This is a genomic window from Kribbella sp. NPDC050124 (assembly GCF_044460355.1).
GTDB lineage: Bacteria > Actinomycetota > Actinomycetes > Propionibacteriales > Kribbellaceae > Kribbella.
This window is the reverse complement of record NZ_JBITJU010000028.1, coordinates 1-112,621: the sequence shown is the minus strand read 5'-3', so window position 1 is coordinate 112,621 and position 112,621 is coordinate 1. Positions and strand designations below refer to the sequence as shown.

The following is a 112,621-nucleotide window of genomic DNA, read 5'->3' as shown; positions in this document are numbered from 1 at the left end:
GCTGCAGCGCCGGCAAGGTGCTGCCCAGGAAACCACCGGTCTCGGTCTGCCACCACGTGTCGACAATGGCTGCTTCCCCCTTGCCGACGACCTCGTAGTACCAGCGCCACACCTCGGGTTCGATCGGCTCGCCCACCGTGGTCATGTGCTTCAGGTGGTAGTCGTACTTGGCGGGCTCGTCCGGACCGAGCTTGCGCAGCATGCGGATCGTGGTGGGCGCGGTGTGGAAGATGTTCACGCCGAGGCGTTCGGCGATCCGCCAGACCCGGCCCGGATCCGGGTACGTCGGCACTCCCTCGTACATCACGCTCGTCGCCCCCAACGCCAGCGGGCCGTACACGATGTAGGAGTGCCCTGTGATCCAGCCGATGTCCGCGGCGCACCAATAGGTGTCTTCGGGGTGGATGTCCTGGTAGTACTTCGACGTACCGGCTACGTACGACAGGTAACCGCCGGTCGAGTGCTGGCAGCCCTTTGGCCGACCCGTCGTACCGCTGGTATACATCAAGAACAGCGGCGCCTCGGCTGGCATCGACACGGGATCAACGACAGCACCCCGGTACTCTGCCAGCAGTTCGTCGACGAAGAAGTCGCGGCCGTCGACCATCGGGCTGCTGGACGCGTACTCGCCCTGGTGGCGCCGCCATACCAGAACCTTGTCGATCTCGTGGCCGAGTTCGCGGGCAGCTGCGACTGCCTCTTCTGCTTTTATCTTGTGATCGACCAGCTCCCCGTTGCGGTAATAGCCGTCCATGGTCACGAGGACGTTGCTGCCGGAGTCGGCGACCCGGCCGCCACACGCCGTACCGCTGAAACCGCCGAACACCTCCGAGTGGACGACTCCCAGCCGCGCACAGGCCAGCATCGACACCGGCAACTCAGGCACCATCGGCAGGTGGAAGGTCACCCGATCGCCGGCCTGCACACCGCAGAACCCGCGCAACACCGCGGCGAACCCGTTCACCTGCCGATACAACTCTTGATAGGTGATCGACTGCGTGGCCTCGGATTCCGGTTCAGGAACCCAGATGAATGCAGCCTTGTTGCGGCGCGTCGCGAGGTGCCGGTCGACGCAGTTATAGCAGGCGTTCAGCCGGCCGCCGACGAACCACTTCCAGAACGGCGGGTTGCTCGTGTCCAAGATGGTGTGCCAGTACGCGTCCCAGGAGAGCAGATCGGCGTACTCCTTGAAGCAGTCTGGGAAGTGCTGCTCGTTGAAGCGCTCCATGATCGCCGGATCGGCGGCATTCGCCTGGCCAATGAACCTCGGCGACGGCCGGTAGTACTCCTCTTCACGCCAATGTACGGCGATCTGCGCCTCGGGGACCTCGTCCTGCTCACCTGCGGTCATGTGTTCAACCTCCCCGTCGACCTGCCAAGCTCCTCGTCGAGCAAGCCTGCGCAGGTCCCGAACTCGTACAGCGCCGCCCCGGCAGCAGCCTGACGGCTGAACGCCGTGATGTCTCCCCGCTCGATCGAGTTCCAGCACATCGCGTCGGCGACCAGCAGCGCGCGGACCGCCACCGAAGCCAACGTCGGCAGCGGCATCGATTCCGCCTCGCGGCGCAAGTCGCCGATGCGCCGTCTGGAATCGTCGTCGGTTGCCACCGCTCGCAACTGGGCCAGCAACTGCGAAAGCTCGCCGGCAAGGTATTGCTGCGTCATCATCACCACCACCGGACCACCATCAAAACATCGGAGCGCCGCCCTCGGGGCGAATCTGCCGGTGATGAGACGCCGCCGACTTGTGCTCCTGCTCGACCCGCCTCGGGTCGGGCACCACGACCACGGGACACGACGTATGGCGGATGACGTGCTGGCTGGTCGAGCCCACCAGTGCGTCATGAAATGCGCCGTGCCCATGACTGCCGAGGACAATCAGCTCTGCGTCGAGAGCAGCCCAGCAGATCTGGTCGCTGGGCCGGCCTTCCAGTATCAGCCGTTCCACTTCCAGCTCGCGGCGTTCGCCGACGACCTTCTCCAAGACCTCGTTCTGGGTCTTGACCGCCCGCTTCCGGACCTCGTCCGGGCTGTTGATCGTCGTGCCGTAGTCCGGACCGTTCCACGACCAGACCGTCACTGCACGCAGCCGGCAACCCCGGCGATGAGCCTCCTCGAACGCCCACTCCACCGCTCGCAGCCCGGCAGCCGACCCGTCGATGCCGCAGACGATGACACAATCACGCCCAGTCACGACGCACCTCCGAACACCTCAACCTCAGCGTGCTCCGCGCCGCCCACCGAGTCCAGCCCGCGTGCTCACGGGTCAGTCTTCGCCGCCAGCTACCAGTCCGCGCGTCCTTGGCGTGCACGTGAATATCAGCCAACTGTGCGCCGTTCGTGCAGAAGTTGAGGACGAGTGCGCGGCGGCGCCAGACGACCCGAAGAACCCGGCCCGGTCGCGGCGTTGAATGTGCCACTGCTCAACGTCAGGCAGGCGGGCCGGGCGAGGTGGCCGACGCGTGCCGATGTCGCGGGCCTGGTCGCGGGACAGGATTGCTGTGCCGGTCATGCGGTCCAGTACGACGCTGTGGCTGAGGGCGATGTCGGCGGCGATGGCGGCGAGCTGATCGGGTTCGCGCACCTGTTCGCCCGCCGGATCGGCACCCGTCAAGAAGTCATCTCCTACGCCGTCGTTCGGCGGCTTCTGAACGAACTCGCCGCCGACGCCGGCCTGTCCGATGCCGGGCAGGCCGATTCGGTTCACTCCGCACGACTTCCGCCGATTGTTTACTACAGAAATGGTCTCCAGCGGCCTGCCGCTGCACATCGCCGCCACCTTGCTCGGCCATCTCAACCTCGACACCACCCGCGGCTACACCGCTGTGTTCCCTGAGGAGGTGATTGCCGCACACCAGCACTTCATCGAACGCCGCCGCGGGCTGCGCCCATTCGGGGAGCTGCGACCAGCGTCCGGGGAAGAATGGGACGAGTTCGAGCAGCATTTCCTGCTGCGCAAGGTCGCACTCGGCGACTGCCACCGTCCCTACGGCACGCCCTGCGTCCACGAGCACGCCTGCAGCCGGTGCCGGTTCCTGCGAGTCGACCCCCGCCAACTGCCGCGCATCGAGGAGATGACCTCCAATGCCGAAGCACGCTTGGCCGAGGCGCAGGACAGGGCCTGGCTCGGTGAAGTCGCAGCCTTGGAGGAGTCGTTGAAGCATCTACGGCAGCGCCGCGCCGAGGCCGAGAGTCAGCTGACCGCGGACGACCCGGCTCGTTGATACCTGCATCCCGTGCATCGCGGAGCTGCGGGTTGGGGCCGCCGAGGCATTGGCTCAGTCGAGGTATGCGTTCCGGAGGGCGGCGAGGGTTTCGTCGCGCCATTGTCGTGCTGTGGGCATCACCTTGGTGAAGGCACTCGAGCCGTGGATGTGGCCGTGTTGCAGGGAGATGGTCGCTGGTCTGTGGGCTTCGTGCAGGCGGTGCACGTAGAGCTCGCCGTCGTCGCGTAGAGGGTCGTACTCCGAGGTCATGACGTAGGCGGGGGGCAGATCGGACAGGTCGTCGGCCAGGAGTGGTGACAGGTAGGGGTCATGGATGAGCTCGGGGTTGTCGCCGGTGTACCAGGCGACCATGCGGCGGATCTCATCGAGGTCTAGTCCATAGCCCGTGCCGAGTGCGGCATACGAGGGCTGGCTGAGGGTGAGATCGAGCGGAGGGCATTCGAGCAGTTGCAGGACGAATCGGGGGCCCTGTTCGTCTCGGAGCTTGAGTGTCAGCGCGGCGGCCAGGTTGGCGCCGGCAGACTGCCCACCGATGGTGAGCCGGTCGGGCCGGACACCGAGCTCGTTTGCGTGGTCGATCAGCCAGGTGACGGCCGCGTGGCAGTCGTCCAGCGGGACGGGGAAGGGATGCTCCGGGGCCTTTCGGTAGTTGACCGCGACGACGACGCAACCGGCGCCCGCGCTGCGCTCCCGGCAGACGTTGTCGGTGTGGGTGTCGTGGATGGACCCGGCGAACCAGCCTCCGCCATGGATGAAGAGATGCGCGGAGTGCGGGCCCTGGCCGGAGGGCTGGTACACCTTGAGGTCGATGGTTCCGCCAGGGACGGGGATAGAGACGTACTGAATGCCGGCCACTGCTGGTCCGGGTTCACTCAACTGAGCCGTGGCGGCTTCTGCGGTCTGTGTTGATTGTTTGCGCCAGGCGTCGAAGTCGTCGATCGGATCGGGCAACGGTGGCAGGGTGCTGAGCAGCGGTTCCAGGAACGGGTCGAGGGGCATGGTGGTTTCCTTGGGTGGTGGGTTGAGGGTCGTGCGGTGAGTCGTGTGCGCTGGCCTTTCCTGCTTCCGGCGGCGATCGGAGGGTGGATATCCCGTGCACGGTGTCGCCTGCGCGCGTTCGGGTGAGGACGCCCAGGGGTGATTGGGGCGGCAGGAGCCAGGCCTACGGCCGGATGAATGAGCCGCCTTCGACGTCGAAGGTTGACCCAGTCATGTACTTTCCCTCGGGCTTGGCCAGGAAGACGCAGAGACCGCCGACATTGAGCTCTGCGTCTCCGATGCGCCCAAGCGGCAGGTTCTTCATGATTTCGGCGATGATCTCTGGGTGCTCGCGCTCGTACCGGATGGATTCGGCGGAGGCGACGTAGGGGTTGATGACGTTGACGGTGATCCCGAATGGTCCCCATTCGCGGGCGGCGATGCGGCTGAGCCCGCGGATCGCCTCCTTGTTGGACCCGTACGCGCCGTGTTTCGGGATCGACTGGGTGCCGGCGCCGGAGCCCATGTTGATGATGGTTCCGCCGGTGTCCTTCAGGTGGGGGAGGCTGGCGACCATGAAGCGCCAGGTCGCGAACACTCCCGATTCGTAGCTGGAGATCATGTCGTCCCAGCTGATGTCTTCCAAGCCGACGCCGGTGCGGAACTCCTGGGCGTTGTTGATGAGGATGTCCAACTGTCCGAGTTGCTCGACGGTCTGCGAGACAACCGATGTGGCGGCGGCGTGTTCCTTGTTGTCGGCCTGGATCGCGAGCACACGAGCGTGTGGCGCCAGAGTCTCGAGCTCGACCTTTGCCGCGTCCAGGGCGGCCTGGTCGCGGCCGGTGATCGTGACCGCGACGCCTTCCTTGACGTAGGCCCTCGCGATGCCGAGGCCGGTGCCCTTGCTGCCGCCGGTGATGATGGCGACCTTGCCGTTCAGAGCTGACATGTATTCGTGCCTTCCTTTCAATGGCTGTGGTTTGCGCTGCGTCGGGGGCGCGACGGATGCCCCTCCACGGGAGGGAGAGATGATCAGAGCGCGGCGGGAACGGCGACGCCTGTGAGACGCTCGGCCTCGGTCCACAGACGCGCGGCGACGGCGGTGTCGAGGGCGTTGCGGGTCGGGCGCTCCGACCGAGCGGGCCCGACCATGGCCCAGCGGGGGCCGTAGTAGCCGCCCTGCACCGCGTCCGGGCTGGTGGCCGCGTACAGCAGGGGTTCGGCGCCTTGTTCGGCGCTCTGCCGCGGTACGACCTTCGACGCGATTCGGAACAGCAGGCTGGGCCGGCCGCCCAGGGTCGGGCCGGAGGCGGCGATGTTGGTGGCTGCGTTGCCGGGATGTGCGCCGGTGGACAGCAGGTCCCATCCCCGCTGGCTGGCGAGCTTGGCCAGGTGCTGGCTCAGCAAGAGGTCGGCGAGCTTGGACTGCGCGTACGCGGCTATGGGCCGGTACTCGCGCTCCCACTGAAGGTCATCGAAGTTGATGCGAGCACGACGCGCCGTCCCGCTGCTCATCGTCACGACACGTGGCGCCGGGGCCTTGAGCAGCAGCGGCAGGAGCCGGACGGTCAAGGCGAACGGGCCCAGGAAGTTGCTTCCCATCTGCAGCTCGAATCCGTCCACCGTCTCGTGGCGAACGGGCGGGAACATCACCCCGGCGTTGTTCACCAGCAGATCCAGCGGCCGGCCGTCGGCGATCAGACCGTCGGCGAACTCGTTGACGGACGACAGATCGGCCAGGTCGATGCGCCGCACCTCCACGTCCGCCGACGGATGCTGAGCGAGAATCTCAGCGCGGGCCTGCTCGCCCTTCGCCGGTGTGCGCACGGCGAGTACCACCCGCGCGCCGGCCGCGGCCAGGGCCTTGGCGGCTTCCTTGCCGGTTCCGCTGTTCGCGCCGGTCACAACGACGAACTTGCCGTGCTGATCCGGGACTTTGTACATGTGATCTCCTTCAAAGTACTGCCGGTATCTTTGTTCGATCAGGTTAACGTACCGGTGGTAGCTTTGCAAAGTACCGGCGGTATGTAAGATGTCGACATGACCTTCAAGCGCGCCCGTAACGATGAGCAGCGAAGCGAACGGCGGAGGCAGATCCTCGACACCGCGGCCGCGATGCTGACCGAGATGCCGGTGGCGAAGCTGAGCCTGAACGAGCTGAGCCGGCGCGCGGGCCTGGCCAAGCCCAACGTCTTGCGCTATTTCGAGTCGCGTGAGGCGATCCTGCTCGACCTTCTGGACTCCGAGGTCAACGACTGGATCGCCGAGCTCGAGAGTTCCTGCCCGCCGGGGCAAGGTACGTCGAGGCAGCGCGGCGACCAGCTGGCTGAGGTTCTGGCGGGCACGATGGCCAAGCGGCCGGTGCTGTGTGACCTTCTCAGCGCGCAGGCCGCGGTGCTGGAGCACAACATCTCCACAGAGCTCGCCATTCGCCACAAGCACGCCGCGCGGCGGTCGATCGACGCCTTGGTCCAGCTAGTGAAGAAGCACGTTCCCGAGCTCGGAACCGACGGCGCCGCGGCGCTGACAGAGACCACCTTGCTGATGGCGACAACGGCTTGGCCCTGCAGCCGCCCGTCGGAGGCGGTGCAGGCCGCCTACGCCTCCGATCCGATGCTGGCCGGCATGCGTATGGACTTCGTCGACCTGGTACGCCGCACAGCGGCTGTGACCGCCTCTGGTCTGCTCGCTCGCCAGCCTGCGGCAAGCACCAGCCCGATCGCATGAGTGTCCGCCGCTTCACCACCGCACCGAGCAGCCACGCCGACGAGGAGGCCCGAACAACCATGCCGCACACGCCGAAAATCAGTCCCGACGCCAGCGTGCGACTGCTCCTGGACTCGCAGCTGGAATCTGGAGCGATCCCCGCCAGCACTGTTCACGAGATCTATCAGTTCGGCTGGCTGCGCGACGGCTCGTGGTGCGCCTACGCCCTGGACGTCGCCGGCCACCGCGACGCCGCGTCCAGATGGCACCACTGGGTCGCCAAGACCCTGCTGCGACACGAGCGCCGCGTCGACGAAGCACTGGCAGCGGTCCGCTCGGGGGAGGTGAACGGGCAGGTGATGATGCCCGCCCGCTTCACCTTGGACGGACACGAGGAGACACCGAACGACGAAGAAGAGTGGCCCAACTTCCAGACCGACTGCTATGGGTTCTGGCTGTGGGCGCTCGCCGACCACGTGCGCCGCGGCGGCGACCTTGACGACGAACTGGAGCAAGGCGCCTGCCTCGTGATCCGCTACCTCATGGGCGTGGCCGAGGTGCCCTGCTTCGACTGCTGGGAAGAACACCCCGGCCTGGTGCACACCTACAGCGTCGCCGCAAACGCCGCCGGACTGCGCGACGCAGGCAAGCTCCTCGGCGATCAGGCCGCCCAGGACTACGCCACCCGACTGGTCGCCACCATCTCTGGCCCTGAGCACACCCTGGCCGGAGGTTTCGTGCGCTCCGCCGGTGGCGACACTCGGGTCGACGGCTCGCTAATGTGGCTCGCCGTTCCGCTGAACTTGGTCGAGCTCACCGATGAGGTCTTCCAGGTAACGCTGCATCGGATCGTGTCCGAGCTGGGTGTTCCCGGCGGCGGAGTACGCCGCTACCTTGGCGACTCGTTCTACGGGGGAAGCCAATGGCTGCTGCTGGCAGCGACCCTCGGATGGTGCGCAACCGCCACCAGGCAGCGCGAAATGGCCACCGAGCTGCTCAGGTGGATCGAGACCGCCGCCAACGAGCACGGATACCTGCCCGAGCAGGTGGCCGAGAACGTGCAATCCCCCATCATGCTCGAGTACTGGCGCGGGAAATGGGGCGCGACCGCGACCCCACTGCTGTGGTCCCACGCCATGCACGTCGTACTCAGCGACGCCCTGGCCTGAGACCGCTAGTCAAGCCGCCGCACAGGCGGCCTTATCGCATCGCGGGCTTGACGGGTTCAGTGAAGGTAGCCGTCCCACCTCGGTTCGTATCGCGACCCGCCCGGCAACGCCGTCTCCCCCGGGATGGCGTCGACCGCCCGGGCGAGCGCGAGCTCGACCGGCCCGACCAGATCCGGGGGCAGCCGGACCGCGGCCGCGTCGTCAGCGCGCCGTGCCGGCTCATCGCTTCGGCGTGCACGATCGAACGGTGGCCACACCACTCGCACGACCCGCTTCACCTTCAAGCGCGGATCGCGTTTCGCGCACAGGCTGGCTCCGGGACGTTCGCGCCCTCACACTTCCCACAGTGCCACAGGGCCATGACGCCAGCATGCGCTCTACCGCGACGCTTCCACAGCGCCGCGTCGAAGTCGTCACGAGACCGCCGTACGCCGTACCGGACCGCAACGTCACTGATGGTTGCCGACGGCCCGCGATCCCGCCGTGAGCGGCCAGACGCCCACCGCGACCGGCGTTGCGCCCATCCGGACGACCACCGCATCGTGGATCACATGGACGTCGGCGCGGCAGTGATCGAGCTGTACGGGTTGGCGCCCGAGCAGTTCACCCCTGCCCGCAACGAGCTCGCCCGGGCCGCTAAGGACGCCGGCGACCCGCGGACCGGCGAGGCCATCAAGGCGCTGCGGAAACCGACCCTGGCCGCGTGGCTTGCCAATCAGCTCATCCGTGCCTCCCCCGACCAGGTCAACGACCTGACCGAACTCGGAGACGACCTCCGTCAGGCACAGGTATCCGGCGACGGGACGCGTCTTCGCCAGCTGACCCCACGCCGCCACACCTTGGTCCAGCAGCTCGTCAAGACCGCCCGGGCACAGGCCCGCAAGCACGGCCGCCCGGTGAGTCAGCAGATCGCGCAGCGGCTGACCGAGACCCTCGACGCCGCCGTGGTCGACCCCGGCGCCGCCCAGCTACTGCGATCCGGGCAGCTCACCAGCGCGCTGCGCCACGTCGGATTCGGAGTCGTCGACGAGACCGGTGGACTCGCGGAGCTCGCCCCGATCAAACCCAGGGTCGTCCGCAGCCGACCGAAACCGCCGGCGGCGAAGAAGACTGCCAGGCCGCCACGGCGGGCCGCGAGCGTCGACGACTCGCTGCAGCGGCGCCGGGCCGAACTCCAGTCCCGCGCGCAGGAGGCCGAGGACGACTACGCCACGGCACAGGCCGAACGGGTCGAGGCCGAGGCGCAACTGGACGCCCACGAACACCACATCGCCGATCTGGAGGCCGCATCGAGCGGCTCGCTGAGGAGCTCGAACACGCCCGCCAGGCATTGCGCGACGCCAACCGCGGCACCAGGCGTCTCCAGGTCGAACTGGCCCGCACCACCAGGAACGCGGCGATCGCTCAGCGCCGCAGCGACACGCAGCAGCAAAGACTCAGCAACCTCGACACCTGACCCCCGGAACCACCAGCTGGCTGCCCGATGCTGTGGCAGCATCGAGCCCCGGGCGTTCCCGCGGGAGGTGGCAGGTACGGATGAGGCTCGTCGACGTCGACGGCCACGGCCGCCACGGGACGGCCTTGTCGAACACGGCGATCGCCGCGGCTGATGTCTCGCCCCACGCGACGTGGGAGGCGACCGCATAGCGGGAGTGGTCGTCGATGAGCTGGAGGATCACACACCTACGCCCACCGGTGAGCACGTACTCGGTGCCGTCGAGTTGCCAGCAGGCGTTCGGGGCTGGACAGACGAACCGGCGCCAGGCCGAGCGTGGCTTCTTCCGCGGTTCGAACCGCGCCACGCCGGCCTGCCGGAAGATCCGGGCCAGGGACGCGACCGAGGGCACCACCTCCAGCCCCATCGCGCGCATCTTGTCGTGCACGCTGATCGGCCCGTGGTCGAGCCCAGAGGCCTCCAACGCAGCCCGCACCTGTACCGCTTGTTCTTTGACCTCCTCGGTCAACTTCGCCGGACTCGTCCTCGGGCGCCTGGACCTGGGCTCGAGCACTACCGCCGGACCGTCGGCCGTCGCGCGCTTGCGCAGCTCGTAGAAGAACTTGCGCGAAATGCCGTGCTCGGCGCAGAAGGTCGAGACCGCGCCGCGCGGAGCATCGTCGGGCCGGCCCTGTCGCTGGGTGGGGCGACAGGGCCGGAGGCGGTCTGAGGGGTGGGGTGTTACTTGACCTCTGACTTCATGACCAGGCGGAGTCCGAGGAGGGCCGGCAGGAGGATCCACGCCGACGCCGTGACGGCGACGTTGGCCCACTGCTCAGCGGAGAGGGTGCCTTCGAACAGGGCGGCCTGGGCGTAGTTCAGGTCGACCCACGGCTGCAGGTCCCGGAACCACTGCTGGCTGGCGGCCAGTACTCCGGCGACGGTGGGGAACAGGAAGGCGTAGACGAAGTACGCCACCAGTGCCCCCGCCGACCTGCGGATCAGCATGCCCAGCATGGTGCCGGTCAGCAGGCAGAGCAGGCTGCCCAGCACGATGTTCAGCGCCTCGGCGAACGACACGTCCCAGACCAGGTCTGTCCCGGCGATCGCGGTTCCGACCACGTTGCCGACGGCACCGATCGCGAAGGCGAACAGCATCGAGACGACGGCCACGGCGACCGACGAGACGACCTTGGCCGCGACGATCCGGGTACGGTGTGGGACCAGCGTGAACGTCGTCAGACCGCTGCGCTGGCTCCACTCACCGGTGATCGACAGGATCGCGATCATCGGCAGCACCACCGTCATCGGGAATCCGATCGCCTTGGCGAAGGTGTAGTACGTGAGGCTCGCGTCGGGGGCGAACGCGATCGTTCCGACCGTGGTCAGCAGGGCGGTGATGACGATGCTCGCCATCAGCCAGAAGCCGGAACGGGTGTCGAACATCTTGCGCAGTTCGACGCTGACAACGCGTCCGAACGGTACGGCGCCGACGTCGGCGCGCCGCTCGGTCACGGGACGGACGGCGATGGCGGTCATGCTGCTTTCCTTTCTCGTTGGGTGTCTGCGGTGAGTTGAAGGAACATCTCCTCCAGTCCGCCGTCGGCAGTGCGCAACTCGACGAGAGCCACACCTGCCTCCTGAGCCACTCGTCCGACCCGCGTCGGAGGCGCGTCGGTGCGCAGGGCGCCGTCATCGGAGACGGTGGTCTGGACACCGGAGATGTCGAGAGCCCGCTTGAGTGCGTACACGTCCGCGGCCCGGGCGACGGTGCCCGTGGACTGTAGGAGCTCGGCCTTGGAGCCCTGGCTGACGATCTTGCCCTTGCCGATCATCACGATGTCGTCGGCGACGACCTCGATCTCGCGCAGCAGGTGCGAGGACAGCAGGACGGTCCCGCCCTGGTCCGCGTAGTCGCGGAGCAGGTCGCGCATCCAGCGGATGCCGGCCGGATCGAGCCCGTTGGCCGGCTCGTCCAGGATCAGCACGGCCGGGTCGCCGAGCAGCGCGGTGGCGATGCCGAGCCGCTGGCGCATCCCGAGCGAGTAGGTGCCCACCCGCCGGTCCGCCTCGGTCTCGGCGAGGCTGACCAGTTCGAGAATCTCGTCGACCCTGCTTCCGGGCAGCCCCATCATCCGCTGCGCGATGGTGAGCGTCTCCCGGCCGGTGCGGCCGGCGTGCTGGGCGGAAGCGTCGAGCATCACGCCGACCTCACGCCCCGGGTTCGGGAGATCCGCGAACCGGCGGCCGCCGATCGTGGCCCGGCCCGAGGTCGGTGTGGTGAGGCCGACCATCATCCGCATCGAGGTCGACTTGCCGGCGCCGTTCGGACCCAGGAAACCTGTGACCCGGCCGGGCGGAGCGACGAAGCTGATGGTGTCGACGGCCGTGGTGGCGCCGTACTTCTTGGACAGCGAGTCGATGGTGATCATCGGCGATCTCCCCCTCGTGCCCTGAACCCGTCGTAGTGGTTCATGGCCTTGCTCCTAGCGTGGTTGGGATTGGTTGCCCCCGTACCTCAAACGCTAGGAACGCGACGGCCTGAGCGCGTCGTCACGAGGTCGCGATCACTTCAGACCAGCCGACGAGCCGGATGTCCTACTCAAGTAGTAGGTCCGTCGGACGCATCGAAGAGGCCCGTCTGGTAGGCGAGGACGATCGCCTGCGCCCGGTCGCGCAGGTCGAGCTTCTGTAGCAGGCGCGTGACGTGGGTCTTGACCGTCGTGTCGCTGATGAAGAGCTGCTGCCCGATCTCGGCGTTGGACAGGCCCTGCGTGATCAGGCGGAACACCTCCAGCTCGCGAGTGGTCAAGGTGTCCACGGCCTTCGGCGGAGCCTGGGGGTGCGCGCGGGTGAAGTGCTGGATCACCCGCTTGGTGATGGTCGGCGACAGCAGCGCGTCGCCGCCGGCAACGGTTCGCACCGCGGCGATCAGCTGTTCCGGGGGATCGTCCTTGAGGACGAAGCCGCTCGCGCCCGCTCGCAGCGCCTGGTAGACGTAGTCGTCGAGGTCGAAGGTGGTGAGGATCAGAATCCGCGCGGAGGCATCGGCCGCCAGGATCCGCCGGGTCGCCTCGAGCCCGTCGAGCTCGGGCATCCGGATGTCCATCAGGATGACGTTCGGGTGGAACCGGGCCGCCTGGGCCACGGCCTCGCGGCCGTTGCTCGCCTCGGCCACCACCTCGAGGTCGGGCTCATCGGCCAGCAGCAGCCGGAATCCCGCCCGGACCATCGACTGGTCGTCGACCACGAGAACACGGATGGTCATCGGCCACCGCCGTCCAACGGAAGCCGTGCGCGCAGTACGAAGCCACCCGTCCGCGCAGCGCCCGCGGTCATGTCGCCGCCGAAGATCTTGACCCGCTCGCGGACGCCGACCAGCCCGTGACCGAGACCGGCTTCGGTGGACGGGCCGCCCGGACCGTCGTCACGTACCTCGAGCAGGAGCTCGGTGTCGGTGTAGTCCACGTCCACCTCCGCCTGGCTCGCGCGGGAGTGCTTGAGGGCGTTCGTGAGCCCCTCCTGCACGATGCGGTAGGCGGACAGGTCGAGGCCTGGCGGAAGCGGGAACGGTTCACCCCGGATCTCGAGCTTCACGGGTAGCCCAGCAGCCCGTACGTCGTCCACGAGAGAGTCGAGGTTGTCGAGTCCTGGGTGTGGCAGGAGCTCCAACTCCTCGCCGTCTTGCCGCATCGCGCTGAGCAGACGGCGCATCTCTGCGAGCGCCGTACGTCCGGCATGCTCGACGTTGCTGAGGGTCTCCCGATCCTCCGTGTCGGTGACGGGCATCCGGTGCCGGACGGCCCCCACCTGGAGAACCATCACGCTGACGGCGTGTGCGACGACGTCGTGGAGTTCTCGCGCGATCCGACCGCGCTCCTCGGCGACCGCAACGCGAGCCGCCGCCTCCCGTTCCCGCTCGGCGCGCGTCGCGCGTTCCTCGGCGGCCTCGGTCCGCTCGGTGCGCTGCCGCAACGCGAAGCCGAGGAGCCAGCCGATCGCGAACAGCACCGGCGTGAAGACCATTTCGCCGGGCTGGTGGAACGGGTCGTTGTAGACGACGATCGCCGCGCCGGCGAGCACGATCGCCAGGCCGATCCGTGCCTGCCGGTCGCTGCGGGAGTTGCCGAGCAGCACGGCGGCGCCCATCCCGGCGAGGAAGAGCCCGGCCTTGTCGACGATGAGCCGGCCGTCCGCGAAGGAGAGCGCCGCACTGAACAACCAGGTGACCGCCGGCGCGGCGAACGGGAAACGGCGGCGTGTGAGCAGGGTCAGAACGATCCCGGTGACCGCGAGCACCTCGAGCCACAGCCACACGCCGGTCGGGTGACCCGGGTCGTCGGTCAGCGCCGTAGCGATCGCGCTCTCGACCGCCGCGATCACAATCAGCAGGTCGAGACCGTACTTCGAGAAGAACAGCCGCGCTCGGCTCACCTCGTCAACGTACGACAACACAACGTTGTCTGCGTCCTACCAAGGTCGTACTGCGGTTCATCGCTTGGTGCCCGCGTGAACACGGCCTTCCGACGACGCGCCGCAGGGGGCCGGCCGCCTAGCGTCGTGACCATCGGAACCTGAAGGAGGTGGACGACATGGCAGGATCGTTGATCGTCGAGGTGGAGACCGGGACCTGGACTGGTTCGATCCACCCGCACAACGGCTACTACGCCGGTGACTTCAGCGACGCTCCCGCGCCCACGCAGACCGACCTGGACGCGATGACCACCGCCTACCGCGACCTGGCCCAGACCTACCCGCACTCCTGACTGACGTCACCCTCGGGTGGCCTGGCTCGGCAGGGTTCAGGTTGACTCGCGGATCACCAGCTCAGTCGTGAGTACTTGCCGTGGGTCTTCTGCGTCGGCGTCGTCGATGGTGCGGACCAGCATCTGCACGCCACGCCGGGCAAGCTCACGAAGCGGCCAGTGCACCGTCGTCAGCGCGGGCGTGAGACATTCGCTCACATCTTCGTTCCCGAAGCCCGCGACGGCGATGTCGCCGGGGACCTTCAGGCCGGCCCGCAGACAGGCACTCATCGCGCCGGCGGCCAGCCGATCGCTGGCCGCGAACAGCGCGTCGGGGACGTTTCCGCCGGCCAGCAGTTTCTCGGTCGCCGCCCGGCCTGCGCCCGCCTCCCACTCATCCGCGTACAGGGACGTGAAGCCGTCCCCGAACACCTCGATCAGCGGCTGGTACCGCGGTCCGGCCGCGGTCGGCGAGGTGGGCCGCGCCGGCAGCGCGGCGTTGGGTCCGGTCAGGGCGACCACAGTCCGGGCACCCCGTTCGACGAGGTGACTCGCGAGCTCCTTGGCGCCGATCCTGGCATCGATGGCGATCAGCGGACCCGGCAGACCGTGGTCCTCGGTGTAGTACGGATCCATCCAGACGACCGGGACACCGGCGGCGTGCAACTCCTCCCCGAACGCCTGCTGCTGACCACCGGCCGGGCACATCAAACCTGCTATCCCGGCATCGCGTACCGCCATGATCGCGTCCCGGGCGTCACCTGCCGCACTCAGCAGGACGGTGAAGTACCCCAGTTCGTGCGCGTGCACGGCGGCCGCCGTAATGGTGTCCCGGTAACCGGGACCCCACATCAGGCCCAGCGTTCGCGACCCTTGCCGGCGCAACGCACGGGCGGCCGCATTCGGGAGGTACCGAAGTTCACGGGCGGCTTCCTCGACCCGCCGGACGGTCGCTTCGGCCAGTTTGAGCTCGGCGGCCCGGCCGTTCAGGATCGCCGAAACCGTCGTCGGCGCCACCCCGGCGAGCCTCGCGACATCCGACCGGGTCGCACTCTTGCGCCTCTGCTGCTCCGCTGCCATGATGCTGATCCTAGTCGACTATCACGTGATAGTTCAACGACTATCACGTGACAGGTGCCACAGAATCGCGCCGAGCGCTCCCCCGCACCCCGCACCCCGAACCCCGACAGACCACCGGGAGACCACATGACCGTCCATCGTCGTCATCCCACGGCAAACGCTTGCCGCACGCCCCGTCTCCGCCGCCTGGTGAGCGGCCGGAGTCAGTGGACCAGGCGATGAGCGGCGTACGGCTGCTGCCGCGACCGGCCCGGCCACCTGCCTCTGCCGGGGGCAAACCCCCACCGGCCGCTGCCTCGCCGGGCGGCGCGTCCCGGCGCGACCGGCTACGCCGTGACCTGGCCTTGCTGATCATGACAATGCCCGGCCTGGCCTTGTTGCTGGTTTTCCACTACGTCCCATTGCTCGGCAACGTGGTCGCCTTCAAGGACTATCTGCCGTACGTCGGCATCGTCGAGAGCCCCTGGGTCGGGCTCCGGAACTTCGCCGACCTGTTTGCCGACCCGGACTTCTGGAACGCGCTGTGGAACACGCTCGAGATCACCGTTCTCCAGCTGGTGCTGTTCTTTCCGGCCTCGATCGGCCTCGCGATCCTGCTGCACGGGATCCTGCGGTCGTGGCTGCGGCGGCTGATCCAGAACGTCGTGTACCTGCCGCACTTCATCTCCTGGGTGATCGTGATCGCGCTGTTCCAGCAGACGCTCGGGGGCGCCGGGATGATCAACTCCTTCGCGAGAAGTCACGGCCTGGCGACGTTCGACATCATGACGAACCCGCACCTGTTCTCGTTGCTGGTCACGGTCGAGGGGATCTGGAAGGACGCCGGCTGGGGCACCATCATCTTCCTGGCCGCCCTGGCTGCGATCGACGTGCAGCTGTACGAGTCGGCGGCGGTCGACGGCGCCGGGCGATGGCGGCAACTGTGGCACGTCACCCTGCCCGGGATCCGCCCGGTGATCGTGCTGCTGCTGGTCCTGCGGCTCGGCGAAGCACTGTCGGTGGGATTCGAGCCGATCATCCTGCAGCGAGCATCCGTCGGCGCCGATGCGGCTGAGGTGCTCGACAGCTACGTCTACTTCTACGGCGTGGTCGACAGCAACTGGGGCGTCGCGGTCGCGGCCGGCCTGATCAAGGGCGTCGTCGGCTTCCTGCTGATCCTCACCGCGAACAAGGCGGCCCACGCCTTGGGCGAGCAGGGGGTCTACAAGCGATGACCGTTACTCGATCCGCCATCCGGCCGCCCTGGATGGAAGAACCGACGGCCGTCGGAAAGGTCACCAAGGCCACCGCCCTCGCGGTCGTCTGTGTGCTGCTTCTCCTCCCCTTTGCCGGAGTGCTGTCCACCAGTCTGTCCAGCCAGCAGGCGCTGGCCGAGACGGGATCGTACGTACTGATCCCGCGCGATCCGACCTTTGCGGCCTATCAGGAGATCTGGGCCGGCGGCGCCGTGAGCCGCGCGTTGCTGGTCAGCGCGGGCGTCACGGTGATCGGCACTGCGTTGGCGACGGCGGTCACCGTGTTGCTCGCCTACGGTCTGAGCCGCCGAGGGTCGTTCGGTCACCGCGCGATCCTGACCGTCGTACTGCTGACCTTCCTCTTTCACCCGGGCATCATTCCGCAGTACCTGACCGTCCGGTCGCTGGGACTCCTGGACAGTTACGCCGCATTGATCCTGCCGTCGGCACTCAGTGCTTTCAACGTGATCATCATGCGGGGGTTCTTCATGGGCCTGCCCGCCGAGCTCTACGACAGTGCCCGGATCGACGGCGCCGGCGAGCTCCGGATCCTGGCCCAGATCGTCCTGCCGCTGTCCAAGGCGGTGATCGCGGTCATCGGATTGTTCTACGCGGTCGGCTTCTGGAACGCCTGGTTCAACGCATTGCTCTACCTGAACGACTCGCACCGCTGGCCACTGCAACTGCTGCTCAGGACCTACGTCCTGCAAGGCCAATCGCTCGGTGACAGCGCAGCTGCTTCGGCGGACGTACCACCCCCGCAGCAGGCGGTCCAGGCCGCCGTCGTCATGGTCGCGCTCGTCCCGATCCTGCTGGTCTACCCGTTCCTGCAACGGCACTTCACCAAGGGCGTCCTCACCGGCGCCGTCAAAGGCTGACCCTTAGGAGGACCTGTGTCCACGTCACCGATCGACCGAGAACTCTCCCGCCGAACTGCACTGAGGACCGCTGCTATCGGCGGCTCGGCTCTCGCCTTCGGCGTACCGAGTCTTGCCGCATGCAGCAATACCGGCGCCGGCCCGACGTCGGCCGCCGGCAAGCAGGTCACCCTGCCCACCTACCGCCCGCCGACCGGGTTGAAGCCGGATCTGGCCGGAGACCCCGCGCAGGGCATCCAAGACGGGTTCTTCACCATGCCGGCAGACCTGCAGAATTCGGTCGACGGCAACCCGATGAGCGGCGGCGAGATCAGTGCCATGGTGCCTACGCTCGCTCCCCCGCCACCCCCGTTGAGCAGCAACACCTACGCCCAGGCGATGAATGCCCGACTCGGCGGCAGGTTCACAGTACGCACGGCGCCGTCCAGCGAGTACGGCACCAAGATCGACACTCTGCTGGCCGGCAACGACCTGCCTGATCTGGTCCTCGTGCAGGACTTCGGCCAACCGCGCCTGGACAAGCTGCTCGAGAACAAGTTCACCGACGTCTCCGGCCTGCTGTCCGGCGACAAGGTCCTGGAGTATCCGAACCTCGCCGCGATCCCGGCCCGGGCCTGGACCAACGCCGGCATGTTCGGCCGGCTCTGGGGCGTGCCGATCGAGCGCCCCCTGCTGTGGAACGTGATGATGGCCCGCGCGGACCTGATGGACGCGGCCGGGGCGGCCCCGGGCGGCATCGCCACCACCGACGACTTCGAGGCCATGTGCGCCGAGGTGAACGACCCACGCCGCAACCGCTGGGCACTGACCGGGTCCTACGGATCGTTCAGCCTGCCCGCGTTCGCCGCCGCGTTCGGCGCGCCCAACAACTGGCGAAAGAACTCCGACGGCTCGTTCACCCGGGACTGGGAGACCGACGAGTACAAGGCTGCGGTCGAATTCACCGCCAAGCTCCGCCGAACCGGCTACTTCCATCCCCAGTCCGCGAACCTCACCGGCTCACAGATCACCAAGCTGTTCGTCTCCGGGCAGATCGCCTGCTACGCCGGCCAGTTGAGCGCCTGGCGAAACCTGATCAGCATGGAGGGGCTGGATGCCTCCCAGGTGACCGCGATGCCGCTGTTCGGTGCCAAGGGCAAGCAGCCGGCCGTCTTCTACGGCACCGGCGTGTACGGCGTACTCCTGCTCAAGAAGGCCTCCGAAGCCCGGGCCCAGGAGTGCCTGCGGCTGCTCGACTTCTACGCCGCGCCGTTCGGCACCAAGGAGTACGTCCTCGTCCACTACGGGGTGGCCGGCGCCGATTACGAGCTCCAGAACGGTCAGCCGAAGTTGACCCTGAACGGCAAGAAGGAAGTCGTCAACGTCGGCTATGTCAGCGGATCGGAGTTCCGGGTGATGTACAGCCCGGGCCTCGCCGACTGGGTCCGGGACCAGTACCAATGGGAGAAGGCAGCGGCTCCGCACGGCCTCGCCGATCCGACCCTCGGTCTCTACTCCGAGACTGCCAGCCGCTCCGGGGACGAGGACCAGAAGGTCCGCGACACCATCAGCGACGTCGTGATGGGACGCAAGAAGCTCGACGACTTCAGCGCCGCGGTCAAGACCTGGAAGACTGCCGTCGGCGACAAGATCCGCGACGAGTACGCCAAGCAGCACGGATGAGCACGGCCGATGAGCTCGACAACTGGTTGATCGCGACGGCCGGCAAGGCCGGAGAACGCGCGTACGACGCAAGCCGGCAACTGATCCGCATGTCGGCCTCCCCGAGTTCGGTCCACACCGCGCTCGGGGGTCAGCCCGTCCACGCCTACCGCGAGTCCGCGACGTACGCGCTGATCCTGCTCGAGACAGCGGCGGCGGACGACGCGCTGGGAATCCTGGACCGGGTGCTGTCCGGCCAGGACCTCGACCCGGCGTCGGCGACGTACGGAATCTGGCCGTACTACCTCGAGGAGCCCCTGGACGAGATGGTCCGGCCCGACACCAACTGGGCCGACTTCATCGGTCAGGAACTGGTCCTCATCATGCTCCGGCACGCGGCCCGGCTTCCCGAGCAGCTTCGCGACCGCCTGCGGGCGGCGATCGCGGCCGCCGCGGAGGCGATCATCCGCCGGGACGTGCCCATGTCGTACACCAACATCGCCGCCAAAGGCACCTTTGTGGTCCTTGGTGCCGGCCAGGTGCTCGACGATCCCGACCTGACCCGCCACGGACGCGAGCGCATCGAACGGCTGGCGGCGTCCGTCCGCGAGACCGGCAGCTTCGCCGAATACAACAGTCCGACCTATTGGCTGGTCACCTGCACAGCGATGTCGGCGGTCAGTCAGCTCATCACCGATCGCCGATCCGCAACGATCGCGTCCGGCCTCGTCGATCAGCTGTGGCATCACCTCGTCCGGCGATGGCATCAACCGTCCGGACAGTTCTCCGGACCGATGTCACGGGCCTATCGCAACGATCTGGCCGAGGAGCCACAACTGCTGGCCCACCTCTGCAAAGCCGTCGGCGGACACCCGCCGTTCGATCGCGCGCTCGAACGAGTCGACGACGGATCGGCGGCGGCTCTCGGCCTGATCCACACCGCTCTACTACAGTCGCAAGCCTCGGAAGACGTGGTGCACCGGTTTCGCACCGCCGGACCGCCCAGCATGCGACGCGAACTGTTCAGCCGCGGCCGCCCGGACCGGATCGGAAGCACCTGGCTGCACAGCTCGAACACTCTCGGGACCGTCAACTTCGCCGATTCCTGGTTTCAGCGCCGCAACCTGCTCGGCTACTGGGGCGCCAACGACGCCTGGCGACATCCGGCTCCATCGGTCCGGCTGCGCGTCGTCAAGGACGAGGTCGACTTCGTCTCTGCCGTCTTCTCCTCCGTGCAGCAGGGGCCTCATGCGCTGTGGCACATCGGCTTCGCCAGCCCGGGCGGCGACCACCACGTCCACCGCAACCTCATCCCGGCCGGGCAACCCGTCATGATGCGGTCCGTCCAGGTGCTGTTCGAGTTCCGCGGCATGACAGACCCCGTGATCCGCATCAACGGTCTACCGGGTGGAGGCCGGTTCGCACTTCGGGACCAGGTGACCGTCTCCGAAGGCCGCAGTACGGTTCTCGTCACCCCAGCCGGAGGCAGCTGGGGAGGCGCCGGCCCGACCGGCCGGATCACTTCAGGTCCCGACGGCGTACTGACCCTCGCCCTCGAACTGTTGTCGGTCACCGAGCCGGAGCCGGTCGACCTGTCCGCGCTCGGCACGGCCTTCGCCGGAGGATCGATCTCGCTGCTACCCGACGGCGAGGCAGCGCCTGCCGCACCGGTGTCGTCGGCCTCTCGGGACGGCCTGGTCACCTGGAGTTGGGCCCCGGGTCCGCACCTCGACCTCACCGGCCGAGCCACGGTCGGCACCATCGAGCAACACGGCGACACCCACACGGCAACCATCGATCGGCAGCCGCTCGCTGTCCGCTGCCGAACCAACATGTGAGGAGAACCATGAGAACACGATTGCTCGCCGCAACAGCTGTGCTCGGGACCGTGGGTGTCCTCCTGGTGGGAGCACTCACCGGTCCCGCGCAGGCCGCCACCGGAACCTACTACGTGTCGCCGAGCGGAAGTGACACCAACAGTGGTCTGTCGCCCAGTCAGGCGTGGAAGACGATCGGGAAGGTCAACGGTTTCACCTTCCCGCAGGGCAGCCTCATCTACTTCGAAGGCGGGCAGACGTTCACCGGCTGTCTGGTCTTCAACTCCACGAACGTCCCGGCGTCGTCGGCGTCGACACCGTTCAGGGTCTACTCGTACGGCACCGGGCAGGCCACGATCAGGTCCGACTGCGCCGGCGCCTACTCGGCGGCGGTCACTGCGGATGACGTGAGCGGTTTCCAGCTGAACAACCTCAAGGTGGTCAACGGCGGCACGACCGCAGCGGGTGTGCTGCTGCAGAACCAGAGATCGTCGACGGCGACGAAGGGCTTGCGGGTCACCAACTCCGACATCTCCGGGTTCGCCACACCGAGCGGCAGCACCAGCGCGTTCGGCGGCCAGATCATGGTGCTCGGGTACGCCGTGAACGGGCATACCGGCCCCCTGGACGACGTGCAGATCCTCAACAACAAGCTGCACGGCGCCAGCGTTACGTCGAACGCCGGGCCGGGCATCTACGGCTGGGGCGGCGGGGTGAACATCACCAACGTCCGAGTCGAGGGCAACACGGTGTACAACCTCGGCATGGCGGCCAAGACCACCGGGGCCGGGCTGACGGCGAACGGCTGGAACGGGGCGGTCATCCAGCACAACGTGGTCCGCGACATCGGTGCGAACGTGACGTCGTGCGGCGGCACCAGCGGCATCATGACGTACACGTCCAGCAACGTGACGATCCGCTTCAACGAGGTGTACCGGGTGCAGCCGTCGCCGGGGTACACGGCCGGTTGCGACTGGGACGGGATCGACCTCGACGGAGGTACCACGAACTCCGTGGTGGAGTACAACTACACCCACGGCAACGCCGGCAGCGGTCTGCTCGCCTACACCTCGACGGTCGGGTCACGGATCTGGGGACCGAACACCTTCCGGTACAACATCTCGGAGAACGACGACTGGGCGAAGGCCCAGGGTGGCCTGATGGACGTCGTACCGAACGCCCCGAAGAACGCGCTGTCCATCTACGGCAACACCTTCGTCACCACCAAGGACCAGAGCACGAACGTCAAGACCGGCACCAGCGCCTGCTTCAACTTCGGCTACAGCGCCGGCACGTGGGCCAGCGGCTCGCAGCTCAGGAACAACATCTGCTACCTGGCCAACCGGGGCAGCTCGGGCAAGACCGGTCAGCTGTACTACAACCCGTACGGCCAGACCGGGATGACGCTGTCGAACAACCTCTACTACGGGACGAACACGGCCGGCTGGCGGTGGGGCGGCACCACCTACGCCGACTTCGCCGCGTGGAAGGCCGCGGGGCTGGAATCGGGTGGGGTGTGGGGCGACCCGCTCCTCACCGCAGCCGGTGGCGGCGGTACCTGCACGTGGTCGCCGCCCACAGGCACCGGGCCGCAACCCTGTCCGCAGGCCTACACGCTGAAGGCCGGCTCTCCGGCTCTCGGTGCGGGGACGCCAGTGTCCGGTGACAGCGGCGTGGACTACTTCGGGTCCACGGTCGCCAACCCGCCGCACATCGGGGCTGATGCCGGATGAGACTTGCCCTCGGCAGGTGACGCAGTGGCACAGAGCATCCGCCCCGATCTCGAGGCACTGAGCTGGGAGGGAGCCATCGAGGTGGTCCACACCCCGGATGGCTCCCGCCCGTGGCGACTGCCGTACAGCCGGATCGGCCTGTTCCCCACCGATGCGTTGCGGATGCGGGCCGCAATGTGCGCCGGAGTGCGCATCGTGCTCGACACCGACAGCACGACGGTCGCGGGCCGTGCAGCCGCGCCAGTCGACCCAGACCTGACTTCGATCGACCTGGTGGTCGACGGCGGGTCGGCGTTCTCGATCCGAGTCGGCAGCGACGGCTGGTTCCAGTTCTCGGGGCTGCCGGAGCCGCGCAAGACCGTGGAGTTGTGGCTGCCGCAGTACGGCGACTTCCAGCTGACGGAGCTCGTGGTCGACGAAGGCTCACAGGTCTGGCGCACGGCCCGGCCGTACCGTCCGCGTCTGCTGGTCTACGGCAGTTCGATCACGCACTGCCGCGACGCGACGTCGCCGACCCGGACCTGGCCTGCGCTGGTGGCCGCGGAACTCGGCGCGGACCTCACCTGTCTCGGCTTCGCCGGACAATGCCATCTGGACCCCATGGTCGCAAGGGTCCTGCGCGACCGGCCCGCCGACCTCATCATCGCCTGCCTGGGCGTCAACGTGTACGGCAACGGCTCGTTCAACAGTCGCTCGTTCCTGCCGGCCGTACTGGGCTTTCTCAGCACGCTGCGCGACGGACATCCAGGTGTGCCGATCGTCGCCGTGTCCCCCATCGTGTCACCGTCCCGGGAGGACACGGTCGGCGGCGCGGACCTCACTCTCGCCGCTATCCGGGCCGAGGTGCACCGGGCCGTCCACATCCTCCGTGATTACGGCGACACGGCCCTGCACGTGGTCGACGGCCGAACCGTCCTCGGCTCCGACCGCGCCCACTTGCTGCACGATGGGATCCATCCCGACGCCGAGGGCTACCAGTACATGGCACGCGCGTTGAGCACAGCCCTCGGCACGCTCACCCGCACCGACCGGGAGCTTGACCAGGATTGATCCGGTCAGCAGGCCCGGTCGAGGTCCTCGACGTTCCACCGGCTGGGGCGCCCAGGAGTGATTACGCATAGCCCCGGGATTCGGTTCGAGTGGACTGTCGGGCGGATCGGGCCCCCACCACCCGATCCGCCCGCAGGTTTTAGTGGCCTACTCGGTCGGAGTGGAGTTCGTTGAGGCGTTGGGCGGCGGTGCGCTCGGCCGGGGTGACGCAGATACGGTCGCCGGGGACTGCTTCGCGCCAGACGTAGCCGTTGACGCAGGTGCCGTTGGCGGTGGCGAGGTGGGCTCGGACGTGGGCGGCGTTCTGCTGCTGGATGGTGACTCGCTCGTCCGGCGTCACGCAGACCGTGTCGTCCGGGGTCGCGCGGCGGAAGAGGAAACCGTCCAGGCAGGTGCCGGTCTCGGAGCCGGTGGCGTTGCCGGTGATCGTGACGCGGCGTTCGACGTTCCCGGGATTCAGGCGTACGACGAGGACGGCTTCGTGGGCGCCGACTCCCATCGGCTCGAAGCGCAGCCGGATCGAGCAGGTTGTACCCGGTTTCAGGGTGCCGTTGCACACCTTGGTGAGAGTGAAGGCGGACGCCTGGTCGCCGGCGAGGATGATGGTGGCGATCTCGACGCTGGTGCTGCCGGTGTTGCGGATGCCGATCTGCTTGCAGGCCTTGGCCTCGCCGGCCGGGATCTCGGGACACTGGCGGTTGAGCGGCAGATCGACCGGCAACCCTCCCGGCGAGGTGGTCTGAGACGGCGTCCCGGTCGGGACAGAGGTCGGCGCAGAGGTCGGCTCCGAGGTCGCAGAGGTCGGCGAAGGCTGAGAGCTCGGCTGAGCAGCTGGTTGGCGGATCGTCGTCGGTTTCCCGACGGGTAGCGCCTGGGCTTGCGGCGGTGTCGGTGTCGGGCCGCGTTTGGTGGTCACGAAGGTGCCGGAGCCGGTTGCGGTCAGGGATCCGTTGCCGGCGATCGCCTCCGGAATGGTGAACCCGCTGATCGTGATCAGGAGCGCGACCGCACTCAGTGAACCGATGCCGAGGGTGCGGGCCGGCCCTCGTCCCCGCGTGGAGACGACGGCCACAACCAACGGGCTCAGAACGGCGCCCAGCACCGTCGCGGTCCGCCCCGCGCCGAGTGCCGGAAGGACCGCCGCGCACGCGACCGACGCGACGATGGCGAAGAAGAGCGACTTGCCGCTGAAGCAGTGCGTGTCCTTGATCTGCCGGCTGAGCGGCCGGCGGTTCAGCTGCGGATCCATGGTTCGTCCCCCCGAAGACAGCCTTCGCGGACCGGAGGCGGGACCACCGTTTGAAATACATGGTCCGGCCGATGTATTTGGCGGCCGGTTCGCGACTCCGACTACCGAGTCCGGGGGGAGGGCTGACGCGGTGCGCGGGCCGCCTGGTCACACACCAGGGGGAGGCGACCCCGCACCGCGTCGGGGAACCAGGAAAGAAGGATCGACGTGACCACCTCAGCACAGCCCGCCGGACCGCGGCCCCGACGAGGACCGGCGATGAAACCGTTCACCCGGCGGATGATCGGGACGATCAACTTCGCCGAGGCCGTCCTGACCCTGGTCGGGCTCGTCGCGGCGTACGGGATCGCCGAGCGGCTGGTGTCCGCCCAAGAGCTCGCCGGACCGGGCGATGTCGCGACCCGGACCGTCCACTGGTGGGGACCCGACTTCACCACCACGCTGAACATGTCCCTGCTGATCGTCGGCGCAGCCGCCGGCGCCGTCGGCAGCGTCATCCACCAGAGCATGGTCTTCGCGCAGCGAGCCGGTCTGGAGACCCTCGAACGCGGGTTCGTGTGGTGGTACCTGCTCCGCCCGGTCTGGTCCGCCCTGCTCGGCGCGGTCGTCGTCGTTGCCGTCAACACCGGACTGATCAGCATCGGCGACGAGACGACCTCCACTGCCGGGGTCACGGTCCTGGTGATGATGGGCTGCCTGGCCGGCCTGTTCACCGACCAGGCAATGCGCCGCCTCCGGCCGATGCTGGGCGCGACCCCACCAGAGGAGACACAGGTCCCCGACGACGAGTCGAACCCGAGCACCGACCGGCGCTGACTGGCTCGCGAGCTACTCCGGCAGCAGCACGGCCCCGACGCCCGGTTGTGCCGCCGCCTGGGCCTCAGCGATGAGCGCCGCCGCCGCGTCCCGCCCGTTCTCCCCGGTCCGCGACATCCGCGCCGCGATCAGTCCCGCGACAAGCGGCGTACTGAACGACGTGCCACTCCACTTCGCCATCCCGTAGAACCGCTCGACCCTGCCGGTCCAGACGTGGGGTGGCTCGCGGTACTTGTACGTCCCCTTGGGGAAGGCGTTGACCAGGCCCTGGCCGGGCGCGTAGACGTCCACCCAGCCACCGTGGTTGCTGAAGCCGGCCTTGCCCTGCCAGTGCGTGCCCAGCGCACCGACCGACACCGTGTACGGCGCCGCCGCCGGCCAGAACGGTTCGCGGGCACTCTCATTGCCAGCGGCAACAACCAGGACGACACCCTTGTGATGCCGGAGCCGCCGCTCGTTGAACACCGTGAAGCTGAGCAGCCGGCTCGCGTCGAAGGTGTACGTGCCGGCCGACATGCTGATGATGTCCGGATAGTCGTTCTCGAGCACGCGGTCGAGCGTCCTGACCAACTTCGCCTCGGTGACAGCACCGCCGGCACCGAAGCCGCGGCGCACGATCACTTCGGCCAGCGGGGCGACACACCTGATGACCCCGGCGATGAAGGTGCCGTGGCCCGCGTAGTCCTTGAGCTGCGTGCCTTGGATCGAGGTGTCGGGGTCCCCGGTCACGCCCTTCAGCCAGCTGCTGCGTTGCGTCGCTGTCGCGTCGAGGCCGCTGTCCACGACGACCACCCGAACCCCCTCGCCGGCGGCGCGGTTCACGGTGTAGCCGGGGTACGGCGCACTGCCGGCCGGCATCGGCTCGGGTTCCTCGGCCGGGCAGCCCGCGCCGTTGCCGGCCACAACGAGGACGTGGTTCGGTGCGGCCGCGTCCGGACCGGCCGCGGTCACGACCTCCTCCTGCCTGACGCCGTCCGGAAGGTTGACGGTGACCAGGCCGCCCTCGCGGATGATTCTCAGCGCCGCGAGCGTGTCGAACTGCGGGTCGGGGCCCTGGTTGAGCCGAATGAGCCGGACGCCGGCGACGACCGGCTCGGACCGTGGCCGGTCGTCGCCGTACAGCAGCCGCAGTTGGCCGAGGATCCCGCGAACGTGCTCGTAGTACTCCTCGCGGACGAGGATGACGTCCTTCTCGTAGAGGAAGTCCACCTCGGACTTGGATCCGACCGTCCGCCCGAGTCCTACCTTCAGCTCCTCCTGGCCCTCCGGACCGTAGTAACTGAGGATGAGATCGCGCTGAGCCTCTTGGGGTGTCGCGGGGACTTCGGGTGCCTCCGCCGGGGTGCCGTTGTTCGTCGCGTCGTCTGTTGTCATTGCCCCTCCCAGTTCTGCAATGAGTTACATAGACTCCTTGGATGTCCGCCGGTGGTGTTCAGGTAGCTGCCGACTACCTGCTGCCGTTGGCGGTTTCGCGGCCGGCTGAGGCGGTGGCGGCGGCCGGTACGGTCCTCGAAGGGACGCCTGATCCGAGGAGCGCCTCGATCGCGCATCAGGCTCGGGCGATCGTGTCGCGGGACAACGGACGGCAGGACGAAGCCGTCGCCGAGCTTCGTCTCGCGCTGCGGCTGGCCAAGAGATCCGAAGAGCCGGAGCGCGTCGCAGACGTCCAGGCCACGCTTGGTCTCACTCTTGGGCTCGGCGGTAAGCCCAAGGAGGGGCTGGCCGCGCTGGATCAGGCGATCGCCAAGAGCCGAGGGGTTGCCGCTGGGCGGGGTTTGACTCGGCGGGGGTACTTGCTTCGGGTTGTTGGGCGGTACGACGAAGCGCTTGGTGATCTGCGCCAGGCGATCACGTTGTTGCGGCGTGGCGGGGATCAGGTGTGGGAGGCGCGCGCCCGCACTCACCGGTTCCTTGTGTACGCCGCAATGGGGCAGGCGGCCCATGCCGACCGTGACCTGGTCGTGGCGGAACGGCTGTCGGCGGCGACCGGACAGGAGCTGGAGTCGGCGATGCTCGTGCACAACCGCGCGGACGTGGCCTTCCAGGCTGGTGACCTGCCGGCGGCGCTCGGCTTCCTCGATGCGGCAGCGGCTCGCTACGCCGCGCTGCAGACCGAGTGGACGAGTCTCGAGATCGACCGCTGCACTGTACTCCTCGCCGCAGGTCTCGCGACCGAGGCGGTCTCGGCGACCGAGCACGTCCTGCAAGACCACCTGCGTCGGCGCAGCAAGGGGGCCGAGACGGCCGAGTTGATGTTCGCCGCGGCGCGGGCCGCGCTGGCCGCCGGCCGGCTCGACTTGGCCGCGGAACGCGCGGTGGCCGCCGCCGAACTCTTCCGGCGACAGGACAGGCAGGGATGGCTCGCCCGTGCCACGTTCGTCATGCTCCAAGCGCAGTACGACGCCGGCCAGCACAGTGCTCGCCTCAGTACCAAGGCCGGGCGACTCGCGGACCAGCTCGACGAGTTGAACGCGTCGGAAGCTCCCGCGGCTCACCTGCTCGCCGGCCGCCTCGCTGCCGCCGACGGCCAACCGGACGACGCCGACCGACACCTTGCCCGCGCGGCACGGTTCCGCCATCGGGGCCCCACGTTCGGCCATGCGGCCGGCTGGCTCGCCCAGGCGCTGCGGGCCGAGGGCCGCGGAGCCACGGCGGCGACCCTGATCGCCTGTCGGCACGGGCTCGAAGCGGCCGCCGATCACCAGCGATCCCTGGCCGCGCCGGAGTTGCGCGCCCACGCCGCGGGCTACGGCATCGAGCTCGCCGCCCTGGCGCAACGGCACGCCGTACGACGGAACGACGCCCGGATGCTGCTGCGCTGGAGCGAGCAGTGGCGGGCCAGTGCGCTGGCCTTGCCGCCGGTCCGGCCGCCGGACGATCCCGAACTGGCGGCGGATCTCGCGGCGCTGCGCGATGTGGCGCGACGCCTCGACGCGGACGGCGACACCGATCGCCTCCGGCTCGAACGCAGCCGGCTGGAGTCGTCCATTCGGGCCCGGACCAGACGCCTGGGCACTCGCGAGTCCGATGCGCGTCGCCGGGACACCACAGCCGACGTCGGTGCGGTGGTCGACGGACTGGGTGACCACCGGCTCGTCGAACTCGCCGCCGTCGACGGCCGGCTCTACGCGATCACGGTCGTCGGGCGGCGGGTACGGATGCATTCGGTCGGCCCGGTCGACACCGCCGTACGGGAACTCGAGCTCACACTCTTCATGCTGCGCAGGCTCGCCCATGGTCGCGTGCCACCCGGCGCTCTCGAAAGACTGGACATCGCGGGGCTGCGGCTGCAGCAGGTGCTCTTGGGACCGGCTGCTGATGATCTCGACGACGGGCCCGTCCTGGTCGTGCCACCGGCCGCTTTGCACGCAGTGCCCTGGGCAATGTTGCCCGCTTTGCGATCGAGTCCGGTCGTGGTCGCGCCCTCGGCGTCGGTCTGGTTGCGGGCCGGTCAGCTGCCGGTCCCCCGGCACCGCCGGGTCGCGCTCGTCGTCGGCCCTGGCCTCGACGGGGGTCGCAGCGAGATGAAGGAGATCGGGCGCGAGTACCCGGGGTCGGTCGTTCTCACCGACGGGCAGGCCACTGCCGACAACACCCTCACCGCACTCGACGGTGCCTGGACCGCACACATCGCTGCCCACGGGCTCTTCCGACGCGACAACCCACTGTTCTCCGCGATCGCGTTGGACGACGGTCCGCTGACCCTTTACGACCTCGGCAGGCTCCGGCGAGCGCCGCTGCGACTCGTGCTGTCCAGCTGCGAGTCCGGCGTCGCGGCGCCGATCGGAGCAGACGAGCTCCTTGGCGCGGTGTCCGCACTGGTCCCGCTCGGGACCGCCAGCCTGCTGGCCAGCGTCGTCCCGGTCAACGACAAGACGACCGCCGCGCTGATGGTCGACTTCCACCAGCAGTTGCGTGATCGCGCCTCGTTCGGCGTCGCGCTGCACGAGGCTCGCAGCAACGTCGGCGACGACCCGGTCGCGGTCGCGACGGCCTTGTCGTTCGTGGCACTCGGCCGGTGAGGGGGCGTCCCAGACGGCCGTCACAGGTTGACCCAGGAGGTGGTGACCGGACTCCCGCGGACGGATCGGCACCTGATTCGCACCGGGCCACCCCGCGACCGATCGAGCAGGAACCGCCCGAGTTCGTCCAGCTCCAGCGGTTCGCGGCTGCCGTCGCCGTACTCGAGCTCACCGCCGTCCGGCGCTGCGCCGACGAGCTGGCCGATCACCGTCAGCCCGTCGTCGCCGGGCAGGACCTCGAGCTCGGCGCGGACCCCACCACCCTCGAACGACAGCAGTCGGTCCGCGGTCGCGTCCGGCGTTGCACGTCGTACGACGTCGTACTCCAGATCCGGCGTGGTCCCGGCGGAGTCGGCGATCAGCTCGGCGAGCTCACCGTCGAGGTCGTGCGTCCTGATCGCTTCGCGCGCGGCGGCGCTGATCACCTCGGGCACCGGGTCGGCCTCGTTGGCGACCTGGCGCAACCACGCCAGCAGTGCCTCGTCCTCGCGGTCGGCGTTCATCGGCGGTCACCGCCGGCCTCGGTCATGCCGGCGTCGAACGGGTACGCGCCCGCCGCCATGACGTCGCGGAGGGCTGTCAGACACCGCTGCCGGGTCGGGCCGACACTTCCGAGCGGCATGTCCAGCGCGGCCGCGACTTCGGTGTAGCTGGGTGGCGGGTCAGCCAGCAGGACCCGCAACAGCGTTTGGCAGCGCGGTTTCAGTGACCGGAACGCCCGCCACAGCGCCGAGTCCTGCTCGCGCCGCAGCAGCCCGTCGTCCAACGGGTCGGCGTCATCGGCGAAGTCTTCCCAGGTCTCCGAGACGACCACTCTGGACCGGCGTCGCAACGCCGCGAGGCATTCGCGCCGCATCGTGGTGGCCAGCCAACTGCCGATGCTCTCCGGCTGCCGGACCGTGTCGATCCGTTCGACCAGACGGAGCCAGGTGGTCTGGATCGCGTCGGCCGCATCGTCGGAATTCAGTCGCATTCCGCGCGCGATGAACCAGAGCAGATTCGTGTAGCGATCCGTCAACGCCGCCCAGGCGGCAGGGTCGTCGGATCGCACGCCCGCAACCAGCGCAAGGTTGTCGAGCTGCCGTTTCTGGTCCATTGCAGTGGCCCCCGGACGGTCGGCTGCCATTCGCCCCCTTCGGCATTCTCGCCGAGAAGAACAGGGCCGTCCACAGGACGCACTTCGCCCGCAGTTCCGTCGGTGCCGGGCGGTGACGGCGGTGCCGCACGTCGGTCTGGCCATCTCGAACCTCCAAGCGATCGCCGAGTTGCCGACAAGAGGCCGAGACGCTCTTTCTGATACCGGTTCCGTCAAAAACATGCGTTTGAGCGATCTGAGTTCCGGTGGTATTTCCGGCCCGCTCCGGCCGTCTGCTCGGATGGAAAGGGAGGGCGCAATGAGCACACCGAACCCCACTCCCCCGGAGAAAGAGAACTGGTGGACCCGCATCGGCACCATGGGCCAGGCGCTGACCGCCGTGGTCGGGTTGATCGCCGCCCTGGTACCGATCCTGGTCAAGACCGGACTCCCAGGACGGACCGACGACGACACGACACCGCCGCAGACCCGGATCGTCACCACCGCCCCGCAACAGACCCCGCGGCAGACGCTGCAACCCGTGGCTCCGACCCAGCGGCGGCAGATCAGCCTGACCGTCTCCGACCAGCTCACCGAAGGCGCGGAAGAGGAGATCATCGTGATCAGCCTGGAGGGAAAGCAGGTCGCCAGGCTGCATGCGACCCGCGAGCAGCCGATCGTCACCAAGCGGATCAAGGCGACGAAGGCCGGCAACTACAGCTACGTCGTCGACGCCTCGATCAGGTGGTACGACGCCACCGGCACCGAGCACGTGACCAACGCCACCGGCCGCGGCAGCGTCGCCATCCACGACGGCATGCGCCTCGACGTCTACCTGCACGAAGAGCCCACCGGCTTCAGCCTCTCACTCCAGTCAGCCGCCGAGTAACCCGCTCCCGATCGCGCAGCGGTGGGTTGGGGGCGAGGGTGCCGGAGGGGGTGATGTGGGCGAGGATCTGGTCGACCAGGGTCAGGATGTGGGGATCGTCGACGGTGTAGATGTGGCGGCGGCCTTCGCGGCGGGCGGTGATCAGGCCGGCCAGGCGGAGTTTGGCCAGGTGCTGGCTGGCGGTGGTGATGCTGACGCCGGCCCGGTCGGCCAGGGTGCCGACGTCGTACTCGCCGTCGATCGCGAGCCAGAGCAGGTGCAGGCGGACCGGCGCGACCAGGAGGGCCAGGGTGCGGGCCGCGGCGTCGAGTTGTGGTCGGGTCGGCTCGGTCATCACTGGATCCCGTGCGCCAGGCGGGTCGTCGAGAAGGTGACCAGGAACGCCAGCGACAACGGCAGCAGAGTGGCCGTGGCGGTCCACTTCAGGCTCCTCGTCTCCTTCCAGATCGTCAGGATCGTCGTACTGCACGGGTTGTGCAGCAGGGTGAACAGCATCAGGTTGATCGCGGTCAGCACCGTCCAGCCGCCGGCGACCAGGACCGCGCCGGCCTCGGCGTCGCCGAGTTCGAGCATCACGCCGTTCGCGGCGCCGTACTCGAGGGGCCCGAGCGTCATCGTCAGCATCAGGATGGTCGGGATGATGATCTCGTTGGCGGGGATCGCGACGACGTAGGCCAGCAGGATGATGCCGTTGAGGCCGAGCGCGAGCCCGAGCGGATCGAGGCCGTGGGCGAGGTGGCCGGCGATGGTCGCGTCGCCGAGGGAGACGTTGCCGATCAGCCAGATCACCGCGCCGGCGGGCGCCGCCATCACGATCGCCCGCCACAGCACCTTGAGCGTGCGATCGATGACGCTCGTGTAGATCGTGCGCAGGACCTGCGGCGGCCGGTACGGCGGAAGCTCCAGCGAGTACACCGACGTCGTGCCGCGCAACACCGTCTTCGACAGCCCCCACGAGACCACGAGCGTCGTGACGATCCCGAGTACGGCGACCAGCACCACACTGCCCGCCGCCACCAGGCCGGCCGCGGCGGGTGGCACCAGAGTCCCGATGAACACCGTGCCCATCAGGATCAGCGTCGGCCAGCGCCCGTTGCAGATGCTGAAGTTGTTGGTGACGATCGCGATCATGCGTTCCCGTGGACTGTCGATGATCCGGGTCGCGGTCACCCCGGCCGCGTTGCAGCCGTACCCCATCATCATCGACAACGACTGCTTGCCATGGGCGCCGGCCGCGGCGAACAACCGGTCCAGGTTGAACGCCACCCGCGGCAGGTACCCGAAGTCCTCCAGCAGCGTGAACAACGGGAAGAAGATCGCCATCGGCGGCAGCATCACCGCGATCACCCACGCCGTACCCAGGTAGATGCCATCCGCAACGAGCCCCGTGACCCACCACGGCGCACCACCGAGCACCTCGCGTACGACGGCGTGCCCGTCCGAAACCAGCACCCGGTAGAGGAAGTCCGACGGTACGGCGGCCCCGGTGATGGTGAACCAGAAGACACCGAAGAACAGCAGCCCCATCACCGCGAAACCCCAGACCCGATGGGTCAGCGCCCGATCGAGCAACCGATCGAACGTCAACCGCGACTGCCCGTCCACTGTCCGTCGCGCGATCCGGGAGGCCTCGGCGAACAAAGCCGCCACCGCATCGTCAGCCGCCAGCTCGTCCGACCGAAACCGGCGCCGCGGAGCCACGGCCCCCTGGGCCACCAGGTCGATCGACTCCTTCAGCTCCGCGATCCCCCGTCCCCGCCGAGCAGCCATCGCCACCACCGGTACGCCGAGCTCGCGCGCAAGGTGACGGGTGTCGACCGAGAGCCCGTGCCGTTCGGCCTCGTCGATCAGGTTGACCGCAACCACCACACGGTTGGTCACCTGCAGGATCTGCAACACCAGCGTAAGGTTGCGTTCCAACCGGGTCGCATCGACGACCACGACGGTCACATCCGGCGCACCGTGCTCCAGGTACTCCCGGGCGACCTCCTCCTCACCACCGGCCGACCGCAGCGAGTACACCCCAGGCAAGTCGATCACCTTGTACCTGTGGTCGTCGTACCCGTAAAGGCCTTCCGCCCGCGTGACCGTCGTACCCGGCCAGTTGCCCGACCGCTGCCGCAACCCGGTCAGCGCGTTGAACACCGTGCTCTTCCCGGTATTCGGGTTGCCGGCGACCGCGACCACAAAGTCGTGGCCGCCAGCAACCACCTGCAACCGCTGCGGATTCAACCCACAACTCCCACAGTCGTGACTCATGCCGTCACCAGTTCGACATGGATTTCGCGGGCTTGGGTGCGGCGGAGGACGATCAGGCTGTCGCAGATCAGGTACGCCGTGGGGTCGCCGAGGGGACTGGTCAGGTCGGCCCGGACTTCGGCGCCGGGGAGGAGGCCGAGGTCCATCAGGCGGTGGCGTTCGGCGCCGCGGCTGTCCAGTGCGGTGACGACCGCACCGGAGCCGCGTGGGAGCTGGTCGAGGGTCATGGGCTCAGTAGATGTTCGAGGGACGGACCATGCCTTCGGCCAGGTCGCCGAAGCCGGGGGCGAGGATCGCGCCGGGGTGGCCGACGACCTCCTCCACCACCGCGGTCTCGGTGGTGATCACCAGCGCCGCGATCGACGCCGCGCTCTCCAGGGCCGCCCGGGTGACCTTGAGCGGATCCATCACGCCTTCGTCGAACATGTCGGCGTAGTGGCCGGTCAACGCGTTGAACCCGTGTCCCAACGGGAGGTCGGCGACTCGCGCGACCACCTCGTCGCCGTCGTACCCGGCGTTGATCGCGATCCAGCGCAGCGGCTCGGGCAGCGCCCGGCGGACCACCTCGCGACCGACCGCGTCGTCGTCGAGCAGCTCGACCCGCGACACCGCGTCCTGCGCCTGCACGAGCGCCGTACCGCCGCCGGCCACCACGCCCTCCTCGAGCGCGGCCTGCGTCGCGGCGAGCGAGTCCTCGACCCGCAGCATCCGCTCCTTGAGCTCGACGCTCGTCGCGCCGCCGACCCGGATGACGGCCACCCGCCCGGACAGCCGGGCCATCCGGAGCTGCAGGTTGTCCTGGTCCGCCTCGATCCGAGCCCGCTCGAACTGGGTCTCCAACTGGCCCAGCCGGGCCTCGACCGCTCGGGCGTCGCCGTGCCCGCCGACGATCGTCGTACTGTTCTCGGTGATCGTGATCCGGTCGCACGACCCGAGGTGCTCCAACGCGACCTCATGCAGCTCGAGGCCGGTATCGCTGGCGATCACGTGCCCGCCGAGCGCCACCGCGAGATCCTCCAGCTCGGCCACCCGGCGATGACCGAAGCCGGGCGCCCGGACGACGACCGACCGCATCGTGTTGTGCATGTTCCCGCCGACGAGCAGTTGGAGTGCGGGTCCGGCGACCTCCTCGGCGAGCACCACCAGCGGCCGGTCCGCGCGCTTGGCCACCTCGACCGCCGGCATGACGTCCTGCACCTGCGTGATCTTCTTGTTGGTGAGCAGGATGATCGGGTTCTCGTAGACGGTCTCCATCCGCTCCTTGTCGGTGACCATGTACATCGAGATGTAGCCGTGGTCGAACTCGATCCCGTCAACCACCTCGACCGACAGCCCGATCGAGTCCGACTCCTCGGTGGTGACCACACCGTTGCGGCCGACCCGCTCGACCGCCTCGGCGATCACCTCGCCGATCGACTCGTCGTCGCTGGCCGCCAGCGTCGCGATGTGCCGCAGATCCTGCTTGCCGCCGACCTCGGCGGCCCACGAGCGCAGCGTCTCGACCACGACCGGGACAGTCTGCTCGATGCCCCGCCGTACCCGCATCGGGTTCGCGCCGGCGTCGACCGCCCGCAGGCCTTCGCGGACCATGGCCTGGGCGAGCACGGTCGCGGTCGTGGTCCCGTCGCCGACCACGCCGTTGGTCTTCATCGCGACTTCCTTGACCAACTGCGCGCCCATGTTCGCGAACGGCTCGCGGAGCTGGATCTCCCGGGCGATCGTGACCCCGTCGTTGGTGATGGTCGGCGGGCCGGTCAGCTTCTCGAGTACGGCGTTGCGCCCTTTCGGACCCAGGGTCACCTTGATCGCGTCGGCGAGGGCGTTCACCCCGGACTCGAGCAACCGTCGTGCTTCTTCGTTGAACCTCAGTTCCTTTGCCATGGTGGGACTACCTTTCGGGTCACGGGATGAGAATCGCCCGGCCGCGGACCTTGCCCGCGTCGAGGTCGTCGATCGCCTGCTGGAAGTCGGCGAGCGGGTACTTGGTGGTGTGCAGGGTGACCTTGCCCTGCGCGGCGAGCACCATCAGCTCCTGCAGGTCGGTGTAGGACCCGACCAGGTTGCCGATGAAGTTGATCTCGGTGGAGATGATGTCGATCGTCGGCACGTCGATGTTCTCGCCGTAGCCGACGACGTAGTAGTTGCCGGCCCGGCGCAGCATCGCCACGCCCTCGGCGGTCGCGCCGCCCTCGCCGACGAAGTCGATCACGGCCTCGGCGCCGCGGCCGCCGGTCAGGTCCAGGACGTCCTGGACCTGGGTGCCGCGGGCAACGATGCCGTGGTCGGCGCCGATCTCGACGGCGAGCCGGACCGCGTCCGGGTTGCGGTCGACCACGACCACGGTCGCGGCCGAGATCGCCTTGAGCACCTGGATGCCGATGTGGCCGAGACCGCCGGCGCCGATCATCACGCAGACGTCCCCGGGCCGGGTGGCGCGGGCGGCTTTGGCGGCCGCGTGGTACGCCGTCAGCCCGGCGTCCGCGAGTGCCGCGACGTCGGCGGGTTCCAGGTTGTCGTCGATCTTGACCACGCTGCGGGCGGTTGTCCGCAGGTACTCGGCGTACCCGCCGTCGGTGTCGATCCCCGGGAACCGGCTGTTCTCACAGTGCACATCGTCGCCGAACCGGCAGGCCCGGCACAGACCGCAGGTGATCAACGGGTGCAGGATCACCTTGTCGCCGACGGCAACGTTCGTGACCGCGGATCCGACCGCGTGCACCCAGCCCGCGTTCTCGTGGCCGATCGTGTACGGCAGGGCTACGCCGGACTTCTCCGCCCACTGCCCTTCCAGGATGTGCAGGTCCGTCCGGCAGACACCTGCCCCGCCGATCCGGACGATGACGTCGAGCGGGCCCTCGATGGTGGGCTCCGGTACGTCGGTCAGCTGCAACTTCGTGTGGTAGCCGACGACTTGGACCGCTCTCATGCCGTGCTCCTCAGGTTCGTGATGCGGGTGGACGTGCCGGTGTCGGCGTATCGGGTGGCGAGCAGTCCGCGGCAGAAGTGCGAGTTGCCTTCGATCGAGATCCGCACGGCCTTGGCGAACCGCAGTCGCAGCGGGACGGCGTCCGGCTCGAGCGGCCCGCCGTACTCGTCGACCACCACGGGATCACCGGGATCGGCGCCGAGTCCGATGGCGAGCCGGCGCCGTACCAGAGCCTCCTTGAAGTGGCCTTCCGGCAGGTCGGCGAGCGTTATGCGGTGCAGCTCGTCGACCTGCAGGTCGGTGTCCCGGAGCAGTGCGGCAGCACAGCGCTCCATCGCCGCGGTGTGCGCCTTGCGGAGGAAGATCGCGCGCAGTTCGTCCAGGCTGGTCTCGGCCTCGACGCCGAAGGTGCCGACGTAGCCGGCGTCGGCGGCCAGCCCGGCGTTGATCTTCTCCGAGTCGTGGTGGTCGTCGAGCTGCACCACGACCCGGCCCAGACCGTCGATCCGGCGTAACGCGTCCTGCGCGTCCGAGGCCATCAGGTAGGCGAAGTTCGGCGAGCAGAACGACGTCGGCAGCCGCAACCGCACGGTCACCCCGGCGTCGTCGATACTCACCGACCGGACGAACCCGAGGTCGGTGATCGGCTCGTCGAGCTCCGGATCCATCACCGTCGCCAACGCCGCCAGCACCTCGTGCACCAGCGACGTCGCTACCGCGCTCATGATCGTGCGCCGGCGGCCACCTCGACCGGTGTGTCACCGGCGTCGGTCGGCAGCCGCAGCTCGGCCGGTACGTCGAGGCCGTACAGGGCGGCCGCGTTGAGTCCGAGGATCTTCTTCTTCGCCTCGGTCGTCAGCGGCGCGTACTCGGTCATGTCGGCCGGGATCTGGAAGTCGACGAACTGCTCGATCAGCCACTTCGGCGTCCACAGCGCGTAGTCGCTGGCGAAGAAGATCTTGTCCTCGCCCAGCCAGTAGATCAGCTCGCCGATGATCTGCGCGAAGTACTTCGGCCGGGTGTGGATGAACGGCATCGCCACCGCCAGGCCGCCGTACACGTTGGACTCCTGGGTGGCGATCCAGCAGAAGTCCTCCAGCCGGGGCAGGCCGACGTGCTCGACGACGAAGTTCAGGTCGAGGTAGTCGGTGGCTACCTTGTCTATGTCCGCGACGTCGAAGGCGTCCCGGTCCAGCGGCCGGATCGTCGGGCCCTTGTGCACGTGGATGTTCTTGATGCCGAGCTTCAGGCACTCCTCCAGGTACCGGCGCGACCACGGGTCGTCGAGCTTGTAGCCGCGGGAGTCGCCGTGCCACTCGGCGGTGTAGAGCTTGACGCCCTTCAGGCCCATCCGGTCGGCGTCCCGGCGGAGTTGCTCGAGGCCCGCTTCGCCGTTGCGCGGGTCGTAGGCGTGGTTGTAGGTCAGCTTGTCCGGGTGCTCCACGGCCAGGCCGAACGCCTCCTCGGTCTGGCCGAACCCGGTCTTGTAGAAGTCGCTGAGCAGGGTGGCCTGGAAGATCGCGTGGTCGACGTACCCGTCCTCGAACAGGTCCTTCATCAACCGCTGGCCGCCGTAGTAGGTGTAGGTGTCGTAGTCCCAGACGACCTCTTCGGGGCTGAGGTTCTTGTGGTAGTCGTAGAAGCAGTCGATGAACTGCTTGCCGTGCACGTTCTTCAGGTTCGACTCGCGGCCGTCCCAGATGTGCACGTGGGCGTCCACCACGTAGTAGTCCTCGCCGTCCTTGGAGTACATGGCGCCTCCTCTCAGTGCACGGTGAGGTCGAAGCCGATGTACTCGGCGGCGTCCTCGGGGCTGGCGAACAGGATCGTCTTGTCGTCGAGGTGGACCATCCGGCCGTAGTGGGTGGAGCTGATCTCCTCGAACACCGAGCCGTCGAACTCCGAGCCGAGCGCGTCGGTCAGCTCGGCGTAGTCGAAGTCGAGCAGGCCGACGCCGTCGACCCGGATCATCGACGGGTACTCGGTCAGCTCGACGCCGTCCTTGGCGCCCATCACGTCCGCGACCACCCGGCCGACCGGCGTGTTCATCAGGGTCACACCGCACTTGTTCGAGAACGCGGTCTCGGATCCGAACTGCATCGTCACTGGTCCAGCTCCTTCGGAGAGTCGAGCCCGAGCTCGTCGAGCAGCGAACGGAACTTCTGCTTGGCGGCGTCGAAACTCGCCGCGAACGTGATCGCCTTGTCGGCCGGCTGCGACCAGATCGGCTGCAGCGCCTGCGCGGCGGCGAGGGCGCGCGGCACCCAGGTCCCGAGCCATTCGCCGAACAGTTGCTTGTTGCTCTCGCCGTATTGCTCGTCGCGGGTCAGCAGACGGAACAGGTTCCGGGTGTAGGCCAGGTCGCGGTCGTAGTCGTGCTCACCGGTGCCGACGATGGTCGGCGTGATGTAATCGCCGTTGCGGGCCGAGATCTGCATCACCAGCTCGCTGCGGAACAGCGATCCGACCAACTGCTCGAACACGACGTTGGTCGCGAACAGCAGCTCGCACCAGTCACCGACCGCGGTCAGCCGCTCGACCAGCTCACGGGTCGGCTGCCACTCCGGCGCGTCCTTCCAGACCTCCTTGTGCGCCGCACCGTCGAACGGTACGTCGGCCTCGGACAGGTCGAGGTTGAACAGTGCGAGGTCCTGGGCGAACCGCAGCTTGTGCGCCGCGTTCACCGCGACCGCAGTGTTGATCATGTTGGTCGGGCCGGACCGCTGCACCGCGGTGAAGACGTGCAGGCCGAGGCCGTTCTCGGCGTGCATCCAGGCGCCGAGGTTGCGCTCGATGAACTTCAGCCAGGCCGGGTTCCAGCCGTCGTACGCCCGGGCCCGCTTGGCGTTCTGCAGGCACAGGTCGACCTGGCGGACCACCGCGGAGTTGTTCCGGTAGATGGTCTGGTCCCACTCCTCGTTCGGGTCGAGGAACGCGTGCCAGTTGGACGACTGCGCCTTCGTCCACTCCTTCGGGTAGCCGCCCGGCCCGTCGCCGAACCCGTAGATCCAGCCCTGGGTCAGGTGCCGGTCGGGATCGGGCTGCACGTCGACGGTGACGTCCTCGTACATCGTCGCCCGCAGCTTGGCCGGCCGGTAGTAGTTGTAGGTCCGGCTCTTCGAGCTCGGGAACTCCAGCGCCCCGGCCTCCGAGTCGGTGAACTCGATCCGCGGGAAACTGCGTTGCTTCGTTTGCGCCATCTCAGACTCCATCGGTAGTCGCTGGGCTGGTGAACTTGTCGTAGAAGACCTGGTCCTTCGGGACGTTGCTTGCCTCCAGCAACGCCAAGGCCGCGTCGACCATCGGGGGCGGGCCGCACAGGTAGACCTCGTTGCGGTGCAGCTCGCCCTCCCGCCGCTCGACGATGTCGGTGACGTTGCCCTCCTCGACCTGCAGGTCGCCCGCGCCGTCGGCCGACTCGGACAGGCAGGCCACGAACTCGAAGCCGGCGAGGTCCGCACCGAGCTCCTGGATCGCGTCGAGGTAGAACAGGTCGGCCGCGGTCCGGGCGCCGTAGTAGAACCGGACCGGACGGGTGCTGCCGGTCTCCCGCAGGTGCCGGAGGATGGACAGGATGGGAGCCATCCCGGCCCCGCCGGCCACGCAGACGACCGGCAGGACGTGACCGTCCTTCAGCGTGGACGAGCCGTACGGCCCGGTCAGCGACAACTCGTCGCCGACCGCGAGCTCGCCGTCGAGCAGTGCGGAGAACCGGCCGCCCGGGTACTTCTTGATCAGGAACTCGAGCTGGTCCGGCGTCGACGGGGTGGTCGCCATCGAGAACGACCGGTGCTCGTCGGTGCCGGGGATGGTGATGTCGGCGTACTGGCCCGGCCGGAACTCGAACGCCCGCTCGGTCTGCAGCCGGAGCGCGACGATGTCCCGGGTGACCGGTTCGATCGCGACGATTCGCGAGCTCACGGTCTGGATCGGGACGCCGCCGAGCAGCTCCTCCTCATCGAAGTTGAGCAACTCGATCGTGCAGTCGCTGAACGCGTGGGCCCGGCACAGCAGGACGTAGCCCTCGGCCACCTCGGCGTCGTTGCACGCGAAGGTGGAGTAGCGCTCCATCTGCAGGTCACCCTCCAGCACGTACGACTTGCACGCGGAGCACTGCCCCTCCTTGCAGCCGTGCATCAGGTGGATGCCCTGCCGGAACGCCGCGTCGAGAATCTTGTCGTCCTCGGTGACGTCCATCTCGATGTCGACCGGTTCGAACCGGATCCGGTGGATGTCGGCCACGTCGGGCCTCCTCACGATGGGTGCGGCGGCTGGTGGCGGCGCTCATCCCGGGCGGCGCCACCAGCCTGTTCGGGGGTCAGGCGACTTTCGTGCCGTTGGCGCGGTACGCGGCGATGTGGGCCTCGCGCTCGGCGTCGGACATCTCGTTCAGCAGCACGTTCGGGCTGTTGAAGGTGTTGCCGCGGACGTCGTCGAGGGTCCACATCTTCTTCGGGTCGTCCAGGTCCAGGTGCGGCTGGCCGATCAGCGTCTTGCCGTCGTCGCGGACGTAGCCGAGGTCGGACACGATGTCGGCCAGGTCCTTGCCGTGGTGCAGGGTCTCCCACTCGCGGAACCCGGTCAGCCGGCCCATGTTCGGCGTCGGGCGACCGTCGTACTCGCCGCGGAACGCCACCGCGTCGGTCCAGTAGCAGGTCTCCGAGCAGTACGTCCGCCACTGGTCGTCGACCTTCTCGACCACGATGTCCTCGTGGATCAGGGCCGGCACCATGCAGGTCCAGCAGCGGTGCGGGTACTGGTAGCCGACGTCCTCGAAGGCGATCGGCTTGTTCCGGCCCGGGTAGGCCAGCCGGTTGTAGTTCTCCCACCACTTGCCGTACTTCGAGTACCAGCCGGGGTACTTCTCCTCGAACCACTCGAAGTCCTTGTCGGTCATGGCGTCGATCCGCCAGTAGTTGACCGGCCAGCCGGTGGCGAAGAACCGGGCCACCTCGTGCACGTAGCCCTTGTCCACGATCCGCCGCCAGGCCTCCTCGACCAGGTCGTGCGGGATGACGAGCCCGTACTTCTCCAGCGGCAGCAGGTAGCTGCGGTAGTAGTCGTCGTAGATCCAGCGGCGCCACATCTCCGCATAGCTCTCCCGGTCCTTGCGCCGGTCCTTGGTGCCGTACTCGATGAAGGTGCCGATCGCCGCGTCCACGACACAGTGGTTGTTCCACCAGGCGTAGCGCAGGTCGCGCTCGAGCAACGGCCGGTTCCGCTCGTCGGCCAGCGCCATCAGCAGGATCGAGTAGCCGTTGCTGATGTGCCGCGACTCGTCGGACTGCACCGAGTGGAAGACCGTCGGCAGCAGGTAGTCGCCGTTCGCCGCGGCCTCGTCCGGCATCGCCACGAACAGCGTGTTGGTGAAGGCGGTCTCGGCCACCACGGTCAGGTAGATGTTCGCCGCGGTGATCGCGTCGCCGGTGATGAACCCCTCACCGAACTGCCGGCCGATGGTGCCCGCGTAGTTGTTCGCGAACGCCTTCTCGGTCATGTCGAAACCGGCCGGGTCGATGTAGTTGTTCATGTACAGCCGCTTGAGGTTCATCTGGATCGTCGAGTGCCGGACCTCGTCGATCATCTGCACCGCCAGCCCGTTGTGGATCTCCGGGTTCGGTACGGCGTCGATCGCCATCGGCATCGCCCGGGCGGCGGAGATCTCCGGGAACGGGATGATCGACAGGAACAGCTTCTGCCACTCCAGCCAGCGCTGCTGGACCTGGCGGAACATGTTCCCCCGGATGGCGCCGTCCATGGCGCCGTACACCCGGTTGTCCTTCTCCTCCTCCATCGGGAAGTACGACCGCATGATCTGCTTCAGCGGGTCCTTCTTCGGAGCCTTCTCGAAGGTGTAGTCGGTGCCGAACCGGGTGGCCGGCGTCGCGAACGTGGGCTCCCACGAGAGCTCGGTGATCTTGGCATGCGCCTTGGTGAGACTCTGCCTGCTCAATGTCTGCCTCCAGGGTCGGGAGCCGGTCTCGGCCGGCTCCAGCGGTACGGCTGAGCGCGTTGCAGGAATGAAAGCGGTGCGCAGACACAAGCTCTGTCTCAATGTGAGACGGCGGTCACAGGCTTGCGCAGTACCGTTGTTCGTGTTCCGCTGTCGAACAGCGCCGCCGAGCGGAGGGAGCCGGGATGGCCACCGACCTGCCGGTCCGGAACTCGATCAGGATGTCGTGGCAACGCTCTCAAGCGTCTGCGGTCGACACCGACCAGCCGGCCCCGGCGTACTTTGCCGGCCTCGACTTCGACACCACTCTGAGCCGGGCCGCGCGTCCGGTCATCGACGCGCTGTCGTCGGAGCTGACCGACGAGCCGGTGTGCATCATCCTGACCGATGCCAAGGGAATCGTGCTGGACCGCCGTGGCGGCGATCGGTCCCTGATCCGGCGCCTCGACGCGGTCGACCTGGCCCCCGGATTCCGGTACGCCGAGTCCGAGGTCGGCACCAACGGCATCGGTACGGCGCTCGAGGTCGGCGGACCCATCCTGGTCCTCGGCGCCGAGCACTACACCGGTGTACTACGCAACTTCGCGTGCGCCGGGGCGCCGATCACGCACCCGATCACCGGTGGCCTGCTCGGCGTACTGGACATCACCACCCAGGCGCGGAACTCCAACGCCGTGCTGCTGTCGGTGGCCAAGCTCGGCGCCCGGCGGATCCAGGAGCGCATCATCGAAGAGGCGAACGCGCTGGACCAGGCGCTGCTGAGCGAGTACTACGCGGTCTGCCGGCACACCGGCGGCTCGGTGATCGCGCTCGGCGACGAGGTGTTCATGATCAACGCGCACGCCCAGCAGCACTTCGACTCCACCGACCAGGCGGCGCTCATCGACCGCACCCGGGACGCCCGCGGCGGCACCAGGCCGCTGACGTTCATCGCCGACCTGCCCAGCGGGATCAGCGCCCGGCTGGCCTACCAGCCGACGTTCCTCGGCGACACCCTGGCCGGTGGCATCATCCAGATCCGGGAGCAGCGGTCAGCGCCCCGCGCCGGGACGCGGGTCCCCGCGGTGCCCGGGATGGCCGGGACCAGCGCGTTGTGGCGGCACACGACACACGAGGTACTGGACGCCTGCGGCCGCTCGGAATGGCTGGTGGCCGAGGGCGAACCCGGCGCCGGCAAGACGACCCTGCTCCGCGCGGTCCACGACTACAGCACGCCGACGCAGCGGCTGGCAGTCGTGGACGCCGATGATCCCGACATCGTGGCCACCGCCGCGAGTGAGCTGGAGTCCGGGGCCGACCTGATCATCCGCCATGCCGAGGTGCTCTCCGACGACGTGATCCACGGCTTGGCCGATCTGCTCCAGACCGCCCGGGACGGCGCGATCGGCCGGGATCCGTGGATCGCGCTGACCAGGCTGACCGGTCGCTCCGACGAGGACGCGCTCGGGACTCAACTGCTCAGCTTCTTCCCGCGGACTGTCGCCGTACCGCCGCTGCGGCATCACTTGGAGGACGTCCCGGCCTTGGTCCGCAACCTGCTGAGCCGAGCCGGCATCACCGGGGTGACCCTGTCCGCCGGCGCGATGAACCAGCTCATGCGGCTCCCGTGGTCCGGCAACGTGTCTCATCTGCGGACTGTCCTCACCGACGTGGCCCGTCGGCGTCGTTCCGGAGTCGTCGAGCTCGACGACCTACCCGCCGAGTGCCACGCCACCACCCGCCGGCACCTGACCCGGATGGAAGCGCTCGAACGCGACGCCATCGTCGGCGCCCTCGCCTCCCACAACGGCGACAAGACCGCCGCGGCCACCGCCCTCGGAATGTCCCGCGCCACCATCTACCGCAAGATCCGCGACTACGGCATCCTCAGCTGACCTTGGCCAGGAACGTCTCCAGGTCGGCCGCGAGTTCGTCCGGGTACTCGCCGTTGATCGCGTGCGACGCCTCCGGGTAGACCCGAACGGTCTTGTTGCGCAAGGCACGCTCCGCCGTCGCGGTCGCGGTCTTCGGGTCGTGCATCACCGACCGTCCGGCGATGATCGCGAGCACCGGCACGGTGAGCTTGGACAACTCGTCCTCGGTGATCCGCTGCGGTTGCGGGAGCCGCAGCGTGTAGCCGCTCATCCCGGCCTCGATCATGTCCGCGATCGGCTCGTCCTCGACCGGTGCGCCGCCGGCCGTGTAGGAGTTGAAGCTGTCCCGCCAGGACTTCGGCAGCCACTTGATGCCCGCGGGGATCGCCCGGATCATCGTCTCGACCGGCATGCCGTCGTACACGTAGACCGGGTCGATCGTGGTCAGGCCGGCCACGTGCGCGGGCTGACGCACCGCAAGGTTTGTCGCGGTCCAGCCGCCGATCGACAGCCCGACGAGGTGGAACTTCTCCTCGGGCAAGGCCTCCAGCACCTGGTTCAACCAGGCGGCCTGATCGGCCGCAGAGGTGATCGGCTTGTTCTGCACGCTCAGGCCCGGCTCACCGAGCAGGTCGATGGTGTAGACGTCGGCCACCCGCAGCAGCGACGGCATGTTGCCGGCCCAGACCGGCGAGGCCGAGGACCGCCCGGGCAGCAGCACCAGCGGCTCAGCCCGCTGACTCGGCCCGTCGAACCGGTAGACCCGCACGTAGCCGAAGTCCGTCCGGATGTCCCGGGTGACAGCCGGCTCGGGCAACTCCTCCTTCACCTGGTCGTAGATCCGCACGAACCGGTCATATCCCTCGGCACTGTTCCAGTGGCCGACCGGCGACGGCGTCCGCAGCACCAGCGCGAACCCGACGACGATCGTCACCAGCACCCCGAGCGTGATCAGGCCTCGCCGCCGCCACCGGCGCTTCGGCTTCTCCGTCACGATTGTCCTCTCCTAACCGCTTGGTAAGTAATTTGATCGTACGGTAAGTTGAGGTCATGCCCAAGTCACGAACCACGCCCTCCGGCGAGCGCCGCCTGACCCTGACCGAGCAGGCGCGGCGAGCCCAGCTGATCGACGTGACCATCGGCCTCGTCGCCGAGCACGGGTACGCCGGGACGTCGCTGGCCCGGATCGCGGAGGGTGCGGAGATCACCAAGGCGGCGGTGCTGTACCACTTCCCGTCCAAGGACGCGGTGCTCCGGGAAGCACACAAGTACGTCCTCGACTCCCTGGTCGGGACGGTCACCGCCGCCGTCGAGGCCGCCGTACCGGCCGATCGGCCCGCGGCCTACATCCGCTCGATGATCGGCCACCTGCGCGAGCACCCGCGGCACACCCGGGTGATCATCGAGGCGATGACCGATGCCGGCGACCTGGCGAACACGGCTGACCGCTGGCGCCCGCTCGCCGACCTCCTCACTGCTGCCCGCGAGGGCCGCGGAGCCGGTCCGGACGTCCGGACACTCGCGATCATCATCGGCGGCGGCATCGACTCGATCGTGATGGAACGCCTCAACGACCCCGGCTACGACACCTCAGCCGCGGCGGACGTCCTCGTCACCCTGGTCGAGCGATCCCTCACGGAGTCGCGAGCGTGAGCACGACCTCGTTGCGGCCGATGGTCATCTGCCCGCCGGCCGCTTCCGCGCAGCGGCGGGCGATGTCGAGGCCGAGACCGGTGGAGCCGCGGTCGCTGCGCCCACGTTCACCGGCGCCCAGCGGGATCCCCGGGCCCTGGTCGGCGACGACGATGCGTACGCCGTGCGTCTCGCGCGTCAGCGTGATCCGAGCCGGCGTGCCGTCGGGCGTGTGCGCGACCACGTTCTCCACCAGCGCATCCAACGCGGCGCCGAGGTCCTCGGCGGACGAGCGAACCATGGCCGGAGGGTTCGGGAGGTCAAGTGCGAGCTCGCGACCCTGATCCTCGAACAGCGGTTCCCAGAAGGCGGCCCGGCTCCGCGTCACCTCGACGGCGTCGCAGTGCGGCACGCGGCCTTCCCGCTGCGGTCGCCGGGCCGCGCTGATCACCGCGGTCAGCGTCCGCTCCAGGCTGTTCACCTGGGTGTTGAGCTCCTCGGCGCGCTCGCGATCCGGTAGCGCCTCGACCTGTAACCGGAGTGCGGTGAGTGGTGTCCGGAGGCGGTGGGACAGGTCGGCGACGGCCTCGCGTTCGACCGCGATCACCTCGTCGATCCGGTCGGCCAGTCCGTTGAGCGCGGCGCCGACCTTGGCGACCTCGGCCGGGCCGGTCGTCGGGGCGCGGGCATCCATGTCACCACGGGCCAGGCGTTCCGCCGTACTTGCTGTTTCTTCCAATGGGCGGGCGAGGCGGCGGGAGACGAGCTCGGCGCCGACGATGCTGAGCAGCAGGACGAGCAGGCTGCCGCCGATCAGGATCAGGACGCGCGGCACCAGGCCGTCGTACAGCTCGTCCGCGGTCAGGAACAGGCAGACGGACGCGGGCCCGCGTTCGGTGCCGACGCCGACCTCGACCGCCATCCCGCCGCCGACCTCGCGGTAGTCGGCGTCACCGATCTTCGGCGGGCCCTTCCGGTCGTCGGCGTCGCCGTCGTCGTAGTCGCTCGGCAGCGGCTTCGGGGCCGAGACTCCACCGGGTGGTGGAGTGCCCAGCGTCGTACCGTCGGCCAGCCGGACCGAGATGTTGCCCGGTCCCTCCTGCTCGAGGCCTTCGATGTACGCCGTGATGTCGTCGGCCGTGTGGTCCTTGTCGCCGACGTAGTACGCCACCGACTCGGCCCGGTACCGCGCTTGCTCCTTCGACTCCGACGCGGTCGTGCTCCGCAGCAGGATGATCAGCGGTACGGCGAACGCCAGCACGACCAGCGTGGTCATGCCGACCGACAACAGCAGGATCCGGCGGCGCATCGTCAGCCGCCCGACAGCTTCACGCCGACACCGCGAACGGAGTGCAGGAACCGCGGTGCGGCCGCCGTCTCCCCCAGCTTGCGGCGCAGCCAGGACAGGTGGACGTCGACAGTACGGTCGCCACCACCCCACGGCAGGCCCCACACCTCGGCGAGCAGCTCACGCTTGCTGACCACCGCGCCGGGCCGGCGGGACAGCGCGAGCAGCAGATCGAACTCCTTGCGAGTCAGGTCGACCGACGCGCCGTCGACGGTCACCTCGCGGCTGCGCGGGTCGATCCGCAGCGCGCCCAGGTCGACGATCGTCTCGCCTTGCTGGTCCTGACCGAGCCGGCGCAGGACGGCGCGGATCCGGGCATCGATCTGGGCCGAGCTGAACGGCTTGATCACGTAGTCGTCCGCGCCCGCGTCGAGCAGCTTGACCACGCTGGCGTCGTCATCACGCGCCGTGGCCACGATCACCGGTACGTCGCTCACCGCCCGAACCATCGCGAGCACGTCCCGGCCGTCCAGGTCAGGCAGTCCGAGATCGAGCAGCAGTACGTCGGGGCGGTCCCGGGCCACCACGGCGACCCCCTCGGCGCCGGCGGCCACCGCCGTGACGACATGACCGGCCGCCGTCAGGGACTTGCCCAACGACGTCCGGATCGCATCATCGTCCTCGACCAGCAACACCCGCGCCATGCGACGAGGGTAACCGCGGCCACTAGCGGGTTCCGTCGCCGCTGGCCGGTTGTGTAACCCGCCAGCGGTACAGAACCCGTCAGCCGCCGGCCGGTGCTTTCAGGCCGGTGCTGCGGAGTTCCAGGTCGGCGAGTTGGCCGATGACGGCGCGGTCGCCTTCGCGCCAGGCCGCGACCGGGTCGTCGGAGATCTTGGCCAGCCGGTGCATCGGCTGGTTGGCCATCGCCCGGAGGGCGAAAAGGTCCAGGTCAGCCGCGTTGTCGATGAACTTCTGGGCCGCCGTCGCCCGCCTGGAGAACCGGATGCGTCGCGGCAGCCAGAGCAGCAGGGCGAACAGCACCGGCAGCCCGATCGTCACACCGGCCAGGACATAGGCCAACTGCTCCACCGCATGCGCTTGGTCCCGCCCAGCCTGCGCGAGCCGCCCGGCCGCCGCAGCGGCTCCATCCACCGGCGACCGCAGCTGATCGCCGACCGCAGGCACCTTCCCGATCGGCTCCGACAGCCGCCGCAGGTCACCCGCCAGCCCGTCTCCCGCCTCGGCCGCCTTCCGCCCCGGCGTACCGAGCGCGTTGGTGATCCGGAAGACCAACTGACCGAGCTCCACGCACAGCCAGACCCACCCGACCAGCATCAGATCGCCCACCACCTGGCCGAACCGCTGGGCGCCGACGTCGGAATAGAGCTTCACCAGCAGTTCTCCTCGGGGCGGGGCGGTCGATGAAGGGATTCTCATCCAGATTTCACGGGAGCGCCTGCTGGGCGCGCCACAGTCTGAGCATGCCTTCGTGCAGCGCTTGCGTTGTGGGTCAGAGCGCGGTGCGGAGGTCCCAGAGGAGGGGGTAGTAGCGGAGGTCGAGGCGGCTGCGGAGGTAGCCGGCGCCGGAGGAGCCGCCGGTGCCGGGTTTGGTGCCGATCATCCGCTCGACCATGACGACGTGCCGGGCGCGCCAGGCGGCGGCGAGCTCGTCGTGCTGGACCAAGGCCTCGGCCAACTCCCAGACGGCGGCGTAGTGCGCGCGGTCCCCGGCGACCTTGCGGAGGGCGTCGCGGACCGCGTCCTCGGAGTCGGTGGCGAAACCGGCCTTCTCGAGTACGGCGAGATACGCGTCCCAGAGCGTGGGGGCCGCCAGCCGTTCCTCGAGCCGGGCCTTCTCGGCGTCGGTCAGGCCGCGGAAACGCTTCACGAACGACGGGTCCTTGGCCCCGGACAGGAACTCGATCTCGCGGTACTGCACCGACTGGAAGCCGCTTGCCGGGGACAACCGGTGCCGGAACTCCCCGAAATCCTGCGGAGTCATCGTCTCCAGGATGTCGACCTGCTGGGTCAGCGTCCGCTCGATCGTGTGCACCCGGCGGAGCAGGTGCTCGGCCAGCCAGAGCTCCCCGGACAGCATCGCGTCCCGGGAGGCCGTCAGCTCGTGCAGCACCTGCTTGAACCACAGCTCGTAGACCTGGTGGATCGTGATGAACAGCAGCTCGTCGTGCGCCGGCGGATCCGACTCCAGCCGCTGCTGGTCCAGCAGCTGCGCCAGCCGCAGATAACTGCCGTACGTCAGCCGCCCACCCTCTTCACCGAAGTGGATGTCGACCCCGTCCCACCGCCCAGCCACCCCGTCACCAGTGCTCATGAGGCCGAGAGTAGCTGACGCGTCCGTGACCGGTCAGGGATTCGCTCGTTGGGTGTGAGGTACGCCAATTCGAGGAGTTTCATGTCCGCCACGGTCCAGACGCCGCTCGTGCCGGGGCCCATCCAGGGACTCACGCGTGAGGAACCCCAGATCGAGGCGTTGCTGCCCGACGACTACGCCTTCCTGGTCCACCTGGCCTACTTGATCCTCCCGCCTTCGATCAGCCGGCCCCGACGGGTGACCACGGCTCATGCCGTCGTCCAGCGAGCGCTCCCGCCTGAAACGTCGTACCCGCGCGAGGTCATGCGGCAGCGCGTCATCCAGGAGGCGGCCCGCCAGGCCTCCCGCCGTACGCCGCTGGGCCGCCTGAGCAGCGCGCTCGCGCCGCCCGACGCGACCGACTTCACCCCGTGCGCCCGGACCCTCGACCCCACAACCCTCCGTCACCGCACCGCCCGCGGCCGCCGCGTGGCCATCACCTTCACCCTCCTCACCACCCTGAGCGTCCTCGCATCCCTGCTGTTGTCTTGACGCCCCTCTCGACCCCGGCGGCTGCCCGGATTCGAAGGTCCTCGAATCTGCTTCGTGATCGGGCCGGGCTGGTCATACTGCAGTGGTGGCGATTCACCTCACGATGACCGCGGACCAGCCCGGCCGCTCACGATTCGCCCGACCGACCCCGACGACATCGACCGTCAGCTCGACGTCAGCCTGCGCGGGCGCCCGGTCCGAGACGATGTCGTCGTACGACGTGACGGTCGACTGGGCGGACGACAGCGTACTGGAGGCATGAGGCGTGTCCGAAACCAAGCAGGAAGCAGCCCCTACCTGGCGTCGCTTCGTGCCCTGGCAGGGCCGCGCGACCCGGGTCGACCTTGCGTTGATGGGCGCGATCCTCGGTGTCGTCGCACTCGGGATCGCGTTGCGGCCGCTCAAACCGTTCCTGGTCGCGTCACATCCGGTCGCGCTGGCGTTCCTGACCGGTGATCTGGTGGCGATCGGCGCCGCGGCGGCGTTCGCCCGGATCGGCGAAGCTCCGCTGTGGCTGGTCATCGTCGCGGGCGCGGTCGGGATGGTGAAGTTCGACTGGCTCACCTGGTGGACCGGGCGGCAGTGGGGTGAAGGCATCATCAGGATGTTCACCACCAGCCAGCGGGTACTGCGCTTCGCCGGTCGCGCCACCGAACTCCCGCCCTGGGTCCTGCGAGTCGCTGTGCTGCTCGCCGTACTGCCGGGTGTGCCGACCGCGGTGGTGTACGCGATGGCCGGCTGGGCCCGGATGCGGCTGACCGTCTTCCTCCTGCTGGACCTCGCCGGCGCCGTGCTCATGACCGGCGTGATCGCAGCGCTCGGCTACTGGAGCGGTCAGCGTGCCGTGGACATCGTCCTGCTCGTCGACAAGTACGCCTCCGTCGTCAGCCTGTCGATGATCGGGATCGCCTTGCTCATCCCACTCGTCAAGCGCCTGATCGGTCGAGTGCGATCCGGGCGTTGAGCTGCACGACCCACACCGCGCATCCCGGCACGGTCGCCAGTCCGGCCAGCGGGAACTGATTCACGATGACGGCCGCCACGGCCAGTACGACGAGACTCAGCGCCGTGAGATGTGGTTTGCGGACGGTTGCGTAGAGCGCCGTGCGGAACGGAATCGACGGATACCCCAAGCGTGTGAGACCGGTGCTGACGGCAACGATCGCGAGCAGGACGAGGAGCGGGACCAACGCTGCGCCGCGCGGATCGTCGTACAGGACGACGATGTCGGTCATCAGGATGCTCAGCACAGCGAGGGTGAGCGCCCACGGCAACAAGACGCGACGGGCGAGGCGCCGGTAGCACTGGACGAACGTGCCTTGGTCGTCCAGGTAGGCGAACGACGCCGCCAGCGCCGGGCCGAGGCAGAGGGCCAGGAACCCGAAAAACACCGGGTAGCTCAACGGGTCCCCGACCACGGCCAGCGCGACGAGCAGCGGAGCCGAGGCGACGGCCAGGCCCGCGTTCACGACCAGCACGCGCTGGGCGAAGGACCAGATCAGGTCCCACGCGTCGGCGCCGACGTTGACGCGGGCCAGCGGCGAGCCCGTCACTTCAGCCCACTCGTGGCGATCCCGCGGACGAAGTACTTCTGGCCGAGCAGGAAGATCACCAGGATCGGCAGCACGGACAGCACCGAGCCGGTCATGATCATCGCGAACTCCGCGTCGTACAGGCCGATGAACGACCGCAGCCCGAGCTGGATCGTCCACAGCTTGTTGTCGGTCAGGTAGATGAACGGGCCCATGTAGTCGTTCCAGGTGTTCACGAACGTGAGCAGCGCGAGACTGGCCAGCGCCGGCTTCGACAGCGGCAGGATGATCCGCGCCCAGATGCCGTACTCGCTCAGCCCGTCCAGCCGGGCGGCCTCGCTCAGCTCGTCCGGGATGGTCAGGTAGTACTGGCGCATCAGGAACACCCCGAACGCGCTGAACGCCTGCAGCAGGATCAGCGACAGGTGCGTGTTCACCAGGCCGGCCTTCTGCATGATGATGTATTGCGGCACCATGTACGCCTGCCACGGCACCGCGATCGTCGCGATGTAGGCCAGGAACAACGCGTCCCGCCCGGGGAACCGCACCTTGGCGAACCCGTACGCCGCGAAGCTCCCGGTCAGCACCTGCAACGCGGTGATCACCAGGCTCAGGAACACCGAGTTGCGCAGGTAGGTGAGCAGCGGGATGCGCTCCCAGATCTTGGTGAAGTTGTCCCAGTGGAACTCCGCCGGGATCCACCGGATCGGCACGCTGAACACCTCGTTGTCCAGCTTCAGCGACGACGACACCATCCACGCGAACGGCACCAGCACGGCGACCGACAGGACGACCAGGAGCAGGTAGGCGAGGCCACGTCGTACCGTCATCGTTCACTCCTTCGCTGCAGCCGGAACTGGACCAGCGTGACCGTCAGCACGATGACGAACAGCACCATCGACACCGCCGACGAGTAGCCGAACCGGCCCTGGGTGATGCCCTCGCGGAAGATCACCTGGGACAGCACCAGCGTCGACCGGCCCGGCCCGCCCTCGGTCATCACCTGGACCAGGTCGAACACCTTGAAACTCGAGATCGTGAGCATGATCAGCACGAAGAACGTCGTCGGCCGCAACGACGGCACGGTGATGCTCCAGAACCGCTGCCACGCGTTCGCGCCGTCCACCTGCGCCGCCTCGTACAGCTCGCCCGGGATGGTCTGCAACCCGGCCAGGTAGAGGATCATGTAGTACCCGAGATCGCGCCAGACGCTGGCCAGGATCACCGCCGGCATCGCCCACGTGGTCGACGTGGTCCAGCCCGGCGGGTTGTCGATCCCGATCGCCCGCAGGAACTGGTTCACCGGTCCGAGGTCCGGGCTGAGCAGCATGTTCCACACCACCGCGACCGCGACCAGCGAGGTGATGTAGGGGAAGAACAGCGCGGTCCGGAAGAACCGGACCCCGCGCAGTCTCTGGTTCAGCAGTACGGCGAAGCCGAGCGCCGCGCACAGCGTCAGCGGGACGTGGCCGATCGCGTAGTACGCGGTGTTGCGCAACGCGGTCCAGAACGTCTCGTTGTGGATCATCCGGTCGAAGTTGGCCAGGCCCACCCACTCCGGCGTGCTGTAGGAGTCCCAGTCCAGGAAGGACAGCGCCAGTGACGCGATGACCGGGACCAGGGTCAGGGTGGCGAAGCCGAGGAAGTTCGGCAGGATGAAGCTCCAGCCGAGCCGGATGCTCCGCCACCGACGGCTCGCCGGCGAGGGCGCCGGAGCCGGTGCCTTCGGCGCTGTCTGGGCCGGCGCGACGATTGTGCTGGTCACAGCGATCAGCCGACCTCGTTCTTGACCCGCTTGGCCATCTCGGCCAGGCCGTCGTCGAGCGACTTCTCACCGGTCATGATCAGCTCGTGCTCCTCGGTCAGGATGGTGTCGACGTCGGCGGTCTTGTCGGTCACCGGCATCTCGAGCACGACCTGGTCGGGCTTGAACGCCTTCTTCGCGATCGCGTCCTGCGGCACACCGGGCAGCGCGAAGTACGTGTCGAGGATCGCCTGGCTCTGCAGCGACGGCGTGACGCCGGCCTTGGCGATCGCGGTGGCGCCTTCTTCACCGGCGGCCCAGGTGACGAACTTCTTCGCGGCGTCGGCGTGCTTGGAGTTCTTGTTGACCGCAAAGGCGGTCGGCGAACCGAAGGTCGTCACCTTGCCGGTCTCGCGCTGCGGCAACGGCGCGACACCCCAGTCGACCTTGGTCTTGCCGGACTTGGTGTCGGCCAGCAACTGGGCGGCGTACCAGGTCCCCATCGGCATCAGGGCGGCCTTGCCGGTGGAGAACATCGAGTTGTAGGTGACCTTCTGGCTCGACGCGGTTGCCCACGGCAACAGTGCGCCGGACTGCTGCAGGTCGAGCGTCATCGCGTACTGATCCTTGAAGAAGCCGTAGTCGCCGCCGAGCAGGTCCCCGCCGCTCTGAGCTGCGGCGGTGGCCTGGACGACGGACCTCCAGATGTGCTGGTAGGCGCCGTACACCTTGGTCCCGCCGTCTCCCCGTGACAAGGACGCTGTCAGGGTCTTGGCGAGGGTCGCGTAGTCGGGCCAGGTCAGGTTCTCGAGCTTCGTCTCCGGTACGCCGGCCTGCTTGAGCAGGCCCTTGTTGTAGTAGAGCACCCAGAAGTCCTGGCGGTACGGGAGCGCGAAGTACTTGTCCTCGATCTTGTAGGCGTCGAGACCGGACTGCTTCGCCGCGTCGAGCTTGCCCGCCTCGTCGGTGAGCGCTAGCAGCTGGCCGCGGTTGGCGTACTGGGCGTAGCCGATGACGTTCTTCATGGTCAGGACGTCAGTGCTGTCGCCGCCGGCCAGCATGGTGGTGAGCTTCTCGTTGTAGTCATCGGACAGGATGTCGACCGGCTCGACGTCGATGTCCGGGTTGGCCTTCTCGAAGCCGTCGATCAGCGCCTTGAACTCCGGCGTGGTGGCGTAGTTCCAGAGCGCGAGCTTCAGCGTGGTCTTGCCGCCGGCGGCGGGCTGGTCGGACGAACCCCCGCCGCACGCGGTCAGGGCGAGCGCCGCGGCGGTCGCGGCGATGGTTGCTACAAGGCGTCGCTTCACGACGGTTCTCCTCATGCTGTGAGCGGAAAGGTTTCTGCGGTGATGCGGCCCAGGAGGGGTTCGCCCGCCAGCCAGCGGGCGAGCTCGTCCAGGGCGTGGTCGGTGAGCCGGTGGATCTCGGAGCCGAGCGAACCGGCGATGTGGGGCGTGATCATGACGTTCGGGACGCGCCGGAGGACCGAGTCGGCGGGCAGCGGCTCGGGGTCGGTGACGTCGAGGATCGCGAACAGCCGTCCGTTCTCGCACTCGGCGGCGAGCGCGTCGGAGTCGATCAGGCTGCCCCGGGCCGTGTTGATGACTGTCGCGTGAGCGGGCAGCTGCGCGAGCTCGGCGGCGCCGATCATCCGGTAGGTGCTGGGCAGCTCCGGCGCGTGCAGCGACAGTACGTCGACCCGCGGCAGCAACTCGTCCAGGCCGACGAGCTTGGCGCCCGCGTCCGCGACCGCAGCCGGGTCGGCGTACGGGTCGGCGACCAGGACGGTCGGGCCGTCCAGGGTGCGCAGCATCTCCACCACCCGGCGCCCGGTCCGGGAGAAGCCGACGATGCCGATCGAACGCCGGAAGTTCGACAGGTCGCCGTACCCGGACAGGTGTCCCCAGCCGCGGTACGCCGTACTCGCGTCGGCAGCGAGGAACGGCGCCTTCTTGCCGGCGAAGATGATCGCCGCCAGCGTGAACTCGGCGACCGGGACCGCGTTGGCGTCGGCAGCGCTGGTGACGACGAGGTCGCGCTCCCACACCTCGTCGGCGGCGAACCCACGCACACTGCCCGCCGCGTGAAAGACGGCTCGCAGCCGTGGCGCCGCTTTCAGCCGCTCCCCCGACAGCCGCGGCACGCCCCACGACGTGATCAGCACCTCGGCCTCGGCCAGCCGCTCCCGAGCCGCCGGGGAGTCGAGCTCGTCCACCCACACCGGATCCGGCAGCCCGACAAGCCCAGCCAGCCGATCCAGGCGCCCCCGATCGAAGTGCACCCGAAAAGACTCGTCGCTCATCACGACAAGTCCCCGGCAAACGGTTACCGTAGCGGTCATGTGAACATGAGATGTCCTGACCGATCACCTCATCTACTACTCGTCCAGATACAAACCCAAACGTTCAGATTCGTACAGGTCGAACCCTTCTCCGGCGGCGGCTGTTCTCTCGGCCGACTCCGTCGGCGCACCGACCGTGCGACACGAACCCGATGACCGGCCGAACGTGCTGTGGTCACCCGGATGTAAGGAGAGTGCTGTTGCCCAGCGATGAGCTGTCACCGGCGAACCACCCAACCACTCGCTCCCATCCGCCCACCCCAGCCACCCGACGCCCGCCACACCAGCCGATCACCTCCCTCGGACCGCCTCCCGTGATCCGACGCTCACGACACCACGCCTCAGCGCACAGTCCCTCGTCGAGTCGTGGATTTCGGTCGGAATCGGCGTCCGTCATCAGCCAAAATCCACAACTCAACGACCAGACCGGCATGTCGCCGCCGAGGATGTCGTTTGGAAGGTGGGAGGTGGTTGGAGGTGAGTGACGAGCGGTTGTTTGGGACGCAGCGGCAGGAGCGGTTGATGGATGAACTGCGGCGGCATGGGTCTATCAGGGTGCGGGAGTTTGCGGTGCTGCTCGGGGTGAGTGAGTTGACCGTGCGGCGGGACATCGCGGCGTTGGCGGCGCAAAATTTGCTGACCAAGGTGCACGGTGGGGCGACGTTGCCTACCGACCTCGGGCCGGCGACGCAGATCCGGCGGCGGGGTACCGGGCCGCCGCGGTTCACGATCGGGATGGTGGTGCCGTCGCTGGACTACTACTGGCCGGCGATCGTGTCTGGTGCACGCTCGGCGGCCGCGGCTCAGGACGTCCAGATCCAGTTGCGCGGGTCGACGTACGACTGGGCCGAGGATCAGCGGCAAATCACCCGGCTGATCGAGTCCCAGCAGGTGCAGGGCCTGCTGCTCGCGCCGAACCTGGACGGTGATGACGTCGGCGAGATGGTGCAGTGGATTGGCGACCTGCCGGTGCCGGTGGTCCTGGTCGAGCGGCAGCCGCCTCGGTGGACTCCGACGAAGAGTCAACTGGAGTGGGTTCGCAGCGACCACGCGCTCGGGCTGGAGATCGCCGTACGGCACCTGCATGAGCACGGGCATCGCAGCATCGGACTGGTGCTGTCCAAGGGCAGCCCGACGTCGGTGCATCTCGAGCGGGGCTGGGAGCTGGTATGCACGGACCTCGGCATCTCCCCCGACCTGATCGTCCGCGAGTCGGTCCGGATGGTCGAGCCCGGCTACCGCGAGACGATCGCCCAACTGCTGGAACGCTGCCGAGCCACCGGTACGACGGCCCTCGTCGTGCACTCGGATCCGGACGCGATGTCGGTCGCGCAGTACTGTACCGAGCGCGGCATCACGATCCCGGACGATCTCGCGATCGTTGCCTACGACGACGAAGTCGCCCGCCTGGCCGAGCCGGCCATGACCGCGATCCGCCCGCCAAAGCCGATGGTCGGCCGCACCGCGGTCGAGCTCATGGTCGCCCGGCTGGTCGAGGGCCGACGACGCCCATCACAGCGAATCCTCATCACCCCAGAACTATTCATCCGAGCCTCCTCAATCCCCCTCACAACGACAACCAGCACGTCACGAGAGCTGTAGCTCGGCGGGCAGCGCGTCACGGGAGGTGTAGCTTGTCCAATCGTCCGTCTGCCCACTCGATCCTGAGTGTGCGGGCCTCAGCCGACACGTTTGGTGGGGGTTCCGGGGAGCTGGCGAGGGTGATTACGGCCAGGTAGAGGTTGCCGGGTGTGGGATGTGTTCTGGCGTAGGGGATTGCGGTGTGGTTGCCTGTCGGGCTGGCGTCGGTCAGGCGGCGTACGTCGTACTCGAAGAGGTTGCTGCTGGCAACGCAGGACATCATCCCGTTCGACGCGGCCTTCGCCTTGTTGCCCTCGACCGTGTCGACCGGCGGCTCGTCAGCGGACAACGGCCAGCCGGAGAACTCGAGCTGCCACGACGGATCCACCTCACCGTCGACCACCACGGCCCGCACCTCGTGACTTCCACGCAAAGCCGAGCCGACCACCAACCGTGGTCCCTCGACGACGCTGCCGCCGCGACCGGATCCGTGCTCAGCCCCGTGGTCCTCCTCGGTCCGCACCCAATGGGCCGACGTCACCGAGACACCGGCGCGCAAAGTCGTGAACCCGTTGCGATGACTCGGCCCGAACTCCGGATGCACGATGGAAACGCTGTTCTCGATCGCACCCGACCACGCATCCCGGTCGAGCGGCGGCATCGTGTGAGTCGAGTACCCGAGCCGCGCGTACAGCGGCGAGTCGGCCCGCTGATCGCCCGGCACCGAATGATCCGTGCCGTGGTTGACAATCCGGACGACGCCATCCGCCTTGGTACCGCTGACGATCCACCCCGGCTCCGCGACCTCCAACGTGAAGTCGCCAGTCTCCGCCGGCAGCGGCTCCTCGGTCGCGGTCCACACCGGATGATCGGCCGGCAGCATCAAGCCGAGCATGCCCTTCACTGCCCAGTACGGCGATCCCGGTCCGGAATACGACTGGGCGATCCGCGGCCATTCGCCGTACCAGCCTAGGTTCAGCAGACCACGATCGTCCGGCACACCGTGGTCGAGGAAGTGCGCGAGCATCCCGGACGCCGCACGCCGCAGCAGCCCAGGAGGTACGTCGGTCGCACCCGTGATGGCCCCCATCCACAAGGGAGCAGCCGCCGCGAACCGGTACGTCAGGCTGCGTCCCTGGACCAACGGCGAACCATTACCACCAATCAAGTGAACAGCGGTCTGCAGGTACTGCGTGAGTCGCTCACGCCACGCGGACACCAGCTTCGGGTCCGCCGACGGCTCCATGGTTGCCCAAAGCAAGGGATAGACGTGCAACGCCCACCCGTTGTAGTGGTCGAACGCGCGCTCGGGCCCATCGGCGTACCAGCCGTGGTCGCGGTACAGCGACTCGTGTACCGCAAGCCCGCTCTCGATGTCGGTGCTCGACCATGGGCCGCCGACCGACTTGAGGAACGTCTCGACGACGATCTGGAACCAGACCCAGTTGATCGGCGGGTACTCCTCGCCGACCACGGTCCCCAGCCAGTCGACGATCCGCTCGCGGTCGGCACCGTCGAGGCGGTCCCACAGCCAGGGGCGGCTGAGATGCAGGCCGAGGGCGATCGAGCACGCCTCGACCTTCGCCTGCCCGAGCTGGTCCGGGCGCGGCCAGGCGTGCGGCGAGGCCGGATCGGTGCCGGCTCGGAGGCCGTCGGCGTACCACTCGGCGACGCCGTGCGGATCGTTGCCGTGCTCACCGTGCAACCGGATCGCGGCCAGCAGGAACGACCGCGCGAACGCCTCCAGCGAGTCGCTGTCAGGCCCGTACGCACTCGGCTGACCGGGGAGTTCGATGCGCGCGTGGTCCGGCGACGCCCATGGACGCAGCGCCAGCAGCAGCCCGTCGGCGGCCGCCGCCCAGGAGTCCCGGGTCATGCCGGTGTACGGCGCGTCAGTCACGGTCGCTCTCCTCTGCGGACGGTCAGGCGGAAGGATTCGCCGGCGCAGTCGATGACCAGCCGGTGCACGGTCGGACCCCACACACCTTCGAGCAAGGCGTCGTCGACTGCCCGCCTTTCAAGGTGTCCGGCCCCCAGGTCCGCGTTCCACGTCAGTTGCGCGCAGCCGCCATTCAACGTCTCGATCAGCAATCGGCCGGCGTCGTGGCGGATCGGCGTACCGGCGATGACGAAGTGCTCCGCAGCCGAGCCTTCCCACTCGTCGGCGATCGTGATCGCGCCGTCCTCCACGCTCGCTACGCGGCGGCAATGTGGCGTCTCCGGATAAGCCTGAGTCAGGTCGAGCGCCAGCGAGTTCTCCTGTACGACGACGCCCGTCGCTCGGTATCCCGGTCCAGCCTGTTGTTCGTGGCCGTCGAGCACCGGCACGTTGTGCCAACCGCTCTGGACGACCCACTGCTCGTAGCGACGATCAGAGAAGGACAGTGCCGTGTACGTCGGTTGGCCCAAGTCGATCAGAACCGGTGTGGAGTCGAGCGCCGCGATGAACGAGCCGACATCGTTGTGGTTGTGGTTCTCGTCGTTGTGCCCGCCCTTGATCGCAAGGGTCAGTCCGCTCTCGTCACGGGCGACGAACAGCTGCACATCCGGAAGCCACGTCGACTTCGGCAGCGGCAGCTCGGTCTTGGCCGCGTTCCACCAGGTGTCGTCGGTCAGCCCGAGCACCGCCCGGCCGAGCCCGGCGACCGGAGCGATCGGCAGGTCGCGGTGGGCGGCGGCTTGCGCCATCACGTCAGCGTCCTCGTGGTAGCGCCCCCAGCGATGCAGGACGTGCCACGGCTGATTCGGGTCTGGGCGGGCGGAACCGTCGGCGACGTTGACGTACCAGCCCTCGCCGAGCGCGACTCGCTGCGGATAGCGGGCCATCTCGGCGAGCGGCGTACAGGACCAGGGCGCGAACGCGCCGTCGGTGACGCGGTCGAGCAGATCGAGGGCCAGCGCGAGGCGGGCCGGGCCGTTCCACCAGTAGGCGTAGCCCTCGTCGCAACCGCCGTCGGCGGGCATCGCGTCGAGGTAGCGGCTGAGGCCGTCGACCACGAGGTCGGTGACTTCCAACTGGCCTTGTGGATCGTCCTCGAGGAACAGTGCGACCGCGAGGACGTGGCCGTGGATCCACGGGTTCCAGTTGTGCAGGCGCCCGTCGAGGCCGAGCCAATGCCAGCGACGGTCGTTGCGGAACGGCTCGATGACTCGTTGCCGGGTCTCCCGCCGCATCCGCCGGCGTAGGCCCGGCACTCGCTCGTCCAGCGCCGGTCCCAGGACGAGGTCGGCCCACGCGAGGATCTCGGCGGTCTCGGCTGCACCGAGGTCGAGGTACGGCTCGTCCGGATCGCCGGCCACCTCGTTCCGGGCTGTCGCGAAGGACTCGTGCGCGGCCCAGCACCAGGTGGTCTGCTCGCACAGCAACATCAGTCCGTCGGCGGCGGCGTCGACGTACGCCTCGTCTGCGGTGAGCGCGGCTGCTAGGACGGCGGTCGACGTACGGCGACGCAGCTCGCCGGCCGGGCCTTCGTAGGCCGTGCGTACGCCGTCCCGCCAGTAGCGCGCGTAGTCAGACAACAACGTCTGCGGCCAGGGCTGAGCCCGATCCACCTCCGCGTCGGCGAGGATCGCCCGCACGACAGCCGGCTCGCGGGTGCTCCACACGTCCCGCCGAGTGAGGTCCGGTACGCCCGACCGAGCCCGAGCCGCCGCGACCGCGCGCTCACGCCCTTCAACCCCCACAGCCACCCACCGCTCCACCAACCTCACACCTCCACCCTACGGGCAAACGCTTCCCAGTCAGCTACCCGGGCTGTCCGGTCGAGGCGAGGGTCGCCGGGGACGGTCTGATCGTCGAGCGACAACCCGGTGCCGTTCGGGTCCTCTTCCAGGAAGGGCTGTTCGCGCGTGGGGGCGAGCTCACGCCGGCGGGACGAGACGCCTTGGTTGTCGTCGGCAAGCGGCTGGCGGACCTCGACGCCGCGATCACAGTCACCGGCCACTCGGTCGTCGTACCGGGGAGCAGCTCGTCGGGTGGGTCGCGTACGGCGTTGCTCCGGGCGCAGACCGCGACCCAGCAGCTCAGCCGCGCATCCGGGCTGCCGCTCACCGCCTTCACCCTGCAGTCCGGTGATCAGCGGGTCCCGCCGTTCCGGACCGCGGACCAGAACCGGACGGTCAGCCTGCTGCTCACTCCGCTGTGACCGAGCGGTAATGCCATGATGTCCGGCATGGAGCTGAAGCTGTCGGCGTCGTACGACGCCACACCCGAGGAAGTGTTCGCGATCGTCACGGACGCCACCTTCCGCGAGCAGGCGTGCCAGAAGACGAAGGCGCTGTCGTACTCCGTCGAGGTGACCGAGTCCGGAGGCGACACCATCGTCAAGGTGCAGCGCGAGATGCCGTCGGACGACGTGCCGGACATCGCCCGGAAGTTCGTCGGCCAGACGCTGACCGTCGTGCAGACCGAGACCTGGCACCCGGCCGCCGCGGACGGGTCCCGGAAGGCCGACGTCAGCGGTGAGATCAGCAACACCCCGGTCACCCTGAAGGGCAAGGCCGAGATCACCCCCAGCGGCGCGAGTACGGTGCAGGCGATCGAGCTCGACGTGAAGGTCGCGGTCCCGCTGATCGGCAAGAAGATCGAGCCCTTCGTGGTCGACGCCATCCGCTCCGGCCTGCAGAAGGAGCACGAGCTCGGCCGGGATTGGACCCACTGAGCCTGACGCCGGCGTTCGGAGCGAGGCGGTGTGTCGCTCCGCGGACGGGCTCACCTGCGGTGGCAACCTGAGAGGAAGTTGTTGCTCCGGAGGTGAGCCCGTCATGCGGAAGAAGCGTCAGCCCGCGGAACCGGCCGGCGAGGACTCGCAGTACTGCGTGTTCTGCGCGACCGTGATGCCGTTCGAGCGGATCGAGGCCGCCGATCACCTGGTCGACGAGCCCGACGAGTGGATCTGCGTCAAGTGCGGATCCGCCCTCCTGATCGACCCACCCCTCCAGCCCCTCACCCACACCGCCTGAACCGGCGGTCCGGTGCAGCCGGTGGCGGGCTGTTGCACGGCTGGCGGGTTGCAGCACGCTACCGGTCGAACAACCCGCCAGCCGGGCCTCGTCACCTAGTCGAAGACCAGGGTCCGGAGGGCGACGTGGCCTTCCTCGTCGATGACGTAGTGGGCGTGGCCCTCGTGGTCGACCGCCACGCCTTCCACCCGGCGGATGTCGCCGAAGTGGTGGACGACCTTGGCGCTGACGACGCCGCCGGAGGTGGCGCCCGGAAGCTCGAAGCGGACGTGCTCGGAGGCGGCGTTGGAGCCTTCCGGGTGGTCCTCGAGGACTGTGGCCGACTTGCCGGAGGCGTCCAGGTCGCCGACCACCGCGTCGAAGCGGTCGCCGCCGTGGGTGTCGAGACCGCGGAACCCGGCCGGCGCCTCGACGCTGCCGACGTCGCCGAGCACCCAGACCTTGCCACACCGCGGTACGGCGTTGGGGTCGTCGAACAGCTCGTCGACGTTCTCGAGCTCGACCAGGATCGGGTGACCGTCGGCGGTCACCGGGTACCGCAGGCCGAGCAGCAGCTTGCCGTCGGCGCGGAACTCGGCGGCCTCGATGTTGACCGGGCGGTCCGTCGGGAGGACGGTTCCGGCCCAGCGCTTGGCCTTCTGCTCACCGATCGCGATGGTGGCATCGACGTACGCCTGCCGCTCCAGCTCGCCCATCGACAGCAGCTCGACGTCGGCGAGGGCGTCGTTGATCGCCCGGTGCAGCGTGAACCGCAGCCGCACGACCTCCAGCGTCGCGCGTCCGCCGGTGTCGACCGCCTCCGCGAGCGACTGCTCGCTGACCCGGGCGATCCAGGAACGCTTGGCCGCGAGCGGTCCCGCCTTCTTCCCGAACTGCGACCCGACGACGTACACGTAGCCGTCCCGGGAGGCGCACGCCTCGGCGTCTTCGGTCTTGCCCGCGTGCACCCCGGCGTCCGCGAACACGCGCATCGCCGACCACTCGTCGTCGAGCGGCGCGCCGGCGGTGTGGAAGAGCAGCGCCAGCGCGTCCTCGGCGGTCGCCTCGTCCAGCACGGTCACAAAGGCGCGGTCCCACCCGTGGCGGTCCAGAACCTCCGGGCCGAACACGCGGCAGAGGTCGGACGCTTCGTTGGGCTCCAGGTGCAGATCGGTTTCATGCATACCCGGGAAACGACGTAGCCGGCCTGCCTACTCCCGATCTCGCCGATTCCCGGGTAAACCCCGACCGTCCCTGATGGCCGGCCCTGGTGCTCAGCCCTGGTGCGGGTAGCGGTAGTCGGTCGGCGGGGCGAAGGTCTCCTTCATCGAGCGCGGGCTGACCCAGCGGATCAGGTTCCACATCGAGCCGGCCTTGTCGTTCGTCCCCGAGGCCCGCGACCCACCGAACGGCTGCTGCCCGACCACCGCGCCGGTCGGCTTGTCGTTCACGTAGAAGTTCCCGGCCGCGAACCGCAGGTAGTCACTCGCCGCAGCCACCGCGTGCCGGTCCTGCGCGATCACAGCACCCGTCAGCCCGTACGGCGCAGCGCTTTCCATCTGCTGGAGCACGGTGTCGTAGTCGGCGTCGTCGTACACGTGCACGCCGAGGATCGGGCCGAAGTACTCGGTGGTGAAGATCTCGTCGGTCGGGTCGTCGGACACGATCAGCGTCGGCCGGACGAAGTACCCCTCGCTGTCGTCATAGGTGCCACCGGCAACGACGTCGAGCGCGTCGGTCTTCCGGGCCCGGTCCAGGGCCGCCTTGTGCTTGGCGAACGCGCGGTCGTCGATCACCGCGCCGATGAAGTTCGACAGGTTGGAGACGTCACCCATGGTGAGCGACTCGGTCTCGGCGACGATGTCGTCGCGGATCTGGTTCCAGAGGCTGCGCGCGACGTACGAGCGGCTGGCCGCCGAGCACTTCTGGCCCTGGTACTCGAACGCGCCCCGCACCATCGCGGTCTTCAGCACCGCCGGGTCCGCCGACGGGTGCGCCAGGATGAAGTCCTTGCCGCCGGTCTCCCCGACGATCCGCGGGTAGGTCTTGTACGACGCGATGTTCGCGCCGACCGCCGTCCACAGCGACTGGAACGTCTTGGTGGACCCGGTGAAGTGGATGCCGGCCAGGTCCGGGTGGGTCAGTGCGGCCTTGGACACCTCGATGCCGTCACCGGTGACCAGGTTGATCACGCCGGGCGGCAGACCCGCGGCCTCGAGCAGCCGCATCGTCCAGTGCGCCGCGAACTGCTGGGTCGGCGACGGCTTCCAGACCACCGTGTTGCCCATCAGCGCCGGCGCGGTCGGCAGGTTGCCCGCGATCGCGGTGAAGTTGAACGGCGTGATCGCGTAGACGAACCCTTCCAGCGGCCGGTAGTCGACCCGGTTCCACACGCCCGGGGACGAGATCGGCTGGTCGCTGACGATCTGCCGCGCGAACGCCACGTTGAACCGCAGGAAGTCGATCAACTCGCACGCGGCGTCGATCTCGGCCTGCTGCACCGTCTTGGACTGGCCGAGCATGGTCGCCGCGTTCAGCGTGTCCCGCCACGGGCCGGCCAACAGGTCGGCTGCCTTCAGGAAGATAGCCGCGCGGTCGTCAAAAGACATCGCACGCCAGGACTTCGCGGCGCCGAGCGCCGCGATCACGGCCTCCCGGCCGTCCGCCTCGGTCGCGTTACCCAGCGTGCCGAGCACGTGCCGGTGCTTGTGCGGCTGGACCACCTCGATCGGGGCGCCGCCGCCGACCCGCTGCTCACCGCCGATGGTGCAGGTCAGGTCGATCGCGCCCGCCGCGGTGAACTCCTTGAGCTTCGCCTCGAGGCTCGCCCGCTCCGACGATCCGGGTGCATAGCCCTTGACGGGCTCGTTGGCGGGAGTTGGTACGGCGGTGACGGCATCCATCGTGCGGTGCTCCTCGATCAGGTTGTGGATCGGCTGGGTACGCCGGTGCGGGTGGGTGGCGTGCTCACCAGCATGGTGCCATGACTCACCACCGGAAACGAACCTGACCGTCGACCGAACCACAACGCCGACTGGTCCACTCGGCAACCACCCAGCCGTTTGTAGCATACGTTGCACTAGAACAACTGCTCGTCGAGGGTGGCTAGGCGCGCCAGGGCATGTGTTGGAGGGTCCAGGTGTTGCCGTCGGGGTCTTTGAACCAGGCGTAGTAGACGCCGCCGAGGTCCTCGGTCTCGCCGACGTCGACGCCGCGGCCGATCAGCTCCTGGCGGGCGGCCTCGATGTCCTTGACGACCAGGTGCAGGGCACGCAGCGAGCCCGGCTCCATCTCGGCCACAGGCAGGCCCTGCAGGAGGCTGATCGAGCAGTGCGAGCCTGGCGGCGTCAACTGAACGACGCGGACGCCGTCCGCCGGGGAGACGTCCACGTCGACGTGGAACCCGCACTGCTCGGAGTAGAACCGCTTCGCCCGGTCGATGTCCGTCACCGGCACCGGGATCATCTCGAGCAGGAACGCTCCCGGCAGCACCGGCACCGCGGTCGGGTCGAACGGAATCTCCGAGGCGTCCTTGGGAATCTCGGTCTGAGTCGGCGGCGGCTGCGGAAGGTCGCTCATGCCGACTTCTTCGTGGTCTTCTTGGCGGCCTTCTTCGCCGGGGCCTTCTTCGCAGCCGCGGCCTTCTTGGCCGGCGCCTTCTTGGCAGCCGCCTTCTTCGCCGGGGCCTTCTTGGCCGGAGCCTCAGCCTCACCGCCACCCGCCCGGCGCGCCTTGGCGGCCTCGACCGAGGCGCGCAGCGCGGCGACCAGGTCGACGACCTCGGCGCCCTCCGGCTCCTCCTCCTCGGTCTCCGGCAGCGGCACCCCGGCCGCCTTCGCCTCGACCACCTTCTCCAGCGCCACCCGGTACTCGTCGTGGTACTGCTCCGGGTCGAACTCGCCACGCAGCGTGTCGATGTACGACGCCGCCATCGCCTTCTCCTGCGACCGGATCTCCACGTCCTCGGACGGCGCCGCGAAGGACGCGTCCCGGACCTCGTCCGGCCACAGCATCACCTGCAGCACCAGTACGTCGCCGACCGTCCGCAGCAACCCCAGGCTCTCCCGCGACCGCAGCGCGACCTTCACCAGCGCGTACAGCTCGGAGCCGTCGAGGGCGTCCCGGAGCAGCACGTACGGCTTGGCGCCCGGCCCGCCGTCGGCCGCCAGGTAGTAGGACTTGCCCAGGTACAGCGGGTCGACCTGGTCCGACGGCACGAACTCGAGCACGTCGATGACCTTCTTGCTGGACAGCGGCAGGTCGGCGAAGTCGTCCGCCTCCAGCACGATCATCCGGCCGTCCGGCATCTCGTAGCCCTTGGCGATGTCGGAGTACGGCACCTCCTCGCCGTCGATCGAGCAGACCCGCTTGTACTTGATCCGGCCACCGTCGGAGACGTGCACCTGGCGGAAGGAGATGTCCTTCTCCTCGGTCGCCGAGAACACCTTGATGGGGATCGTCACCATCCCGAACGAGATGGCACCTTTCCAGATCGCCTGCATCGCCACCAACTCCCCTTGGTCAGCTCGAGCCGTTCAGCCCGCCGCGCGGCCCCTCCGCCGCCAGCAGATCGGGAATCTCCTGCGTCGCGTACCACAGCAAGTCTTCACCCTCGCACGAATCGAGGGCGAACATCGCGTCGTCGTCGCCCCTATCTCCGGTGACACTGTGGGCCGCGTCCCACAGGTCGGCGGCCTTCCCGACCACGGCCACCGCCTCGGGCGCGTCCACGTGCACCGCGGCCACCGTGGACCACGGGATCACCACGTTCAGCTCCAGTCGCGCGTCACCGAGCTCGACGCTGCCGTCCGCCGGCGGGATCGCGCTCACCTCGCAGGCGATCACGACCCGTCGCCGGGCCGTCGCCGGATCGGCCGCCAGCAGTCCCACCGAAGCGCGGGCCGCCTGCGCCATCGCGGCGTACTCGAGCTCCTCGTCGTCGCCCTCGGCGTACCACTCCCGCAGCGCCGGGGTCACCGCGTACGCCGTCAGCGGCGGCGGGCCGAACTCGCCGGCGTGGCAGGCGTCGTCGAGCCGCCGCAGCGTGGATGGGAGGTAGATCCTCATGAGCCCGCCTTCTTGGTCGTGCCACGCTTCCGGCCCCGGGAGGCCCGGCTCCGGCTGCCCTTGGTGGTCTCGAGCAACTCGTCCAGCGCATCGGTCACACATTGGGCGAAAACAGCCAGGTCGGGCATCGCGGTGCGATCCGCGTTCAGCCCGAACGACACCTTCCCGTCGTACGACGTGACGCCGACCGACAGCCCCTGTCCGGGCATCAGCGGAACGACCGGGTACGACGCCAGCATCGGGGCGCCCTGTGCGTACAGCGGGAACTGCGGTCCGGGCACGTTCGTGATCACCACGTCGTCGATCGGCCGGACCGTGGTCGTGGCGACCCGGGCGGCAAGCGCGTGCAGCGTGGTCGGCGCGAACCCGGCGATGCCGACCAGGGAGCGGGCGCTGACCGCGCGGCCGGTGTCCTTGTGCACCTTGGTCTGGTACGAGATCTGGTGCAGCCGCATGACCGGGGAGTTCTCACCGACCGGGAGGGTCACGGTCGAGGCGATCACGCTGGACCCGAGCGAGGTCGGCTCCTCGTCCTCGTCGTCCCTGATGCTGACCGGGACCACCGCCCGCACGCTCCGGGTCGGCCCGACACCCTCACCACGGGTCATCATCCAAGCCCGGAACGCACCCGCGACCACGGCCAGGACCACGTCGTTCACCGTCCCGCCGTGCATCGCGCGCACGGTTCGGTAGTCCTCCAGGTCGGTCTGCACGGTGGTGAACCGGCGCTGGCCTGAGGTCTTCACGTGCAGTGAGCTCTCCTGCGCGTGGCGCTGCGCAGCCAGCGAGCCGACGACGCCGCCGAGCACCTCGCGGACCGAAGTGGACCCGGTCAGGCTGGCCATCTCGGCCCGCGCCAACTCCAGGACGGCGGTCGGGTGCCGGGTGGCGTCCGCGAACACGCCGGCCAGCAGCTCCAGCGCGGACGGCGGGTGGGCCGGCTGCCAGGTGTCGGTCGGGGTCTCCCGCGGGTGGGCGGTCGCGTCCAGCACGACCTGGCCGATGTCGACCGTACTGTTGCCGTCGACAAGGGCCTGGTGGGACTTGGAGATGATCGCGAACCGGTCGCCCTGCAGGCCTTCGACCAGGTACATCTCCCACAGCGGGCGGGCCCGGTCCAGCCGGCGGGACATGATCCGGGCGACCAGCTCGAGCAGCTGCGCGTGCGTCCCCGGTCGCGGCAGGGCGGAGCGCCGTACGTGGAAGGTGATGTCGAACTCTTCGTCGTCCACCCAGACCGGGCCGGCGAACCGGCCGGGCACCTGCTGGACCCGCTGCCGGTACCGCGGCACGAAGGCGATCCGGTCCCGGATCAGGGCGACCAGGCTCTCGTAGTCGAACCCGTCGTCCCCGTGCACCGGCGGCTCGAAGATGTCGACCGTCCCGACGTGCATCGGCGTGGCCGGCGACTCGGCCTTGAGGAAGGTGAGGTCCAGCGACGTCAGCCGGTCCGGCATCGGTTCACCTTCCTCTCAGTCGATCAGCTTGTCTGGTCACCCTAGCCCGCCCCACCGACAGTGGGCTGCGACACTGGCTCGACGGGAACACTGAGGTATTCGTGTTCGTCAGGCAAGGGGGTGTGTCCTGCACCCCGGAGAACTGAAAAGACCCTTGAAAGGCCCCTCGACCCATGCGTTCGACGCTCACTCGCGGCACCGCCACCGCTCTCCTGCCCGCCCTGGCCATGCTGGTCCTGGCCGGCTGCGGGAACGAATCCGACAGCGGCGCGAGTCCGAGCACGACCCCGTCGGCGACCGCTCCCTCCAGCACTCCGTCAGATCTGCCGACGATGACCGAGACCCCGGGCAAGCCGAACGCGAGCAGCCCGTCGAACACCGCCGACCCGTCCGGTGAGCAGGCCGACGTGACCATCAACGTCACCGTTGCCAACGGCAAGGTCAACCCGAGCGGCGCGAGCATCAAGGTGAAGGCCGGCCAGACCGTGCTGGTCACCGCGGTCAGCGACGCGGCCGACGAGCTGCACATCCACGGCTACGACAAGGAACTGCCCCTGACCCCGGGCAAGCCCGCGTCGGTCAAGTTCACCGCGGACATGAAGGGAACCTTCGAGATCGAGACCCACGAGAGCGGCAAACTCGTCGCCAAGCTCGTCGTCTCGTGAGCACTCCACTCCTCCTCCCGCTGCACGGGATCGGTGGCCGGCAGGACCTGCCGATCCCGTTCGCGCTGGCCATCGCCGGCGCCGCGGTCGCGATCGCGCTGTCGTTCGTCGTCCTCGGGCTGGCCTGGCGGAACCCGAAGTACCGCGGCGACGCCTCCGGGAAGCCGTTGCCGGCCGCAATCACGCGGACCGTCGACGCGGGCTGGTTCCGCTGGATCGTCCGGCTCGTCGGCCTGGCGATCTTCCTCTACGCGATGGTCGCCCTGCTGTTCGGCGTGGACCGGCTGACCAACCCGATCTTCGGCTTCATCTACATCCTGGTCTGGGTCGGCCTGGTGCCGATCTCGCTCCTCTTCGGACCGGTCTGGCGGACCCTGAACCCGCTGCGGACCGTCCACTTGCTCCTGTGCAAGGCGCTCCGCCAGCCCCCGTCGAAGGGTCTGCTCAAACTTCCGCCGGGGCTCGGACTCTGGCCGGCGACGCTGGGTGTCTTCGCCTTCACCTGGCTCGAGCTCGTCGCGCCGGACCGGGCCACCATCCCGGTGCTGCAGGCCTGGATCGCGCTGTACGTCGTGATCATGCTGTTCGGCGCGGTCCTGTTCGGCGACCGCTGGTTCTCGACCGCCGACCCGTTCGAGGTCTACGCCTGCCTGATGGCCCGGCTGTCGCCGTGGGGCCGCCGGACCGACGGAGCGCTGGTGGTCCGCCGCCCGCTGGAGAACCTGGACGGCCTGAAGCCGCTGCCCGGTCTCGTCGGCATGGTGTCGGCCCTGCTCGGCTCCACGGCGTACGACGGCTTCTCGAACTCGTCGGCGTGGATCGGCTGGGCGCAGAACACCGACTACTCGATGACACTGCTCGGCACGTTGGCGTTGCTCGGGTTCATCCTGTTCGTGCTGGTGACGTACTCCGGCGCCACGCTGCTGGCCGGCCGGCTGTCGCACAGCTCGCGCCGGGCACTCCCCGGGTTGTTCGCGCACTCCGTCGTACCGATCGCCCTCGGGTACGTCGTCGCGCACTACCTGACCCTGTTCATCCTCGAGGGGCAGCGGACGCTCATCTACCTGAGTGACCCGCTCAGCAACGGCGCCAACGTGTTCGGCACCGGCCTGCTCGCGGTCAACACCGGCATCACCAATCACAGCGGGACGATCGCGGTCATGCAGGTGCTGGCGGTGGTCTGTGGTCACTTGCTGGGCGTCGTCTCCGCTCACGACCGCGCTGTCGCCCTGTTCCCACGCCAGAAAGCCCTGGCTGGTCAGGTACCGCTACTGGTCGTCATGGTCGGCTACACCGTCGGCGGTCTGCTCTTACTGTTCTCTTCGTGATGTACACCGTCGCGGAACGAGAGGCCCTACGGGACGCACTGGTAGCAGCGGCAAGAGCAGACGCCCGCATTACCGGCGCAGCGCTGACTGGCTCAGCTGCCACGGGTGCTGAGGACGAGTGGTCGGACGTAGACCTGGCACTCGGGCTGACGGCCGACGCCGACCAGGGCGCCGTACTGGCTGACTGGACTGACCGGATGTATGCGTTGTACGGCGCTGTGCATCACACGGACGTGTGGTCACGGGACACCGTCTACCGGGTGTTCCTGCTGGACTCCACGTTGCAGGTGGACATCGCCTTCGCGCCGGCGGGGTCGTTCGGCGCGGTTGGACCCAGCTTTCGCCTGCTGTTCGGTGAGGCGGTGGAGCAGCCGGCGTGGGGCGAGCCCGCTGCGGTGGATCTGGTCGGCATGGGGTGGCTGTATGCGTTGCATGCGCGGTCCAGCATCGCGCGGGGGAAGGTGTGGCAAGCGGAGTACATGATCAGCGGTGTGCGGAACCACGTGCTCATGCTGGCTTGCCTGCGGCACGGTGTTCCGCACTCACAGGGCCGCGGCCTTCACCTGCTGCCCTCCAGCGTCCTTGCTCCGGTGGAGAGGACGCTGGCGCGGTCGCTGGAGCCTGCTGAACTGCAGCGTGCGTTTCGGGCCGGCGTCGACGTACTGCTGATTGAGGCGGCGCACGTCGACGCCGAGTTGGCTGTCAGGCTCGATCGGCCGTTGCGGGAGTTGCTGGAGCCGGCTTAGGGAGGCTTCGGCTGGTGACCGCCAAGACGATGAACGCGATCATGCCGAGGATCAGGTGCGAGTTGCCGGGGATGGACTGCCAGAACGTCCAGTCCAGCTCACGGTCGTCACGGAACGGCACCCACCAGATGGACCGCAGCACGAACAGCCCGTAGAACAGCACACCGGTCGCCACCGCCGGGTTCAGGCCCCAGACACGGTTGACGGCGCGGATCAGGCTCACGCCCAGCGGGATGATCCACACCCAGTGGTGGCTCCAGGTGACCGGCGACGCGTACAGGACGGCCAGCGCCATCACGGCGATCGCGGTGACCCGCTCGTCGGCCAGCCAGTACCGCCGGGCCATCCACAGCACCAGCAGGCCGAACACGGCCGACAGCAGGAACCACGTCGGCTGCACCCAGCCCGCGTCGTTCCCCAGCCGGTGCAGGAAGCCATTGAACGACTGGTTGCCGCTGTAGGCGAGACCGCCGACCCGGTTGGCGTCGAGGATCACCTCGGTCCAATACCGCCAGGACTGGTTCGGCACGATCACGAACCCGACCGCCATCGTCGCCAGCAGCCCCAGTACGGCGTTCCGCAGCGCCCGCCACTGCTTCGTGACCACGAGCAGCGCCAGGAACGGCAGCGGGGTCAGCTTGACGCCGATCGCCACGCCCAGCCAGAAACCACGCAGCCGCGCATCCTGCGGCCGGACCAGGTCCAGCAGAATCATTGCGGTCAGCAACAGGTTGATCTGGCCGAACTGGATCGTCTGCCAGACCGGTTCGAGCAGCAGCGACAGCACGGTGAGAGCGACGAGCACGGCGGTGCGCTTGCGCTGCGAGAAGAACGACCAGGCCGTCTTCGGCAGGCTGGTCCGCCAGAGCGCGGTGATGCACAGCACCGACAGCGTCGTCCACACGACCAGCGCGACGCCCCACGGGACGGCGGCCAACGGCACCATCGCGATCGCGGCGAACGGCGGGTAGGTGAACGGGAGGCCGGAGCCCGGCAGCTTGGCGTCGTACAGCGAACCGCCGTCGAGCAGCACCGAGCCGCCCATCCGGTACACGCGGAGGTCGATCATGCCGCCGAACAGGCCGTACGCCCAGGCGCCGAGCGTCACCAGCGCGGCGCAGGCGACGACTCCGAGGACGATCCGGCGGGAGACGAGCGGGCGGGACGCAGGGGAGGAGGTGGACATCACGGTCACGTCAGGTCGACTCCGAACAGGGATTGCAGCGCACTCAGGGTGTCGTCGTACGAGGTGTGCAGGACGCCGGTCATGCCGAGCGCCTTCGCGGCCTCGACGTTGAGCTCGAGGTCGTCGACGAAGACGCAGTGCTCGGGCTTCAGGTCCAGCCGGCGGGCGGTCAGCAGGAAGATCTCCGGCTCGGGTTTACGCAGCCCGACCTCACCGGAGATGACGATGTCGTCGAACATGCCGTCCCAGGTGTCGCGGGGGTAGGTGTTGCCCCAGGAGTTCGACAGCAGCGCGGTCCGGATCCCGTGCTGACGGGCCCGCCGGACCAGCGCGGACATCGCCGGCTGGTGCTCGAAGTGCGCGAACATCCGCTCGATCAGGCCCTCCGCGGGGACCGGTGTGCCGTCGTTGCGGACCAGGACCGAGGCGAGCTTTCGCTCGAAGTCGGGGACCGCGATCTGGCCGCGCTCGAGCGCGTGGACCGGGTTCAACTCGGCCTCCGCCACCGCGTCGGCAGGGCTCTCGGCGGGCAACCAGGCCATCACGGCCTGCACGTAGGAGTCGAAGTCGAAACCGTCCAGCTCGGCCCAGCGCCGCAGCGCATCCTCCAGCCCGGAGGTCAGCACACCGCCCCAGTCCACCAGCAACCCACGCGGCACACCCGCCTCCACCAACATGCCCGCAAGCCTACTCAGAACATAGCCAAGCTAACCCTCACGGCCCTCCCCCTAACTCCCCGTGACCACCGTTCACCCCGAATCGATCAGTGGTTGTACTCGATCGTCACATCGCCGGAGCACCACTCCCCCACCTACCGCGAAGCGTCAGCAGCCTCTCTCGTGGTCAGTGGTTGTACTCGATCGTCACGTCACCTGAGGAGGTTTTGGCGTCGATGGTGCGGGTGGCGGCGGGGTCGCTGCGGACGTCGGCGGACTCCTCGCCCGAGGAGGTGTCGGTGTTCAGCCTGTACGTCTCGGTCCCGGACGGGATCCGGATCGTCACGTCACCCGAGCTCGCCTCGGCGTCCACCGACTGCGGCGCGGAGGTGAAGTCCAGCTCGGTGCTCCCCGAACTGCTCTGCGTGCTCACCGTCGTCGCGCTCAGCCCGCGCGCCTCGAGATCACCCGAGCTCGACTCCAGCCACAGCGACCCGCCGACGTCGACCGCCTCGATGCTGCCCGAGCTCGACTTCAGGTTCGCGCCCTCCGGCAGCCCGGACACCTTGATGTCGCCGCTGGAGCTCTCGACCGTGAGCTTGACGTCCTTGGGCACGGTCAGGATGTAGTGCGTGTCGCAACCGAACGACAGGAATCCGCAGCCGCTGTCCCGCAGCTGCAACTTCCCGTCCTCGTAGTCCTCCTTCGGGTCCGACCCGAACACGTTGCGCTCGAACTTCCGCTCGACCTGCACCTCCGGACCGTCTCCGGACCGTACTTCGACATCCACCGAGGTCGTCTGGATCGTCAGCGAGTCCCCCTCGACCGGGTAGCTGTCCTGGGTCGTCTTGCTCTCCTCGGTCAGCCCGGTCAGCGCCCAGTACGCCCCACCCAGAATGAGTGCCACGGAGATGGCGATACCGAACCGCCGCTCCGTACTCATCGTGCCGGCCGGCCGGCCCTGAACCTCGGACATACGTTCCCCTAGGGTGCGTCGACTACTCCCCAACCCTGGCACATCGCCACTGAGCTGTCGGTGGGGTTTCCCCCCGATTCCCCACCGACCCAACCCTGACCTCACACCGCGGATTCAGAGGTCCTTGCTGACGGTGGTGGCCAGTTGCTGGAGGGACTTGCGGAGTTTGCTGGACTTGGCGGACTCGGCGAGGCTGCGACCGTGGGAGATCGCCGCGTCCACGGCGGGCTGGTCGAACGGGAGCAGGGCGGCGGCCTCGACCCCGGCGTACCGGCCGAGCGCCTCGCTGATCGCGTCGGACGGTGAGCTGCCGAGTGATCCCGGGCGGACCCGGTTCACCACGACCCGGGTGCTGACCGACGGTACGACGGACCGCAGCTCGTGGATCGCCCGGATCAACCGCGTGAGGCCGACCGGGTCCGCCGTACCGACGACGACCACCTCGTCGGCCTCCTCGAGCGTCGCCACGGTTGCGCCGTTGCGCCGCGGCGCCAGCGAGTCGAACGAGATCTCCTCGTCGGTTTCGATGCAGAACCCGACATCCACCACGGTGCACGGCGCGAGCATCCGCGCGGTCGACCAGACCGACTCGATCGCCGCCGGCCGCAGCTCGGTCCAGCGGTCCGCCCGGCTGAGCCCCGTCAGCACCAGCAGATGCGGCTCGACCTGCCTCGCATGCTTCGCCAGCATCGCCATGTCCAGCGCGCCACTCGCCGCCGACCGCGCCGCTGCCGCCAGCCCCGACGTCTCGTCGAGCATCCCGAGTTGCTGCGCGACCGTCCCGCCGTACACGTCGGCATCGGCGAGCAACGTCGGCACGCCCTTCACCGCGAGCTCACACGCGAGGCCGATGGCGACCGTCGTCCGCCCGGGGGCGCCCGTCGGGCCCCACACCGCGATCATCCGGCCGCTGCCCTGGTTGAAGACGGGCGGCGGCTGACCCGGCAGGTCGGGTGTCGTCGGCACGAACCCGCCGGCGAAGTGCGACACCGACATCGGCGGACCGGACTCGACCGCGTCGGTGATCGCCCGGCCGAGATCCTCCGGACTGACGTCGGCGGGCAGGATGCGCTCGATCCCCATCCGGCTCAGCCTGTCCTCGGTGCCGAAGGGTTCACCGGTCTCGGACGGGTCGACGAGCGCGACCACCGCGATCCGGCGAGCATGCAGCGCGGCGACCGCGTCGGAGGTGAGTCTGGGCAGATCGTCGGCGAGCAGGACCGCCCGTGCCTGCCCACTCGCGGCTGCGGCCATCACGTCGGCGATGTCGACACAGCGCCGTACCACTCGAATCCCCGGCGCACGCTCGGCCCGCCGTACGACGTCCGCCTCCCAAGGAGCCCCGGTCACGGCCAGGAGGACTGGCACCGACATCAGTTGCCTCGCCTGACGAGGACCGGCTCTCCCGTGCTCATCGCAGACAACGCGGCCGGTAGTCGTTGCAGGTCGTTGGGCGCCAGCCCGACCAGGACTTGCCGTCGAGCGGATCCACCCGCGACACCTTTGACCGCGTCGGCCTGGAGCACCCGGACCTTTGCCCAGAGCAACTTGGCCTGCGATGCGTCCTTCGGCACGACCCAGATGTCGACGTCGTCACCCGCGGCGATGTCCGACGGCAGTCGGCCGGTCGCGACCGACAGCGGGAGCTCGGTGCGGTCGTTCTCCGCCTCGGAGACGGCCGCTTCCCGCGGCACGAACTCACCCGCGTCCACCGCACGGGTGACGATGAGACCCTTGAGATCCGCGTCGGCAGCGACGTACCTCCCGGCGTCCGCACCGTTGGTGAACCGCACCCGCGCAGTCGTCAGGTCGTCACCGGTCAGCGTGGTCCCGGCCGGCAGGTCGCGCTTGGCCGCCCAGATCGTCGTGGTGTCGTCGGCGGCCGAGAGCAGCTTGGCGCCGGCGAGTGCGGTGATCGCGACGAGCAGCACGCCGAGCACCAGCCGGCCGTCCTTCCATCGCGCCCGCCGGTTGCGCTGCGCCGGGACGGACGGCGCCCCGAACCCGGTCCCGCGCACTGCTGTGTCGACCACGTCGAACTCCCCAGTCAATCGATCGCCATCGGAGCCGACATTCTGCCGTGTCCGGGCATCACACCGTGAACGGCTATCCACAGGCTGTCAGCCTGGGGACAAACGGGATCGTCCGATCGCGAACCATGGCAAACTGAAGGAACCAGCCACTACGTGAAGGAGCAGACCGGATGCCGACTCCGCGCTTCCTCCAGCTCGCCGACGTCGCCGAGGTGCTCAACATCTCCGCGAACCAGGTGTACGCCCTGGTCCGCCGCGGTGACATCCCCGCGGTGAAGATCGGCGGGCGCGGGCAGTGGCGGGTCGAGGCGACCGAGCTGGAGAAGTACATCGAGCGCCTCTACACCGAGACACGCGAGTTCATCGACGCCCACCCGTTCGGCGAGGACGCCGAGCAGCCGGAGGACGTTCACAACTAGCGGCGCCGGACTGCACACAGCGCCTGGGTCGGCACCAGGCGCACGTTGTAGACCTCGGTCCGCCTGCGCGGCGTATCCAGCGGATGCTCTGCGATCTCCAGGAAGTCCGCCCCGACCCGGTCGATCGTCCCGGTGACCGGCGCTCCACCGCAGAACAGCGTCACCGGTGAGCGATCGCGCGCGATCCCACGCAGCAGGTGAGCCAGGCCGAGCTTGCCCGCCACCGCCCCGACGGCCGGCTCGGCCCACGGCCCCAGCCGATGTACGGCGACCAGCGCAGCGACCGGGATCAGCCACTCCTCGGCGCGCTCGGTCTCGATCAGCAGGCAGTCCTTCCCGACGCGGGTGAGCTCCCCCTGGACGGGCTCGGCGTTCGCCAGTTCCACGCGGACGACGGTGTCGACGGCGCCCCGCAGGCGGTCGAGGACGGTGATCTTGCCGACCTCGGCGCGGATCCGATCCGCGACCTCGCCGTAGAGATCCTCCGCCTGGAGCGCGTCGAACTGCGACTCCAGATCCGCGAACAACGCATCCCACCGCATAGCGGTGAACCTACCCGATCCCGCTCACCTTCCGTGCGTCGAGCCGACGCTGCGTGACATTCCGACTTGCAAACTGGCCTGAGTACCGGTCTATAGTGGTCAAGCAGACGCAAACTCAAGCAAACTCATAGATCAGAGATCAAGCGGGGTGAACGCGATGATCCGGGGACTGAAAGGGCTGGCCGCCCTGACCGCGCTGGCCGGGCTCGGCCTGGCATTGCGCTGGATGACGGCCAGCACGTACGGCGAAGCCAGCAGCCACGACCTCGACTCGCTGACGGTGCTCGCGGTCGCGACAGTCGCCTGGATGGCCTACGGCTGGCTCGCGCTGGCCGTGACGACGACCGTCCTCGAGCAACTCCCGGGCGCGATCGGCACCGCCGCATCCGCCGTCGCCACCCGGATCACGTCTCACACCGCCCGCACCCTCCTGCGCTCCACGCTCGGCCTGGCCGCGGTCACGCCGCTGACCATCGGAGCCGCCCACGCCGCACCAGGTGACGGCACCACCAACGACCCGTGGCTGGAGCCCCGGTCCTCACTCCAGCCCGCCGCCACCACGGCCAACGCGAGCACCTGGCGCACCACCGAGCCGCCGTCCACCGTCCGCCTGACTGGATCGGACGCGTCCCCCCGCACGCAGGTCGACGTACGACGGGATGCTCGAGCCCACCGCGTCGTACCGGCCGAGCCACAGCGGACTGCATCGCAGCCGGGTGGGGCCCGGGTGCGGATCGGGGTGCCGGATCGGCCTACTGCGGGGGCTGCGACGCGCTACACCGATCTGCGGTCGGGGCAGCCGGTGCGGGTGCCTCGCCGTGTCGTCGTCAAACCCGGCGACACGCTCTGGAGCATCGCCGCGACCGAGCTCGGCGGGCACGCCACCCCGCAGGACGTCGCCTCTCGCTGGCCGGCCTGGTACGCCGCCAACCGCCGGCTGATCGGGCCCGACCCCGACCTGATTCGTCCCGGCCAGGTGCTGCGCATCCCGCCGCCCGCGACCGGCAACCCCGTGCCGCCCACCCACCAGGAGAAGTGACATGAGCCAGCAGAACCTGCCCGCGGCCCCCACCGAGCGCCCCGATCAGGCCCGCCCGACCTTGACCCCGGTGCCACCCCTCACCGAGGCCGCCGAGTCCCACGTCGACCTGTCCGAGGTGGAAACCCCACAGCTGCGCGCGATCACGGTCGACTCGGCGCAGCACGCCGTACCGCCGACCGTCCGGCACGCCGGCGCCATGCCCGCCAACACCCTCGCCCGCCGCCACCAAGCGCTCAAGCGCCTTGGCGTCACCCCCGATCCGGCAGAGGCGTCTCCGGACCCGAGCGGTACGCCTGCGGCCGCAACGCCGGGAGTGCCGGATGCTCGGGTGTGGGGTGGGCGGCTGGCGCAGGCGGTTTCCGAGGTGCTGGCCGGGGATCGGCCGATTTCTCAGCTGGTGCGGTTCACGGACGATGTGGTGTTTGCCGAGCTGACTCGCAGAGTTCGGCTGCTCGGGCTGACGACCACGGCGACCGGGCGCGGGGCCAAGGAGCGGAGTGCGCTCCGCTCGGTTCGCGTCTGTTGCCCGGCCAAGGACGTCGCCGAGGTGGCTGCCCACGTTCGGCACGGTCATCGGTCCCGGGCGATCGCCCTCCGCCTCGAGATCCGCCGCAACCGCTGGGTCTGCACCGCCCTGGAACTCGGCTGACCTCGCCTCGGGTTGCGCCCCAGCCATCGGTGGCTGGGTTGCACGATCGGATTGCTGTGGTCAGTCGGTGGTGGCTTCGGCGACGGAGCGGGGTGGGTGGACTTTCGAGAAGTGGAGGTTGCCGGCGGGCATCATCCAGGTCATGACGGTGACCGCGAGGCGCCCGGCTCGGACCGCGGGGTCGGCTTCGGCGTGGGTTCGGGCGGTTTCGTGGTCGACGGACCAGATCGAGAAGCCTCGGTAGCGTTCGTCGTCCTGGTCGGTGAGGGGGCCGCGGGCCAGGACCAGACCGCGGTCCTGCATTTCGGCACCGTGCGCCAGGTGGCGGTTCTGGAGAGCGGTGGCCTCGGCGTCGGTCATCTCGGGGGCGTCCGGCCGCAGCGTCAGCAGGATCACGGTGTACCGGTCGAACTGCATGATCCGAAGCTAGCTGAACGGCGTGCAGGTGTGGAATTGTCGGCGCGGGGTTACAGACTGGGGACGTGACTGAGTTCGAGCCGTACCGGGAGCGTCCTGCGCGGGTGCCGGGTGCGGTCTTGTGGACGCGGACGGCGGAAGGCGGCGACTACCGCGTTCTGCCGGACGGCTGTATGGACTTGCTCCTGATGGACGACGAGCTGGTCATCGCGGGCCCGGACAGCCGCGCGTGGGTCGGCTCGGCGGCAGCGGGGACGCGGTACGCCGGGATTCGGTTCGCACCGGGGACGGCGCCGCGGTTCCTCGGCGTACCGGCGAAGGATCTGCTCAACGAGCGGGTGGCGCTGGCGGATCTCTGGTCGCCGGCGCGGAGTCGGCGGCTGGCGGACCAGGTGCGACTGGCGGAGGCCCCGGCGTTGGCGTTGGAGCAGGCGGTGGCGGACCTGATCGAGGAGCCACCGGACGGGCTGATCACGCAGGTGCTGCGAGCTGTCCGGAGCGGGATGCTCCGCGGAGGGGCCGGCGTGCTGTCGCTGGCTGGGAGCGTCGGATTGAGCGAGCGTCAACTGCACCGGCGGTGCCTGCATGCGTTCGGCTATGGCCCGAAGATGCTCGACCGCGTGCTGCGGATGAACGTCGCCCTCGACCACGCGCGAACCGGGCTCGCACTCGCGGACGTCGCCGTACTGACCGGGTACGCCGACCAAGCCCACTTCACCCGAGACGTCAAGGCCCTCACTGGCCTGCCGCCCCGCGTGCTCCTCGGCTGAGCGTCCCTAAAGCACCACCGTGAAGCCGCCTGGCTGGACGAGGACGCTGGAGGTCCCGCCAGTGAGTTGGCGTCGCGAGTGCAGGGTGCCCTGGGCCGTGTAGGTGTAGGCGATGGCGCCTGGCTTGCTGCGCAGCGAGAAGGTTCGCGGATGCGGGTCGACGCTGGAGAGCAGCACGGCCGAGCCGAGCCGCAGTGTGCTGGTGCTGGGGATGAGAAGCAGGGCGTCGATCTGCGCCGTGCCCGTGGTGGACGCCGCTTTGAGGCTCGTCGCGTACGGCGGAAGCGGCTGACCCAACGTGATCGGCTGGAGCACGCCCGGGGCCGCGGAGATGCCTTGCGGACCGGGAGCACTGTGGTCGATCGTGCCCAGCGACGAGGAGCCGGAGAACCAACTCGTGGTGCCGGGGTCGAGCAGGTTGACGACGGGAAGCACAAGACGCGGCTGCGACGACGGCTCCAGCGTCCAGACAGTAGACGAGCCGGCGGTCAGCGAGACGTAGGATCCGTTGCTCCACTGGGATTCCCCGGTCCACGCGGACGGAGGCGTGACGACTGTGCCACCGAAGGCGGACTCACCTTCGACGACCTGCAGGCCCGAGCGGGTGAGCGGGCCCGCACCCAGCTGCTGGGCGAGGTGGGCGAGAGCTGGGTTGGCGTCGAGGGTGAGCATCGAGAGCTGGCCGTGGATGGTGGACTCGGCACCGGAGTTGCGGTTGATCACGCCGTCGCCCGAGATGCCGTCGTACGTGCGGCCGGTCGCCGCGTCGTACATCGCTTCGCCGGCCCGGTTCGCGCCGAAGTACCAAGCGGCGACAAACGCAGCGACCTGTCGGGGTCCGGGCAGCTCGACAGCCAGCAAGCCTTGCAGCCGGGCGTCGACGCCATAGGCGATCTGAGTACGGTCGATCGGCGCCGGCAGCCAGCCGTTGTCGGGCCCGCCCGCGGTCAACAGCAGCGGAGTGAACCCAGCCGTGTCCCCAACCGCAGGCCCAACCGGAGTGCCAACAACGGACGCAGCGGCAGCCAGCGCGGACGGCATCTGCGCGCCCCACGCATGCCAGACCGAGATGGACTCACCCCACGGCAGCAGCGCACGGAACGGCCACTCGCGCGACGACCCAGCACTCAGAGCAGCAATGCCCTCAGCGAACTGCGTCAACGCACGCCGAGCCCGAGCAGACCCACCAGCACGGACGTAGGCTGCCAACCCGAGCACAGCCTCCGACGTCGCGTCAGCACCGTTCACGATGAGCCATGCAGGGACCCGGCGACCGTCGACGATGTTCCACTCGCCGTACCGAACCAGCACCTGCCGCTCCAACGCAGCCAGCGCCAACTCGAGCCGGTCGCGAAGGAACTCGGCAAACCCACGGTCCACCCGACGGAAAGCGGCGTACCCCTCCCCCAGCGCCCAGACCGTACGAGCGAGCCAGTACGACGGCCCGGAGTCGGACGGATCGGGGAGCTCGACAGGATCGGCGCTCGGGTTGAGTGCGCCGTCCGGCTGCATCCACAGGACCACGTTGCCGTTCGGCGACTGCAGATAGGTGAGCCCGCGCAGCAGGTCCCGGGCAACGTCCAGCCGCCGACTGCGCAGGTACACGACAGCCGCACGCGAGATATCGTCCGCGTTGAAGGCACCCTGCCCGTAGGTGTCGGTCGCCGGGTCGTACGTGCGGCCGCCGATCCGCTTGTACGAGCCGTCGGCCTGTCGATCCGCGTAGGTCCACAGCACCCCCAAAGGCCCGGAGCCGTAGGTGCTGTGCCCAGGCGTGGCCGGTGGCGTGACCGTCGTACGCAGGTAGTCGAGATGCGCGAGGTTGGTCAGCCGGCCCGTCGCCGAGGCAGGCGTGGTGACTGCAGACGCAGCGCCCAGTGCGAGGGCGCCGCCGAGGACGGCTCGGCGGCGGATCCTCATGACACCCGATCCAATCTGGCGACGCCGATGGCCGCGTCGGCCATTCCGTAGAAGACGTACTGCACTCCGTCGACCTCCTCGATGGCGGTCGGGAACACCACGTTCCCGACGGTTCCGATCCGCTCCTCGTCGGTCTCCGGCACCAGCATCGGCTCCTCGGTCCGGGCGATCACCTTGGTCACGTCGGACGCGTCCAGCAGCAGCGCGCCGACCGCGTAGCTGACCTTCTGCGTGGTCGGATCGAAGCCTTGTGGCTGCTCGCCGGTCACACCGTGATGAATCACCAGCCAGCCCTCCGGCACCCGCAGCGGCGCCGGTCCGGCGCCGATCTTGAGCTCCTCGAAGGGGTACTCCGACATCGCGACGAGCCGGTGGTTGCGCAGGTGCACGAGGTTCCGCACATCGCGCTCGACGTCCGCGACCGGCACGAACGAGACCCAGATCCCCGGGCGGTCGTCCTTCACACCAGCGGGCAGGTGCACTCCTTCGCCTTCGCGGAACCAGCCGAGGTCCCACATCGGCCGATGGAGCATCGCGTACGACGGTTCGCCGTCCGGGCCGGTGACCGGTTCGGGGAAGAACACGGTGTCCTTGTTCGGGAAGAGATTCAGGTCGGTGTCCAACGAGGGCTGGTACTCGAAGTGCAGTGGTCCGAGCCGTTCCCAGGAGCGCAGGTCGACCGACGTGGCCAGCGCGGGTTTGGGGCCGAGCGGGCCGTAGGCGACGTACGTCATCACGTGGGTGCCGAGCGACGGGATCCAGGTCACTCGCGGGTCCTCGACACCGGCGTTGTTCAGGCCGCGCTCCCAGCCCTCGTCGGGAGCCAGTACGACGCCTTCGCGCCGTACGCCGACCGGAACACCATCCTTCAGCTCTACCTCGGCCAGGCCGACCCGGGACACGTTGCCTGAAGCAACCAGCCGCGGCAGCAGGTACAGCCGGCCGTCCGGGGTGTGGCCGGTGGCCGGGTTCAGCACCCCCTCGGCCTCGAGGTCGTTGCCCGGCTCGGGCGTCATCAGCACGCCGACACGAGTAAGGGTGTAAGGAACAGTCACAACAAGAAGCCTTTCAGGATTAGCCTTTGACGCCGGACGAGATGTTCGTCGAGATGAAGCGGCGCTGGAAGATCAGGAACAACGTCACCGCGGGCGCGGCCAGCACGCACGCCCCGGCGAGCACCGCGCCGAACGGGTTCGCGGCCCGCGACGACACCGTGGTCAGGTAGTTCGACAGCGAGACCGCGAGCGGTTGCAGGTCCTGCTGCTTGGTGATCAGGAACGGCCAGAGGAACTCGTTCCACGGCCCGATGAAGGTCAGCAGCACGCCGGTCAGCAGCGCTGGCTTGACCAGCGGGATGGCCACCCGCCACAGGATGCCCAGCTCGCCGGCGCCGTCGATCCGGGCCGCGTCGAACAACTCCTGCGGTAGCTGGAGGAAGTACTGCCGGAACACGAACACCGCGGTCGAGTTGATCGCGAACGGCAGGATCATGCCGAGGTAGGAGTCGGCCAGCCCGTAGCTGCGCACGATCAGCACGTACAGCGGGATCGTCAGCAACTGGAACGGCACGACCTGGACCAGCAGCATCAGGTTGAACACCAGCCCGCGACCGCGGAAGTGCAACCGCGCGAGCGCGTACCCGGCGAGCACGCCGAACACCAGCGTCCCGAGGATGACACCACCGGTGAAGATCCCCGAGTTGATCAGCGACCGGCCGAGGTTGATCGCGTTGTTGATCTCCACGTAGTTGTGCCCGGTCAGGTTCCCCGGTGCCGGGAACGCCCCGCTCACCGAGGGATCCGGCTCGGTCTGCAGCGACCCGATCAGCATGTAGTAGAAGGGGAACAGGAACACGAAGGCGCCGGCGAGCAGCGCGACGAACCGTAGCCGCATCAGTCCTCCTTCCCGACGAAGCGCCGTTCGACGAGCGCCAGGATCAGTACGCCGATCACCAGCAGCACCCCGATCGCGGACCCGATGTCCGGGTTCCCCTGCTCGATGCCCTTCTGGTACATCACCAGCACCGGTGACGCCGACGCCCCGTCCGGACCGCCCCCGCCGGTCAGCAGGTACGGCTCGGTGAACAGGTTCGCCCCGGTCACCGTCGCCAGCAGGACGACGAGAGTCGTCGCCGGCCGCACGCCGGGCACGGTCACGTTCAGGAACGACTTCCAGCGTCCGGCCCCATCCATCGAGGCCGCCTCGTACAGGTCTTTCGACACGTTCTGCAACGCCGCCAGGTACAGCAGGATGAAGAACCCGAGCTGTTTCCAGGTCACGTAGACCGCGATCGTCGGCATCGCCAGCGCCGAGTTCACCAGCCACGACGGGTCCGGCGCGAGCGGGCCGAGGATCGAGTTCACCAGCCCGTTCGAGTTGAACAGGAACAGCCAGACCCCGACCACCGCGACACTCGCGGTCACGTACGGCACGTAGTACGAGACCCGGAAGAACGTCCGCCAGCGGATCGCGGCGTTCAGAGCGGTCGCCAGTCCGAGCGCCAGTACGACGGTCAGCGGCACGTTGATCACCAGGAAGATGGCCACGTTGACGAAGGACCGCCGTACGGCGGGATCCGACAGCACCGTCACGTAGTTGTCGAGACCCACGAACGGCCTTTCCACGATCGCGCCCGGCGCGGTGAAGAAGTAGTCGTGGAACGACATGTACGCCGCGAACCCGAGCGGGTAGGCGAACACGGCCGCCAGGAACACGACGTACGGCGTGACGAAGGCGGTGCTGGCCGGATGCTCACCGAGGATCCGGCCGACAACACCACGCCGGGCACCAGGCCGGACACCAGGCCGCACGCCGTGCCGCCGGCGGGTTCGGCTCGAGGCCAGTCGGGTCATGACTGCGCGGCGAGCTGATCGACCTTCTGCGCCGCGCCGTCCAGCGCCGCGCCCGGGTCCTCCTGGCCGAAGATGACGGACTTGGAGTAGGCGTCCCGGAAGGTCTGCCAGATGGTGATCGAGTTCGGCACGTTCGGCACCTCGACAGTGCGGGCCGCCTGGTCCGCGAACGTCTTGTAGTCCGGGTTCTTCGCGAAGTAGTCCGCGTACGCCGACGCCACGTCCTTGCGCAGCGGCATCTGCCCGGTCGTCTCGAGGAACTTGCCGTCCTGCTCCTGGCTGGTGGCGAACTTCAGCACCTCCCACGCGGTGCCGCGGTTCTTGCACGCCGAGTACATCGCGACGTTCTTCGCGTCGGAGAAGGTGTGGATCTCTCCTCCCGGCTTGCCGGCCGAGGTCGGCACCGGGACGACGCCCCAGTCGACCTTGCCCTTGTACGTCGCGATCGCCCACGGACCCACGACCGCCATCGCGGCGGTGCCGTCGACGAACGCGTCACCGGTGTACTTCTCCTGCGACGCCAGCTTGTCGGCGTACATCGTCCGCCAGAACTGCGCGACCTTCTTGCCCTCGTCGGAGTTGAACGTCGCCTTGCCGTCGGCCACCAGCTGCTTGCCACCGCTCTCGGCCGCGTACAACGGGTAGAAGTCGAACCAGGACTGGAAGAACTCGTTGCTCGGCGCCGGGTAGATGGCGAACTTCGCGGCCTTCGCGGCGACCAGCTTGCGGGAGGTGTCGAGGAACTCGTCGTACGTCGCCAGCGGCGGCTTCGCAGTGTCGATCCCGGCCTTGGCGAACGCCGACTTGTTGTAGAAGATCATCACCGGGTTCGACTTCCACGGCAGCTGGTAGTACTTGCCGTCGGACGACTTGTACTGCTCGGCCACGTCACCCGAGCGGTCCTCGATGTACGACTTGCCGTCGCTGAAGCTGTCCAGCGGCACCAAACCGCCCTGCTTCTGGAACTGCGAGACCGACGCCGGCGAGGTGTTGAAAATCAAGCACGGCGCGTTGCCAGCGGTGATCGCGGCCCCGATCACCTCCTCGGAGCTCTTCCCGGTCGGGATCTCCTGGGCGGTCACCTTCTGGTCCGGGTGCGCGGTGTTCCAGGCCGCGACCATCTGCTTGCCCCAAGCAACTTCTTCCTTGTTGTTCGAGTACCAGATGGTGATCGGGCCGGTGGCCTTGGCCGCGGCGTCGGCGTCACCAGCGCCGCCCCCGCTGTCGCCACACGCGGCGAGCGAGCCGGCCAGTACCAGGGCCAGCAGTCCAGCTTGCAATTTCATGGTTCCTCCAGGGGAGAGCTACGCAGGGGGCGCGGCAGTGGAGCGCCGTACGACGAGCTCGGCGGGTGCCAGCTCGGCATCAGGTACGTCGGACTCGCCGTCGACGACCTGGTTGAGGGTCTGGGCGGCCGCCTCGCCGAAGCGGAACGGGTCGGCGCGCACGGTGGTCAGGCCCGGGTGGACGTACTCGGCCAGTTCGCTGTCGTCGAAGCCCGCGATGCTCAGGTCGTCCGGGACGGTCAGCCCGGCCGCCTGGGCGGCGCCGAGGCCGGCGATCGCCATCCGGTCGTTCGCGTAGACGATCGCGGTCGGCGGCTCGGGCAGCGCGAGCAGCCGCCGGGTGGCCTCGATCCCGGCCGCGGCGGTGAAGTCACCGGTCTCGATCGCGACCGGCTCCAGCCCGGCGTCGGCCAGGGCCGCCACGAAGGCCGTCGACCGTGCGGTCGCGTGCACGAAGGCGGGCGGGCCCGCGACGTGCGCGATCCGGGTGTGACCGAGCTCGACGAGGTGCTCGACGACCGCGCGAGTGCCTGGGCGGTCGTCCAGGACGACGGCCGGGAACGGCGACGTGCCGTCCGGCCGGTTCAGGGTCACGGCGGGCATGCCGAGCTCGACCAGCAGGTCGATCCGGGGGTCGTCGTGCCGGAGGTCGGACAGGAAGACGCCGTCGACGCGGGCGTCCCGGGAGAGTCGCCGGTAGCCGGCCTCCTCTTCCTCGCCGGCTGTGACGACCTGCAGGACCAGGGCCTGCCCGCGGGTGGACAGCACGCTCTCGACACCGGCGATGAAGGCGGAGAAGAACGGGTCCGAGGACAGCACGTCCGGGTCCCGGGTGATCACCAGGCCGAGCGCGAACGCCTTCGAGACCGACAGCGACCGGGCCCGGTTGCTCGGCCGCCAGCCCAGCTCGTCGGCCGCGGCGAGGATCTTGTCGACGGTCGCCTGCGCCAGACCGGGCCGTCCGTTCAGCGCGAAGGACACCGCAGCCTTGGACACACCCGCCCTGCTCGCCACATCGGCGATCGTCGGCCGCTGCTTGCTCATCGCACCTCGCTTGACACGGTTTAAACCGGTTTAGACGGCATTTAAACCGGTTAAAACGCCGTACGTCAAGATCTCAGCCCTTGTGATCCCCTACGCTTCGGCCATGCGCCGTCTGCTCCTGGCCGGGCTGGCCGCAGCCGTGGCCGGTGCCGCGCTGGTCACAGTGCTCAACCGGCGGGACGCCGAAGCGGCCGTCACCCCGCCGCCGGCGCACGCGAGCTTCGACTACCAGATCGGCAGCCCCTACACCCCGCCGGACGGCGTGCAGGTCGTCAGCCGCGACCGGGCCGCGGACGCCGCCGACGGGCTGTACAACATCTGCTACGTGAACGCGTTCCAGGTGCAGCCCGGTGAGCAGGGGCAGTGGGACGCCGACCTGCTGCTCCGCGACGCCGCCGGCAACCTCGTCATCGACGAGGAGTGGGATGAGCCACTTCTCGACCTTCGGACCGAGGACAAGCGGGACCGGATCGCCGCGAAGGTGAACGGGTGGATCGACGGCTGCGCGACGAGCGGGTACCAGGCGGTGGAGCCGGACAACTACGACAGCTACACCCGCTCGAAGGACCTGCTCACCGCCGAGCACGCCAAGGCCTACCTGACCGCGCTGGCCGCACACGCGCACTCGAAGAACCTGGCCATCGGCCAGAAGAACACCGTCGAGCTGGCCGGTGACCGCGAGGCGGTCGGCCTGGACTTCGCGGTCGCAGAGGAATGCGGCGAGTGGGACGAGTGCGGTGAGTACGTCGAAGCGTTCGGCGACAACGTGATCGTGATCGAGTACACCGAGGCCGGTCTGCGGACCGCCTGCGCCGGCTTCGGCGACACAGTCAGCATCGTGCAGCGCGACCGGGACGTCTCAGCTCCCGGCGAGCCCGGCTACGTCCGTCAGGTCTGCTGAGCGGCCTGGAGGTACGTGCGGTAGCGGGCGAAGGAGGTGATGACCTCGGCGGCGGTCGTCTGCCCAGTGAGTGCGCCGACGCCCTGGCCTGCGTAGATGGACGTGCGGGTCGGGTCGGCGGCGCGGACCCCGGCCACGTAGTCGCCGTGACCGGCGTCGTCGGCCTTGAGTTCCGCCTCGCGGCCTTCCCACGTGTCGAAGTAGGCGTTCCGGAGCGCCCGGCCACCGAACTCGTCCGGCCACCCGGCCCGTGAGGCCGCGTCGAAGACGGTGCCATAGACCGTGTCGGTCTCGTCCGCCTCGATCACCCGCGCCCGCACCGTGTCTGGCGTCAACGCCTCGGCGCAGGTGAGGAACGCCGTACCGACCCAACCGCCGGCAGCGCCTGCGGCCAGTACGGCGGCCAGCCCGCGCGGACCTGAGATGCCGCCGGCCGCGAGCACCGGGAGGTCGGTGAGGTCCAGAATCGCTTGTAGCAAAGGAAGTGTGGCGACCGCGTTGCGGCCGTGCCCGCCCGCCTCGGCGCCGCGCGCGACGATCGCGTCCACGCCGGCGTCGATCGCCTCCCGCGCGTCGGCCACCGTCCCTGCCTGCATGGCGACGACGATGCCTTCCTCCTGCAGCAGCCCGACGTACGGCGCGTAGTCGCCGAAGCTGAGTGATACGAGGGCGGGCTTGAGCTCGAGCACCGCGTCGAGGTGCTCCGGGTGATCCTTGACGGACCACGCCATCAGGCCGACGCCGTACGGGTTCCCGCCGTCCGCGGCGACCGCGCCCTCGGTCCGGATCCAGTCGGCGCTCACCGCGGAGCCGGCGCCGAGCATCCCCAGCCCCCCGGCGGCCGAGATGGCGGCGGCCAGGCGGCCGCCGCTCACGTTCGCCATCGGTGCACCCACCAGTGGGACCGACAGCCCGAACTTCTCCGTCAGCCACATGGTGGGTGCAGTCTCAGAACTTGTAGACGTCCGACTGCGGGTCGCCGTGGCAGCGCTTGTACTTCTTGCCGGAGCCGCACGGGCAAGCCACGTTGCGCGGGGTGCCGGCGTACATCAGGCCGCCCTCGTCGGCGCCGTCCTGGTGCACCGCGACCTCCTCGTCGCCGTCGATCGTCGGCGCCGAGTAGGACAGCCGCTGCGGGCGGCTGTCGCCGGTCAGACCCTTGGCACGCAGCCGCGGGGTGTCGCGCGGACGCGGCGTGTCCTGTGGCCGGTCCTCGCCCTGGTCCCGGCCGGGGAACTCCGCCACCGGCGCACCGGGGGTCAGGATGTCCTCGATCCGGCGGCCCTCGAGGCTCTCGGCCTCCGCGGCCTCGGTGGCCAGCGCCGCTTCGGCCTGCATCGCCTCGACGTTCACCTCGACGTTGAAGATGAAGGCGACCGACTCTTCCTTGATCGACTCCATCATCGCGGCGAACATGTCGTAGCCCTCGCGCTGGTACTCGACCAGCGGGTCGCGCTGCGCCATCGCGCGCAGGCCGATGCCCTCGCGCAGGTAGTCCATCTCGTACAGGTGCTCACGCCACTTGCGGTCCAGCACGCTCAGCACGACCTGACGCTCCAGCTCGCGCATCGCCTCCGAGCTGAGCGACTCCTCGCGCCGGTCGTACGCCGCCTTGGCGTCGGCGACGAACGCCTCGATCAGGTAGTCCTGGGTCAGGCCGGCCTTGTCACCACCGGCATCCTCGACCAGCTGGTCCTCGGTCAGCTCGGTCGAGTACAGCGTCTTCATCGCGGTGAACAGCGCGTCCAGGTCCCAGTCCTCGGCGAACCCGTCCGCGGTCGCGCCCTGCACGTAGCCGGTGACGGTCTCCTCGAGCATGTCCTGCACCTGGTCACGCAGGTCGGCGCCCTCGAGCACCCGGCGGCGCTCGTCGTACACGACGTGCCGCTGGCGGTTCATCACGTCGTCGTACTTGAGGATGTTCTTCCGGGTCTCGAAGTTCTGCGCCTCGACCTGGGACTGTGCCGACGCGATCGCCTTGGTGACGACCTTGTTCTCCAGCGGCTGGCTGTCGTCGTTGTTGCGGGCCATCGCCCAGTCGACCATCTCGCGCTTGAACAGTCGCATCAGGTCGTCCTCCAGCGACAGGTAGAACCGGGACTTGCCCGGGTCGCCCTGCCGGCCGGACCGGCCGCGCAGCTGGTTGTCGATCCGGCGGGACTCGTGTCGCTCGGTGCCGAGCACGTACAGACCGCCGGCGTCGCGGACCTCTTCCTGCTCGTCCTTGACCTGCTTCTCGAACTGCTCGAGAACCGTCGGGTACTCGGTCTCGTACTCCTCGATCGACTCGGCCGGGTCGATGCCGCGGGCGCGGAGCTCCTTGTCGGCCAGGAACTCGGGGTTGCCGCCGAGGATGATGTCGGTACCGCGGCCGGCCATGTTGGTGGCCACCGTGACCGCGCCCTTGCGGCCGGCCTCGGCGACGATCGCGGCCTCGCGCGCGTGCTGCTTCGCGTTCAGCACCTCGTGCGCGATGTTCTCCTTGCGCAGCTGGGCGGACAGCCGCTCGGACTTCTCCACGCTGGTGGTGCCGACCAGGATCGGCTGGCCGGTCCCGTGCACCTCGACGATGTCCTTGACCACCGCGTCGAACTTGGCGTCCTCGGTGCGGAAGATCAGGTCCCGCTCGTCGGCGCGGATCATCGGCTTGTTGGTCGGGATCGGCACCACGCCGAGGCCGTAGATCTTCTGGAACTCGGCCGCCTCGGTCATCGCCGTACCGGTCATGCCGGCCAGCTTCTCGTAGAGGCGGAAGTAGTTCTGCAGCGTGATCGTCGCCAGCGTCTGGTACTCCTCCTTGATCTCGACGCCTTCCTTGGCCTCGATCGCCTGGTGGAGTCCCTCGTTGTAGCGACGGCCGTGCAGGGTCCGGCCGGTGTGCTCGTCGACGATCAGCACCTCGTTGTCGACGACCACGTAGTCCTTGTCCTTGCGGAACAGGTCCTTCGCCTTCAGCGCGTTGTTCAGGTAGCTGATCAGCGGGGTGTTGGCCGACTCGTACAGGTTGTCGATGCCGAGCCGGTCCTCGACCTTCTCGATCCCGCGCTCAAGGATCGCGACGGTGCGCTTCTTCTCGTCCACCTCGTAGTCGGCGACCGGGCGCTGCTCCTCCGGCACCTTGTCGTCGGCGATCCGGGGCTTCAGCGTGCCCGCGATCCGGGCCATCTCGACGTACCAGCGCTGGGAGTCCTCGGCCGGGCCGGAGATGATCAGCGGGGTCCGGGCCTCGTCGACCAGGATCGAGTCCACCTCGTCCACGATCGCGTAGTTGTGCTCGCGCTGGACGCAGTCGTCGATGCTCTGCGCCATGTTGTCGCGCAGGTAGTCGAAGCCGAACTCGTTGTTGGTGCCGTAGGTGATGTCCTTGCCGTAGGCGACCCGGCGCTCGGCCGGCGTCATCTGCGGCAGGATCACGCCGTAGTCGAGGCCGAGGAAGTGGTACACCCGGCCCATCCACTCGGCCTGGTACTTGGCCAGGTAGTCGTTCACCGTGACCACGTGCACGCCCTTGCCGGACAGGGCGTTCAGGTACGTCGGCAGGGTGCCGACCAGCGTCTTGCCCTCACCGGTCTTCATCTCGGCGATGTTGCCCAGGTGCAGCGCGGCGCCGCCCATGATCTGGACGTCGTAGTGCCGCTGGTGCAGAGTCCGCTTGGCCGCCTCCCGGACGACCGCGAACGCCTCCGGCAGCAGCGCGTCGAGCGACTCCCCGTTCTCGTGCCGCTGCTTGAACTCCGCGGTCTGACCGCGCAACTCCTCGTCGGACATCCCGACGAAGTCGTCCTCGATCGAGTTGACCATCTTCGCGATGCCCTGGAGCTGACGCAGGATCTTGCCCTCGCCGATCCGCAGGACCTTGTCGATCACCTTCATGGTGGGGAGTTCTCTCCTTGCTGCTGAAGCCTGGTTGCGGCCGACGCCGACAGGGCACGGCCGACCTGACGGGAAGGGCGTGCGTCCCCCATCGTACGGGGCCGGGTGTGCCAAGCCACGCCCGCAGCGTGCCCCGGGCCCCAACGGACCCACGCTCAGCCGCGCCGGAAAGTTCCCGGCGTCGCCTCAGGATCCTCGCAGAGCGTCACTCAGCGCTGGCGACAGGTCACCACCACCGGCCACCCGGACCTGGTCCAGCCCGAGGAACCCGGCCAGCTGGATCAGCTCCGCGGCCAACTCGTCCGCGGTCTCGACCGGCGCCTTCGGCTCGGCGTGCGCCGATTGGACCAGCAGCACCCCGGCAGCCCGGTCCGACTTGAGGTCCACCCGCGCGACCAGCCGGTCCCCGAGCAGGAAGGGGAGCACGTAGTACCCGTAGATCCGTTTCTCGGCCGGCACGTAGATCTCGATCCGGTACCGGAAGTCGAACAGCACCTCGGTCCGGGTCCGCTCGAACACCAGCGAGTCGAACGGGCTGACCAGCGCCCGCGCGTTCACCCGCCGCGGCAGCCGCGCGTCCCGGTGCAGGTACGCCTGCCGCTTCCAGCCGTCGATCTGGACCGGAATCAGCTCACCTGCCTCGACGAGCTCCTGGATCGCCTGCGCAGTCGGCCCGGGCGCCGTCCGGAAGTAGTCCTTCAGGCACTGCGCCGTCGACACTCCGTGCGCCCGCGCCGCGATCGACACCAGCCCACGGTGCGCCTCGTCGAGCGACGGCGTCGGTGTCGCCAGCACGGCGCTCGGCAGCACCCGCTCGGGTACGTCGTACATCCGCTCGAACTGCTGGTTGCGCCGGGCCACCGTGATCTCGCCGGCGAAGAAGAGGAACTCCAGCGCCCGCTTCACATCGGACCAGTTCCAGCCCCAGTTCTCCTTCGACCGCTCGACGTCGTCGTCGATTTCGCGCGCGGTCAGCGGACCGTGGTCACGGACGTCCGCCATCACCTGCTTGAGGAGATCCGGCCGCTCACGGGCGATCGACCGCGGACCACCCCAGGCCTCGGTTGCGGCATTGGCCATCCGCCAGCGCATCAGCGGGTGGGTCTCGACCGGGACCAGCGACGCCTCGTGTGCCCAGTACTCCACCAGGCGGCGGGGCGCCTTCCCGGCGGCACGGTCGAGCAGCTCCCGCGGATACGGACCCAGGCGGGAGTACAGCGGCAGGTACTGCGCGCGGCTCACCACGTTGACGGAGTCGATCTGGATCAGGCCGATCCGGCCGAGCACCCGGGCCAGCGCCCGCATGTCCGGCACACCCTTCGGCCGCGGATCCATGAAACCCTGCGCCGCCAGCGCCACGCGCCGCGCCTGAGCCGTCGACAACACCTGGCTAGTCACAGCAGGGATTCTGCCGGGACCCACCGACAATTACCGGCGACCATCACCGGCGGTCGCCGTCGACGGTGTCCTGGACCCGGATGATCAGCACGAGCTCGGCCACCTGCGGCGGGATCGGCCACGGGAACAGACCGCGCGCGGCCAGATCCTCCAGGGAGCGGAACGGACCGCGGTGGGTCCGATCGGCGGCGATCAGCGCGGCGTGCTCGGCGGAGACGCCGGGCAGCGTCCGCAGGACCGCCTCGGGCGCATCGTTGATGTCGATCAACCCGCCGTCCTCGAACTGGTTCGGCAGGTCGGGGCGCCCGATCCCGAGCTGGCGGGCGATCTGCGGGTGCTCGGCCGCGAGTTGGCGCCCGTACTGCCGGCGCGTCTCGTCTTCCGGAGCCTGCCGGGGCTGCCTCGGCACGATCACCGCCAGGTGCACGGCACAGACCAGTGCGGAGGCGATCACCAGCGTGACGCCGAGACCGTCCTTGGTGCTGGTGATCTCGTCGCTGCTCGAGTCGATCATCACGGCGCCGACGATCGTCGCGGCCAGATACCCCGCGGCTGCCAACCCGAGGCGGGTACTGCGTCGCCGTACCGCCACGACGCCCATCGCCGGACCGCCCAGCATCCCGATCGACAGAACCGGGACCGCCGCGACAAGGAACTTCAGTGCCCAGTCCCGCAAACGCAACCGCTCCCCGTGCGCCGCCGGCGGAACGAAGGGCGCTGCGGGAGTGTGCGACCACGGCGCGGGGTCGGCTACGGGTGGGGCAGCGGCTGGCATGGGCGGTGGTGGCGTGGAGGCGGCGAGGGTGGGATCGTCTTGCAGGATCCGTTGGTGGAGGTCTTGGAGGTGGCGGCTCGGGTCCACGCCGTGGGTGTTGACCAGCAGGGTGCGAATCTCGCGGTAGGCGGCCAGCGCTTCTGCCTGGCGGCCGGCGCGGTACAGGGCAAGCATCTGTACGCCGCGCAGCCGCTCGCGCAGCGGGAACTCGGCAACCAGGCGGGACAGCTCCGGCAGCAGGCTCTGCTGGTGCCCCAGCTCGAGCTCAACCTCGGCCCACTCCTCCACAGCCGCGGCGCGTTCGTCGGCGAGCCGAGCGCGGGCGGCCTCGAAGTACGCGCCGGTCAGACCGGCCAGCGGCTCCGCCTGCCACAACGACAGTGCCGTCCGAAGCTCCGCAGCGGCCTCAGCCAGGCGACCCTCGGCATGCAGCCGACCCGCCGTACGGACGTGCTCGCTGAACAGGTCGACGTCGGTGTCCCCAGGGGCGACGGCTAGCTGGTAGCCGCCGTCGGTCAGGGTCAGCAGCCGACCGGACGATCTCGGTGCCCGCTCCGGCTCCAGCACCCGGCGCAGTCCGGCGACGTACTTCTGTACGACGTTCGGGCCGTTCTCCGGCGGGTCGTCGCCCCAGACGAGGTCGATGATCCGGCTCGGCGGGACCGGCCGGTTGGCGGAGAGCAGGAGACTCGCCAGTACGGCGCGCTGCTTGGCCGGACCGAGATCCAGCTCGCGCGACCCACGACGGGCCCGCACCGGTCCGAGCAAGGAGAACCGGACAGAGTCGTCGACCGCCCCTGGCACTGGTCAGCACCCTCCCGATCCGCTCAGACCGAGCTGCCCTCAGCCCGACGGCAGTCTATCCAGCAGCGGGTCGGCAGGCGGACCGCAGTCGCGCGCAGTCGGACGGCGGCGGGAAGGCAGTGCGCGGATCCACGCTCTTGGACGAAACGAGAACGAGCACCGGCCGGATGCCGGCGTACCGAAAGGTGAGTCCGAGACATGTCCTTCCCCTGGATCCGCACCGCCGCGGCGGTTGCCACGATCGCGCTGGTCACGACCAGTTGCGGCCCCGACGCCGACTCCGCCGGCGACGGCAAACCGGCTGTCACCACCTCGGCGACAGCGCCTCGCAGTACTCCGACCTCGTCGCCGGCCAACGCAGGGCTGGAGAACCTGCCGGTCCGGACGATCATGAAGAAGACCCGGGCGGCGTCCCTGGCGGCGACCAACCTGCGGATGCGCGGCACCATCGACGACACCGACGGTCTGATGACCTTCGACATCACCCTGACCAAGGGTGGCGGCGAGGGCACCTTCACCCTCGCGGGCGCGTCGTACTCCGTCCGCGCGATCGGCAAGGCCGTCTATCTGCAGTTGTCCGAGTCGGCGATCCGCGCACAGGCGAAGGCCGAGAAGAGCAGCCCGGCCGAGACCGCGCGGACCGTCCGACTGCTGAAGAACAAGTGGATCAAGCTGTCGAAGGTCGACAAGGGCACCCAGGACATGGTCGACCTGGTCACCCCCGGCCGGTTCTTCACGGCGGTCTTCGGCGAGGACGACACGGACACGGCCGCCCCGCCGCGCAAGGTCGCGGCGCGGACGGTCGACGGCGTCCGGTGCGTCGGGCTCACCGACTCCGGCGCCGAGATGTGGATCGACACCGAGACCGCCCGGCTGGTCCGTATGTCCGATGGCAAGAACCGGTTCAGCTTCAGCGCCTACGGCAAGGCGCGGACGCCGAAGGCTCCCGCGAAGAGCCAGGTGCTCGACGGCAAAACGATCGGGCTGTGACTGGGCTGTGACTGGGCCGGTGATCGGGCCGCCGGCCGGCACGGGGCACCGGCCGGCGGCCATAACTCGGGAGTTACCGCAAGTGGGAGGTGCGCTACGCACGGTGTTCGGGAGACGCTCCCAGGAGGCCGCGCCGCCCGCGTGGCCCCTATCAACCTGGAGTGAGGCATGACAGGAAGAGTGCAGTTGGTCCGGGCCGCCCTGGCGGCCGGTGTGCTGGCCGTGGCGTCCCTCGGTGCGGTGGCCGTAGCCGGCTCCGCGTCGGCCGCGCAGTCGCCCGACGGGCCGAAGACCCGGATCGTCGGCGGCACGGTCGCCAAGACCGCGGACACCCCCTGGGCGATTGCCCTCAACAACAGCGGCTCACCGTCCCCGAGCGGTCAGTACTGCGGTTCGACGCTGGTCGCCGCGAACAAGATCGTCACCGCCGCGCACTGCGCCCAGGAGGCGGCAAGCACCTACACGGCGATCCAGGGCCGGGACGTGCTGACCGCGTCCGGCGGCAAGGAGTCCAAGATCAGCAGCATCTGGGTGGACCCGGCGTACGGCAAGGAGCCCGGTCACGACGTTGCAGTGATGACGCTGGCCACGCCGTTCGACGGCGTGCCGACGCTGGCGCTGGAGACCGACAAGGCGGCGGACGCGGCCGGTGCGGCGTCGGTCGTGTACGGCTGGGGTGAGACCGAGGCCACCGGGCCGGCGGACACCTTCCAGAAGGTCGACGTGCCGGTGCTGGGTGACGCGTACTGCGAGAAGGCGTACGCCAGCGAGGGGTACACCGCGGACGGCGAGATCTGCGCCGGGTTCGAGGAAGGCGGCAAGGACTCCTGCCAGGGTGACTCCGGCGGCCCGCTCGTCCTCAACGGCCGCCTGTTCGGCGTCGTCTCCTGGGGCGTGGGCTGCGCCGACGCCGGCAACCCGGGCGTCTACGCAGAGGTAGCCACCTACGCGACCGCTCTCCAGGCCCAGATCGACAGCTAGAAACGCTCGGCGCAGGCTCGCGGCGCCGAGAGACCTTCAGGGGAAGGATGAGGGGCCGGGCGGGTGCCCGGCCCCTCGTAACTGTGCTCCTCCCGCAGTTCGCGGCCTGGTGTCAGACGGCCAGGCGGATGACGCCGTAGTCGTAGCCGCGGCGGCGGTACACGACGCTGGGCTGGTTCTCGTCGGCGTCGACGAACAGGTAGAAGTCGTGTCCGACCAGTTCGAGCTCGTAGAGCGCCTGGTCCAGGGACATCGGCTTGGCGGTGTGGGTCTTCTCGCGCATCACCAACGGACCGTCACCGGTCACCGTCAGCGATCCGAACTTGTACGTCGCCACCTCGTCCTCGGCGGCTGGTTCCTCCACTGGAGCTGTCTCATTGAGTGGCTGCTTCGCGTTCACGTGCCGAAGGCCCTCCGGCGCCCGCTCACCACGGTGTACCCGGCGGCGGTCGGCCGCCTTGCGGACCTGCGCCCGCAGCCGGTCCAGGCAGACGTCGAACGCTGCCGACTTGGTCTCGCCGGTCGCTTCGGCGCGGACCACCGGTCCCTTCGTGTACATGGTGAGCTCGACACGCATCGCCCGATCGTGCTGTCGCGGGTTCTTCTCCTGGCTGACTTCTACCTCGCACCGCAGTACCCGGTGATCGACCTTCTCGATCCGCTCGAGTTTTTCCTCGACGTACTGCCGGAAGCGGTCACTGACCTCGCAGTGATGACCCTTGACAACGACGTCCACGGAAACCTCCATCGATCGGCGACTTCTTGTTACGTCTCCGGACCCCCGTTTGCCTTGTGTCGGTTGCGGTTGGGGCGCCCGAAACGAGAACACCCGCGAGCGGACCGATCGGACTCCGCGGTGAGGATTCCGGCTGATCCGGCCCTGCACCACATCCCTGCCCGACAGTCCCTAGCGGGTGTCATAGGCCAACGCTAGTCGGCTTCGGCGAAAACCGGTAGGGAAGTTCTCATGAACCAGACGGCCGGCGCCGCCGGGTCGCGGCCAGCACCGCGCAGCCGAGCACCCGGATTCCGGTCGATTCCAAGGCCCGGCCCGCCTCGGCCAGCGTGGAACCGGTGGTGATCACGTCGTCGACCAGCAGGACCGGCTGATCCGTCAGCGTTTCAGCCCAGCGCGAACGAGCCGCGAAAGCCCCGTCCAGGTTGGCGGTACGGCGTTGCGCGGACAACCCGGCCTGGTCGTCGGGACGCCGTACGACGGTCAGCGCGGCCGCGGGACGGGCGTCGATTCCCTGTCGCCGCAGGGATCGCGCGGCCGCTCGGGTGATCCGGCGCAACGGGTCGTGCCCGCGCTGCCGGACCGTCGATCGCGCGGACGGCACCGGGCACAACCACACCGCCCGCCGCTCTCCAAGAGCAGCACGTACGGCGGCTGCCAGCACCGCCCCGAGTGGCCGGGCCAGCGCATACCGGGCCTCCTCCTTGTGGGCGATGATCAGCTTGCGCAACTCATCGGCGTACGGCGCACTCGCGATGGGTGGAGGCAGTCCGGACGGTCGCGGGTCCGGCCAAGCACGGAACGGAGTCACCGAGGTCAGTAGCTCCCGGCAACGACCACACAGAGTGACACCGGGCCGATCGCAGCCCGCGCAGCGTCCACCCAGGACGAGATCCACGAACGCGTCCCGCACCGGCACCGCTCAACGATCCGCGACCGGACCGCCATGCGCAACCTGGTCAGTCACCGCCTGTGGACAACTCAGCCCGGGTAGGTCGGCACGATCGGGGCCGCGTTGGCATCGTTGTCCATGTCGACCCAGGTGAGGTCGCGGGTCTGCCAGTGCAGCTGACCCTTCACGTCCTCGACCACCGGCAGGGTGTCCTTGTTCAGGTTCGACGCCAGCAGCGCGGTCTCGAACCCGGACGACGCGCCCGGCAGCAACTGTCGACCGGAGCCGTCGGTGTTCACCAGCCAGGGCTGCCGCATGTTGCCGACGTCGGGCGACGTCCCGGCGACCAGGATGCCTAGCTTGTTCCAGGCTGCGTCGGTGATGGCAGTGAGCGGCAGCTGGAGCTGGCGGAGCTGCCCGAGCACCAGCTTGCCGCCGCTGGCGGTCTGGATCGTCCCGGTCTGCACGTAGTTCTCGCCGGTGGTCTTGGACCGCATCACCAGCAGCGCCCGGACGCCGTCCGGAGCCATCCGCAGCGCCACCGGTGCGTCGCCGTGGAAGCTGGTGGTCACGTCGGCGAGTGCGGTGCCGTCGCGGTTGCGGACCCGCAGTCGCGGCACGGGGCCGTCCGCGCGGTCCAGGACCCAGAGGTTGTCCTGGTTGTCGAAGCTCGGCCGCAGCACCCGGCCCTCGGTCTGGATCTTCCGGACCTGCTCGGACTTGTCGTCCTCGGTGCTCTCCAGCCGGGCGTACGCCACCACCTTGTCGCCGTCCTCGGTGGTCACGATGGCGCCGGAGTCGCCGCGCAGGCTCACTGCGAACGACTCGGCCTGGTAGTCGTACAGCCTGCTGCTGTTCAGCGGGCGGGCGGCGATGTCGGACGCTCCGTCCAGCCCCTCGATCCGCTGGATCCGGCCGGAGCGGACGCCGAACAGCTCGGTCATCGCGCCGTCGGGCACCTGCGGGTCGTAGTTTCCGAAGTTGGAGAACGGCAGCACGTCCGGCTCGTCGGGCAGCAGCGGGGCGCCGCTGACCGTGATCTTGACCCGCAGGTTGATCTGGTTGAGGGTCCAGACGATCTGGGCCGCGAGCAGGCGCCGTTCGGTGTCTCGCAGCGGAGCCGCCGCTTCGTTCAGGGCCACCGTCGCGACGCCCACCTCCACCGGCACCGACACCTGGACCGCTGTTCCCGGCGGGGCCAGCGAGATCGCGCCGTTGCCGAGCCGCCTGGTCGGGCCCTTCAGCAGCTCCTGGACGAGCTGGGTGGCGGCCTGGCCGGCCGACAGGTTCACCGGCAGGTAGACCGGGTCGGGGACGAGCATGTCCTTGCCCGGGTTGAAGAAGTAAAGGTTGCGCGGGGCAAGCTTCGGGTCGAGCTGGTTGCTGCTCAGGTAGACCCCCGGTGGCGGAGTCGCGACCCGCCACTGGCCGTCCACCTTGACCAGCTTGAAGGTGAAGTCGACCCGGGCATCGACCTTCGCCGGGGTCCAGGAGCCGCGGTCGTCGATGGCGGCGATCATGCCTGCCCGCAACCGGACCTGGTCGGCGCGCACGCTGCTGACTGCGTCCCGCGCCTGCTGGTACACCACAGTCTGCGACTCCGGCTTCCAGGCGGCCGCAGCCTCCGGGGTCAGGTACTGCCGGGCCACGTCAAAGGCCCGGGAGTCCGACATCGCCTCCAGGAAGCCGTTCACCAGTTGCAGCGGCTGGGCATCCGCTCGCGGCGGCTTGGCCTCCACGCCGACGCCGCCGAAGTCCGGCGCCAGGCCCTCCCGGCCGGCGTTGCGGATGGTGCCCTTGGTCGGCACCGTCGCGCAGCCGGTGGCCAGCAGCAGGACCGCCAGCACTGCCGCAAGCAGCTTCCGCCTCACCGGTCCTCACCCCCGGTCAGCTTCTGGTACGGCGCTCCCACGTCGACGAGGGACTTCTCCGTCACCACGCGGCTGGCGTCGGCCGGGCGCGCGGGCAGCGGCGACCCGGACAGCGTGACATCTGGCCGCCGCGGCAGCGTCAGCCGGAAGTACGCCCCGTCGCCGGGCGAGCCCCAAGCGTCCAGGCGTCCGCCGTGCAGCCGAGCGTCCTCCAGCGCGATGGACAGGCCGAGCCCGGTGCCGCCGGTGGTCCGGGCCCGGGCCGGGTCGGCCCGCCAGAACCGGCTGAACACCATCTCGGCCTCCTCGGGCCGGAAGCCGACGCCGTGGTCGCGGACCGCGACGGCGGCCGCGTCGTCGTCGCACGCCGTACTGATTCGGATCGGCAGGCCTTCGCTGTGCTCGATCGCGTTGCCGATCAGGTTGCGCAGGATCCGCTCGATCCGGCGCGAGTCGACCTGGGCCCGGCACGGCTCCGGCATGTCCAACTGGACCTCGCAGCCCTTGCGTTCCAGCAGGGCCTCGTGGTTCTCCAGCACCCGGTTGACGATGTCGCGCAGGTCCACGTCCTCCAGGTCGAGGGCGGCCGCACCGGCGTCGAAGCGGCTGATCTCGAGCAGGTCGGCGAGCAGCTCCTCGAAGCGGTTGAGCTCGTTCTGCAGCAGCTCGACCGAGCGCCGGCTGATCGGGTCGAACTGGTCCCTGCTCTCGTGCAGCAGGTCGGCGGCCATCCGGACCGTGGTCAGTGGCGTGCGCAGCTCGTGCGAGACGTCGGAGACGAACCGGCGCTGCAGCCGGGACAGCTCCTCGAGCCGGCGGATCTGCCGCTGCAGGTTGCCGGCCATCTTGTTGAAGGAGACCGCCAGCCGGGCCAGGTCGTCGGTGCCACGGACCTGCATCCGCTCCTCGAGCTTGCCGGCCGCCAGCCGCTCCGCGATCCGCCGCGCCATCCGGACCGGGGTGACCACCTGGCGGGTGACCAGCCAGGCGACGGCACCGAGCAGGACGACCAGCAGCAGGCCGGCGGTGACCAGCGCGCGCTGGACGACGTCGAGCGTCTCCTGCTGCGGGGTGAGCGGGAAGAGGAAGTAGACCGCGTACCGCTCGGTGGGTGCGGTCGGGACCCGGAGCTGGGAGCCGATCACCAGGCCGGGCACGCTGGGCCCGTCGCGGTAGTTGATGACCGTGTAGGTGTCCCACAGCTTGGTGTCGTCGCTCATCACCGACGACGCCAGCTCGGTCGGGATCGAGTCGCTGTCGACGAGGCCGGTGTAGCGGATCGCGTTGGTCGACGACGAGTCGCCCGGCACCAGCAGGACGTCGTACAGACCCGGGCGGTTGGTGCCGAGCACGAGCTCGGACAGTCGCTGGTTGATGGTGTTCGGGTCGGCGGCGGCGGCGTCGATCGTGTTGGACAGCGAGGCGAGCTGCGCGATCGCCTCCGCCTGGGCGCTGGTACGGCGAGACTCCAGCACGCCGTCGGTGACCTGGCTCATCATCACCCAGCCGACCAGGATCAGCACGACGGTCGACATCAGCAGGGTGCCGGTGACGATCCGGGCCTGGATGGACCGGCGCCAGATGTCCGGCCAGTGCTTCGGGTGCGTGCGCCACAGCGGCTGCGGGTAGGCAGGCCAATCGGCCACGGCGGCGGTGAGCTCGAGCTCCGTCCCGCGGGTCTCCGCCGTCTCCTGCTCGGCCGGGGCCGGTGGCTGCTGCTCCGGCCCGACCGTGGCGGCCGGGGCGTCGGCGGCCGCCTGCGACTCTTGGTCGCGTCCGTACTCGATCAGTCCGCACCCGCCTTGTAGCCGACACCGCGGACCGTCACCACGATCTCGGGGTGCTCGGGGTCCTTCTCGATCTTGGAACGCAGTCGCTGGACGTGCACGTTGACCAGCCGGGTGTCGGCCGCGTGCCGGTAGCCCCAGACCTGCTCCAGCAGCACCTCGCGGGTGAACACCTGCCAGGGCTTGGAGGCCAGGCAGACGAGCAGGTCGAATTCCAGCGGGGTCAGCTGGATCGTCTCACCGGCCCGCTTCACCGAGTGCCCGGCCACGTCGATGGTCAGGTCGCCGATGGTCAGCGACTCCGGACCGGGTTCGTCCATCCGGCGCAGCCGGGCCCGGATCCGGGCCACCAGCTCCTTCGGCTTGAACGGCTTCACCACGTAGTCGTCCGCGCCGGACTCCAGACCCAGCACCACGTCCACGGTGTCGCTCTTCGCGGTCAGCATCACGATCGGGACGCCGGACTCGGCCCGGATCGCCCGGCAGACGTCGATCCCGTCCATCCCGGGCAGCATCAGGTCGAGCAGCAACAGGTCCGGTTTGAACTCCCGGAACGCCGGTACCGCTTTGTCACCGGTCGCGCACAGATAGGTGTCGTAGCCCTCGTTGCGCAGCACGATGCTGAGCATTTCCGACAACGCCGTGTCGTCGTCGACGATGAGGATGCGACCTCGCATCGTCCGGTTACCGTCTGCCACGCCCTGCTCCTTGCCGTCCGATCGTTGTGCGCCCAGCGGATGCTGACCGTACGCACTACGGATAGTGTCCCATTCCCCGGGTAATGCACGCGCCGGATCGCCGAGTGACCCCGGTTTGGGCTGTGATCATGGTGCACAGCCCTGGCCCGGGACAACTTATGGACTACACGGTCCAGCCGGGCCCGCGGTTCGACGGAGGGAGGTGACGGGTGACGGACATCAGCCTGCACGAGGACCCGGCGGCGGAGCCGCTGCGGCCGTGGCTGCCCGCGGACCTGCTCGACAACGCCGCCCGGACCATCTCCGACAACAAGACGATCATGCTGGGCCTCCCGGTGCTGTCGGCCGTCGCCCTGCTCGCGGTCCAGGCCGTGCTGACCGAGATCGCCGTACCGGGTGGGATCAGTGGGTTCTTCGGAGCCGAGGACCCGTTCCAGCAGGCCGGTGCGGCGCTGCTGCTCACGTACGGCGTCCAGCTGGTGCTGTTCACCGTCGTGTCGAGCATGCTGGCCGGCATCATCGCGCTGGCCGCAGTACGGAGCCAACTGGCCCACGGGGTCGGGCCACTGGAGCTGCTGCGGCTGGTCCGGCCCGCGCTGCCCGCACTGGCCGCGGTCGGGCTGGTGCAGTCGCTGTCGTTCATCTTGCTGATCGGCGGCTGGGGTCTGGCCGTGGTCGGCATCGGTTCCGGGGCCGAGTCCGCGGTGTCGTCCGACGTGGCCGGTGCGGTGGCGATCGTGATGATGCTGCTCGGCGCGGTGTTCGTGCTGATCTTCGGCATCCGGTTGCTGCTCGCCGGGACCGTCGTACTGATGGAGGGCCGGCACGCGCCGGACATCGGGCTCCACATCCCGGCCCGGGTGGGCGTCTGGGGTTCGCTGAAGCGGTCCTGGCAGCTGGTGAAGGGCAAGTTCTGGCGAGTGTTCGGCATCCTGCTGTTCGGTGGGCTGGTGGTGAACATCGTCAGCTACGCCCTGCAGTTCGGCGTCACCACGCTGGTGATGACGGTCGGTTCCTGGGCCGACGGCAGCGAGAGCAGCAGCGCGACGATCGCCGCGGTCGTGCTCGGTGTCGCCGCCGGGCTGGCCACCGCGATCACGCTGATCGCCACCTTGGCCTTCATGTCCGCCGTCCAGGCCCTGATCTACCTGGACCTCCGGGTACGGCGGGAGGGCCTCGATCTGTGGATGCGGCCGGTGCTGCGTCCGATTCAGGGCCCGACTCAGGGACCTGAAGGTACGCCGTGATCATCCTGGAGCCCCCGATCGACATCGGCCGGGACCAGGCTGCCGCCGAGGCGGCCGAGGAGCTGTCCAAGTCGGCGTACCGGCAGTCCGGCGACTCGCTGATCGAGCGGGCGTTGAGCAAGGTGATCGAGTGGATAGCCGACCTGATGGGCAGCCTGTCCGGGACGTCGCCGGGCGGCCACGCCGGCCTGTACATGCTGATCGGGCTGATCATCCTCATCGCGATCGTGGTGCTCTGGCGGGCCGGTGTGCTGCGGACCAGCCAGCGCATCAAGGGTCAGGCGGTCTTCGACACGGCCAGGCCGCGTCGTGCGGCGGAGTACCGGGCGCAGGCCGAGCGGGAGGCCGCCGGTGGCGACTATGCGCTCGCTGTTCGCAGCCGGTTCCGTGCCTGTGTGGCGGAGCTGACCGAGCGGACCATTCTGGACGAGCGGGCGGGCCGGACTGCGTACGAGGTGGTGGCCGACGCGGGCCGCGCCGTACCGTCCCTGCGAGACCCGTTGCAGCCCGCGGCGCTGGCGTTCACCGAGGTTGTCTATGGCAACCGTCCTGGTACGCCGGAGCGGTACGCAGTCGTCGTCGCAGCTGACAACGCAGCCCGGACGGCCAAGGCGTTGGTGCAAGCGTGAATACGGCGGTCGGACGAAGTGCTGGTGAGAGCTGGCGGTTCTTGCGGGTGCCACTGCTCGTCACTGGCCTGATCGTGCTGGCGGCGATCGTCATCCTGATCGCGACCGCCGCACGGACTTCCGGACCGTTCAGCCCGGACTCCACCGAGCAGAACGGAGCACGTGCTCTCGCGGCGCTGCTGGAGAAGCACGGCGTCAACGTGCAGGGCACCGAGGACCTGAACGACGCACTGGCTCCAGGAGCCGGTCAGACCTTGCTGATCGGGCCGATGGGTCAGCTGGATCGCTCTGACTGGGAGCGGATCGCCCACGCAGGCTGGAGCCACATCGTCCTCATCCGACCCGGCTCTCGTGCTCTGGAGGCGCTGGCGCCTGGTGTGCGGGACTCCGGTCAGTACCTGGCCTCGGGCAGCCGGGATCCGGACTGCGACCTGCCTGCCGCGGTCAAGGCCGGCACGGTGAACGTCAGCGGATCCACGTACTCCGCGCCCTCCACAGCCCAGGCTTGCTACGGCGACGGCATCACGAACACGGTCGTCCGCTTGGAGACCGACGACCAGATCGTCGACGTGGTGGGGTCGCAGCGCTCGTTCACCAACGACCAGCTCGCTGACGACGGCAACGCGGCGCTCGCACTCAACCTGATCGGCACCCACGAGGACCTGACCTGGTATTTGCCGCAGTGGGAGTCGAGCGGGTACGACGGGCCCGACGAGGACGCGCCACCACTTGTCCCGCCGGATGTCCGGTACATCGGGTGGGCTCTGGCCTTCGCCGTACTCGTCGTAGCGATCTGGCGTGGTCGGCGGCTCGGTCCGGTGGTTGCCGAGCGGCTGCCGGTCATCGTGCACGCTGCGGAGACCACTGAGGGCAGGGCTCGGCTCTACCGACGCTCACGCGCCCGCGACCGTGCCGCGGCCGCTCTGCGTGAGTCAGCCCTCGGGAAGCTGCACCAGGCGCACGGGATCCCGCGGCGCGCCGACCCATCTGCTGTGGTCGCGACTGTTGCCGCGCGCACCGGCCGGGACCCGGCCATGCTGTACGAACTGCTCTACGGCCTTCCACCACTGAGCGACGCCGCCCTGATGTCCTTGTCCTACGAACTCGACGTACTGACGCAGGAGGTACGACACCCGTGACGACTACCGAGGTCACCGCCGAGCAGGCCAGGCAGGCCCTGGTCGCCTTGCGGACCGAGATCGGCAAGGCGGTGGTCGGCCAGGACACCGCGGTGACGGCGCTCGTGCTCGCGCTGCTCTGCCGCGGGCACGTGCTGCTGGAAGGCGTCCCGGGTACGGCGAAAACCCTGATGGTGCGGGCGTTGTCGATGGCCATGCGGCTGGACACCAAGCGGGTGCAGTTCACCCCGGACCTGATGCCGGGTGACGTCACCGGTTCGCTGGTGTACGACGCGAAGAGCAGTGAGTTCGAGTTCCGGCCGGGTCCCGTCTTCACCAACATCATGCTGGCCGACGAGATCAACCGGACGCCGCCGAAGACGCAGGCCGCACTGCTGGAGGCAATGGAGGAGCGGCAGGTCACTGTCGACGGTGAGCCGCGCAAGCTGCCGGTGCCGTTCGTCGTCGCCGCTACGCAGAACCCGATCGAGTACGAAGGCACCTATCCGTTGCCGGAAGCCCAACTCGACCGGTTCCTGCTGAAGGTGACGCTCGACATCCCGCCGCGCGATGCGGAGATCGCCGTACTGGCTCGGCATGCGCAGGGCTTCGACCCGCGGGACCTCGTTGGGGCCGGACTGCGGCCGGTGGCCGGCCCGGAGGACCTGCTGGCCGGGCAGAACGCCGTACGGCGGGTTGCGGTCCGGGAGGACGTGTTGGCGTACGTGGTGGATCTCTGCCGGGCCACTCGGCAGTCGCCGTCGCTGCAGCTCGGTGTGTCGCCGCGTGGGGCCACCGCGTTGCTGGCGGTGTCGCGGGCGTGGGCGTGGTTGTCGGGGCGTGACTACGTGATTCCGGATGATGTGAAGGCGATGGCGCGTCCTTGCCTTCGGCATCGAGTACAGGTGCGGCCGGAGGCGGAGCTCGAGGGCGTCAGCGCTGACGCCGTACTCGAGAGCGTCCTGGCTACGGTGCCGGTGCCACGCTGATGGTTCTCACTGGCAGGGCTGGGCTGCTCGCTGGCGCGGGCGTGGTCTTCGTTGCTCTGCTCATGCCGAGCTGGGGCGGCGTCGGCGTGGTGGTCGCGGTCGTGCTGGTGGTCTGCCTGGTCGACATCCTGCTGGCCGGTTCGCCCCGGCGGTTGCAGCTCAGCCGTGAGGGCGACAACGCCGTACGGCTGGGTGAGCCGGCTGTGGTGCAGTTGCTGGTCGCCAACCCGGGTCGACGGGTCAAGGGGCTGCTGCGCGACGCGTGGCCGCCGTCGGCCGGCGTACAGGATCCACCGCACAAGCTGGACCTGCCGCATGGTGAGCGGCGGCGGCTGACGACGCATCTGCTGCCCACCAGGCGGGGTGACCGGCAAGCGCATCGGGTGACGATCCGGTCTGTCGGTCCGCTGGGGTTTGCTGGACGGCAGGGGTCGCACTCGGTGCCGTGGACGGTGCGGGCCTTGCCGCCGTTCACGAGCCGCAAACACCTGCCGTCGCGGCTGGCGCGGTTGCGGGAGCTGGACGGGCGGACTGCCTTGCTGGTGCGTGGGCAGGGGACCGAGTTCGACTCGCTGCGGGACTACGTGCCTGGGGACGACGTCCGGAGCATCGACTGGCGGGCGACGGCTCGGCGCGGCAACGTCGTACTGCGAACCTGGCGACCGGAACGCGATCGTCAGGTCGCCATCGTGATCGACTCCGGCCGGATGTCGGCCGGGCGGGTTGGGGATGCGCCTCGGCTCGACCATGCGATGGATGCGGCGTTGCTGCTGGCTGCGTTGGCTACTCGTGCCGGCGACCGGGTTTCCTTGCTGGCTTGCGATTCGGCGGTGCGTGCCGACGTACGGCGACCGGCGCCGGAGGACGTGCTGCCGTCGTTCGTGAACGCACTGGCGAACGTCGAGGCCGAGCTCGTGCAGACGGACTTCCGGGTCGTGGTGTCGCAGGTACTCGAGCGGCTGGGCCAGCGCTCCCTCGTCGTACTCCTGACCGGCCTGGACCCCGCCGTGATCGAGGAATCCCTGCTCCCGGTGATCGGTCCCCTCCTACGCCGCCACGTCATCGTCCTGGCCTCAGTCGCCGACCCACGCCTCACCGAACTCGAGTCCACCCGCTCCGACCTCATCGAGGTCTACGGCGCCGCCTCAGCCGCCCGCACCCGCCTCGACCGCGAACGAGTAACCGCCATCCTCACTCGAGCCGGCGTCACCGTAGTAGACGAGCCCCCCGCCCAAATCGCCCCCGCGTTGGCCGACACCTACCTATCCCTCAAGAAAGCCGGCCGCCTCTAGTCCTCCCCACACGCCACCCACCCAACTCCCCCTTGCTGCTATCGCCGCGTCCCGCGTTGTGCGGTCCTCCCGCGCGGGCTGCGATCCGCCAGCAGATCCGCGACATACCGGAAGCCTGCCGACCACCTCGACCGCCGGCCAACGCACACACATGCCGATGAGCGGGCGCCTCGAAGGTCCAACCCATAGAATCTTCGAGAAGAGCGCTATCGCATCGATGAGTCGAATCGTGAACCAAGACGAGACCTCCGACGTGCGACTGTTCGCGGTCATGCAAGACGGCAGCGAGTCGCCGGCCTTTTACGTGCGCTCTGCAGGCAAGCTCCTGCCAGCCATTGATGTCATTCCGGCCGACCATGACCACCGGGCGTGCGCCGGCGAGTTGGCCACGAGACACACCAAGCCGAGTCCACTGGGCATCGCGTCTCGACTCGGTATGGACTATTTCGTCGTCGAGGTTCCCCACGGCTCCACCGAGGAGCCCCTGACGGCGTGGCGAGTGGACAGCAAGATCTACTTCGACAAACGGGAGGCTCGGCGCGCGCTCTACGCCAGCATCGGGCCAGATCCCTCGAGCCGAGAATGGCGCAAGGCACTCAAGTTGGCGGGCCTGGATCCGGACGCCTGAGCAGCCGGGATCCTGCGAAACTCCGGTCTCGGATCGGCGATCGGACGCACGTCGGCGATGTCGTCCATCAGTCCGGTCATGCGGGCGGCACCAATCGTCTTGTCGACTTGAGGACCGACCTGCTGAGATCCCGCACGGCCACGCCTACTGCGTGGCCAGACTGCGAGTCGTCGAAGAACCGATCGAAGTCACCGCGCGGCGTCGAATGTCCCGCCCAAGGGGGTCGGGTAGGGCCGTCCCTCACCGTCTTGCAACTCGACGTACGTCGGCACCGCCGACAGCAGCCGCCGTTGCCGTGTCCGGTCACGGTCGACCTCGAAGGATTCGCGGCGGGAAGTGGTCACGGCCCTTGCGACGGACGACACAGACGAGGATGCAGGACCATCGGCTTTGTATCAGGCGGGCGCTGGGCCGCTCCGAACAGGTAAATGAACGAGACGCGGTTGACGCCGAAGCCGAGGACCACCAGGGCACAACTGCCGGATCAACGGATCGACTCACGAGTACGTCGTTGAAATGCGCACAGTGGGAGACAGCGCCGCTGTCATTACCGCCCTGGCTGTTTTCGCGGAAACCATCGCTGGGTGCTTTGCGTTCGTTGTCAGGCGAGCGGTTGCGGCCCAATTCGACCTCGAGGTTTTTTTAGCGTGAGTTGGTCCCTTGCAGCCCAGTTGCCCCGGCAGGACACTGGCACAAGGGTCTTCATCCCGTCGGGCGCGCGTGGCCGTTTGCGACGGGAAAAGGGGGAGAGACACGATGGGGACAACAGGCATCGATCAGGTTCCTGCGCCAAGGGAAAGCACCCGTCCGGCATGCACGCCCCCTGTGCCACCGATGGTGCGACGCGCCCACAAGCGCCTGGATCTCCGCGTGGCAGCCTTGACCGCGATCCTGTGCGCTTCATTAATCACGGCCTGCTCGTCCGACGCGGCCAACAACTCCGCTGACTCGCCGCCCACGGAAACACCATCCTCGGGAGGTCCGACCGAATCAGGCTCTCCGGTAACGACGCCCACAACGGCAACAAGGTCGACGGCTCCTCCATCGCCGACGCCCACAAGGGCAACCGGGTCGACGGCTCCCCCATCGCGGCCGACCTCAAGGGGAACCGGGTCGACTGCTCCTTCATCGCGGCCGCCCTCAACGCTTCGGACGTACAAGCCAGGCACTGTCTCGCCGACCGCCAAACCTCCACGATCCCCCAGCGGGGTTATCTCGCTCGGAAACATCGGCGGTCCCACGGTCGACAGTAAGCACCCGAATCAGTCGACCGGGCATTTCGTCCCCAGCACCAGCCCACACTGCATCCTGATCAACAACTTGAGCCCGCTCAAGGAGCTCACGATCGTGAGCGTCAGTTTTCAGGTCGACCTGGCCGGGTCCGGCACTGCGGGCCCGTTGCAGTTCGCCGATCACAACACCGACCAGAACTGCGGCTGGCTCCACGCCTATGCCGCCCCTTCGAGTGTCCGCGCCCCCACTTGCAAGGGAGAGACCTTGCCGACCTTGCAGCCAATCACCAGGAGCCTATTCGAAAGTCCAGGATGCGTGCTTCGGCTGAATGTTCCGGCCCCGGACAGTGACGTCGACAGGACCGGCCACTTCACCTTCGTCCTCCAGACGCAGTGTGTCGACCGCGTCGTCGCTCCGTGCGACCGCCTGACTGAGCCGCCGACGGCGGACCACCCCGTGACTGTCCAATGGCGCCCCAGCCCCTTCTACGTCGCGGCCTGTGGCCCTGGCTACCAGCACGATATCGAGCCTATTGCGGCACAAGGGAAATGCCCCGACAAGGCCCCGTCGTCGTGAGCCGATCGACCAGCCGGCGTCCGCCCCCGGCGCCTCGGCCGGACCACTCCGCAGAACAACCAGTGCCCGCCACCACGACGGCGGCGAATGGCCAGCCAGCAGCGACAACGAGTGCGGGTCCGGGCACAAGCAACCCGTCTGACCCGGCTGCCGCAGGGTTGAGCCGGTTGCGGCTCGCAGTCACCGTCTTGGGGCCGATCACCATCGTGACGGCACTTCTGTACTACTACGGCTACGTCACCACGTATGCGGAGTACGCCTACTTCGGCGTGAATGTCGAGCTTCTCGACTACTCGAGCGCTGACTACGTTCTGCGGAGTCCGGCGTCCTTGTTCGTACCGCTGCTGGTGCTCTTGATTCTCATCGGGTTGGGTTACTGGGCGCATCTGAGCCTCGCGGGCTGGGATCTGCAGACCACGCATCCACGCCGAGCCAGGGTCGTCTTCTGGGCGGCCATCGTCGGAGCCGCCGCTCTCTTGTTCCGAGCGGCCCTTGGCATCGTTGACGGGAACGTCTCCGCCCACGAGCTGATCGGAACGACCCCCACAGCACTGGGACTGGGTACCCTCCTCGCGCTGTACAGCTTCCGGTTCCGACCGGCGAAACAACCCACCTCAGGGCCGGGACAGACTTCGATTCCGATCTCAACGGTGGCCTGGGTCATCGGCTGGTGCATCGTGATCGCCAGCCTGTTCTGGCTGGTCAACAGTTTCGCGAGCGCCTACGGACGCGGGATCGGCCAGGACACTCAAAAGGGTCTGACCGACCAGCCTGAGGTCATCCTGCACACCCGCAGTCAACTGGTCGTGGAGGCGCAGGGACTGGACCCCCCGGACGTTCTTTGCGAAAGCAAGATCGACTCCAAGGATTACCCCTACCGGTACATCAACCTACGTCTCCTCGCCACATCCGAAGACTCCTACTTTCTCGTTCCGGTGACCTGGACCAAGGACCGGGGGATCGTGATCATGGTGAAGAAGAGCGATGCTTCGCTGCAGCTCATGGACTGGCCAGGCGTGCAGCCATGTGACACATAGAACTCGCAACACCTGCACGAGCCGACCGACGGCGGGGCGATTCCCGTACTGCGCCGGATACGACAACACGCCTGAGCTGCCCAGTGCTCTCAACGAAATCGCTGCCGCCATCGCCACCGAGCTGCTCGTCCCGGCTCCAGCCCCGGGACGACTGAACTGCTCCCCGACCTGCCAGGCCTGTGCAGGTACAGGCGGAATGCCGACACCATCCTCGTCCGCTCGCCGCAACGTCCTCACATCCCGCATACCGCACGCTCATGCCCAGATGGGGCATTGGGGTGCTGGTACAAATGCGCGACCATGCTGTCGGAAGGAGCCTGCGTTCGGGCACCGAGGTGTACCGAAACCGGCTAAGCCTCGATCCACCGATGGTCTGGGGTGAGTTGGCTGGAGTGGGCGCGCCGTAGCGCGAGAATGCCCTTGCGTGCTGGGAGATTGGGACTTGCGACA

At 68.7% G+C, this 112,621-nt stretch carries 109 protein-coding genes and 1 pseudogene (1 of these 110 cut by a window edge); 40 read left to right on the top strand and 70 right to left on the bottom strand.

Going from position 1 to position 112,621, the window contains the following annotated elements:
* The 4 genes from acs to ACIBL3_RS40545 all read right to left on the bottom strand — a co-directional run.
* Positions 1–1,351, bottom strand: the 5' portion of a protein-coding gene (gene acs / locus ACIBL3_RS40560) for an acetate--CoA ligase (RefSeq protein WP_396359305.1). The gene continues 764 nt to the left of window position 1, outside the view; the window shows 1,351 of its 2,115 coding nt (coding positions 1–1,351); the start codon lies at positions 1,349–1,351; its stop codon lies beyond the left edge, outside the window.
* Positions 1,348–1,677, bottom strand: coding sequence for a hypothetical protein (locus ACIBL3_RS40555; protein WP_396359304.1), 330 nt, complete (start codon positions 1,675–1,677; stop codon positions 1,348–1,350). Before ACIBL3_RS40555 ends, acs begins: the two co-directional genes overlap by 4 nt.
* A 10-nt stretch (positions 1,678–1,687) precedes the next feature.
* Positions 1,688–2,194 carry a universal stress protein gene (locus tag ACIBL3_RS40550; protein WP_396359303.1) on the bottom strand — a complete coding sequence of 169 codons (507 nt, stop codon included), beginning with the start codon at positions 2,192–2,194 and terminating at the stop codon, positions 1,688–1,690.
* Positions 2,195–2,266: 72 nt separating this feature from the next.
* Positions 2,267–2,707, bottom strand: coding sequence for a hypothetical protein (locus ACIBL3_RS40545; RefSeq protein WP_396359302.1), 441 nt, complete (start codon positions 2,705–2,707; stop codon positions 2,267–2,269).
* Between the two features lie 34 nt (positions 2,708–2,741).
* Here ACIBL3_RS40545 and ACIBL3_RS40540 point away from each other — a divergent pair, with 34 nt between their 5' ends.
* On the top strand, positions 2,742–3,224 hold the full coding sequence (locus ACIBL3_RS40540; protein WP_396359301.1) for a hypothetical protein: 483 nt from the start codon (positions 2,742–2,744) through the stop codon (positions 3,222–3,224).
* 54 nt (positions 3,225–3,278) lie between these two features.
* On the opposite strand, the gene ACIBL3_RS40535 is transcribed toward ACIBL3_RS40540, so the two are convergent.
* The 3 genes from ACIBL3_RS40535 to ACIBL3_RS40525 all read right to left on the bottom strand — a co-directional run bounded on the left by ACIBL3_RS40535 (position 3,279) and on the right by ACIBL3_RS40525 (position 6,149).
* Positions 3,279–4,226 carry an alpha/beta hydrolase gene (locus ACIBL3_RS40535; RefSeq protein WP_396359300.1) on the bottom strand — a complete coding sequence of 316 codons (948 nt, stop codon included), beginning with the start codon at positions 4,224–4,226 and terminating at the stop codon, positions 3,279–3,281.
* A 163-nt stretch (positions 4,227–4,389) separates the two neighbouring features.
* Positions 4,390–5,154, bottom strand: coding sequence for an SDR family NAD(P)-dependent oxidoreductase (locus ACIBL3_RS40530; protein WP_396359299.1), 765 nt, complete (start codon positions 5,152–5,154; stop codon positions 4,390–4,392).
* 83 nt (positions 5,155–5,237) lie between these two features.
* Complete coding sequence (locus ACIBL3_RS40525) at positions 5,238–6,149, bottom strand: SDR family oxidoreductase (RefSeq protein WP_396359298.1); 912 nt, start codon at positions 6,147–6,149, stop codon at positions 5,238–5,240.
* A gap of 96 nt (positions 6,150–6,245) precedes the next feature.
* On the opposite strand from ACIBL3_RS40525, the gene ACIBL3_RS40520 reads away from it, so the two are divergent.
* Both ACIBL3_RS40520 and ACIBL3_RS40515 read left to right on the top strand, forming a co-directional pair.
* Complete coding sequence (locus tag ACIBL3_RS40520; RefSeq protein ID WP_396359297.1) at positions 6,246–6,932, top strand: TetR/AcrR family transcriptional regulator; 687 nt, start codon at positions 6,246–6,248, stop codon at positions 6,930–6,932.
* Complete coding sequence (locus ACIBL3_RS40515) at positions 6,929–8,080, top strand: glycoside hydrolase family 15 protein (RefSeq protein WP_396359296.1); 1,152 nt, start codon at positions 6,929–6,931, stop codon at positions 8,078–8,080. Before ACIBL3_RS40520 ends, ACIBL3_RS40515 begins: the two co-directional genes overlap by 4 nt.
* Before the next feature lie 56 nt (positions 8,081–8,136).
* Here the strand turns inward: ACIBL3_RS40515 and ACIBL3_RS40510 are convergent, their stop codons facing one another.
* Entirely contained in the window at positions 8,137–8,346 is a 210-nt protein-coding gene (locus tag ACIBL3_RS40510) for a hypothetical protein (protein ID WP_396359295.1), read from the bottom strand.
* 93 nt (positions 8,347–8,439) lie between these two features.
* Between ACIBL3_RS40510 and ACIBL3_RS40505 the strand changes: the two genes are divergently transcribed.
* A complete protein-coding gene (locus tag ACIBL3_RS40505) occupies positions 8,440–9,690 on the top strand; it encodes a hypothetical protein (protein WP_396359294.1) in 1,251 nt (416 codons plus the stop codon).
* On the opposite strand, the pseudogene ACIBL3_RS40500 reads toward ACIBL3_RS40505, so the two are convergent.
* From ACIBL3_RS40500 to ACIBL3_RS40480, 5 genes and pseudogenes are all read right to left on the bottom strand, one after another.
* Positions 9,655–10,149, bottom strand: a pseudogene (locus tag ACIBL3_RS40500) (IS481 family transposase); the annotation flags it as partial. The gene ACIBL3_RS40505 and the pseudogene ACIBL3_RS40500 sit on opposite strands and share 36 nt — an antisense overlap.
* 107 nt (positions 10,150–10,256) lie before the next feature.
* A complete protein-coding gene (locus tag ACIBL3_RS40495; protein ID WP_396359293.1) occupies positions 10,257–11,054 on the bottom strand; it encodes an ABC transporter permease in 798 nt (265 codons plus the stop codon).
* Complete coding sequence (locus tag ACIBL3_RS40490) at positions 11,051–11,947, bottom strand: ABC transporter ATP-binding protein (protein ID WP_396359292.1); 897 nt, start codon at positions 11,945–11,947, stop codon at positions 11,051–11,053. The genes ACIBL3_RS40495 and ACIBL3_RS40490 overlap by 4 nt, the downstream gene beginning before the upstream one ends.
* 170 nt (positions 11,948–12,117) lie before the next feature.
* Positions 12,118–12,783: a response regulator gene (locus ACIBL3_RS40485; RefSeq protein ID WP_396359291.1), complete on the bottom strand. Its 666-nt coding sequence runs from the start codon at positions 12,781–12,783 to the stop codon at positions 12,118–12,120.
* Positions 12,780–13,949, bottom strand: coding sequence for a sensor histidine kinase (locus tag ACIBL3_RS40480; RefSeq protein ID WP_396359290.1), 1,170 nt, complete (start codon positions 13,947–13,949; stop codon positions 12,780–12,782). Before ACIBL3_RS40480 ends, ACIBL3_RS40485 begins: the two co-directional genes overlap by 4 nt.
* Positions 13,950–14,107: 158 nt before the next feature.
* On the opposite strand from ACIBL3_RS40480, the gene ACIBL3_RS40475 reads away from it, so the two are divergent.
* The gene (locus ACIBL3_RS40475; RefSeq protein WP_396359289.1) at positions 14,108–14,281 is read left to right on the top strand and encodes a hypothetical protein; all 174 of its coding nucleotides are present in this window, start codon (positions 14,108–14,110) and stop codon (positions 14,279–14,281) included.
* 36 nt (positions 14,282–14,317) lie between these two features.
* Here ACIBL3_RS40475 and ACIBL3_RS40470 read toward each other — a convergent pair whose 3' ends face one another.
* The gene (locus ACIBL3_RS40470) at positions 14,318–15,340 is read right to left on the bottom strand and encodes a LacI family DNA-binding transcriptional regulator (RefSeq protein WP_396359288.1); all 1,023 of its coding nucleotides are present in this window, start codon (positions 15,338–15,340) and stop codon (positions 14,318–14,320) included.
* A 218-nt stretch (positions 15,341–15,558) separates the two neighbouring features.
* Here ACIBL3_RS40470 and ACIBL3_RS40465 point away from each other — a divergent pair, with 218 nt between their 5' ends.
* Genes ACIBL3_RS40465 through ACIBL3_RS40440 form a run of 6 tightly spaced genes read left to right on the top strand, consistent with a single transcriptional unit; the run spans position 15,559 to position 23,694 of the window.
* Positions 15,559–16,554: an ABC transporter permease gene (locus ACIBL3_RS40465; RefSeq protein ID WP_396359287.1), complete on the top strand. Its 996-nt coding sequence runs from the start codon at positions 15,559–15,561 to the stop codon at positions 16,552–16,554.
* On the top strand, positions 16,551–17,453 hold the full coding sequence (locus ACIBL3_RS40460; RefSeq protein WP_396359286.1) for a carbohydrate ABC transporter permease: 903 nt from the start codon (positions 16,551–16,553) through the stop codon (positions 17,451–17,453). Before ACIBL3_RS40465 ends, ACIBL3_RS40460 begins: the two co-directional genes overlap by 4 nt.
* Before the next feature lie 15 nt (positions 17,454–17,468).
* Positions 17,469–19,115 (top strand): extracellular solute-binding protein, encoded by a 1,647-nt coding sequence (locus ACIBL3_RS40455; RefSeq protein WP_396359285.1) that lies wholly within the window; start codon positions 17,469–17,471, stop codon positions 19,113–19,115.
* A complete protein-coding gene (locus ACIBL3_RS40450; protein ID WP_396359284.1) occupies positions 19,112–20,932 on the top strand; it encodes a hypothetical protein in 1,821 nt (606 codons plus the stop codon). Before ACIBL3_RS40455 ends, ACIBL3_RS40450 begins: the two co-directional genes overlap by 4 nt.
* Positions 20,933–20,940: 8 nt before the next feature.
* Positions 20,941–22,644 (top strand): right-handed parallel beta-helix repeat-containing protein, encoded by a 1,704-nt coding sequence (locus ACIBL3_RS40445; protein WP_396359283.1) that lies wholly within the window; start codon positions 20,941–20,943, stop codon positions 22,642–22,644.
* A 24-nt stretch (positions 22,645–22,668) separates the two neighbouring features.
* Positions 22,669–23,694, top strand: a complete 1,026-nt coding sequence (locus ACIBL3_RS40440; protein WP_396359282.1) for a GDSL-type esterase/lipase family protein — start codon at positions 22,669–22,671, stop codon at positions 23,692–23,694.
* A gap of 139 nt (positions 23,695–23,833) precedes the next feature.
* On the opposite strand, the gene ACIBL3_RS40435 is transcribed toward ACIBL3_RS40440, so the two are convergent.
* The gene (locus tag ACIBL3_RS40435; RefSeq protein ID WP_396359281.1) at positions 23,834–24,943 is read right to left on the bottom strand and encodes a hypothetical protein; all 1,110 of its coding nucleotides are present in this window, start codon (positions 24,941–24,943) and stop codon (positions 23,834–23,836) included.
* A gap of 258 nt (positions 24,944–25,201) precedes the next feature.
* Here ACIBL3_RS40435 and ACIBL3_RS40430 point away from each other — a divergent pair, with 258 nt between their 5' ends.
* Positions 25,202–25,759 carry a hypothetical protein gene (locus tag ACIBL3_RS40430; RefSeq protein WP_396359280.1) on the top strand — a complete coding sequence of 186 codons (558 nt, stop codon included), beginning with the start codon at positions 25,202–25,204 and terminating at the stop codon, positions 25,757–25,759.
* A 12-nt stretch (positions 25,760–25,771) separates the two neighbouring features.
* Here the strand turns inward: ACIBL3_RS40430 and ACIBL3_RS40425 are convergent, their stop codons facing one another.
* Positions 25,772–27,133 (bottom strand): S8 family peptidase, encoded by a 1,362-nt coding sequence (locus tag ACIBL3_RS40425; RefSeq protein WP_396359279.1) that lies wholly within the window; start codon positions 27,131–27,133, stop codon positions 25,772–25,774.
* Between the two features lie 41 nt (positions 27,134–27,174).
* On the opposite strand from ACIBL3_RS40425, the gene ACIBL3_RS40420 reads away from it, so the two are divergent.
* On the top strand, positions 27,175–29,781 hold the full coding sequence (locus tag ACIBL3_RS40420; RefSeq protein WP_396359278.1) for a CHAT domain-containing protein: 2,607 nt from the start codon (positions 27,175–27,177) through the stop codon (positions 29,779–29,781).
* Positions 29,782–29,801: 20 nt separating this feature from the next.
* Here the strand turns inward: ACIBL3_RS40420 and ACIBL3_RS40415 are convergent, their stop codons facing one another.
* A complete protein-coding gene (locus tag ACIBL3_RS40415; protein WP_396359277.1) occupies positions 29,802–30,284 on the bottom strand; it encodes a hypothetical protein in 483 nt (160 codons plus the stop codon).
* Positions 30,281–30,877 (bottom strand): RNA polymerase sigma factor, encoded by a 597-nt coding sequence (locus ACIBL3_RS40410; protein ID WP_396359276.1) that lies wholly within the window; start codon positions 30,875–30,877, stop codon positions 30,281–30,283. Before ACIBL3_RS40410 ends, ACIBL3_RS40415 begins: the two co-directional genes overlap by 4 nt.
* Positions 30,878–31,175: 298 nt before the next feature.
* Here ACIBL3_RS40410 and ACIBL3_RS40405 point away from each other — a divergent pair, with 298 nt between their 5' ends.
* Positions 31,176–31,745, top strand: a complete 570-nt coding sequence (locus tag ACIBL3_RS40405; RefSeq protein WP_396359275.1) for a hypothetical protein — start codon at positions 31,176–31,178, stop codon at positions 31,743–31,745.
* On the opposite strand, the gene ACIBL3_RS40400 is transcribed toward ACIBL3_RS40405, so the two are convergent.
* From ACIBL3_RS40400 to ACIBL3_RS40350, 11 genes are all read right to left on the bottom strand, one after another.
* Complete coding sequence (locus ACIBL3_RS40400; protein WP_396359274.1) at positions 31,714–32,079, bottom strand: ArsR/SmtB family transcription factor; 366 nt, start codon at positions 32,077–32,079, stop codon at positions 31,714–31,716. The genes ACIBL3_RS40405 and ACIBL3_RS40400 overlap by 32 nt on opposite strands.
* Positions 32,079–34,004 carry a ferrous iron transporter B gene (locus ACIBL3_RS40395; protein ID WP_396359273.1) on the bottom strand — a complete coding sequence of 642 codons (1,926 nt, stop codon included), beginning with the start codon at positions 34,002–34,004 and terminating at the stop codon, positions 32,079–32,081. The genes ACIBL3_RS40400 and ACIBL3_RS40395 overlap by 1 nt, the downstream gene beginning before the upstream one ends.
* Positions 34,001–34,231, bottom strand: coding sequence for a ferrous iron transport protein A (locus tag ACIBL3_RS40390; protein ID WP_396359272.1), 231 nt, complete (start codon positions 34,229–34,231; stop codon positions 34,001–34,003). The genes ACIBL3_RS40395 and ACIBL3_RS40390 overlap by 4 nt, the downstream gene beginning before the upstream one ends.
* A gap of 4 nt (positions 34,232–34,235) precedes the next feature.
* Positions 34,236–35,885 (bottom strand): chaperonin GroEL, encoded by a 1,650-nt coding sequence (groL, locus tag ACIBL3_RS40385; protein WP_396359271.1) that lies wholly within the window; start codon positions 35,883–35,885, stop codon positions 34,236–34,238.
* A 19-nt stretch (positions 35,886–35,904) separates the two neighbouring features.
* Entirely contained in the window at positions 35,905–36,930 is a 1,026-nt protein-coding gene (locus ACIBL3_RS40380) for an NAD(P)-dependent alcohol dehydrogenase (protein WP_396359270.1), read from the bottom strand.
* A complete protein-coding gene (locus ACIBL3_RS40375) occupies positions 36,927–37,655 on the bottom strand; it encodes a metal-sulfur cluster assembly factor (RefSeq protein ID WP_396359269.1) in 729 nt (242 codons plus the stop codon). Before ACIBL3_RS40375 ends, ACIBL3_RS40380 begins: the two co-directional genes overlap by 4 nt.
* Complete coding sequence (locus ACIBL3_RS40370; protein ID WP_396359268.1) at positions 37,652–38,683, bottom strand: amidohydrolase family protein; 1,032 nt, start codon at positions 38,681–38,683, stop codon at positions 37,652–37,654. Before ACIBL3_RS40370 ends, ACIBL3_RS40375 begins: the two co-directional genes overlap by 4 nt.
* Positions 38,684–38,694: 11 nt before the next feature.
* Positions 38,695–39,030 carry a propane 2-monooxygenase effector subunit MimD gene (mimD, locus tag ACIBL3_RS40365; RefSeq protein ID WP_396359308.1) on the bottom strand — a complete coding sequence of 112 codons (336 nt, stop codon included), beginning with the start codon at positions 39,028–39,030 and terminating at the stop codon, positions 38,695–38,697.
* A 2-nt stretch (positions 39,031–39,032) separates the two neighbouring features.
* Positions 39,033–40,130: an aromatic/alkene monooxygenase hydroxylase subunit beta gene (locus ACIBL3_RS40360; protein ID WP_396359267.1), complete on the bottom strand. Its 1,098-nt coding sequence runs from the start codon at positions 40,128–40,130 to the stop codon at positions 39,033–39,035.
* A 1-nt stretch (position 40,131) separates the two neighbouring features.
* Complete coding sequence (locus ACIBL3_RS40355) at positions 40,132–41,172, bottom strand: FAD-binding oxidoreductase (RefSeq protein WP_396359266.1); 1,041 nt, start codon at positions 41,170–41,172, stop codon at positions 40,132–40,134.
* Positions 41,173–41,248: 76 nt separating this feature from the next.
* Positions 41,249–42,883, bottom strand: coding sequence for a hypothetical protein (locus ACIBL3_RS40350; RefSeq protein WP_396359265.1), 1,635 nt, complete (start codon positions 42,881–42,883; stop codon positions 41,249–41,251).
* A 185-nt stretch (positions 42,884–43,068) separates the two neighbouring features.
* On the opposite strand from ACIBL3_RS40350, the gene ACIBL3_RS40345 reads away from it, so the two are divergent.
* A complete protein-coding gene (locus ACIBL3_RS40345; protein ID WP_396359264.1) occupies positions 43,069–44,757 on the top strand; it encodes a sigma-54-dependent Fis family transcriptional regulator in 1,689 nt (562 codons plus the stop codon).
* On the opposite strand, the gene ACIBL3_RS40340 is transcribed toward ACIBL3_RS40345, so the two are convergent.
* Positions 44,750–45,730, bottom strand: coding sequence for an alpha/beta fold hydrolase (locus tag ACIBL3_RS40340; RefSeq protein ID WP_396359263.1), 981 nt, complete (start codon positions 45,728–45,730; stop codon positions 44,750–44,752). The two genes, ACIBL3_RS40345 and ACIBL3_RS40340, sit on opposite strands and share 8 nt — an antisense overlap.
* Positions 45,731–45,786: 56 nt before the next feature.
* On the opposite strand from ACIBL3_RS40340, the gene ACIBL3_RS40335 reads away from it, so the two are divergent.
* Positions 45,787–46,389 carry a TetR/AcrR family transcriptional regulator gene (locus tag ACIBL3_RS40335; RefSeq protein ID WP_396359262.1) on the top strand — a complete coding sequence of 201 codons (603 nt, stop codon included), beginning with the start codon at positions 45,787–45,789 and terminating at the stop codon, positions 46,387–46,389.
* Here ACIBL3_RS40335 and ACIBL3_RS40330 read toward each other — a convergent pair.
* From ACIBL3_RS40330 to ACIBL3_RS40315, 4 genes are all read right to left on the bottom strand, one after another.
* Complete coding sequence (locus tag ACIBL3_RS40330; RefSeq protein WP_396359261.1) at positions 46,370–47,677, bottom strand: sensor histidine kinase; 1,308 nt, start codon at positions 47,675–47,677, stop codon at positions 46,370–46,372. The two genes, ACIBL3_RS40335 and ACIBL3_RS40330, sit on opposite strands and share 20 nt — an antisense overlap.
* Before the next feature lie 2 nt (positions 47,678–47,679).
* On the bottom strand, positions 47,680–48,360 hold the full coding sequence (locus ACIBL3_RS40325; protein ID WP_396359260.1) for a response regulator transcription factor: 681 nt from the start codon (positions 48,358–48,360) through the stop codon (positions 47,680–47,682).
* A 79-nt stretch (positions 48,361–48,439) separates the two neighbouring features.
* A complete protein-coding gene (locus ACIBL3_RS40320; RefSeq protein WP_396359259.1) occupies positions 48,440–49,051 on the bottom strand; it encodes a hypothetical protein in 612 nt (203 codons plus the stop codon).
* Positions 49,052–49,169: 118 nt separating this feature from the next.
* The gene (locus tag ACIBL3_RS40315) at positions 49,170–49,991 is read right to left on the bottom strand and encodes a tryptophan 2,3-dioxygenase (protein WP_396359258.1); all 822 of its coding nucleotides are present in this window, start codon (positions 49,989–49,991) and stop codon (positions 49,170–49,172) included.
* 81 nt (positions 49,992–50,072) lie between these two features.
* On the opposite strand from ACIBL3_RS40315, the gene ACIBL3_RS40310 reads away from it, so the two are divergent.
* From ACIBL3_RS40310 to ACIBL3_RS40300, 3 genes are all read left to right on the top strand, one after another.
* Entirely contained in the window at positions 50,073–50,522 is a 450-nt protein-coding gene (locus ACIBL3_RS40310) for a hypothetical protein (protein ID WP_396359257.1), read from the top strand.
* Positions 50,523–50,607: 85 nt separating this feature from the next.
* Entirely contained in the window at positions 50,608–50,784 is a 177-nt protein-coding gene (locus ACIBL3_RS40305) for a hypothetical protein (RefSeq protein ID WP_396359256.1), read from the top strand.
* Between the two features lie 3 nt (positions 50,785–50,787).
* Positions 50,788–51,486, top strand: coding sequence for a DedA family protein (locus tag ACIBL3_RS40300; protein ID WP_396359255.1), 699 nt, complete (start codon positions 50,788–50,790; stop codon positions 51,484–51,486).
* Here the strand turns inward: ACIBL3_RS40300 and ACIBL3_RS40295 are convergent.
* From ACIBL3_RS40295 to ACIBL3_RS40275, 5 genes are read right to left on the bottom strand one after another with little or no spacing between them, the layout of a single operon-like run.
* Positions 51,449–52,075 carry a hypothetical protein gene (locus ACIBL3_RS40295; RefSeq protein WP_396359254.1) on the bottom strand — a complete coding sequence of 209 codons (627 nt, stop codon included), beginning with the start codon at positions 52,073–52,075 and terminating at the stop codon, positions 51,449–51,451. The two genes, ACIBL3_RS40300 and ACIBL3_RS40295, sit on opposite strands and share 38 nt — an antisense overlap.
* The gene (locus tag ACIBL3_RS40290; RefSeq protein ID WP_396359253.1) at positions 52,072–52,884 is read right to left on the bottom strand and encodes a carbohydrate ABC transporter permease; all 813 of its coding nucleotides are present in this window, start codon (positions 52,882–52,884) and stop codon (positions 52,072–52,074) included. The genes ACIBL3_RS40295 and ACIBL3_RS40290 overlap by 4 nt, the downstream gene beginning before the upstream one ends.
* Positions 52,881–53,819 (bottom strand): carbohydrate ABC transporter permease, encoded by a 939-nt coding sequence (locus tag ACIBL3_RS40285; protein ID WP_396359252.1) that lies wholly within the window; start codon positions 53,817–53,819, stop codon positions 52,881–52,883. Before ACIBL3_RS40285 ends, ACIBL3_RS40290 begins: the two co-directional genes overlap by 4 nt.
* 5 nt (positions 53,820–53,824) lie before the next feature.
* The gene (locus ACIBL3_RS40280; RefSeq protein WP_396359251.1) at positions 53,825–55,105 is read right to left on the bottom strand and encodes an ABC transporter substrate-binding protein; all 1,281 of its coding nucleotides are present in this window, start codon (positions 55,103–55,105) and stop codon (positions 53,825–53,827) included.
* 11 nt (positions 55,106–55,116) lie between these two features.
* On the bottom strand, positions 55,117–56,100 hold the full coding sequence (locus tag ACIBL3_RS40275) for a hydroxyacid dehydrogenase (protein WP_396359250.1): 984 nt from the start codon (positions 56,098–56,100) through the stop codon (positions 55,117–55,119).
* 516 nt (positions 56,101–56,616) lie between these two features.
* Between ACIBL3_RS40275 and ACIBL3_RS40270 the strand changes: the two genes are divergently transcribed.
* Positions 56,617–57,741 carry a substrate-binding domain-containing protein gene (locus tag ACIBL3_RS40270; RefSeq protein WP_396359249.1) on the top strand — a complete coding sequence of 375 codons (1,125 nt, stop codon included), beginning with the start codon at positions 56,617–56,619 and terminating at the stop codon, positions 57,739–57,741.
* Positions 57,742–57,757: 16 nt separating this feature from the next.
* On the opposite strand, the gene ACIBL3_RS40265 is transcribed toward ACIBL3_RS40270, so the two are convergent.
* Positions 57,758–59,620, bottom strand: coding sequence for a DUF2264 domain-containing protein (locus ACIBL3_RS40265; protein ID WP_396359248.1), 1,863 nt, complete (start codon positions 59,618–59,620; stop codon positions 57,758–57,760).
* Entirely contained in the window at positions 59,617–61,410 is a 1,794-nt protein-coding gene (locus ACIBL3_RS40260) for a heparinase II/III family protein (protein ID WP_396359247.1), read from the bottom strand. Before ACIBL3_RS40260 ends, ACIBL3_RS40265 begins: the two co-directional genes overlap by 4 nt.
* 194 nt (positions 61,411–61,604) lie before the next feature.
* Between ACIBL3_RS40260 and ACIBL3_RS40255 the strand changes: the two genes are divergently transcribed.
* From ACIBL3_RS40255 to ACIBL3_RS40245, 3 genes are all read left to right on the top strand, one after another.
* Entirely contained in the window at positions 61,605–61,865 is a 261-nt protein-coding gene (locus ACIBL3_RS40255) for a hypothetical protein (RefSeq protein WP_396359246.1), read from the top strand.
* A gap of 27 nt (positions 61,866–61,892) precedes the next feature.
* Positions 61,893–62,381, top strand: a complete 489-nt coding sequence (locus ACIBL3_RS40250; RefSeq protein WP_396359245.1) for a DUF2505 domain-containing protein — start codon at positions 61,893–61,895, stop codon at positions 62,379–62,381.
* 103 nt (positions 62,382–62,484) lie between these two features.
* Positions 62,485–62,682, top strand: coding sequence for a hypothetical protein (locus tag ACIBL3_RS40245; protein WP_396359244.1), 198 nt, complete (start codon positions 62,485–62,487; stop codon positions 62,680–62,682).
* 95 nt (positions 62,683–62,777) lie between these two features.
* Here ACIBL3_RS40245 and ACIBL3_RS40240 read toward each other — a convergent pair whose 3' ends face one another.
* The 6 genes from ACIBL3_RS40240 to ACIBL3_RS40215 all read right to left on the bottom strand — a co-directional run bounded on the left by ACIBL3_RS40240 (position 62,778) and on the right by ACIBL3_RS40215 (position 69,185).
* Positions 62,778–63,845, bottom strand: a complete 1,068-nt coding sequence (locus ACIBL3_RS40240) for a hypothetical protein (protein WP_396359243.1) — start codon at positions 63,843–63,845, stop codon at positions 62,778–62,780.
* A gap of 90 nt (positions 63,846–63,935) precedes the next feature.
* On the bottom strand, positions 63,936–65,687 hold the full coding sequence (pruA, locus tag ACIBL3_RS40235; RefSeq protein WP_396359242.1) for an L-glutamate gamma-semialdehyde dehydrogenase: 1,752 nt from the start codon (positions 65,685–65,687) through the stop codon (positions 63,936–63,938).
* A gap of 79 nt (positions 65,688–65,766) precedes the next feature.
* Positions 65,767–66,240 (bottom strand): VOC family protein, encoded by a 474-nt coding sequence (locus ACIBL3_RS40230; RefSeq protein WP_396359241.1) that lies wholly within the window; start codon positions 66,238–66,240, stop codon positions 65,767–65,769.
* Positions 66,237–67,163, bottom strand: a complete 927-nt coding sequence (locus ACIBL3_RS40225) for a Ku protein (protein ID WP_396359240.1) — start codon at positions 67,161–67,163, stop codon at positions 66,237–66,239. The genes ACIBL3_RS40230 and ACIBL3_RS40225 overlap by 4 nt, the downstream gene beginning before the upstream one ends.
* A 19-nt stretch (positions 67,164–67,182) precedes the next feature.
* Positions 67,183–67,728 (bottom strand): DUF6912 family protein, encoded by a 546-nt coding sequence (locus ACIBL3_RS40220; protein ID WP_396359239.1) that lies wholly within the window; start codon positions 67,726–67,728, stop codon positions 67,183–67,185.
* Positions 67,725–69,185 (bottom strand): wax ester/triacylglycerol synthase family O-acyltransferase, encoded by a 1,461-nt coding sequence (locus ACIBL3_RS40215; protein WP_396359238.1) that lies wholly within the window; start codon positions 69,183–69,185, stop codon positions 67,725–67,727. Before ACIBL3_RS40215 ends, ACIBL3_RS40220 begins: the two co-directional genes overlap by 4 nt.
* Positions 69,186–69,358: 173 nt before the next feature.
* Here ACIBL3_RS40215 and ACIBL3_RS40210 point away from each other — a divergent pair, with 173 nt between their 5' ends.
* The 3 genes from ACIBL3_RS40210 to ACIBL3_RS40200 are packed head-to-tail and all read left to right on the top strand — an operon-like array spanning position 69,359 to position 71,924.
* Positions 69,359–69,850, top strand: coding sequence for a cupredoxin domain-containing protein (locus ACIBL3_RS40210; RefSeq protein WP_396359237.1), 492 nt, complete (start codon positions 69,359–69,361; stop codon positions 69,848–69,850).
* On the top strand, positions 69,847–71,178 hold the full coding sequence (locus tag ACIBL3_RS40205; RefSeq protein WP_396359236.1) for a hypothetical protein: 1,332 nt from the start codon (positions 69,847–69,849) through the stop codon (positions 71,176–71,178). Before ACIBL3_RS40210 ends, ACIBL3_RS40205 begins: the two co-directional genes overlap by 4 nt.
* A complete protein-coding gene (locus tag ACIBL3_RS40200; RefSeq protein WP_396359307.1) occupies positions 71,178–71,924 on the top strand; it encodes a nucleotidyltransferase domain-containing protein in 747 nt (248 codons plus the stop codon). Before ACIBL3_RS40205 ends, ACIBL3_RS40200 begins: the two co-directional genes overlap by 1 nt.
* On the opposite strand, the gene ACIBL3_RS40195 is transcribed toward ACIBL3_RS40200, so the two are convergent.
* The 5 genes from ACIBL3_RS40195 to ACIBL3_RS40175 all read right to left on the bottom strand — a co-directional run bounded on the left by ACIBL3_RS40195 (position 71,881) and on the right by ACIBL3_RS40175 (position 76,775).
* Positions 71,881–73,110: a glycosyltransferase 87 family protein gene (locus tag ACIBL3_RS40195; protein WP_396359235.1), complete on the bottom strand. Its 1,230-nt coding sequence runs from the start codon at positions 73,108–73,110 to the stop codon at positions 71,881–71,883. The genes ACIBL3_RS40200 and ACIBL3_RS40195 overlap by 44 nt on opposite strands.
* A 5-nt stretch (positions 73,111–73,115) precedes the next feature.
* Positions 73,116–73,787, bottom strand: a complete 672-nt coding sequence (locus ACIBL3_RS40190; RefSeq protein ID WP_396359234.1) for an HAD family hydrolase — start codon at positions 73,785–73,787, stop codon at positions 73,116–73,118.
* A gap of 166 nt (positions 73,788–73,953) precedes the next feature.
* Positions 73,954–74,742, bottom strand: coding sequence for a DUF4097 family beta strand repeat-containing protein (locus tag ACIBL3_RS40185; protein ID WP_396359233.1), 789 nt, complete (start codon positions 74,740–74,742; stop codon positions 73,954–73,956).
* A 114-nt stretch (positions 74,743–74,856) separates the two neighbouring features.
* Positions 74,857–76,116, bottom strand: a complete 1,260-nt coding sequence (locus ACIBL3_RS40180) for a CpaE family protein (protein ID WP_396359232.1) — start codon at positions 76,114–76,116, stop codon at positions 74,857–74,859.
* Positions 76,116–76,775, bottom strand: coding sequence for an SAF domain-containing protein (locus tag ACIBL3_RS40175; protein WP_396359231.1), 660 nt, complete (start codon positions 76,773–76,775; stop codon positions 76,116–76,118). The genes ACIBL3_RS40180 and ACIBL3_RS40175 overlap by 1 nt, the downstream gene beginning before the upstream one ends.
* A gap of 170 nt (positions 76,776–76,945) precedes the next feature.
* Between ACIBL3_RS40175 and ACIBL3_RS40170 the strand changes: the two genes are divergently transcribed.
* The gene (locus tag ACIBL3_RS40170) at positions 76,946–77,194 is read left to right on the top strand and encodes a helix-turn-helix domain-containing protein (protein WP_396359230.1); all 249 of its coding nucleotides are present in this window, start codon (positions 76,946–76,948) and stop codon (positions 77,192–77,194) included.
* Here ACIBL3_RS40170 and ACIBL3_RS40165 read toward each other — a convergent pair.
* Positions 77,191–77,736, bottom strand: coding sequence for a hypothetical protein (locus ACIBL3_RS40165; protein WP_396359229.1), 546 nt, complete (start codon positions 77,734–77,736; stop codon positions 77,191–77,193). The two genes, ACIBL3_RS40170 and ACIBL3_RS40165, sit on opposite strands and share 4 nt — an antisense overlap.
* A gap of 157 nt (positions 77,737–77,893) precedes the next feature.
* Here ACIBL3_RS40165 and ACIBL3_RS40160 point away from each other — a divergent pair, with 157 nt between their 5' ends.
* Together ACIBL3_RS40160 and ACIBL3_RS40155 are read left to right on the top strand one after the other, a co-directional pair.
* The gene (locus ACIBL3_RS40160; protein WP_396359228.1) at positions 77,894–78,775 is read left to right on the top strand and encodes a LysM peptidoglycan-binding domain-containing protein; all 882 of its coding nucleotides are present in this window, start codon (positions 77,894–77,896) and stop codon (positions 78,773–78,775) included.
* Between the two features lies 1 nt (position 78,776).
* A complete protein-coding gene (locus tag ACIBL3_RS40155; RefSeq protein WP_396359227.1) occupies positions 78,777–79,427 on the top strand; it encodes an Rv3235 family protein in 651 nt (216 codons plus the stop codon).
* Between the two features lie 60 nt (positions 79,428–79,487).
* Here ACIBL3_RS40155 and ACIBL3_RS40150 read toward each other — a convergent pair whose 3' ends face one another.
* Entirely contained in the window at positions 79,488–79,844 is a 357-nt protein-coding gene (locus tag ACIBL3_RS40150) for a YciI family protein (RefSeq protein WP_396359226.1), read from the bottom strand.
* Between the two features lie 65 nt (positions 79,845–79,909).
* On the opposite strand from ACIBL3_RS40150, the gene ACIBL3_RS40145 reads away from it, so the two are divergent.
* Complete coding sequence (locus tag ACIBL3_RS40145) at positions 79,910–80,614, top strand: helix-turn-helix domain-containing protein (RefSeq protein WP_396359225.1); 705 nt, start codon at positions 79,910–79,912, stop codon at positions 80,612–80,614.
* A gap of 6 nt (positions 80,615–80,620) precedes the next feature.
* Here the strand turns inward: ACIBL3_RS40145 and ACIBL3_RS40140 are convergent, their stop codons facing one another.
* From ACIBL3_RS40140 to ACIBL3_RS40115, 6 genes are read right to left on the bottom strand one after another with little or no spacing between them, the layout of a single operon-like run.
* The gene (locus tag ACIBL3_RS40140; RefSeq protein WP_396359224.1) at positions 80,621–82,534 is read right to left on the bottom strand and encodes a hypothetical protein; all 1,914 of its coding nucleotides are present in this window, start codon (positions 82,532–82,534) and stop codon (positions 80,621–80,623) included.
* Positions 82,531–83,589: a glycosidase gene (locus ACIBL3_RS40135; protein ID WP_396359223.1), complete on the bottom strand. Its 1,059-nt coding sequence runs from the start codon at positions 83,587–83,589 to the stop codon at positions 82,531–82,533. Before ACIBL3_RS40135 ends, ACIBL3_RS40140 begins: the two co-directional genes overlap by 4 nt.
* A gap of 19 nt (positions 83,590–83,608) precedes the next feature.
* The gene (locus ACIBL3_RS40130; RefSeq protein ID WP_396359222.1) at positions 83,609–84,427 is read right to left on the bottom strand and encodes a carbohydrate ABC transporter permease; all 819 of its coding nucleotides are present in this window, start codon (positions 84,425–84,427) and stop codon (positions 83,609–83,611) included.
* On the bottom strand, positions 84,427–85,386 hold the full coding sequence (locus tag ACIBL3_RS40125) for a carbohydrate ABC transporter permease (protein WP_396359221.1): 960 nt from the start codon (positions 85,384–85,386) through the stop codon (positions 84,427–84,429). The genes ACIBL3_RS40130 and ACIBL3_RS40125 overlap by 1 nt, the downstream gene beginning before the upstream one ends.
* The gene (locus ACIBL3_RS40120; protein WP_396359220.1) at positions 85,383–86,672 is read right to left on the bottom strand and encodes an extracellular solute-binding protein; all 1,290 of its coding nucleotides are present in this window, start codon (positions 86,670–86,672) and stop codon (positions 85,383–85,385) included. The genes ACIBL3_RS40125 and ACIBL3_RS40120 overlap by 4 nt, the downstream gene beginning before the upstream one ends.
* Positions 86,673–86,690: 18 nt before the next feature.
* Complete coding sequence (locus ACIBL3_RS40115) at positions 86,691–87,716, bottom strand: LacI family DNA-binding transcriptional regulator (RefSeq protein WP_396359219.1); 1,026 nt, start codon at positions 87,714–87,716, stop codon at positions 86,691–86,693.
* 103 nt (positions 87,717–87,819) lie between these two features.
* Between ACIBL3_RS40115 and ACIBL3_RS40110 the strand changes: the two genes are divergently transcribed.
* Positions 87,820–88,617 carry an endo alpha-1,4 polygalactosaminidase gene (locus tag ACIBL3_RS40110; protein ID WP_396359218.1) on the top strand — a complete coding sequence of 266 codons (798 nt, stop codon included), beginning with the start codon at positions 87,820–87,822 and terminating at the stop codon, positions 88,615–88,617.
* Here ACIBL3_RS40110 and ACIBL3_RS40105 read toward each other — a convergent pair.
* The 4 genes from ACIBL3_RS40105 to ACIBL3_RS40090 form a co-directional block, all read right to left on the bottom strand.
* Positions 88,605–89,552 (bottom strand): NAD(P)H-dependent flavin oxidoreductase, encoded by a 948-nt coding sequence (locus ACIBL3_RS40105; RefSeq protein WP_396359217.1) that lies wholly within the window; start codon positions 89,550–89,552, stop codon positions 88,605–88,607. The two genes, ACIBL3_RS40110 and ACIBL3_RS40105, sit on opposite strands and share 13 nt — an antisense overlap.
* A 13-nt stretch (positions 89,553–89,565) precedes the next feature.
* Positions 89,566–92,490, bottom strand: a complete 2,925-nt coding sequence (gene secA, locus ACIBL3_RS40100) for a preprotein translocase subunit SecA (protein WP_396359216.1) — start codon at positions 92,488–92,490, stop codon at positions 89,566–89,568.
* A gap of 186 nt (positions 92,491–92,676) precedes the next feature.
* Positions 92,677–93,825 carry a winged helix-turn-helix domain-containing protein gene (locus ACIBL3_RS40095; protein ID WP_396359306.1) on the bottom strand — a complete coding sequence of 383 codons (1,149 nt, stop codon included), beginning with the start codon at positions 93,823–93,825 and terminating at the stop codon, positions 92,677–92,679.
* Between the two features lie 106 nt (positions 93,826–93,931).
* Positions 93,932–95,467 (bottom strand): BTAD domain-containing putative transcriptional regulator, encoded by a 1,536-nt coding sequence (locus tag ACIBL3_RS40090; protein WP_396359215.1) that lies wholly within the window; start codon positions 95,465–95,467, stop codon positions 93,932–93,934.
* A 198-nt stretch (positions 95,468–95,665) separates the two neighbouring features.
* Between ACIBL3_RS40090 and ACIBL3_RS40085 the strand changes: the two genes are divergently transcribed.
* Positions 95,666–96,457 carry a hypothetical protein gene (locus ACIBL3_RS40085; protein WP_396359214.1) on the top strand — a complete coding sequence of 264 codons (792 nt, stop codon included), beginning with the start codon at positions 95,666–95,668 and terminating at the stop codon, positions 96,455–96,457.
* Between the two features lie 168 nt (positions 96,458–96,625).
* Positions 96,626–97,438 carry a S1 family peptidase gene (locus ACIBL3_RS40080; protein WP_396359213.1) on the top strand — a complete coding sequence of 271 codons (813 nt, stop codon included), beginning with the start codon at positions 96,626–96,628 and terminating at the stop codon, positions 97,436–97,438.
* 112 nt (positions 97,439–97,550) lie between these two features.
* Here the strand turns inward: ACIBL3_RS40080 and hpf are convergent, their stop codons facing one another.
* The 5 genes from hpf to mtrA all read right to left on the bottom strand — a co-directional run bounded on the left by hpf (position 97,551) and on the right by mtrA (position 103,401).
* Positions 97,551–98,174, bottom strand: coding sequence for a ribosome hibernation-promoting factor, HPF/YfiA family (hpf, locus tag ACIBL3_RS40075; protein WP_396359212.1), 624 nt, complete (start codon positions 98,172–98,174; stop codon positions 97,551–97,553).
* A 229-nt stretch (positions 98,175–98,403) separates the two neighbouring features.
* Positions 98,404–98,985, bottom strand: a complete 582-nt coding sequence (locus ACIBL3_RS40070) for a ComF family protein (protein WP_396359211.1) — start codon at positions 98,983–98,985, stop codon at positions 98,404–98,406.
* Positions 98,986–99,155: 170 nt separating this feature from the next.
* Complete coding sequence (locus ACIBL3_RS40065) at positions 99,156–100,937, bottom strand: LpqB family beta-propeller domain-containing protein (protein WP_396359210.1); 1,782 nt, start codon at positions 100,935–100,937, stop codon at positions 99,156–99,158.
* Positions 100,934–102,583, bottom strand: coding sequence for an MtrAB system histidine kinase MtrB (gene mtrB / locus ACIBL3_RS40060; RefSeq protein ID WP_396359209.1), 1,650 nt, complete (start codon positions 102,581–102,583; stop codon positions 100,934–100,936). The genes ACIBL3_RS40065 and mtrB overlap by 4 nt, the downstream gene beginning before the upstream one ends.
* A gap of 140 nt (positions 102,584–102,723) precedes the next feature.
* Positions 102,724–103,401, bottom strand: a complete 678-nt coding sequence (mtrA, locus tag ACIBL3_RS40055; RefSeq protein WP_141859693.1) for an MtrAB system response regulator MtrA — start codon at positions 103,399–103,401, stop codon at positions 102,724–102,726.
* 230 nt (positions 103,402–103,631) lie between these two features.
* On the opposite strand from mtrA, the gene ACIBL3_RS40050 reads away from it, so the two are divergent.
* The 6 genes from ACIBL3_RS40050 to ACIBL3_RS40025 all read left to right on the top strand — a co-directional run bounded on the left by ACIBL3_RS40050 (position 103,632) and on the right by ACIBL3_RS40025 (position 109,325).
* Positions 103,632–104,669 carry a hypothetical protein gene (locus tag ACIBL3_RS40050; protein ID WP_396359208.1) on the top strand — a complete coding sequence of 346 codons (1,038 nt, stop codon included), beginning with the start codon at positions 103,632–103,634 and terminating at the stop codon, positions 104,667–104,669.
* A complete protein-coding gene (locus ACIBL3_RS40045; RefSeq protein WP_396359207.1) occupies positions 104,666–105,298 on the top strand; it encodes a DUF4129 domain-containing protein in 633 nt (210 codons plus the stop codon). The genes ACIBL3_RS40050 and ACIBL3_RS40045 overlap by 4 nt, the downstream gene beginning before the upstream one ends.
* A complete protein-coding gene (locus tag ACIBL3_RS40040) occupies positions 105,295–106,437 on the top strand; it encodes a DUF4350 domain-containing protein (RefSeq protein ID WP_396359206.1) in 1,143 nt (380 codons plus the stop codon). Before ACIBL3_RS40045 ends, ACIBL3_RS40040 begins: the two co-directional genes overlap by 4 nt.
* On the top strand, positions 106,434–107,405 hold the full coding sequence (locus tag ACIBL3_RS40035) for an AAA family ATPase (protein WP_396359205.1): 972 nt from the start codon (positions 106,434–106,436) through the stop codon (positions 107,403–107,405). The genes ACIBL3_RS40040 and ACIBL3_RS40035 overlap by 4 nt, the downstream gene beginning before the upstream one ends.
* Positions 107,405–108,697 carry a DUF58 domain-containing protein gene (locus ACIBL3_RS40030; protein WP_396359204.1) on the top strand — a complete coding sequence of 431 codons (1,293 nt, stop codon included), beginning with the start codon at positions 107,405–107,407 and terminating at the stop codon, positions 108,695–108,697. Before ACIBL3_RS40035 ends, ACIBL3_RS40030 begins: the two co-directional genes overlap by 1 nt.
* Before the next feature lie 229 nt (positions 108,698–108,926).
* Positions 108,927–109,325: a hypothetical protein gene (locus tag ACIBL3_RS40025; protein ID WP_396359203.1), complete on the top strand. Its 399-nt coding sequence runs from the start codon at positions 108,927–108,929 to the stop codon at positions 109,323–109,325.
* A gap of 776 nt (positions 109,326–110,101) precedes the next feature.
* On the opposite strand, the gene ACIBL3_RS40020 is transcribed toward ACIBL3_RS40025, so the two are convergent.
* Positions 110,102–110,554: a hypothetical protein gene (locus ACIBL3_RS40020; RefSeq protein ID WP_396359202.1), complete on the bottom strand. Its 453-nt coding sequence runs from the start codon at positions 110,552–110,554 to the stop codon at positions 110,102–110,104.
* 747 nt (positions 110,555–111,301) lie between these two features.
* On the opposite strand from ACIBL3_RS40020, the gene ACIBL3_RS40015 reads away from it, so the two are divergent.
* Positions 111,302–112,171, top strand: coding sequence for a hypothetical protein (locus ACIBL3_RS40015; protein WP_396359201.1), 870 nt, complete (start codon positions 111,302–111,304; stop codon positions 112,169–112,171).
* Positions 112,172–112,621 lie beyond the last annotated feature (450 nt).

Coding starts and splice junctions, on each gene's coding strand:
- ACIBL3_RS40165 (WP_396359229.1), bottom strand. CDS start 77,736: ATGCGGTGGGATGCGTTGTTCGCGGATCTGGAGTCGCAGTTCGACGCG.
- ACIBL3_RS40395 (WP_396359273.1), bottom strand. CDS start 34,004: ATGAGTCACGACTGTGGGAGTTGTGGGTTGAATCCGCAGCGGTTGCAG.
- ACIBL3_RS40485 (WP_396359291.1), bottom strand. CDS start 12,783: ATGACCATCCGTGTTCTCGTGGTCGACGACCAGTCGATGGTCCGGGCG.
- ACIBL3_RS40420 (WP_396359278.1), top strand. CDS start 27,175: ATGTCCGCCGGTGGTGTTCAGGTAGCTGCCGACTACCTGCTGCCGTTG.
- ACIBL3_RS40020 (WP_396359202.1), bottom strand. CDS start 110,554: ATGTTTCCGAGCGAGATAACCCCGCTGGGGGATCGTGGAGGTTTGGCG.
- ACIBL3_RS40290 (WP_396359253.1), bottom strand. CDS start 52,884: ATGACGGTACGACGTGGCCTCGCCTACCTGCTCCTGGTCGTCCTGTCG.
- ACIBL3_RS40425 (WP_396359279.1), bottom strand. CDS start 27,133: ATGACAACAGACGACGCGACGAACAACGGCACCCCGGCGGAGGCACCC.
- ACIBL3_RS40155 (WP_396359227.1), top strand. CDS start 78,777: ATGAGCCAGCAGAACCTGCCCGCGGCCCCCACCGAGCGCCCCGATCAG.
- ACIBL3_RS40190 (WP_396359234.1), bottom strand. CDS start 73,787: ATGTTGGTGGAGGCGGGTGTGCCGCGTGGGTTGCTGGTGGACTGGGGC.
- ACIBL3_RS40375 (WP_396359269.1), bottom strand. CDS start 37,655: ATGAGCGCGGTAGCGACGTCGCTGGTGCACGAGGTGCTGGCGGCGTTG.
- ACIBL3_RS40370 (WP_396359268.1), bottom strand. CDS start 38,683: ATGTACTCCAAGGACGGCGAGGACTACTACGTGGTGGACGCCCACGTG.
- ACIBL3_RS40525 (WP_396359298.1), bottom strand. CDS start 6,149: ATGTACAAAGTCCCGGATCAGCACGGCAAGTTCGTCGTTGTGACCGGC.
- ACIBL3_RS40415 (WP_396359277.1), bottom strand. CDS start 30,284: ATGAACGCCGACCGCGAGGACGAGGCACTGCTGGCGTGGTTGCGCCAG.
- ACIBL3_RS40240 (WP_396359243.1), bottom strand. CDS start 63,845: ATGCATGAAACCGATCTGCACCTGGAGCCCAACGAAGCGTCCGACCTC.
- ACIBL3_RS40390 (WP_396359272.1), bottom strand. CDS start 34,231: ATGACCCTCGACCAGCTCCCACGCGGCTCCGGTGCGGTCGTCACCGCA.
- ACIBL3_RS40505 (WP_396359294.1), top strand. CDS start 8,440: ATGACGCCAGCATGCGCTCTACCGCGACGCTTCCACAGCGCCGCGTCG.
- ACIBL3_RS40405 (WP_396359275.1), top strand. CDS start 31,176: ATGAGCACACCGAACCCCACTCCCCCGGAGAAAGAGAACTGGTGGACC.
- ACIBL3_RS40490 (WP_396359292.1), bottom strand. CDS start 11,947: ATGATCACCATCGACTCGCTGTCCAAGAAGTACGGCGCCACCACGGCC.
- ACIBL3_RS40495 (WP_396359293.1), bottom strand. CDS start 11,054: ATGACCGCCATCGCCGTCCGTCCCGTGACCGAGCGGCGCGCCGACGTC.
- ACIBL3_RS40540 (WP_396359301.1), top strand. CDS start 2,742: ATGGTCTCCAGCGGCCTGCCGCTGCACATCGCCGCCACCTTGCTCGGC.
- ACIBL3_RS40120 (WP_396359220.1), bottom strand. CDS start 86,672: ATGAAATTGCAAGCTGGACTGCTGGCCCTGGTACTGGCCGGCTCGCTC.
- ACIBL3_RS40185 (WP_396359233.1), bottom strand. CDS start 74,742: ATGTCCGAGGTTCAGGGCCGGCCGGCCGGCACGATGAGTACGGAGCGG.
- ACIBL3_RS40315 (WP_396359258.1), bottom strand. CDS start 49,991: ATGAGCACTGGTGACGGGGTGGCTGGGCGGTGGGACGGGGTCGACATC.
- ACIBL3_RS40450 (WP_396359284.1), top strand. CDS start 19,112: ATGAGCACGGCCGATGAGCTCGACAACTGGTTGATCGCGACGGCCGGC.
- groL (WP_396359271.1), bottom strand. CDS start 35,885: ATGGCAAAGGAACTGAGGTTCAACGAAGAAGCACGACGGTTGCTCGAG.
- ACIBL3_RS40030 (WP_396359204.1), top strand. CDS start 107,405: ATGGTTCTCACTGGCAGGGCTGGGCTGCTCGCTGGCGCGGGCGTGGTC.
- ACIBL3_RS40095 (WP_396359306.1), bottom strand. CDS start 93,825: ATGGATCCGCGGCCGAAGGGTGTGCCGGACATGCGGGCGCTGGCCCGG.
- ACIBL3_RS40215 (WP_396359238.1), bottom strand. CDS start 69,185: ATGCCGGACCGGCTGACGTCGCTGGACCTCACCTTCCTCAAGGCCGAG.
- ACIBL3_RS40465 (WP_396359287.1), top strand. CDS start 15,559: ATGAGCGGCGTACGGCTGCTGCCGCGACCGGCCCGGCCACCTGCCTCT.
- ACIBL3_RS40400 (WP_396359274.1), bottom strand. CDS start 32,079: ATGACCGAGCCGACCCGACCACAACTCGACGCCGCGGCCCGCACCCTG.
- ACIBL3_RS40150 (WP_396359226.1), bottom strand. CDS start 79,844: ATGCAGTTCGACCGGTACACCGTGATCCTGCTGACGCTGCGGCCGGAC.
- ACIBL3_RS40230 (WP_396359241.1), bottom strand. CDS start 66,240: ATGAGCGACCTTCCGCAGCCGCCGCCGACTCAGACCGAGATTCCCAAG.
- ACIBL3_RS40250 (WP_396359245.1), top strand. CDS start 61,893: ATGGAGCTGAAGCTGTCGGCGTCGTACGACGCCACACCCGAGGAAGTG.
- ACIBL3_RS40515 (WP_396359296.1), top strand. CDS start 6,929: ATGAGTGTCCGCCGCTTCACCACCGCACCGAGCAGCCACGCCGACGAG.
- ACIBL3_RS40115 (WP_396359219.1), bottom strand. CDS start 87,716: ATGAGCAAGCAGCGGCCGACGATCGCCGATGTGGCGAGCAGGGCGGGT.
- ACIBL3_RS40520 (WP_396359297.1), top strand. CDS start 6,246: ATGACCTTCAAGCGCGCCCGTAACGATGAGCAGCGAAGCGAACGGCGG.
- ACIBL3_RS40460 (WP_396359286.1), top strand. CDS start 16,551: ATGACCGTTACTCGATCCGCCATCCGGCCGCCCTGGATGGAAGAACCG.
- ACIBL3_RS40310 (WP_396359257.1), top strand. CDS start 50,073: ATGTCCGCCACGGTCCAGACGCCGCTCGTGCCGGGGCCCATCCAGGGA.
- ACIBL3_RS40325 (WP_396359260.1), bottom strand. CDS start 48,360: ATGGCGCGGGTGTTGCTGGTCGAGGACGATGATGCGATCCGGACGTCG.
- ACIBL3_RS40170 (WP_396359230.1), top strand. CDS start 76,946: ATGCCGACTCCGCGCTTCCTCCAGCTCGCCGACGTCGCCGAGGTGCTC.
- ACIBL3_RS40200 (WP_396359307.1), top strand. CDS start 71,178: ATGTACACCGTCGCGGAACGAGAGGCCCTACGGGACGCACTGGTAGCA.
- ACIBL3_RS40435 (WP_396359281.1), bottom strand. CDS start 24,943: ATGGATCCGCAGCTGAACCGCCGGCCGCTCAGCCGGCAGATCAAGGAC.
- ACIBL3_RS40080 (WP_396359213.1), top strand. CDS start 96,626: ATGACAGGAAGAGTGCAGTTGGTCCGGGCCGCCCTGGCGGCCGGTGTG.
- ACIBL3_RS40345 (WP_396359264.1), top strand. CDS start 43,069: ATGGCCACCGACCTGCCGGTCCGGAACTCGATCAGGATGTCGTGGCAA.
- ACIBL3_RS40125 (WP_396359221.1), bottom strand. CDS start 85,386: ATGACCCGACTGGCCTCGAGCCGAACCCGCCGGCGGCACGGCGTGCGG.
- ACIBL3_RS40360 (WP_396359267.1), bottom strand. CDS start 40,130: ATGGCGCAAACGAAGCAACGCAGTTTCCCGCGGATCGAGTTCACCGAC.
- ACIBL3_RS40530 (WP_396359299.1), bottom strand. CDS start 5,154: ATGTCAGCTCTGAACGGCAAGGTCGCCATCATCACCGGCGGCAGCAAG.
- ACIBL3_RS40330 (WP_396359261.1), bottom strand. CDS start 47,677: ATGCGCCGCCGGATCCTGCTGTTGTCGGTCGGCATGACCACGCTGGTC.
- ACIBL3_RS40245 (WP_396359244.1), top strand. CDS start 62,485: ATGCGGAAGAAGCGTCAGCCCGCGGAACCGGCCGGCGAGGACTCGCAG.
- ACIBL3_RS40085 (WP_396359214.1), top strand. CDS start 95,666: ATGTCCTTCCCCTGGATCCGCACCGCCGCGGCGGTTGCCACGATCGCG.
- ACIBL3_RS40470 (WP_396359288.1), bottom strand. CDS start 15,340: ATGGCAGCGGAGCAGCAGAGGCGCAAGAGTGCGACCCGGTCGGATGTC.
- ACIBL3_RS40210 (WP_396359237.1), top strand. CDS start 69,359: ATGCGTTCGACGCTCACTCGCGGCACCGCCACCGCTCTCCTGCCCGCC.
- ACIBL3_RS40130 (WP_396359222.1), bottom strand. CDS start 84,427: ATGCGGCTACGGTTCGTCGCGCTGCTCGCCGGCGCCTTCGTGTTCCTG.
- ACIBL3_RS40180 (WP_396359232.1), bottom strand. CDS start 76,116: ATGTCGGTGCCAGTCCTCCTGGCCGTGACCGGGGCTCCTTGGGAGGCG.
- ACIBL3_RS40430 (WP_396359280.1), top strand. CDS start 25,202: ATGAAACCGTTCACCCGGCGGATGATCGGGACGATCAACTTCGCCGAG.
- secA (WP_396359216.1), bottom strand. CDS start 92,490: ATGAAGGTGATCGACAAGGTCCTGCGGATCGGCGAGGGCAAGATCCTG.
- ACIBL3_RS40475 (WP_396359289.1), top strand. CDS start 14,108: ATGGCAGGATCGTTGATCGTCGAGGTGGAGACCGGGACCTGGACTGGT.
- ACIBL3_RS40110 (WP_396359218.1), top strand. CDS start 87,820: ATGCGCCGTCTGCTCCTGGCCGGGCTGGCCGCAGCCGTGGCCGGTGCC.
- ACIBL3_RS40380 (WP_396359270.1), bottom strand. CDS start 36,930: ATGAGAGCGGTCCAAGTCGTCGGCTACCACACGAAGTTGCAGCTGACC.
- ACIBL3_RS40335 (WP_396359262.1), top strand. CDS start 45,787: ATGCCCAAGTCACGAACCACGCCCTCCGGCGAGCGCCGCCTGACCCTG.
- ACIBL3_RS40225 (WP_396359240.1), bottom strand. CDS start 67,163: ATGCAGGCGATCTGGAAAGGTGCCATCTCGTTCGGGATGGTGACGATC.
- mimD (WP_396359308.1), bottom strand. CDS start 39,030: ATGCAGTTCGGATCCGAGACCGCGTTCTCGAACAAGTGCGGTGTGACC.
- ACIBL3_RS40275 (WP_396359250.1), bottom strand. CDS start 56,100: ATGAGCGACGAGTCTTTTCGGGTGCACTTCGATCGGGGGCGCCTGGAT.
- ACIBL3_RS40195 (WP_396359235.1), bottom strand. CDS start 73,110: ATGTCCACCTCCTCCCCTGCGTCCCGCCCGCTCGTCTCCCGCCGGATC.
- ACIBL3_RS40410 (WP_396359276.1), bottom strand. CDS start 30,877: ATGGACCAGAAACGGCAGCTCGACAACCTTGCGCTGGTTGCGGGCGTG.
- mtrA (WP_141859693.1), bottom strand. CDS start 103,401: ATGCGAGGTCGCATCCTCATCGTCGACGACGACACGGCGTTGTCGGAA.
- ACIBL3_RS40105 (WP_396359217.1), bottom strand. CDS start 89,552: ATGTGGCTGACGGAGAAGTTCGGGCTGTCGGTCCCACTGGTGGGTGCA.
- ACIBL3_RS40535 (WP_396359300.1), bottom strand. CDS start 4,226: ATGCCCCTCGACCCGTTCCTGGAACCGCTGCTCAGCACCCTGCCACCG.
- ACIBL3_RS40220 (WP_396359239.1), bottom strand. CDS start 67,728: ATGAGGATCTACCTCCCATCCACGCTGCGGCGGCTCGACGACGCCTGC.
- ACIBL3_RS40140 (WP_396359224.1), bottom strand. CDS start 82,534: ATGAGGATCCGCCGCCGAGCCGTCCTCGGCGGCGCCCTCGCACTGGGC.
- ACIBL3_RS40445 (WP_396359283.1), top strand. CDS start 20,941: ATGAGAACACGATTGCTCGCCGCAACAGCTGTGCTCGGGACCGTGGGT.
- ACIBL3_RS40160 (WP_396359228.1), top strand. CDS start 77,894: ATGATCCGGGGACTGAAAGGGCTGGCCGCCCTGACCGCGCTGGCCGGG.